Annotated in this window: 108 protein-coding genes, 2 pseudogenes and 1 riboswitch (2 of these 111 running past the window's edge); of the genes and pseudogenes, 35 read left to right on the forward strand and 75 right to left on the reverse strand. The window is 69.6% G+C overall.

The annotated features are described in order from the left end of the window. From QWI33_RS05545 to QWI33_RS05570, 6 genes are all read right to left on the reverse strand, one after another. On the reverse strand, positions 1-759 hold the 5' portion of the coding sequence (locus QWI33_RS05545; RefSeq protein ID WP_353895416.1) for a ferrochelatase. Its footprint begins 279 nt before the window's first position; the window shows 759 of its 1,038 coding nt (coding positions 1-759); the start codon lies at positions 757-759; its stop codon lies off the left edge, out of view. Between the two features lie 16 nt (positions 760-775). Further along, positions 776-1,558 carry an enoyl-ACP reductase FabI gene (gene fabI / locus QWI33_RS05550; RefSeq protein WP_289955723.1) on the reverse strand — a complete coding sequence of 261 codons (783 nt, stop codon included), beginning with the start codon at positions 1,556-1,558 and terminating at the stop codon, positions 776-778. Positions 1,559-1,609: 51 nt separating this feature from the next. Then, entirely contained in the window at positions 1,610-2,314 is a 705-nt protein-coding gene (locus QWI33_RS05555) for a beta-ketoacyl-ACP reductase (RefSeq protein ID WP_270114848.1), read from the reverse strand. 119 nt (positions 2,315-2,433) lie between these two features. Beyond that, complete coding sequence (locus tag QWI33_RS05560) at positions 2,434-3,384, reverse strand: VWA domain-containing protein (protein ID WP_289955729.1); 951 nt, start codon at positions 3,382-3,384, stop codon at positions 2,434-2,436. Positions 3,385-3,439: 55 nt separating this feature from the next. Further along, the gene (locus tag QWI33_RS05565) at positions 3,440-4,369 is read right to left on the reverse strand and encodes a DUF58 domain-containing protein (RefSeq protein WP_435367566.1); all 930 of its coding nucleotides are present in this window, start codon (positions 4,367-4,369) and stop codon (positions 3,440-3,442) included. After that, on the reverse strand, positions 4,363-5,439 hold the full coding sequence (locus QWI33_RS05570; RefSeq protein WP_289955733.1) for an AAA family ATPase: 1,077 nt from the start codon (positions 5,437-5,439) through the stop codon (positions 4,363-4,365). Before QWI33_RS05570 ends, QWI33_RS05565 begins: the two co-directional genes overlap by 7 nt. 380 nt (positions 5,440-5,819) lie before the next feature. Between QWI33_RS05570 and QWI33_RS05575 the strand changes: the two genes are divergently transcribed. From QWI33_RS05575 to QWI33_RS05590, 4 genes are read left to right on the forward strand one after another with little or no spacing between them, the layout of a single operon-like run. Next, positions 5,820-6,383, forward strand: coding sequence for a dienelactone hydrolase family protein (locus QWI33_RS05575; RefSeq protein ID WP_289955735.1), 564 nt, complete (start codon positions 5,820-5,822; stop codon positions 6,381-6,383). A 26-nt stretch (positions 6,384-6,409) separates the two neighbouring features. Then, the gene (locus QWI33_RS05580; protein WP_289955737.1) at positions 6,410-6,634 is read left to right on the forward strand and encodes a hypothetical protein; all 225 of its coding nucleotides are present in this window, start codon (positions 6,410-6,412) and stop codon (positions 6,632-6,634) included. 22 nt (positions 6,635-6,656) lie between these two features. Continuing rightward, entirely contained in the window at positions 6,657-7,163 is a 507-nt protein-coding gene (locus tag QWI33_RS05585; protein WP_289955740.1) for a PH domain-containing protein, read from the forward strand. Then, positions 7,160-8,605: a PH domain-containing protein gene (locus tag QWI33_RS05590; RefSeq protein WP_289955743.1), complete on the forward strand. Its 1,446-nt coding sequence runs from the start codon at positions 7,160-7,162 to the stop codon at positions 8,603-8,605. The genes QWI33_RS05585 and QWI33_RS05590 overlap by 4 nt, the downstream gene beginning before the upstream one ends. Positions 8,606-8,780: 175 nt before the next feature. Here the strand turns inward: QWI33_RS05590 and hisG are convergent, their stop codons facing one another. Together hisG and QWI33_RS05600 are read right to left on the reverse strand one after the other, a co-directional pair. Next, positions 8,781-9,626 carry an ATP phosphoribosyltransferase gene (gene hisG / locus QWI33_RS05595; RefSeq protein WP_289955745.1) on the reverse strand — a complete coding sequence of 282 codons (846 nt, stop codon included), beginning with the start codon at positions 9,624-9,626 and terminating at the stop codon, positions 8,781-8,783. 24 nt (positions 9,627-9,650) lie between these two features. After that, complete coding sequence (locus QWI33_RS05600; RefSeq protein WP_289955747.1) at positions 9,651-9,914, reverse strand: phosphoribosyl-ATP diphosphatase; 264 nt, start codon at positions 9,912-9,914, stop codon at positions 9,651-9,653. A 311-nt stretch (positions 9,915-10,225) separates the two neighbouring features. Between QWI33_RS05600 and QWI33_RS05605 the strand changes: the two genes are divergently transcribed. Continuing rightward, on the forward strand, positions 10,226-10,930 hold the full coding sequence (locus QWI33_RS05605; RefSeq protein WP_289955749.1) for a GH12 family glycosyl hydrolase domain-containing protein: 705 nt from the start codon (positions 10,226-10,228) through the stop codon (positions 10,928-10,930). 49 nt (positions 10,931-10,979) lie between these two features. On the opposite strand, the gene QWI33_RS05610 is transcribed toward QWI33_RS05605, so the two are convergent. Continuing rightward, positions 10,980-12,653 (reverse strand): glycoside hydrolase family 2 protein, encoded by a 1,674-nt coding sequence (locus QWI33_RS05610; protein WP_289955750.1) that lies wholly within the window; start codon positions 12,651-12,653, stop codon positions 10,980-10,982. Between the two features lie 79 nt (positions 12,654-12,732). Next, positions 12,733-13,500 carry a TetR/AcrR family transcriptional regulator gene (locus tag QWI33_RS05615; protein ID WP_289955753.1) on the reverse strand — a complete coding sequence of 256 codons (768 nt, stop codon included), beginning with the start codon at positions 13,498-13,500 and terminating at the stop codon, positions 12,733-12,735. A gap of 108 nt (positions 13,501-13,608) precedes the next feature. Between QWI33_RS05615 and QWI33_RS05620 the strand changes: the two genes are divergently transcribed. Then, complete coding sequence (locus QWI33_RS05620) at positions 13,609-14,520, forward strand: SDR family NAD(P)-dependent oxidoreductase (RefSeq protein WP_289955755.1); 912 nt, start codon at positions 13,609-13,611, stop codon at positions 14,518-14,520. A 66-nt stretch (positions 14,521-14,586) separates the two neighbouring features. Here QWI33_RS05620 and QWI33_RS05625 read toward each other — a convergent pair whose 3' ends face one another. Next, complete coding sequence (locus tag QWI33_RS05625; RefSeq protein ID WP_289955757.1) at positions 14,587-15,024, reverse strand: SgcJ/EcaC family oxidoreductase; 438 nt, start codon at positions 15,022-15,024, stop codon at positions 14,587-14,589. 94 nt (positions 15,025-15,118) lie between these two features. Here QWI33_RS05625 and QWI33_RS05630 point away from each other — a divergent pair, with 94 nt between their 5' ends. Together QWI33_RS05630 and QWI33_RS05635 are read left to right on the forward strand one after the other, a co-directional pair. Further along, positions 15,119-15,574 (forward strand): MarR family winged helix-turn-helix transcriptional regulator, encoded by a 456-nt coding sequence (locus QWI33_RS05630; protein WP_289955760.1) that lies wholly within the window; start codon positions 15,119-15,121, stop codon positions 15,572-15,574. Positions 15,575-15,651: 77 nt separating this feature from the next. Continuing rightward, complete coding sequence (locus QWI33_RS05635; protein ID WP_289955762.1) at positions 15,652-17,100, forward strand: glycosyltransferase family 39 protein; 1,449 nt, start codon at positions 15,652-15,654, stop codon at positions 17,098-17,100. 4 nt (positions 17,101-17,104) lie between these two features. On the opposite strand, the gene QWI33_RS05640 is transcribed toward QWI33_RS05635, so the two are convergent. Further along, entirely contained in the window at positions 17,105-17,545 is a 441-nt protein-coding gene (locus tag QWI33_RS05640; protein ID WP_289955764.1) for a VOC family protein, read from the reverse strand. 97 nt (positions 17,546-17,642) lie between these two features. Here QWI33_RS05640 and QWI33_RS05645 point away from each other — a divergent pair, with 97 nt between their 5' ends. Beyond that, the gene (locus QWI33_RS05645; protein ID WP_289955767.1) at positions 17,643-18,227 is read left to right on the forward strand and encodes a TetR/AcrR family transcriptional regulator; all 585 of its coding nucleotides are present in this window, start codon (positions 17,643-17,645) and stop codon (positions 18,225-18,227) included. Between the two features lie 65 nt (positions 18,228-18,292). Here the strand turns inward: QWI33_RS05645 and ribH are convergent, their stop codons facing one another. The 14 genes from ribH to QWI33_RS05715 form a co-directional block, all read right to left on the reverse strand. Then, on the reverse strand, positions 18,293-18,763 hold the full coding sequence (gene ribH / locus QWI33_RS05650; protein WP_289955768.1) for a 6,7-dimethyl-8-ribityllumazine synthase: 471 nt from the start codon (positions 18,761-18,763) through the stop codon (positions 18,293-18,295). Position 18,764: 1 nt separating this feature from the next. Beyond that, positions 18,765-20,012 (reverse strand): bifunctional 3,4-dihydroxy-2-butanone-4-phosphate synthase/GTP cyclohydrolase II, encoded by a 1,248-nt coding sequence (locus QWI33_RS05655; protein WP_289955770.1) that lies wholly within the window; start codon positions 20,010-20,012, stop codon positions 18,765-18,767. After that, the gene (locus QWI33_RS05660) at positions 20,012-20,599 is read right to left on the reverse strand and encodes a riboflavin synthase (RefSeq protein WP_289955771.1); all 588 of its coding nucleotides are present in this window, start codon (positions 20,597-20,599) and stop codon (positions 20,012-20,014) included. The genes QWI33_RS05655 and QWI33_RS05660 overlap by 1 nt, the downstream gene beginning before the upstream one ends. 90 nt (positions 20,600-20,689) lie before the next feature. After that, a riboswitch (FMN riboswitch) is annotated at positions 20,690-20,831 on the reverse strand. 79 nt (positions 20,832-20,910) lie between these two features. Then, complete coding sequence (locus QWI33_RS05665) at positions 20,911-21,903, reverse strand: GGDEF domain-containing response regulator (protein WP_289955773.1); 993 nt, start codon at positions 21,901-21,903, stop codon at positions 20,911-20,913. 7 nt (positions 21,904-21,910) lie between these two features. Then, positions 21,911-22,606, reverse strand: a complete 696-nt coding sequence (gene rpe, locus QWI33_RS05670) for a ribulose-phosphate 3-epimerase (protein WP_289955774.1) — start codon at positions 22,604-22,606, stop codon at positions 21,911-21,913. 65 nt (positions 22,607-22,671) lie between these two features. Beyond that, positions 22,672-24,021, reverse strand: a complete 1,350-nt coding sequence (locus QWI33_RS05675) for a glycoside hydrolase family 6 protein (RefSeq protein ID WP_289955776.1) — start codon at positions 24,019-24,021, stop codon at positions 22,672-22,674. A 172-nt stretch (positions 24,022-24,193) separates the two neighbouring features. Continuing rightward, the gene (locus tag QWI33_RS05680; RefSeq protein WP_289955778.1) at positions 24,194-25,570 is read right to left on the reverse strand and encodes an RsmB/NOP family class I SAM-dependent RNA methyltransferase; all 1,377 of its coding nucleotides are present in this window, start codon (positions 25,568-25,570) and stop codon (positions 24,194-24,196) included. Continuing rightward, positions 25,567-26,490 carry a methionyl-tRNA formyltransferase gene (fmt, locus tag QWI33_RS05685; protein ID WP_289955779.1) on the reverse strand — a complete coding sequence of 308 codons (924 nt, stop codon included), beginning with the start codon at positions 26,488-26,490 and terminating at the stop codon, positions 25,567-25,569. Before fmt ends, QWI33_RS05680 begins: the two co-directional genes overlap by 4 nt. Next, positions 26,487-27,038 (reverse strand): peptide deformylase, encoded by a 552-nt coding sequence (def, locus tag QWI33_RS05690; RefSeq protein ID WP_353895417.1) that lies wholly within the window; start codon positions 27,036-27,038, stop codon positions 26,487-26,489. Before def ends, fmt begins: the two co-directional genes overlap by 4 nt. A gap of 237 nt (positions 27,039-27,275) precedes the next feature. Further along, positions 27,276-27,995: a hypothetical protein gene (locus tag QWI33_RS05695; protein WP_289955781.1), complete on the reverse strand. Its 720-nt coding sequence runs from the start codon at positions 27,993-27,995 to the stop codon at positions 27,276-27,278. 2 nt (positions 27,996-27,997) lie between these two features. Further along, complete coding sequence (locus QWI33_RS05700) at positions 27,998-28,681, reverse strand: hypothetical protein (protein ID WP_289955782.1); 684 nt, start codon at positions 28,679-28,681, stop codon at positions 27,998-28,000. A 2-nt stretch (positions 28,682-28,683) separates the two neighbouring features. Next, the gene (locus tag QWI33_RS05705) at positions 28,684-29,442 is read right to left on the reverse strand and encodes a hypothetical protein (protein WP_289955784.1); all 759 of its coding nucleotides are present in this window, start codon (positions 29,440-29,442) and stop codon (positions 28,684-28,686) included. Between the two features lie 2 nt (positions 29,443-29,444). Then, positions 29,445-30,320, reverse strand: coding sequence for an ATP-binding cassette domain-containing protein (locus tag QWI33_RS05710; protein ID WP_289955786.1), 876 nt, complete (start codon positions 30,318-30,320; stop codon positions 29,445-29,447). Further along, entirely contained in the window at positions 30,317-30,682 is a 366-nt protein-coding gene (locus QWI33_RS05715) for a GntR family transcriptional regulator (RefSeq protein ID WP_289955789.1), read from the reverse strand. The genes QWI33_RS05710 and QWI33_RS05715 overlap by 4 nt, the downstream gene beginning before the upstream one ends. Positions 30,683-30,930: 248 nt before the next feature. On the opposite strand from QWI33_RS05715, the gene QWI33_RS05720 reads away from it, so the two are divergent. The 7 genes and pseudogenes from QWI33_RS05720 to QWI33_RS05745 all read left to right on the forward strand — a co-directional run bounded on the left by QWI33_RS05720 (position 30,931) and on the right by QWI33_RS05745 (position 38,633). Next, the gene (locus tag QWI33_RS05720) at positions 30,931-31,674 is read left to right on the forward strand and encodes a TnsA-like heteromeric transposase endonuclease subunit (RefSeq protein WP_289955790.1); all 744 of its coding nucleotides are present in this window, start codon (positions 30,931-30,933) and stop codon (positions 31,672-31,674) included. Beyond that, a complete protein-coding gene (locus QWI33_RS05725) occupies positions 31,674-33,653 on the forward strand; it encodes a TnsB C-terminal domain-containing protein (RefSeq protein ID WP_289955792.1) in 1,980 nt (659 codons plus the stop codon). The genes QWI33_RS05720 and QWI33_RS05725 overlap by 1 nt, the downstream gene beginning before the upstream one ends. Then, the gene (locus QWI33_RS05730) at positions 33,650-34,732 is read left to right on the forward strand and encodes an ATP-binding protein (protein WP_289955794.1); all 1,083 of its coding nucleotides are present in this window, start codon (positions 33,650-33,652) and stop codon (positions 34,730-34,732) included. Before QWI33_RS05725 ends, QWI33_RS05730 begins: the two co-directional genes overlap by 4 nt. Further along, positions 34,729-37,332, forward strand: coding sequence for a TniQ family protein (locus tag QWI33_RS05735; RefSeq protein WP_289955797.1), 2,604 nt, complete (start codon positions 34,729-34,731; stop codon positions 37,330-37,332). The genes QWI33_RS05730 and QWI33_RS05735 overlap by 4 nt, the downstream gene beginning before the upstream one ends. 60 nt (positions 37,333-37,392) lie before the next feature. Next, positions 37,393-37,837: pseudogene (locus QWI33_RS29570) on the forward strand (transposase); the annotation flags it as partial. A 5-nt stretch (positions 37,838-37,842) separates the two neighbouring features. Further along, a complete protein-coding gene (locus QWI33_RS05740; protein ID WP_353895418.1) occupies positions 37,843-38,130 on the forward strand; it encodes a hypothetical protein in 288 nt (95 codons plus the stop codon). Further along, positions 38,127-38,633: an NUDIX hydrolase gene (locus QWI33_RS05745; RefSeq protein WP_289955799.1), complete on the forward strand. Its 507-nt coding sequence runs from the start codon at positions 38,127-38,129 to the stop codon at positions 38,631-38,633. The genes QWI33_RS05740 and QWI33_RS05745 overlap by 4 nt, the downstream gene beginning before the upstream one ends. Before the next feature lie 115 nt (positions 38,634-38,748). Here QWI33_RS05745 and QWI33_RS05750 read toward each other — a convergent pair whose 3' ends face one another. From QWI33_RS05750 to QWI33_RS05760, 3 genes are all read right to left on the reverse strand, one after another. Beyond that, on the reverse strand, positions 38,749-40,053 hold the full coding sequence (locus QWI33_RS05750; RefSeq protein WP_289955801.1) for an adenylyl-sulfate kinase: 1,305 nt from the start codon (positions 40,051-40,053) through the stop codon (positions 38,749-38,751). Between the two features lie 279 nt (positions 40,054-40,332). Continuing rightward, positions 40,333-40,983 (reverse strand): hypothetical protein, encoded by a 651-nt coding sequence (locus tag QWI33_RS05755; RefSeq protein ID WP_289955803.1) that lies wholly within the window; start codon positions 40,981-40,983, stop codon positions 40,333-40,335. A gap of 291 nt (positions 40,984-41,274) precedes the next feature. Continuing rightward, the gene (locus QWI33_RS05760; protein ID WP_289955804.1) at positions 41,275-42,864 is read right to left on the reverse strand and encodes a DUF5677 domain-containing protein; all 1,590 of its coding nucleotides are present in this window, start codon (positions 42,862-42,864) and stop codon (positions 41,275-41,277) included. Between the two features lie 84 nt (positions 42,865-42,948). Here QWI33_RS05760 and QWI33_RS05765 point away from each other — a divergent pair, with 84 nt between their 5' ends. Beyond that, positions 42,949-43,662 (forward strand): hypothetical protein, encoded by a 714-nt coding sequence (locus tag QWI33_RS05765; protein WP_289955806.1) that lies wholly within the window; start codon positions 42,949-42,951, stop codon positions 43,660-43,662. A gap of 172 nt (positions 43,663-43,834) precedes the next feature. Beyond that, entirely contained in the window at positions 43,835-44,341 is a 507-nt protein-coding gene (locus QWI33_RS05770) for a hypothetical protein (protein WP_289955810.1), read from the forward strand. Position 44,342: 1 nt separating this feature from the next. Here the strand turns inward: QWI33_RS05770 and QWI33_RS05775 are convergent, their stop codons facing one another. The 7 genes from QWI33_RS05775 to QWI33_RS05805 all read right to left on the reverse strand — a co-directional run bounded on the left by QWI33_RS05775 (position 44,343) and on the right by QWI33_RS05805 (position 49,653). Continuing rightward, complete coding sequence (locus QWI33_RS05775; protein ID WP_289955812.1) at positions 44,343-44,876, reverse strand: hypothetical protein; 534 nt, start codon at positions 44,874-44,876, stop codon at positions 44,343-44,345. 16 nt (positions 44,877-44,892) lie between these two features. Further along, entirely contained in the window at positions 44,893-45,483 is a 591-nt protein-coding gene (locus QWI33_RS05780; RefSeq protein WP_289955814.1) for a hypothetical protein, read from the reverse strand. A 5-nt stretch (positions 45,484-45,488) separates the two neighbouring features. Continuing rightward, complete coding sequence (locus tag QWI33_RS05785) at positions 45,489-45,818, reverse strand: helix-turn-helix transcriptional regulator (protein ID WP_289955816.1); 330 nt, start codon at positions 45,816-45,818, stop codon at positions 45,489-45,491. 50 nt (positions 45,819-45,868) lie between these two features. Beyond that, a complete protein-coding gene (locus QWI33_RS05790; protein WP_289955819.1) occupies positions 45,869-46,861 on the reverse strand; it encodes a hypothetical protein in 993 nt (330 codons plus the stop codon). Between the two features lie 334 nt (positions 46,862-47,195). Beyond that, positions 47,196-47,837 (reverse strand): response regulator, encoded by a 642-nt coding sequence (locus QWI33_RS05795; protein ID WP_289955821.1) that lies wholly within the window; start codon positions 47,835-47,837, stop codon positions 47,196-47,198. After that, positions 47,834-49,078 carry a sensor histidine kinase gene (locus QWI33_RS05800; RefSeq protein WP_289955822.1) on the reverse strand — a complete coding sequence of 415 codons (1,245 nt, stop codon included), beginning with the start codon at positions 49,076-49,078 and terminating at the stop codon, positions 47,834-47,836. The genes QWI33_RS05795 and QWI33_RS05800 overlap by 4 nt, the downstream gene beginning before the upstream one ends. A 95-nt stretch (positions 49,079-49,173) precedes the next feature. Beyond that, positions 49,174-49,653 carry a VOC family protein gene (locus tag QWI33_RS05805; protein WP_289955824.1) on the reverse strand — a complete coding sequence of 160 codons (480 nt, stop codon included), beginning with the start codon at positions 49,651-49,653 and terminating at the stop codon, positions 49,174-49,176. Positions 49,654-49,771: 118 nt separating this feature from the next. Between QWI33_RS05805 and QWI33_RS05810 the strand changes: the two genes are divergently transcribed. The 4 genes from QWI33_RS05810 (at position 49,772) to QWI33_RS05825 (ending at position 54,019) form a co-directional block, all read left to right on the forward strand. Then, on the forward strand, positions 49,772-50,131 hold the full coding sequence (locus tag QWI33_RS05810; protein ID WP_289955826.1) for an iron chaperone: 360 nt from the start codon (positions 49,772-49,774) through the stop codon (positions 50,129-50,131). Positions 50,132-50,371: 240 nt separating this feature from the next. Then, positions 50,372-52,912: an ATP-binding protein gene (locus QWI33_RS05815; protein ID WP_289955829.1), complete on the forward strand. Its 2,541-nt coding sequence runs from the start codon at positions 50,372-50,374 to the stop codon at positions 52,910-52,912. Between the two features lie 43 nt (positions 52,913-52,955). Then, positions 52,956-53,222, forward strand: a complete 267-nt coding sequence (locus tag QWI33_RS05820) for a hypothetical protein (protein ID WP_289955833.1) — start codon at positions 52,956-52,958, stop codon at positions 53,220-53,222. Positions 53,223-53,293: 71 nt separating this feature from the next. After that, positions 53,294-54,019, forward strand: coding sequence for a DUF4190 domain-containing protein (locus QWI33_RS05825; protein WP_289955835.1), 726 nt, complete (start codon positions 53,294-53,296; stop codon positions 54,017-54,019). A gap of 20 nt (positions 54,020-54,039) precedes the next feature. Here QWI33_RS05825 and QWI33_RS05830 read toward each other — a convergent pair whose 3' ends face one another. From QWI33_RS05830 to pyrR, 13 genes are all read right to left on the reverse strand, one after another. Then, positions 54,040-55,965, reverse strand: a complete 1,926-nt coding sequence (locus QWI33_RS05830) for a primosomal protein N' family DNA-binding protein (protein WP_289955836.1) — start codon at positions 55,963-55,965, stop codon at positions 54,040-54,042. Positions 55,966-56,115: 150 nt separating this feature from the next. Continuing rightward, positions 56,116-57,309 carry a methionine adenosyltransferase gene (gene metK / locus QWI33_RS05835; protein ID WP_289955838.1) on the reverse strand — a complete coding sequence of 398 codons (1,194 nt, stop codon included), beginning with the start codon at positions 57,307-57,309 and terminating at the stop codon, positions 56,116-56,118. Between the two features lie 116 nt (positions 57,310-57,425). Then, positions 57,426-58,616: a bifunctional phosphopantothenoylcysteine decarboxylase/phosphopantothenate--cysteine ligase CoaBC gene (gene coaBC / locus QWI33_RS05840; RefSeq protein ID WP_289955840.1), complete on the reverse strand. Its 1,191-nt coding sequence runs from the start codon at positions 58,614-58,616 to the stop codon at positions 57,426-57,428. Positions 58,617-58,649: 33 nt separating this feature from the next. Next, the gene (gene rpoZ, locus QWI33_RS05845; RefSeq protein WP_270109768.1) at positions 58,650-58,922 is read right to left on the reverse strand and encodes a DNA-directed RNA polymerase subunit omega; all 273 of its coding nucleotides are present in this window, start codon (positions 58,920-58,922) and stop codon (positions 58,650-58,652) included. A 53-nt stretch (positions 58,923-58,975) separates the two neighbouring features. Next, entirely contained in the window at positions 58,976-59,587 is a 612-nt protein-coding gene (gmk, locus tag QWI33_RS05850; RefSeq protein WP_270114900.1) for a guanylate kinase, read from the reverse strand. 20 nt (positions 59,588-59,607) lie between these two features. Beyond that, complete coding sequence (gene mihF / locus QWI33_RS05855) at positions 59,608-59,931, reverse strand: integration host factor, actinobacterial type (RefSeq protein ID WP_136528615.1); 324 nt, start codon at positions 59,929-59,931, stop codon at positions 59,608-59,610. 148 nt (positions 59,932-60,079) lie between these two features. After that, positions 60,080-60,997, reverse strand: coding sequence for an orotidine-5'-phosphate decarboxylase (gene pyrF, locus QWI33_RS05860; RefSeq protein ID WP_270114901.1), 918 nt, complete (start codon positions 60,995-60,997; stop codon positions 60,080-60,082). 31 nt (positions 60,998-61,028) lie between these two features. Further along, entirely contained in the window at positions 61,029-62,105 is a 1,077-nt protein-coding gene (locus tag QWI33_RS05865; protein ID WP_289955850.1) for a quinone-dependent dihydroorotate dehydrogenase, read from the reverse strand. 76 nt (positions 62,106-62,181) lie between these two features. Continuing rightward, positions 62,182-65,499, reverse strand: a complete 3,318-nt coding sequence (carB, locus tag QWI33_RS05870; protein ID WP_289955852.1) for a carbamoyl-phosphate synthase large subunit — start codon at positions 65,497-65,499, stop codon at positions 62,182-62,184. Next, positions 65,492-66,625, reverse strand: a complete 1,134-nt coding sequence (gene carA / locus QWI33_RS05875; RefSeq protein WP_289955854.1) for a glutamine-hydrolyzing carbamoyl-phosphate synthase small subunit — start codon at positions 66,623-66,625, stop codon at positions 65,492-65,494. The genes carB and carA overlap by 8 nt, the downstream gene beginning before the upstream one ends. Beyond that, positions 66,622-67,926 carry a dihydroorotase gene (locus QWI33_RS05880; RefSeq protein WP_353895419.1) on the reverse strand — a complete coding sequence of 435 codons (1,305 nt, stop codon included), beginning with the start codon at positions 67,924-67,926 and terminating at the stop codon, positions 66,622-66,624. The genes carA and QWI33_RS05880 overlap by 4 nt, the downstream gene beginning before the upstream one ends. A gap of 20 nt (positions 67,927-67,946) precedes the next feature. Further along, complete coding sequence (locus tag QWI33_RS05885; RefSeq protein WP_289955857.1) at positions 67,947-68,867, reverse strand: aspartate carbamoyltransferase catalytic subunit; 921 nt, start codon at positions 68,865-68,867, stop codon at positions 67,947-67,949. Next, on the reverse strand, positions 68,864-69,442 hold the full coding sequence (gene pyrR, locus QWI33_RS05890) for a bifunctional pyr operon transcriptional regulator/uracil phosphoribosyltransferase PyrR (protein WP_289955860.1): 579 nt from the start codon (positions 69,440-69,442) through the stop codon (positions 68,864-68,866). Before pyrR ends, QWI33_RS05885 begins: the two co-directional genes overlap by 4 nt. Positions 69,443-69,714: 272 nt before the next feature. Between pyrR and QWI33_RS05895 the strand changes: the two genes are divergently transcribed. Then, on the forward strand, positions 69,715-70,215 hold the full coding sequence (locus tag QWI33_RS05895) for a transcriptional regulator (RefSeq protein ID WP_289955862.1): 501 nt from the start codon (positions 69,715-69,717) through the stop codon (positions 70,213-70,215). 61 nt (positions 70,216-70,276) lie between these two features. Here QWI33_RS05895 and nusB read toward each other — a convergent pair whose 3' ends face one another. From nusB to QWI33_RS05925, 6 genes are all read right to left on the reverse strand, one after another. Next, a complete protein-coding gene (nusB, locus tag QWI33_RS05900; protein ID WP_289955864.1) occupies positions 70,277-70,720 on the reverse strand; it encodes a transcription antitermination factor NusB in 444 nt (147 codons plus the stop codon). Positions 70,721-70,722: 2 nt separating this feature from the next. Then, positions 70,723-71,280, reverse strand: coding sequence for an elongation factor P (gene efp, locus QWI33_RS05905; protein ID WP_270114909.1), 558 nt, complete (start codon positions 71,278-71,280; stop codon positions 70,723-70,725). A 111-nt stretch (positions 71,281-71,391) separates the two neighbouring features. Continuing rightward, positions 71,392-71,850, reverse strand: a complete 459-nt coding sequence (gene aroQ / locus QWI33_RS05910; RefSeq protein WP_289955866.1) for a type II 3-dehydroquinate dehydratase — start codon at positions 71,848-71,850, stop codon at positions 71,392-71,394. Next, the gene (aroB, locus tag QWI33_RS05915) at positions 71,847-73,403 is read right to left on the reverse strand and encodes a 3-dehydroquinate synthase (protein ID WP_289955869.1); all 1,557 of its coding nucleotides are present in this window, start codon (positions 73,401-73,403) and stop codon (positions 71,847-71,849) included. The genes aroQ and aroB overlap by 4 nt, the downstream gene beginning before the upstream one ends. Then, positions 73,403-74,581, reverse strand: coding sequence for a chorismate synthase (gene aroC, locus QWI33_RS05920; protein ID WP_353895403.1), 1,179 nt, complete (start codon positions 74,579-74,581; stop codon positions 73,403-73,405). The genes aroB and aroC overlap by 1 nt, the downstream gene beginning before the upstream one ends. A gap of 112 nt (positions 74,582-74,693) precedes the next feature. Further along, complete coding sequence (locus QWI33_RS05925; protein ID WP_289955872.1) at positions 74,694-75,047, reverse strand: cupin domain-containing protein; 354 nt, start codon at positions 75,045-75,047, stop codon at positions 74,694-74,696. A gap of 262 nt (positions 75,048-75,309) precedes the next feature. Here QWI33_RS05925 and QWI33_RS05930 point away from each other — a divergent pair, with 262 nt between their 5' ends. After that, positions 75,310-76,296: a LacI family DNA-binding transcriptional regulator gene (locus QWI33_RS05930; RefSeq protein WP_289955873.1), complete on the forward strand. Its 987-nt coding sequence runs from the start codon at positions 75,310-75,312 to the stop codon at positions 76,294-76,296. A gap of 70 nt (positions 76,297-76,366) precedes the next feature. Then, positions 76,367-78,952: a glycoside hydrolase family 9 protein gene (locus QWI33_RS05935; RefSeq protein ID WP_289955876.1), complete on the forward strand. Its 2,586-nt coding sequence runs from the start codon at positions 76,367-76,369 to the stop codon at positions 78,950-78,952. 178 nt (positions 78,953-79,130) lie between these two features. On the opposite strand, the gene QWI33_RS05940 is transcribed toward QWI33_RS05935, so the two are convergent. The 4 genes from QWI33_RS05940 to gsmA all read right to left on the reverse strand — a co-directional run bounded on the left by QWI33_RS05940 (position 79,131) and on the right by gsmA (position 84,759). Further along, entirely contained in the window at positions 79,131-79,406 is a 276-nt protein-coding gene (locus QWI33_RS05940; RefSeq protein WP_289955879.1) for a hypothetical protein, read from the reverse strand. Positions 79,407-79,572: 166 nt separating this feature from the next. After that, entirely contained in the window at positions 79,573-80,181 is a 609-nt protein-coding gene (locus QWI33_RS05945) for a prepilin peptidase (RefSeq protein ID WP_289955882.1), read from the reverse strand. A gap of 307 nt (positions 80,182-80,488) precedes the next feature. Continuing rightward, on the reverse strand, positions 80,489-83,398 hold the full coding sequence (gene uvrA / locus QWI33_RS05950; protein WP_353895420.1) for an excinuclease ABC subunit UvrA: 2,910 nt from the start codon (positions 83,396-83,398) through the stop codon (positions 80,489-80,491). 299 nt (positions 83,399-83,697) lie between these two features. Then, a complete protein-coding gene (gene gsmA, locus QWI33_RS05955) occupies positions 83,698-84,759 on the reverse strand; it encodes a sporangiospore maturation cell wall hydrolase GsmA (protein ID WP_289955885.1) in 1,062 nt (353 codons plus the stop codon). Between the two features lie 177 nt (positions 84,760-84,936). Between gsmA and typA the strand changes: the two genes are divergently transcribed. Beyond that, on the forward strand, positions 84,937-86,808 hold the full coding sequence (typA, locus tag QWI33_RS05960) for a translational GTPase TypA (RefSeq protein WP_289955887.1): 1,872 nt from the start codon (positions 84,937-84,939) through the stop codon (positions 86,806-86,808). Positions 86,809-86,865: 57 nt separating this feature from the next. Here the strand turns inward: typA and QWI33_RS05965 are convergent, their stop codons facing one another. From QWI33_RS05965 to mraZ, 5 genes are all read right to left on the reverse strand, one after another. Next, complete coding sequence (locus tag QWI33_RS05965) at positions 86,866-87,780, reverse strand: proteasome assembly chaperone family protein (protein ID WP_289955889.1); 915 nt, start codon at positions 87,778-87,780, stop codon at positions 86,866-86,868. Positions 87,781-87,869: 89 nt separating this feature from the next. Then, complete coding sequence (locus QWI33_RS05970; RefSeq protein ID WP_289955891.1) at positions 87,870-90,068, reverse strand: peptidoglycan D,D-transpeptidase FtsI family protein; 2,199 nt, start codon at positions 90,066-90,068, stop codon at positions 87,870-87,872. 8 nt (positions 90,069-90,076) lie between these two features. After that, positions 90,077-90,658, reverse strand: coding sequence for a cell division protein FtsL (gene ftsL / locus QWI33_RS05975; RefSeq protein WP_289955892.1), 582 nt, complete (start codon positions 90,656-90,658; stop codon positions 90,077-90,079). Beyond that, on the reverse strand, positions 90,655-91,623 hold the full coding sequence (gene rsmH / locus QWI33_RS05980) for a 16S rRNA (cytosine(1402)-N(4))-methyltransferase RsmH (RefSeq protein ID WP_289955894.1): 969 nt from the start codon (positions 91,621-91,623) through the stop codon (positions 90,655-90,657). The genes ftsL and rsmH overlap by 4 nt, the downstream gene beginning before the upstream one ends. 17 nt (positions 91,624-91,640) lie before the next feature. Further along, positions 91,641-92,072: a division/cell wall cluster transcriptional repressor MraZ gene (gene mraZ, locus QWI33_RS05985; protein ID WP_289957195.1), complete on the reverse strand. Its 432-nt coding sequence runs from the start codon at positions 92,070-92,072 to the stop codon at positions 91,641-91,643. Positions 92,073-92,601: 529 nt separating this feature from the next. On the opposite strand from mraZ, the gene QWI33_RS05990 reads away from it, so the two are divergent. The 6 genes and pseudogenes from QWI33_RS05990 (at position 92,602) to QWI33_RS06010 (ending at position 98,855) form a co-directional block, all read left to right on the forward strand. After that, on the forward strand, positions 92,602-93,846 hold the full coding sequence (locus QWI33_RS05990; RefSeq protein WP_289955896.1) for a Mur ligase family protein: 1,245 nt from the start codon (positions 92,602-92,604) through the stop codon (positions 93,844-93,846). Between the two features lie 21 nt (positions 93,847-93,867). Next, complete coding sequence (locus QWI33_RS05995; RefSeq protein ID WP_353895404.1) at positions 93,868-94,590, forward strand: type 1 glutamine amidotransferase; 723 nt, start codon at positions 93,868-93,870, stop codon at positions 94,588-94,590. A 148-nt stretch (positions 94,591-94,738) separates the two neighbouring features. Then, a complete protein-coding gene (locus tag QWI33_RS06000) occupies positions 94,739-96,649 on the forward strand; it encodes a beta-galactosidase (RefSeq protein WP_289955900.1) in 1,911 nt (636 codons plus the stop codon). Positions 96,650-96,707: 58 nt separating this feature from the next. Beyond that, positions 96,708-98,315 (forward strand): MDR family MFS transporter, encoded by a 1,608-nt coding sequence (locus QWI33_RS06005; RefSeq protein WP_289955902.1) that lies wholly within the window; start codon positions 96,708-96,710, stop codon positions 98,313-98,315. 56 nt (positions 98,316-98,371) lie between these two features. Beyond that, positions 98,372-98,527, forward strand: a pseudogene (locus QWI33_RS29320) (NAD(P)-binding domain-containing protein); the annotation flags it as partial. Continuing rightward, the gene (locus QWI33_RS06010) at positions 98,487-98,855 is read left to right on the forward strand and encodes an NADPH-dependent F420 reductase (RefSeq protein ID WP_289955903.1); all 369 of its coding nucleotides are present in this window, start codon (positions 98,487-98,489) and stop codon (positions 98,853-98,855) included. The pseudogene QWI33_RS29320 and the gene QWI33_RS06010, both read left to right, overlap by 41 nt. A 78-nt stretch (positions 98,856-98,933) precedes the next feature. Here the strand turns inward: QWI33_RS06010 and QWI33_RS06015 are convergent, their stop codons facing one another. The 10 genes from QWI33_RS06015 to QWI33_RS06060 form a co-directional block, all read right to left on the reverse strand. Beyond that, positions 98,934-100,391 carry a serine/threonine protein kinase gene (locus QWI33_RS06015; RefSeq protein ID WP_289955905.1) on the reverse strand — a complete coding sequence of 486 codons (1,458 nt, stop codon included), beginning with the start codon at positions 100,389-100,391 and terminating at the stop codon, positions 98,934-98,936. Between the two features lie 78 nt (positions 100,392-100,469). Then, positions 100,470-101,135, reverse strand: coding sequence for an acVLRF1 family peptidyl-tRNA hydrolase (locus tag QWI33_RS06020; RefSeq protein WP_289955906.1), 666 nt, complete (start codon positions 101,133-101,135; stop codon positions 100,470-100,472). Continuing rightward, a complete protein-coding gene (locus QWI33_RS06025; RefSeq protein WP_270114935.1) occupies positions 101,119-101,457 on the reverse strand; it encodes a metal-sulfur cluster assembly factor in 339 nt (112 codons plus the stop codon). The genes QWI33_RS06020 and QWI33_RS06025 overlap by 17 nt, the downstream gene beginning before the upstream one ends. Further along, positions 101,454-101,912, reverse strand: coding sequence for a Fe-S cluster assembly sulfur transfer protein SufU (sufU, locus tag QWI33_RS06030; protein ID WP_289955909.1), 459 nt, complete (start codon positions 101,910-101,912; stop codon positions 101,454-101,456). Before sufU ends, QWI33_RS06025 begins: the two co-directional genes overlap by 4 nt. Further along, positions 101,912-103,222 (reverse strand): cysteine desulfurase, encoded by a 1,311-nt coding sequence (locus tag QWI33_RS06035; protein WP_435367558.1) that lies wholly within the window; start codon positions 103,220-103,222, stop codon positions 101,912-101,914. Before QWI33_RS06035 ends, sufU begins: the two co-directional genes overlap by 1 nt. Further along, positions 103,200-103,961, reverse strand: a complete 762-nt coding sequence (gene sufC / locus QWI33_RS06040; protein WP_289955913.1) for a Fe-S cluster assembly ATPase SufC — start codon at positions 103,959-103,961, stop codon at positions 103,200-103,202. The genes QWI33_RS06035 and sufC overlap by 23 nt, the downstream gene beginning before the upstream one ends. Then, positions 103,958-104,344 carry a non-heme iron oxygenase ferredoxin subunit gene (locus QWI33_RS06045; protein WP_289955914.1) on the reverse strand — a complete coding sequence of 129 codons (387 nt, stop codon included), beginning with the start codon at positions 104,342-104,344 and terminating at the stop codon, positions 103,958-103,960. The genes sufC and QWI33_RS06045 overlap by 4 nt, the downstream gene beginning before the upstream one ends. Beyond that, entirely contained in the window at positions 104,345-105,553 is a 1,209-nt protein-coding gene (gene sufD, locus QWI33_RS06050) for a Fe-S cluster assembly protein SufD (protein WP_289955916.1), read from the reverse strand. Positions 105,554-105,586: 33 nt separating this feature from the next. Next, positions 105,587-107,020 carry a Fe-S cluster assembly protein SufB gene (gene sufB / locus QWI33_RS06055; protein ID WP_289955918.1) on the reverse strand — a complete coding sequence of 478 codons (1,434 nt, stop codon included), beginning with the start codon at positions 107,018-107,020 and terminating at the stop codon, positions 105,587-105,589. 27 nt (positions 107,021-107,047) lie between these two features. After that, positions 107,048-107,779 carry a helix-turn-helix transcriptional regulator gene (locus tag QWI33_RS06060; RefSeq protein WP_289957196.1) on the reverse strand — a complete coding sequence of 244 codons (732 nt, stop codon included), beginning with the start codon at positions 107,777-107,779 and terminating at the stop codon, positions 107,048-107,050. Positions 107,780-107,945: 166 nt separating this feature from the next. On the opposite strand from QWI33_RS06060, the gene QWI33_RS06065 reads away from it, so the two are divergent. Both QWI33_RS06065 and QWI33_RS06070 read left to right on the forward strand, forming a co-directional pair. Then, complete coding sequence (locus tag QWI33_RS06065) at positions 107,946-108,926, forward strand: COX15/CtaA family protein (protein ID WP_289955920.1); 981 nt, start codon at positions 107,946-107,948, stop codon at positions 108,924-108,926. Positions 108,927-108,933: 7 nt separating this feature from the next. Further along, positions 108,934-109,089, forward strand: coding sequence for a type II toxin-antitoxin system VapB family antitoxin (locus tag QWI33_RS06070; protein WP_289955921.1), 156 nt, complete (start codon positions 108,934-108,936; stop codon positions 109,087-109,089). Between the two features lie 95 nt (positions 109,090-109,184). Here QWI33_RS06070 and QWI33_RS06075 read toward each other — a convergent pair whose 3' ends face one another. Beyond that, positions 109,185-111,656 carry an alpha-L-arabinofuranosidase family protein gene (locus QWI33_RS06075; protein WP_289955923.1) on the reverse strand — a complete coding sequence of 824 codons (2,472 nt, stop codon included), beginning with the start codon at positions 111,654-111,656 and terminating at the stop codon, positions 109,185-109,187. Positions 111,657-111,792: 136 nt separating this feature from the next. Here QWI33_RS06075 and QWI33_RS06080 point away from each other — a divergent pair, with 136 nt between their 5' ends. Next, on the forward strand, positions 111,793-111,948 hold the start of the coding sequence (locus tag QWI33_RS06080; RefSeq protein ID WP_289955925.1) for an ADP-ribosylglycohydrolase family protein. The gene runs 810 nt beyond the window's last position; 156 of the gene's 966 nt are visible here — the first part of the coding sequence; it begins with the start codon at positions 111,793-111,795; its stop codon lies off the right edge, out of view.

The raw sequence follows: 111,948 nt of genomic DNA on the forward strand, positions 1-111,948 counted from the left end.
GACGGTGTCGACGCCTTCGCCGGCGAGGACTTTGAGGTGGTCGTTGATGTCGGGCGCGAGCCACGGCATCGACGGCGGGCCCGAGCGGGACTGCCAGACGACGTCGATGGGCCCGGCCCAGCCGGCCTGCCCGGCGACGAGGGCGGCGGCCTCGGCGACCTGGTCGGAGTAGCGGGCGCCTTCGGGGCCCGAGCACTCCTCGGCGACGCTGGGGATCGAGTGGGCCGTGAAGACCACGCGGGTCCGCGACTGGTCCTCGATCTGGCCGAGGCTCCGCTTGAGCTGCTCGGCGAAGCCGCCGACGAAGCCCGGGTGGTCGAAGAAGTGCCGGACCTTGTCGATCGCCGGCGCGGTGTCGCCGACGGCGGCGCGCGCGGCGTTGATGTCCTCCACGTACTGGCGGCACGAGGAGTACGAGCCGTAGGCGCTGGTGCACAGGGCGAGGGCGCGCTTGACGCCGTCGCCGGTCATCTGGGTGACCGCGTCGACGAGCATCGGCGGCCAGTTGCGGTTGCCCCAGTAGATCGGCAGGTCGATGCCGCTGACGCGGAACTCCTTGCGGATCGCCTCGAGGACTTCGCGGCACCACTGGTTGATCGGCGAGATCCCGCCGAAGTGGTAGTAGTGCTCGGCGACCTCGGCGAGGCGCTCGTCGGGGATGCCGCGGCCGCGGGTGACGTTGCGCAGGAACGGCAGCACGTCGCCGGGGCCCTCGGGGCCGCCGAACGAGACGAGCAGGACGGCGTCGTAACCGTTCATTGTCATGGCGGCTCCGCTACTGTTCGGTGCGCTCGACCCCGACGGCGTGGAAGCCGCCGTCGACGTGCAGGATCTCGCCGCTGGTGGCCGGGAAGAGGTCGGACAGGAGCGCCGCGCAGGCCTTGGCGACCGGCTCGGAGTCGGTGAGGGACCAGCCCAGCGGGGAGCGCTTGGTCCAGGCCTCTTCGAACGCCTCGAAGCCGGGGATGGACTTGGCGGCCATGGTGCGCTGCGGGCCCGCGGACACGAGGTTGACGCGGATGCCCTTGGGGCCCAGGTCGCGCGCGAGGTAGCGGTTGGCGGACTCGAGGCCCGCCTTGGCGACGCCCATCCAGTCGTAGACGGGCCAGGCCTGGCTCGCGTCGAAGGTGAGGCCGACGATGGAGCCTCCGTTCCCCATCAGCGGCAGGCAGGCCATGGCGAGGGCCTTGTAGGAGAAGGTCGAGACCTGCAGTGCGGTGGCGACGTCCTCCCACGGGGTGTTGAGGAAGTTCCCGCCGAGCGCCGAGGGCGGGGCGTAGGCGATGGCGTGCAGGACGCCGTCGATGCCGTCCACGTGCTCGCGGACCTTCGCCTCGAGCCCGGCGAGCTGCTCGGGGTCGGTGGCGTCGAGCTCGATGACGGGGGCGGGGGTGGGGAGCTTCTTGGCGATCCGCTCGACCAGGGACATGCGCCCGAAGCCGGTGAGGATCACTTCGGCGCCCTGCTCCTGCGCGTACTTGGCCACGCCGAAGCCGAGGGACTGCTCGGTGATCACCCCGGTGATGAGCAGTCGTTTGCCGTCCAAGAATCCGGTCATCTGTTCCTCCGTCGTTATTCGTACTTGCAAATACTGGGGCCCGCGCGGGGGCTAGTGGCCCATGCCGAGGCCGCCGTCGACGGGGATGACCGCGCCGTTGACGTAGCCGGCGTTGTCGCCCGCGAGCCAGGTGACGGCGCCGGCGATCTCCTCGGCGGTGGCGAAGCGCTTGGCGGGGATGGAGTCGAGGTAGGCCTTGCGCTGGGCCTCGGGGAGCGCGTCGGTCATGTCGGTCTGGACGAATCCGGGCGCGACGACGTTCGCGGTGATGTTGCGGGAGCCGAGCTCGCGGGTGATCGAGCGGCTGAGGCCGACCAGGCCGGCCTTGGACGCGGCGTAGTTGGTCTGCCCGGCGTTGCCGTAGAGGCCGACGACCGAGGAGATGAAGATCATCCGGCCGAACTTGGCGCGCAGCATCTTCGAGGAGGCGCGCTTGGCGACCCGCCAGGCGCCCTTGAGGTTCGTGTCGACGACCCGCTCGAACTGCTCGTCGCTCATGCGGAGCAGGAGGGTGTCGTCGGTGATGCCGGCGTTGGCGACGAGGATCTCGACGGGGCCGAACTTGCCTTCGACGTCGGTGAACGCGGCGTCGACGGAGGCGGTGTCGGTGATGTCGCACTGGACGCCGTAGAGGCCGTCGGGGGCGCCGGTGCCGCGGTGGGTGACGGCGACGTTGTCGCCCTGGGCCGCGAAGGCCTGGGCGATAGCGAGACCGATCCCGCGATTGCCTCCGGTGACGAGGACGGTGCGCGCCATTGTTCGAACTCCTCAAGTTTCTTTGTACGAAGCCACCGACGATCGTAGCGACGGGCCCCTGCAGGGGCGAAGGGGCCTTCACGCACCGTGTGGCACTCGCCTCAGGACGGGGCCGGAGCCTAGGTGAGGCGGGAGGTCCAGGCGAGGCTGAGCCCGGCGGCCGCGAACAGCAGGATCAGGGCGGTGCCGATGAACCACTGGGAGATGTCGCGGGCGATGGTCTGGTGCGCGAGCGAGGACTCCATGTCCTCGTAGACGGACCGGAGCTGCTCGGCGCTGAAGGCCTCGTAGAAGTTCCCGCCGGTGCCTTCGGCGAGCTGGGCGAGGGCCTCGCGGTCGACGGGGACCGAGACGAGCTCCTGGTCGAGCTCGATCACGCCTTCGTCGGTGCCGAACGCGACCGTGGAGACGGGGATGTTCGCGGCGGCGGCGGCTTCGGTGGCCTCCTCGACGGTGCGCCCGGCCGTGCGGTAGCCGTCGGACATGAGCAGGACGCGGGCGGGCGGGAGCGTGCCGGACTCGTCGGCGGGCACCTGCTGCACGGCCTGGAGCGAGGCGAAGACCGCTTCGCCGGTGGCGGTGGCCTCGGCGAGGGTGAGGCCGAGGATCGCGGAGGCGACGCTCGCGTGGTCCTTGGTCGGCGGGACGTTGACCGAGGCGAACCCGGCGAAGGAGACGAGGCCGACGTTGTACTGCTCGGGCAGGTCGTTGACGAACCCGGCGGCGGCCTCCTTCGCGGCCTCGATCCGGGTCGGTGACACGTCTTCGGCCATCATGGACAGTGAGACGTCGATGGCGAGGATGATCGTGGCCCGCTCCTGGGGCTCGTCGACGTCGACGGCGGGTCGGGTCATGCCGCCCACCAGCACTGCCAGCGCGATGACGAGGAGCCCGGCCGGGAAGTGGCGGCGCCAGCCGGGGACCTTCGGCACCAGTTTCGCCAGGAGCGAGGCGTTGGCGAACCTGACGGCGATCCGCTTGCGGGCGAACTGGGCCCAGACGTAGACCGCGGCGAGCGCGGCGACGGGGATGAGCGCCAGGAGCCACATCGGTTCGAGCAGGCGGATCAACGGTTCTCCTTGGTGTCGTCGGAAGGCGCGGTGTGCGGTTGCCCGGGGGTCTCGGCTAGCGGTAGGCGGCGAGGTGGCGGCGCTGGGCGATGAACGCGGCGATGTCGCGCAGCCAGTCCGAGCCGGTCGAGAGGCGCAGGTGGGCGGCGCCGCCGGAGCGGATGCCCGCGGCGATGCGGCGGCGCTGCTCGGCGGCGGCCTCGGCGTATCGGGCGCGGAAGCGGGCGTTGCCGGTCTGGACTTCGACCGTGGCGCCGGTCTCGGGGTCCATGAGGTCGAGGACGCCGACGTCGGGGAGCGCGAGTTCGGCGGGGTCGAGGACCTCGACGCAGAGGACCTGCTGGCGCACGGCGAGGCGGCGCAGTTCGCGGGACCAGTCGCTCGGGTGGTCCTCGTCTTCCAAGAAGTCGGAGATGACGACGGCGAGGCCGCGGCGGCGGGCGTGGCGGCGGGTCTTGTCGATGAGTTCGGCCAGGTCGCCGGCGCCTGTGCCGTTTTCGAGCGTGCCGCGCGGGAGGGCGGTGATCGTGCGCAGGAGCGAGCGGGCGCCGCCGCGGCCGGGGCGCGGCGGGATGGCCTTGGCGGGGCCGCCTTCGGTGACGACGGCGCCGATGCGGTTGCCGCCGCGTCCGGCGAGGTAGGCGAAGGCGGCGACGGCGCCTTCGGCGAGTTCGCGCTTGAGCATGCCGACGGTGCCGAAGTCCAGGCTCGGCGAGAGGTCGACGGCGAGCCAGGTCTCGAGTTCGCGGTCGGCGATGGTGGTGCGCACGTGCGGGACGGTGGTGCGGGCGGTGACGGGCCAGTCCATGCGGCGCACGTCGTCGCCGGCGCGGTACTCGCGGGCCTCGCCGGGTTCGGAGCCGGCGCCGGGGAGCAGGCCCAGGTAGTCGCCGTGCAGGAGCCCGTCGAGGCGGCGGGTGACGTTGAGCTGCAGCCGGTCGAGGGCGCGCAGGTCGTGTTCTGCGGGTGCCGTGTCGATCACCAGGCGCCCGGCTGCTGCGGCTGGTACGACTCCGCGGACCGCGGCGCGGCGTCCTGGCGGGGGCTCACCGTGGGGGCCGGGACGGCCGCGAGGAGCTGGCCCACGAGCTGGTCGGTGACCACGCCGTCGGCCATGGCGTCGTAGGAGAGCACGAGGCGGTGGCGCAGGACGTCCGGTGCGATGTCGTCGAGGTCCTGCGGCAGGGCGTAGTCGCGGCCGCGCAGGAGCGCGATGGCGCGGGTGGCGCGGATGAGACCGAGGGAGGCGCGGGGACTGGCCCCGTACTGGATGTGGCGGGCGATGCCGCCGAGTCCGGCGCCGGCGGGGTTGCGGGTGGCCATGACGATGCGCACCGCGTAGTCGACGAGGGCGTTGTGGATGAACACGCCGTCGGAGGCCTGCTGGAGGCGCAGGAGGTCGTCGGTGTCGAGGATGCGCTCGGGCACGGGCGAGTCGACGCCCATGCGGAAGACGATCTCGCGCTCCTCGGCGTCGGTGGGGTAGCCGACGTTGACCTTGAAGAGGAAGCGGTCGCGCTGCGCCTCGGGCAGCGGGTAGACGCCTTCCTGCTCGATCGGGTTCTGGGTGGCCATGACCAGGAACGGCTTGGGGAGCACGTGGGTCTGGCCGCCGATGGAGATGCGGCCTTCGGCCATGACCTCCAGCATCGCGGACTGGACCTTCGCGGGGGCGCGGTTGATCTCGTCGGCGAGCACGAAGTTGGTGTAGACCGGGCCGAGTTCGACGTCGAAGGTCTCGCTGGACTGGCGGTAGATGCGCGTGCCCACGATGTCGGCGGGGACGAGGTCGGGGGTGAACTGGATGCGCTGGAAGTCCGCGCCCACGACGCGGGCCATGGTCTCGACCGCGAGGGTCTTGGCGACGCCGGGCACGCCTTCGATGAGGCAGTGGCCGCGGGCCAGCAGCGCGGCGAACATGCGCTCGACGAGGGCGTCCTGGCCGACGATGACCTTCTTGATCTCGAACAGCGCCTTCTCGAGGAGGGCGGCGTTCTCCGCCGGGGTGGAGCTCCCGGCGGCGCGGTCGGAACGGTCGGCCTCGGCTGATCCCATGTCGGCTCCTTCAAGCGCGTTCGTTCTGGTCGTGTCGATACTAATTCGCCCGTTCGAGGATGGCAGGGGGCCGCACGGACCCGTGGGGCACTCCTGCACCGCAATTTGTCGGGAACCCGACACTTCGGCCCGAACCCCTTGCGGCACAGGGGGTCTACACTGCCGCAACACCATCCGGCAAATGGAAAATCGGCATTTGCCCAGGAGCGTGACACGCCGCGCGTATTCAATCCGTTGCTGCGAATTGTCGGAGCGCTATGCTTTCACCAACCCGCACGACTTCCCCCGTGGTCGTGCGGGTCTTTTGCTGCCCTAAGGGACGCCGCGCGCAGGCCTCGCGGAGGACGCGCACCGGCCCCGCCGGCATTAGAATTCCCCTCATGCCCCGCCGCCGCCAGGCCCTGCTGCTCCCCGGACGCAACTACAGCGTGCAAGGGCCGCTGCTGATGTACACGCACGTGGCCCTGCAGTCCCGTGGCGCCCACACCTACCCGCTCACGTGGAGGGGCGTGGACCGGCTCGCCGCCGACGAGCAGGCCATGATCGACGGCGTGTGCGAGCAGACCGAGGTCGTGCTCGACCGGGTGCACAACGACGACCCGCCGCTCCTGGTCGGCAAGTCCCTCGGCACCGCCGCCGCGATCCTCGCCGCCCACCACGGCCTCCCCGCCATCTGGTTCACGCCGTTCCTCCAGCACTACCCGATCGTGCAGGCCCTGCGGCGCTCCACCGCGCCGTACCTGCTCGTGGGCGGCACCGCCGACCCGGCGTGGAACACCGCGCTGGCCCGCGAGCTCCCCGGCGAGGTCTGCGAGGTGCGCGGGGCCGACCACGGCATGTTCATCCGAGGCCGGCCGCTGGTCGAATCGGCGCACGCGATGGCGGACGTGATCGAGGCCGTGGAGGCGTTCATCGACACAGCGGTGTGGCCCCGCACCGGATGAGCCGACACTTGGCGGACAATCGCGGTGTGACTTCAGATCCGGAAGTGCAGTCCGAAGCGCAGTCCGAGGCGCCCGTCTGCTCGTCGCGCGGCTGCCGCAGCACGGCGACCTGGATGCTGCTGTGGCGCAATCCGCGCATCCACGGCTCCGACCGCGTGAAGCGCTGGGCCGCCTGCGACGAGCACGAGCCGACGCTGCGCGAGTTCCTCACGGCACGCGGATTCCCTTGCGAGACCGAGCGGTTGCCATGACCGAGCGTGGAATGATCGAGCGATGAACGCGAGAGCGGTCCCCGTGTGGGACCTGTGGCCGGACCGCATCGAATGGCAGCCCATGTCCCCCAAGCTCCGCACGGTGTGGGTGCTGCGAAGCCTGCTCAACGTCCTGATCCTGGCCGTGATCGCCGCGGTCCCGCTGACGATCTGGCTCGGCTGGGAGGGCCCGCTGTGGGCCCTCGGCGGTTACGTCGTGCTCGCGGGCCTGCGGTCGCTCGCGGTCGCGCGCACCGTGAAGACCTGGGGCTACGCCGAACGCGACCAGGACCTCCTGGTGCGGCACGGGCTCCTGACGCGCCGCCTGAGCATCGTCCCCTACGGCCGCATCCAGCTCATCGACCTCTCGGCCGGACCCGTCGAGCGGATGTTCGGCCTCACCACGGTGCAGGTGCGCACCGCGGCGCTGGCCTCGACCACCGAAGTGCCCGGGCTCGACCCGCTCGTGGCCGCCGCACTGCGCGACCGGCTCGCCGCCCACGCCGCCGAGGTCCGGGAGGGCCTGTGAGCGCAGAGGCCGGACCGGTCCACGGCGACGAGCCCGCTCCCCCGCTGGCGCCCGCGCCGTACGGCCCGATGCCGTACGCGCCGAGCGCCCCGCCCGAGGGCATGCAGCGCCAGCGCCTGCACCCGCTCACCCCGCTGCTGGAGAGCGTGCGGTTCCTCACCGCCGTCGCGGCGGCGGTGGGCATCCAGATGTTCACCTCCCGGAACTTCCTCTTCGCCGTGTACGCGGCGCTGGCGGCGGCGGTCGTGGGCGGTATCGCGAGCCTGATCGCACTTCAGTACCGGGGCTTCGTGATCTGGGGCCGGGAGCTGCACATCTACGGGGGCGTGTTCACCCGCAGCCACCGCACGGTGCCACTGGACCGCCTCCAGTCGGTGGACCTGGTGCGACCGCTGCAGGCGCGCGTGTTCGGCTTGGCGCAGTTGAACATCGAGGTCGCCGGCGGCGACGGGACGGACGCGAAGCTCGCGTACCTCAAGCACGACCGGGCGCTGGAACTGCGTTCGGAGCTGCTGTCGATCGCGGGCCGGCCGGGGGCGCGGCAGCGGGTCGAGACGGCAGCGGACGACACTGAGGACGCTCCGGCGGGACCGGCGCCGCTGGTGCCGACGGTGACCGTCCGCAAGCTCGCCCTGGCGTCACTGCTCGAGGCGCTGCCGGTGCAGTTGACGGCATTGCTGCTCTTCGGAACCGCGTTCGCGGTGACTGGGTCGATCTTCGGGTTCACGACCGTGGCGACGGCGCTGTGGTTCGGCTTCTTCGCCCCGGCGCTCTTCGGCTACCTCCAGAGCACGGTCTCGACCGTGAACCGGTTCCTGCGCAACTGCCGGTTCCGGATCACCCGCGACGGCGGGAACCTCCTCATCGAGCGGGGCCTGACGGACACGAGCCACGAGACGGTGCCGGTGGACCGGGTGACGGCCGTGTGCTTCGACGAGCCGATCCTGTGGCGCCGCAAGGACTGGCGGCGCGTCGAGGTGTGGACTGCGGCCGTGTCGCAGCAGATCAGCGTCCTCAAGTCGACGACGGCGCTGCCGGTCGGCGGCCCCGCGGAGGTCGCGACCGTCGCGGCCGAGGCGGTGCCGGACCTCCCGACGGCGTTCGCCGTGGAACGCCCGCCGCGCCGGGCGCGGTGGCGGATGCCGTTGCGCTGGAAGCGGACCGGCGCGCTGCTCGACGAGCAGGTGTTCGTCGTGCGGCACGGCTGGTGGGTCAACACGTATGTGGCGCTGCCGTATGCGCGGATCCAGTCGGTGCGGGTCGTGCAGGGGCCGCTCCAGCGCCTCCAAGGGCTCGCGACCGTGCACGCGATGTCCGCCGGCAGTATCGGGCACACGGCGAAGGCGGCGCACCGCGACGTCGAAGAGGCCGTCGCGATGGCCGCCGAGCTGCGGAGCCGGGCCGACACGGCAGCGGCGCTGGAAGCGCCGCGCCTGTCGTAGCGAGGGCTCGAGGACTCCGGAAGGTCGGGGATGCCTCGAAGCACCGCTGAGCCGTCAGGCGCAGGTGCCGCTGCTCAGGCCGGAAGCGCAGACTCAAAGCCGGCAGGCGCCGGTCTGCGCCTAGAGCCGGAGGCGCCGGTTCCGTGCCTAAAGCCGGCAGGCGTCGGTCCTGTGCCTAGAGCCGGCAGGCGTCGATGTTCGAGGCGAGGATGCCGCGGGCGCCGATCTCGTAGAGGGCGTCCATGACCCGGTGGAGGTCGGCCCGCTCGGTCATCGACTGGACCGCGACCCAGCCTTCCCGATGCAGCGGCGAGACCGTCGGCGATTCGATGCCGGGCGTCAGCTCGACGGCGGCTTCGAGGAGTTCGGCGCGCACGTCGTAGGCGAGCATGACGTACGAGCGGGCCACGAGCACGCCGCGCAGGCGGCGCAGGAGCTGCTCGACGGCCGGGGCCTGGCCGTTGCCGGCCTTGCGGACCAGGACCGCCTCGGATCGCATGATCGGGTCGCCGAAGACGGCGAGTCCGGCCTGCTTGAGAGTCGTGCCGGTCTCGACCACGTCGGCGATCGCGTCGGCGACGCCGAGGGCGATGGCGTTCTCGACCGCGCCCGCGAGCTTGACGATCTCGGCCTGCACCCCTTGCTTCTCGAGGTCGCTGCGGACCACGCCCGGGAACGAGGTCGCGATGCGCTTGCCGTCGAGGCCCTTCACGGCGTCGACGGTGCCCGGGCGGGCGGCGTAGCGGAAGGTGGAGCGGCCGAAGCCGAGCGCGAGGACCTCTTCGACCTGCTCGCCGGAGTTCACGGCGAGGTCCTGGCCGGTGATGCCGAGGTCGAGGTCGCCGGAGGCCACATACGTGGCGATGTCGCTGGGGCGCAGGTAGAAGAACTCGACGTCGTTGGCGACGTCGAGGGACTGCAGGTCGCGGCTGGAACCGCGCTGGCGGTAGCCCGCCTCGGTGAGCATGTCGGTGGCGCCCTGGGAGAGCGCCCCCTTGTTGGGCACGGCGATGCGGAGCATGCGGATGGGCCTTTCGGGAGCTGTTTAGAGGTACCGGTACACGTCGTCGAGGGTGATGCCGCGGGCGACCATCATCACCTGGAGGTGGTAGAGGAGCTGGGAGATCTCCTCGGCCGCGGCCTCGTCCGACTCGTATTCGGCGGCCATCCAGACCTCGGCCGCCTCTTCGACGATCTTCTTGCCGATGGCATGGACGCCGGCGTCGAGTTGGGCGACGGTGCCCGATCCCTCGGGACGGGTGGCGGCTTTGTCGGCGAGTTCGGCGTAGAGCTGCTCGAAGGTCTTCACGGCCGGAATTCTACGGGGCGCGCCTGGCAGGGGCGAGCGCGAACCGCCCGCGCGCACCACTGGCCGGGATGGTGAGACTCAGGTCGCACCCGCGGAGCGCCGTCGGAAGCGGGTCCAGTGCGCGCACCGGGGCACCGCGCGGGGGCTCCGCGCTGCTCGCGGCTCGCGCGCGCTACAGTCCGCCTCCTGCGGGTTTGATCGGGCATGCGGGGGTATGGACTTTAATTGGGTCGCATGATCTAATTAACATATCGACATTCATCTAATGAATGTGGAAGATTCCTAGCCACTTTCAGAAAGGCGTGCCCTCAATGCGTCGCAGATCGATTCTCACCGCCGCCCTCGCCGCTCCCCTGGCCACCGCGGGCGCCGTCGGCGCCCTCCAGTCCCCCGCCCAGGCCGCCACCTGGTCCTCCTCCGACCGGTGGGGGTCCTGGCAGAACGGGTCCTACACGCTCTACAACAACGTCTGGGGCAGCGGCTACGGCCCGCAGTCCATCTGGGCCAACTCCCCCAGCAACTGGGGCGTGTGGGCGAACCACCCGAACACCGGCGGCATCAAGTCCTACCCGAACGTCTCCCGCACCCTGGGCCGCCAGGTCTCCAGCATGGGGAACGTCTCCAGCTCGTTCAACGTCACGAACCCCACGGGCTCGGGCCTGGCCTACAACACCACCTACGACGTGTGGGGCAACGGCCACGCCCACGAGATCATGATCTGGACGCAGTGGACGAGCAACGTCGGCCCGATCGGCGGCTACGTCACCAACGTCAACCTCGGCGGCCGCAACTGGAACTACTACCAGGGCCACAACGGCGGCAACCCCGTCTACAGCTTCATGGCGACGAGCCAGTTCACCAGCGGCACGGTGCAGATCACGCCGATCTGCCAGTGGCTGGTGAACCAGGGCCGGATGCCGAACGTGCGGATCGACCAGGTCCAGTTCGGCTGGGAGATCACCTCGTCGAACGGCGGCAAGAACTTCAACGTCAACAGCTACTCGACGCAGTTCTAGCCTGGACGACCACCGCCGGGCCCGGACGCGGGCCCGGCGGTTCGCCGTCTCAGCCCTTGCGCCGGAAGCGCTCGCGCACGGCGCGGAACGCCTGCTTGGGACGGCGGTACTCGTCGATGATGCCCTTGTCGTTGACGCCCCGCGGGCGCGTGAGGGCCAGCCGGCGCAGCTCGGAGGTCTTGAAGTCGCCGAGGACCCAGATGGCGAGGCCCGAGATCCGGTCCTGCCCGTCCATGACGTGGTCGACGACCGTGGTCAGCAGCTCGGCCTGGTAGTCCTCGGTCCACAGTGAACCGTGCGAGTCGTTCCAGCCGGGCACGGCGCCGGCGCCGATCTCGGAGATGATGAGCGGCTTGTCGGCGAACCCGAGGGCGTCCACGTGGGCGCTGATGCGGTCGAGCTCGGCCGGGATGCCGGGCACGTCCCCGAAGTACCAGCCGGGGTAGGTGTTCGCGCTGACGACGTCGACCAGGTCGAAGCACTTGTCGTCGTGGGCGTTGATGGCGGCGTAGGTGACCGGGCGGTGCGGGTCGAGTTCGCGCAGGCGCCCCAGCAGCGCCGCGTAGACCGGGTACCCCTCCTCCGACCAGCTCGGGCACTCGTTGAGGATGCCCCACAGGATGATCGACGGGTGGTTCTGCGCGGCGGCGCACATCGCTTCGATGTGCGCCAGCTGCGCCTCGACGAACGCCGGGTCGGTGAGGTGCTCGACCGGGTACTGCCAGCCGATCGACTCGCACCACACCATGATGCCCGCCTCGTCGCACAGGTCGAGGAACAGCGGGTCGAGCGGGTAGTGGCTGCCGCGCACGAAGTTCGCGCCGAGGTCCTGGAGCTGCTGGACGTCGTTGACGAGGAGCGCTTCGGGCTGGGCGTGGCCGAACTGAGGGTGGGCCTCGTGGCGGTTGACGCCGAGGAGGCGGACCGGTTCGCCGTTGACGGTGATGCGGCCGTTCGCGGTCGCGACCTCGCGCAGGCCGAAGCGCTCGCTCATGTCGTCCTCGCCGAGGGTGACGGTGAGGGTCGAGAGGCGCGGCTCATCGGATGACCAGGCGGCCAGCCAGGGGATGTCGAGCGTGCGGGTGACCGAGCCGGAGGCGTCGAGGTCGACGGTCTCGGTGGAGACGGCGCGGCCGTCGCATTCGATGCCGAGCGCGGCCGGACCGGCCTGGACGCCAGTGTAGTCGATGCGGACCTGGACGCGGCGTTCGGCGACCGAGAGGGTGTCGATCTTCAGGCCGTCGATGTGGAGCGGTTCGAGGCGGTGCAGTTCGACGCCGCGGGAGATGCCGCCGTAGGCGTACCAGTCGAAGTGCTCCATGTGGAGGGGCGAGCGCTCGTCGAAGCGGTTGTCGACGAGCACCACGACCTCGGCTTCGCCGTCCGCGCTCTCGGTCTCGGCCCAGAAGCGGGTGAATCCCCCGGCGTGCTCCCGGATGAGTTCGCCGTTCCAGTAGACGCGGCACCAGTGCTGGACGGCGCCGAAGACGAGGCGCTGGAGCCCCGCCGAGGTGCGGACCCGGGTGCGGTAGGCGGCGAGGCCGCGCCGCCCCGCGTACTTCGGGGTGGCGTCGTAGCAGCCGGGGACGGCCATGACGTCGTCGAAGCCGAGCGCGGCGAGGTCGACCTGGTCGGGGTCGGCATCGCCGAGGAACGCGAAGTCCCAGGTGCCGTCGAGAGGGGTGACCGGGCGGATCTGGTGCTGGGGGAATCGGCGGGCCAAGGCGGCCTCCTCTGAGTGGTCTCGGCTGATGCGGGACCGATCCTAGGCGACCGGTTGCCAGAGGGGAAGGCCTCTGTGACTACGCAGTCTTGCGCTTCTCCCGGAACGCCTTCTGCCGGCAGGCCGCCGAGCAGTACTTCGCGGGCCTGCCGGTGGCGGTCTCAGGGAGGGGGTCGCCGCAGACCGGGCAGTTCCGTTTCGTTTCGTTACGGAATTCGAAGGAGTTCGAAGTTTCGTTACGAATCTCGGTGTTTCGTTGCATCCGGAGGCCGTCCCAGAAGACCGCCGTGAGGCGCCGGGAGCGTTCGGGGTTGACGGCCATGGCCGTGCAGCCCGAGAGCAGCGCCCGCACGTCCTGGGTGTCGATGTCGCCGCGGATGACCCCGGCCCGCTGCGCCCGCTCGAGCAGGACCGACATCGGGGAGTCGATGAGGCAGTAACCGTCGGTCTTGGAAGGCTCCTGCCAGTCGCCGCGTGCGGCCAGCGCCTCGCAGATCGCGCGGTTCGCGAGCGCCTGATCGGTGATGAACCCGAGGTAGGCGAAGAAGGCGGCTTCGGGGTCGTCCATGGCCAGGGCCTGCTCGGCGAAGGCGCCCATCTGGCCGAGACGCTGGTCGAGCACGGTGGCGAGCAGGGCGTCCTTGGTCGGGAAGTGGCGGTAGACGGTGCCGGCGCCGACGCCTGCGGCGGTGGCGATCTCGTTGAGGGAGACGGAGGCGCCGCGTTCGGCGAAGAGGCGGTCGGCGGTCTCGAGGACGTTCTGGCGGTTGCGCTGGGCGTCGGCGCGTTCGGCCCGCTGGAGTGCGGGCCGCTCCGGCGTCTCCGTGGCGTGCTGCCGCTGGGCCATGGGTCCCCCTCTCGTGGACTCGCTTAAACGGGTGTAGTGTTCCGTTTCATCAACCGGGTTGCCGCTCCCGATACTAGTCGGCGGACCCCGCAATGGAAAGGAACACCCATGCCTGCTGCAGAGAAGACCGTCCTCGTGACCGGCGCCACGGGCCGCCAAGGCGGGGCCGTGGCCGCGCGCCTCCTGGCCGACGGCTGGCACGTGCGGGCCCTCACCCGCGACCCCGAGAGCGCGAAGGCCAAGGCGCTCAAGGAGGCCGGGGCCGAAGTGGTCGCCGGCGACCTCGACGACCGGGCCTCGCTCGATGCGGCCGTCGCGGGCGCCTTCGGCGTCTTCAGCGTCCACGCCGGGGCTTACGAGGGCGGGCCGTACGGCGACGACCTCGGGCACGAGGAGCGCAGCGCCGCGAAGCTCGGTGCGGCGGCGAAGGACGCCGGGGTCGTGCACCTCGTCCACTCCTCGTCGATCGGCGTCGGCGGTCCGCTGGAGCCGCACATGGACATGCTCCAGCGCAAGGCCGAGGCCGAGCGCGCGATCGGGGCGAGCGGGGTGCCGCACACGATCCTGCGCCCGAGCTCGTTCATGGAGAACACGTTCGACTCCTTCCGCGAGCTCCAGGACGGCGCGCTCGTCTCGGTGCTCAACGCGGACACGTTCGAGCCGCACATCGCGGCCGACGACATCGCCGCGTTCGCCGCGATCGCGTTCGCCGCCCCGGAGGCGCACGCCGGGAAGGTGTACGAGCTGGCAGGGGACGACCTCACGCAGACCGAGAAGGCGGCGCTCATCGGCCGCGTCGTCGGGCGCGAGGTGCCGTACGTCGGCATCTCGGCGGAACAGGTCGCCGGGGACAGCCCGTCGACAGCGAAGATGCTGGGCGTCCTCAACCGGCACCGCATCCCCGTCGACATCGCGGCGCTGCGGCGGGTCCACCCTGGCCTGCTCACTCTGGAGCAGTGGATGACCGGGATCGGCAAGCCGCTGGTCGACGCGTACTTCGCGCGGATCGACGCGGCCTGAGCGGGCGGCCGGGCAGGTGGACGGTCCGGGCCGGTCGCGGCGGGCCCGCGGCCGTCCGGGCCGCCCTCATCGCGCGGCGGGGGCGGTCTCCGGCGCGAAGGCGAAGGAGATCTTCTCCATGAGGGCCTTGCGCTTGGTGTTCTGGAAGGCGGCGATGCGCCATTGGCCGTCGGCCTCGCGCACGACGGTGTAGGTCTGGACCTTGGTGAGCTTGGCGGGGCGCGAGCCGTGCTTGCCGACGTCGCCGCGGCCGGTGACGACCGCCGTGTCCGGGCCTAGGAACCGGATGCCGAGGATCTCGTCCGCGAGCACGCTGCCCTGGAGGAACTTGTCGAACAGGGCCTGGTGGGCGCGGGCGATCTCCTCGCGACCGGTGTAGCAGGTGCCGACGAAGGTGACGTAGGTGGCGTCGGCGGTGAAGTGCGAGGCGTAGGCCTCGCCGCTCCCGGTGGCCCAGGCGGCGACGGTGGCGTCGATGAGTGCGGTGATCTGCTCGGTGCTCATGGGTGTGCCCTTCTGGTAGTTTGATGACTGCATCTATTGTGCGGATTCATTCTCTGCATTGATGCAGATATTACCTTAAGGAAGGGAATCTGTCATGTCAAGATCGGATCTCGCGAAGCTCGGTGCGGTCTACCCGCCGTACCTCAGCGCGATCGTGCTCCACGGACTGGCCACGGCCCAGGCCGTCGGCCTCGGCCCCACCGACCTGTACGCGGTCGGCACGCTCGCCTTCTACGGCCGCATGACCTCCGGCGAACTCGCCGCCAAGACCGGGCTGACCACCGGGGCCACCACGCGCCTCATCGACCGCCTGGAGGAGCGCGGCCTCGTCCGCCGCGTGACCGACCCGGCCGACCGGCGCCGCGTCCTGGTCGAGGCCGCGGAGGACAACGGCATCGAGCTCGACGCCGCGCTGGCGCCGGCCCGCGAGAAGCTCGGCGCGGTCTTCGCCGACTGCTCCCCCGCCGAGATCGCCGTCCTCACCGAGCACTTCGAACGCGCCACCCCCGCCTTCCACGAAGCGATCGAGACGATTCGGGACACCCGCTGACCTTGCACCGCAACGGGGCTTGCGGGATGCTCTGAGGACAGGAGCGATCCCCTCGACCCCTCGAAAGGCCCCTGCCGATGCGCCCACTCTTCCGCCTGCACCCGACCCTGGCGAGCGCGGCGCTCGCCGCGGTGCTCGCGATCCTCAACGGCCGCTACGACTACCACCGCGACGAGCTGTACTTCCGGATGCTCGAGCCCGCATGGGGCTACGTCGACCAGCCGCCGCTCACCCCGCTGCTCGGGAAGGCCTCCGTCGGTCTGCTCGGTGATTCACTGTGGGCGTTGCGGTTCCCCTCGATCCTGTGCATGGTCGGCCTGCTCTGGATCGCCGCACTGCTCACGCGCGAGTTCGGCGGCGGCAGGGCCGCGCAGGCGCTCAGCGTGTGGGGCCTGGCCTTCGCCGGTGTCGCACTGGCCTTCGGGCACCAGCTCTCCACGAACTCGGTCGACCTGGTGGTGTGGACGGCCGCGCTCCTGTTCACAGTGAAGGCGCTGCTGCGGGATCGGCCTGAATGGTGGCTCGCGGTGGGCGCCGCGGCCGGCATCGGCCTGTACAACAAGCACCTGATCGTGCTGCTCCTGCTGAGCGTCGGCCTGGCGCTCCTCGCGGTCGGGCCGCGCAAGGCGCTCGGATCGAAGTGGCTGTGGGCCGGTGCGGCCCTGGCGCTGGTGATCGGCGCCCCGAACCTGGTCTACCAGGCGGTGAACGACTGGCCGCAGCTGGAGATGGCCGCGGCGATCAACGAGACGGACGGCACCGAGAACCGCATCCTGCTGCTGCCCTTCCAACTGCTGCTCATCGGCCTGTTCCTCGTGCCGATCTGGATCGCCGGGCTCGTCGCGCTGCTGCGCAGGACCGAATGGCGGCCGATCCGGGCGCTGGCCGTGGCCTACCCGATCCTGCTGGCGGTCACGCTGGCGAGCGGCGGTCAGTTCTACTACTCGATGGGCCTGGTCATCGCCCTGTACGCGGCCGGATGCGTCCCGGTCGCGGCCTGGGCGGCCACGCGGAGCCGCCGCGGCCTGCTGGTCGCGGGCGTGGCGCTCAACAGCGCGGTCTCGGCGCTCGTCGCGCTGCCGCTGCTCCCGGTGGACGCCGTCGGCGGCACGCCGATCCCGGCGATGAACAGCTCGGTGCCCGACGGCGTCGGCTGGCAGACGTACACCGATCAGGTTGCGGCCGTGGTCGACTCGCTGCCTCCTGAAGCGAACGCGGCCGTCCTGACCGCCAACTACGGCGAGGCCGGCGCGCTCGAGCGGTACGGCGAGGACCTGCCGCCGATCGTCAGCGGCCACAACCAGCTGCACGAGTACGGCCCGCCCCCGGCGGCCACCGACACCGTGGTCACCGTAGGCCTTGACCTCGCCCGCGTGAGCCGCTTCTTCGACTCCTGCGTCGAGGCCGCCGAGCTGGACAGCGGACTGGACGTCGACAACGAGGAGCAGGGGCAGCTCATCGGCGTCTGCACCGGACCGGTCTCGGATTGGGCATCGCTGTGGCCGGAGTTCCAGCACTACAGCTGAGCCGCTACGCCCCCGGCTCGTGGCCGGGGGCGTACTGCTCGGCGAACTCGCCTTCGGCGGGGATGACGGTGATGACGTCGATCATGACGCCGTCAGGGGCCTCGCAGATGAAGTGGCGCTGGCCGAACGCCTCGGTGCGCAGCGGCCGGAGCTCGCGCAGGCCCGCCTCGCCGACGAGCCGCCGGTGCTCGGCGTCGACGTCGTCGACCTCGAAGTTGAGGATGAGACCGCCGCTCATCGGTGCGCGGTGCCCTTCGGGGACGGTGGGGTGGGAGGCGTCGAGGAGCGCCAGTTCGTACTGCGGGGCGTCGGGGCGGTGCAGGCTGACGTACCAGTCGGCGGTGAAGGTGGCCTCGAAGCCGAAGTGGCGCACGTAGAAATCGTGCGCGGCGGCGACGTCGCCGGTGGCGATCACCGGGTAGAAGCTGCTGAGTCGGGTGCCCATGGCGGTCTCCTGGAAGCTCGATCCGATTCACATACCTTCGGTATGTGAATTTGAATGTTAACATACCCCGGGTATGCGAGATCGGATCGGAGTGCGCATGGCGGGAACGCGGATCGAGCAGCGGGAGGCGACGCGCCGGGCGCTGCTGGCGGAAGGGCGGCGCCGCTTCGCCGCGGACGGGTACCACGAGGTCGTGCTGGCCGACGTGGCGCAGGCCATCGGGACCACCAAGGGCGCGGCCTACCACCACTTCGGCAGCAAGCTCGGGCTCTTCCGGGCCGTGGTCGCCGAGGTGCAGGAGGAGCTGGGCGGGCGCGTCGCCGGAGAGGCCGACCGGTTCGACGAACCCTGGGAGCAGCTGCGCGCCGGGTGCCGCGCGTTCCTGGCGGCCGGGGCCGACCCGGCCGTGCGCCGCATCCTGCTGGTGGACGCGCCGACCGTGCTCGGCTGGGACGAATGGCGGTCGATGGACGAGGAAGGCTCGGCCCGGCATCTCGCCGAGGCGCTGCACGACCTCGTGGACTCCGGAACCATTGCGGCGCAGCCGATCGAGCCGCTGGCTCGGCTGCTCTCGGGCGCGATGAACGAGGCGGCGCTATGGCTCGCGCGGTCGGAGGACCCGGACGCGCTCGCCGCGACCGAGCGGGCCCTGGACCGCCTGCTCGACGGACTGCGGGCCTGAATTCCCTTGGTACGCATGAGGACAGGCCCGGGCCGTGAGGTCCGGGCCTGTCCTCGCGCTAAGTGCTAGTCGAGCGAGCGGATCGCCAGCGCGGCGCCGAGGGCGGCGACGACCGCCTCGTATCCCTTGTCCTCAGTGGAGTCGGGGTAGCCGGCGCGGGCGAGGGCCTGCTCCTGGTCGTCGACGGTGAGCACGCCGTGGGCGACGGGCGTCGACTCGTCGAGCGCGACCCGGGTGAGCCCTTCGGTGACGGACTTGCACACATAGTCGAAGTGGGCGGTGCCGCCGCGGATGACGGTGCCGAGGGCGACCACGGCGTCGTACCTGCGGGCGAGCGCCTGCGCGGCGATCGGGAGTTCCACGGCGCCGGCCACATGCAGGACCTTGACGTCGGCGACCTTCGCGTCCGCGGCGGCCTCGAGGGCGCGCTTGAGCAGCTGGCCGACGATCTCGGTGTTCCAGTCCGTGGCGACGATCCCGAGCGTGAGGCCGGCGGCGTCGGGGACGTTGACGGCGGGTGCTCCGTGTCCGGCCATGTCAGGCGGCTTCCTTTCCGGCGAGGACCGGCGCGGGCAGGTCGGCCAGCAGGTGGCCCATGCGGTCGCGCTTGGTCGTCAGGTAGGCGAGGTTGTCGGGCGTGGCGTAGGTCGGCAGGGCGACCCGGTCGAGGACCTCGAGGCCGTGGCCTTCGATCCCGGCGCGCTTCTCCGGGTTGTTGGTCAGCAGGCGCATCGACTTGATGCCGAGGTCTTCAAGGATCTGCGCGCCGATGGCCCAGTCGCGGGCGTCGGCGGGCAGGCCCAGTTCGAGGTTCGCGTCCACGGTGTCGCGGCCCTGGTCCTGGAGCTGGTAGGCCTGGAGCTTGTGGACCAGGCCGATGCCGCGGCCCTCGTGGCCGCGCATGTAGAGCACGACGCCGCGGCCCTCGGCCTCGACGGCGCGCAGCGCGGCCTGCAGCTGGGGACCGCAGTCGCAGCGCAGGGAGCCGAAGGCGTCGCCGGTGAGGCATTCGGAGTGGACGCGCACGAGCACGTCCTCGCCGTTGCCGATGTCGCCCTTGACGAGTGCGACGTGCTCGTTGCCGTCGAAGACGGCGCGGTAGCCGATGGCGGTGAACTGGCCGGACTCGAGCGGGAGGCGGGCCTCGGCGAGGCGCTTGACGTGCACCTCGTTGCGCTGGCGCCATTCGGCGAGCTGGGCGACGGTGATGAGCAGCAGGTTGTGCTCGTCGGCGAAGGCGCGCAGCTCGGGCAGGCGCATCATCGAGCCGTCGTCGTTCATCATCTCGGAGATGGCGCTGACCGGCTGCTTGCCGGCAAGGCGGGTGAGGTCGACGGCGGCCTCGGTGTGGCCGCGGCGGACGAGGACGCCGCCGTCCTTGGCGCGCAGCGGGACGACGTGGCCGGGCCGGTTGAGGTCGGTCGCGATCGTCTCGGGGTCGGCGAGCACGCGGATGGTCTGGCCGCGGTCGGCGGCGGAGATGCCGGTGGTGACGCCCTTGCGGGCGTCCACGGAGACGGCGAACGCGGTGCCCTTGTAGTCCTGGTTGGTGTGGTGCGCGGGCGGCAGGTCGAGCCGGTCGGCGGTCTCCGAGGGCATGGCGACGCAGATGTAGCCGCCGGTGTAGCGGATGGTGAAGGCCATGAGTTCGGTCGTGGCGTCCTCGGCGGCGAAGACGATGTCGCCTTCGTTCTCGCGGTCGGTGTCGTCGGCGACGATGACCGGCTGGCCTGCCTTGATGGCGGCGACGGCGTCCTCGATGGAGTCCAGGCGGATCTCGTTCATCAGATGCTCCCTGCGGAGAGGAGGAGTTTTTCGACGTGCTTGGCGACGACGTCGGTCTCGATGTGGACGGGGTCGCCGACCTGCTTGCGGCCCAAGGTGGTCGCTTCGAGGGTGGTGGGGATGAGGCCGACGGTGAACTCGTCGCCGTCGATGGCGGCCACGGTGAGCGAGGTGCCGTCGATGGTGATGGAGCCCTTCTCGACCACGTACTTGGCGAGGCCCTCGGGGAGGCGGAAGGTGACTTCCTCCCACTCGGCGGCGGGAGTGCGCGCGATGATCTCGGCGACGCCGTCGACGTGGCCCTGCACGAGGTGCCCGCCGAGGCGGGTGGTGAGGGTGGCGGCGCGTTCGAGGTTCACCTTGTCGCCCGGTTCGAGCTTCCCGATGACCGAGCGGCGGTAGGTCTCCTCCATGACGTCGGCGGTGAAGACATCGCCTTCGACGCTCACGACGGTGAGGCAGACGCCGTTGACGCTGATGGAGTCGCCGAGGGCGGCGTCAGAGCTGACGACGGGCCCGCGGACGGCCAGGAACGCTTCACTGGCCTTGACGACTTCGCCGAGTTCTTCGACGATTCCGGTGAACACGGTTGGAACTCCCTACCTGCTGCGAACTACCTTCGGTACGCAGGCGGGGGCAGGAGAAAAGCTCGCAGGGGCCACCAGTGGCCACCTCCGTTGCGTCTGCTCCCATCCGGACTTTAACCGTCGGTCCTGGATTCTCACCAGGTCAACCGTCCGCTGGATGCGGACGGGTCGCGGACTTGCGGCTTTCGCCGCTCACCGCCGGCTCGGAATTGCACCGACCCCGCTGACGCGCGTTTGCTACAAGGAATTGTGCCACGGGGATATTCCGCAGCGGTCCTCACTGTGACGCACCCTACTGGCGGCGGGCGGGTTCAGCGCTCGTTCGTCCAGAAGACGGGACGGCGGTTGGTGCGGCCCGGAGCGCGGCCTTCAGGGAAGGCCACGTAGTTGCCGGGGTGGGATTTGGCGACGCTCTTGAGGGTGGTGGCCTCGGCGACGGCCTCGTAGGCGTCGGCGAAGCGGCGCACGGTGGAGAGCGCGACGCCGGTGGAGAGCGTGGGCAGGCGCGAGCGGGTGAGGCGGCGGGAGGCGCGGTCGGCGTGCTCGATGTAGCCGCGCTCGACGTCGCGCGGCTCGCAGAGCTGGCGGACGCGGCGCGCGAAGTGGTCGTTGAGGAAGCCGGTGACGGCCTCGGCGTGCTCGGGCAGGCACAGGATGGTGAAGTCGTCGCCGCCCACGTGGCCGAGGAAGACCGGGGCGGCCCCGGCGTCCCCGGCGGCGGCGTAGACGCATTCGGCGAGGGCCCGGATGAACTCGTCGCCGCGCACGAACCCGTAGACGTCGTTCACCGCTTTGAACTGGTCGATGTCGATGTAGCACAAGGCGAACGGATCGCCGCGCTTGATCCAGGCCTGGAGCTCGCGGAGGATGCGGTCGTTGCCGGGCATCCCGGTGAGCGGGGAGGACTCGCGGACCTCGCGGTGGCGGCGGATCGCGGAGTCGATGCGGGCGGAGACCTCTGCGGGGTCGAAGGGCTTGGCGATGTAGTCGTCGGCGCCGGCTTTGAGGCCGGCGATCTTGTCGGCCGAGGAGGGCCCGGCGCCCAGGAGGATGAGCGGCAGGCTCGCGGTGGCCGGGTCGGCGCGGAGCTGGCGGGTGAGGGCCAGGCCGTCGATGAACGGCAGGTCGGCTTCGAGGAGGACGATGCCGGGCCGGCGCAGCGCGATCCCGGCGAGGGCCTGGTAGCCGTCGCGGGCGAGCGCGGTGTCGAACCCGTCGGCCCTCAGCCGGGCGGCGAGGAACTCGGCGATCTCCGGGTCGTTGTCGGCGATGAGGACCAGTTCTGCGGGGGTGGGGGCTGGCATGGTCGCATCATCCGGATGATCGCGCCGCGTCGGCGCGGGCGCGCAGGCGCCGGGCCGCGTCGGCGGGGTCGGCCGCGCCGTAGACCGCGGTGCCGGCGACGAACGCGTCGGCCCCGGCTTCGGCGGCGGCGGCGATGGTGTCCTCGGCGATGCCGCCGTCGACCTCGATGCGCAGTTCCAGGTGGCCGGAGTCGGCGTGGGCGCGGGCGGTGCGGACCTTGGCGAGCAGCTCGGGCATGAACTTCTGGCCGCCGAAGCCGGCCTTGATGGTCATGATGAGGAGCGTGTCGAAGGCCGGGAGGATCTCGAGGTAGTCCTCGACGGGGGTGTCGCGGTCGATCGCGAGCCCGGCCTTGGCGCCCGCGGCCTGCAGGTCCTTCGCGAGCTTGACGGGGTCGTCGGAGGCCTCCGCGTGGAAGGTGACGTTGTAGGCGCCGAGCTCGGCGTAGCCGGGGGCCCAGCGGTGCGGGTCCTCGATCATGAGGTGGCAGTCCAGCGGGATGTCCGTGGCGGCCTTGAGGGACTTGACGATCGGCGGGCCGAGCGTGAGGTTGGGGACGAAGTGGTTGTCCATGACGTCGACGTGGAGCCAGTCGACGGCCCCCTCGACCGCGTCGGCCGCCTCGGCGAGGCGGGCGAAGTCCGCCGCCAGGAGGCTCGGGGCGATGACGGTGTCGGCCTGCGCCGTTCGGAACTGTGCCACACGGACAGTGTAGGTCGCAGAACCGCGACGCAGGCCGGACACCGGGTGCCTGTTGTGATCTCAGGTCAGCAGGGGACGTCCATATCGGCCGGCGAACCGGAGGCGACGAAGCCGAACAGCTCCTTCGTCTGGCCCGCCGCGACGGAGCCGTTCCAGCCCACGTCCTTGGCGGTCACCGTCTTCCCGGAGGTGCTGAGCTGGGTGTTCCAGCTGCTCGTGACCGTTTGGGTACCGGGCCAGGTCCACGAGATGGTCCAGCCGTTGACGGCCTGGTCGGCGGTCATGGAGACCTTGCCCTGCCAGCCGCCGTTCCAGGTGCTGACGGCGTCGATGTGGATGGTGCAGTCGGTCTCGCCGGGCCCGCCGGTGGTAGGGCCGTCGGTCGGGGTGGTCACCGGGTCGGTCGGATCGACCTGCCCGGGCCAGCCGCTTCCGGCGTTGTTGGCGAGCTGGTAGGCCAGGTCGGGGATGAACTGGCCGGCTGCGCCGGCGCAGCCGTCGGCCTCGCCGGGGAGCTTGACCCACAGGTACGCGTCGATGCCGTTGACGCCGGTCGAGGTGGTCGGGTGCTTGCCGATGGCGCGGCCCGCGGGGTCGCACCAGTCGTTGGGGTTGGGCGGGTTCAGCGGCCCGTTGCCGTTGCGGCTGGTGTCGATGACGACGCCCTTGCCGGTGCCGACGATGTTGCGGACCTGCTGCGCGTACGCGGTGGACTCGTCGGTGGTGCGGTAGTTGGAGACGTTGAGCGAGAAGCCGTCCGCGTACTGGATGCCCGCGGCCTGGAGGCGCCTTCCGGCCTCGGCGGCGGTGAGCCAGGCCGAGTTCCCGGCGTCGAGGTAGACCTTGGCGGCCGGGTCGGCGGCATTGAGCTTCTGGGCCGCGTAGGAGAGCGAGGCGTTGATCTGGGCCCGCTCGGTGGCGTTGTGGCAGTCGTGCGCGATCACGTCGGGCTCGATCACGATGTACGCGGGGCCGTCGATCTCGTTCGCGATCTGGTCGATCCAGCCGCGGTAGGCGTCGTGGTTCGGGGCGCCGCCGCCGGAGTGGCCGCCGCAGTCGCGGTTGGGGATGCCGTAGACGACCATGATCGGGGCCGCCCCGGCGGCGGCCGCGCCGTCGACCACGGCGGCGACCTGGGCTGCGATGCCGCCGGTGGGCTGGTACTGGGTGAACCAGTTGCCCGCCGGGGTCTCGGCGATCCGGTCGCGGATCATGTTCGCGCGCCAGTCGTTCGGGTTCTGGTTGACCCAGCGGGCCGCGCCCGTGTTCGGGTTCGTCCACAGTGCTTGGGCTTGCGCCGAGACGTCCTCCTGCGCGCCCGCATTGGGGCTGAGGAGGAAGCCCGCGCTGAGTGCGGTGGCGACTGCGGTCGCCATTCCCGCGACGATCGCCGCGAGACGCTTTCGTCGGTTCATCAGGTGCTCCTAGGGTCAGTTGTGCCGGTAACCCGGGGGCAATATTCACCCCTGTCAATGTATGGTAGCGCTTCCAAAATGTGGGGCTTTCGGTGACCCGCCCGAAAAAACAGGCCTCCCCCCTGCGACCGGTTCGCACCGTGACGCGGGAGGAGGCCCTATAGCTGGAGCGTTACCGGTTGCCGGTCTTGCGCAGCAGCGCGAGGAACATCGCGTCCGTCCCGTGGCGGTGCGGCCACAGCTGCGCGAACTCGCCGCGCTCGGCGCCGGGCACGCGATCGAGGAGCCACTCAGGACGGACGAGCTCCGCTCCCCCGTCCTTGAGCACCGACTCGACCACCGCTTCGGTCTCGGCCGTCACCGGCGAGCAGGTCACGTACGCGACGATCCCGCCCGGCCGCGCCAGGCGCAGACCCGAGGCGAGCAGCTCGCGCTGCAGCGGCACCAGGTCGTCGATGTCGCTGCGCTGCTTGCGCCACCGCGCCTCCGGGCGGCGGCGCAGCGCGCCCAGGCCCGAGCACGGGGCGTCCACGAGCACCCGGTCGGCGGAGTCCGCCTTCCCGAACGTGCGGCCGTCGCCGGTGTGGACGGTGACGGGCAGGCCGCGCACGGCCTTGGACACGAGTTCGGCGCGGTGCTGCTGGATCTCGACCGCGTCGATGCTTGCACCCCGCTGCGCCGCAACCGCACCGAGCAGGCCGGTCTTGCCACCGGGCCCGGCGCACAGGTCGATCCACGACCGGTCCGAACCTTCCAGCGGCGCCTCGGCGAGCTGCAGGGCGACCAGCTGGCTGCCCTCGTCCTGGACGTGGGCGAGACCGGTGACCACCGCCGGGAGACGACCCGGGTCACCGCTCGGCATGTAGACCGCGTACGGCGACCACTGGCCGTGCCCGCCGCCGCGCGACTCGCGCGAGAGGTCGCCCTTCGTGATGCGACCGGGCTTGGCGCACAAGTGCACCGGCGGCGCCACATTGCTGGCCGCCAGCGCGTCCGCGAGCTCCTCGGGGCCGAGCACCGCTTCGAACTCGCTGGAGATCCACTGCGGGTGCGCGTAGCGCAGGGAGAGGTCGTGGAGGCGGTCGCCGGTGGCGAGCTCGGCGGTCCACTCATCGAGGTCCTTCGCGGCGACCTTGCGCAGCACGGCGTTCGCGAGCCCGGAGACGCGCGGCGAGACCGCGGCCTTGACGAGGCTGACCGTGGTGGCGACGGCCGCGTGCGCGGGGATGCGCATGTACAGCAGCTGGTAGGCGCCCAGGCAGAGGGCGTCGACGAGGTCCTGCTGCAGCTGGCGGATCTCGCGGCCGGAGGCGGCGGCGAGGATCGCTTCGAGGGTGCCGAGGCTGCGGAGCGTGCCGTAGGTGAGCTCGGTGGCGAGCGCGGCGTCGCGGCCCGAGTTGTCGGTCTCGGCGAGCATCCGCGGCAGCACGAGGTTGGCGTAGGCGTTGTCGGCGGTGACCGCGTTGATCGCGTCGAAGGCGACGCGGCGCGGATTCACCTTCGGACGATCGCTCTCGGGCGCTCGTCGGCGGTTTCGTTTGTCGCTCATGCGAACACCGGGCTCTCAATCTGGAGGCCGCGGCCCCATGCGGCGGCGTCCATGGGTTTCTTCCCGGCGGGCTGGACCTGGTCGAGGAGGACCGGGTCGGTGGCGGTGCCGACATGGACATGGTGCTTGGCGAGACTGATCGCGCCGGGGGCGAGGCGCGGGCCTTCGGGGTCGGGGCGGACGGGGCCCAGGCGCAGGCGCTGGCCTTCGAACTCGGTCCAGGCCCCGGGGGCGGGGGTGACGGCGCGGATGCGGCGGTCGACGGCGAAGGCCGGGTCGGTCCAGCGCACGCGGGCGTCGTCGACCGAGATCTTGGGGGCGTAGGAGACGCCGTCGTCGGGCTGGGGCTCGCCGGTGATGATCCCGGCCTCGAGGGCGTCGACGACGTCGACGGTGAGGCGGGCGCCGGCCACGGCGAGGCGGCCGAGGAGGTCGCCGGAGGTGTCGGTGGCGGCAACGGGCTCGGTGAGGCGGCCGTAGACGGGACCGGTGTCGAGCCCTTCTTCGAGTTGGAAGACGCAGGCGCCGGTCATCTCGTCGCCGTTGAGCACGGCGTGCTGCACGGGGGCGGCGCCGCGCCATGCGGGCAGGAGCGAGAAGTGCAGGTTGATCCAGCCCAGGCGCGGGATCGCGAGGGCGGCGGGAGGTACGAGCGCGCCGTAGGCGACGACGGGGACGAGGTCGGCGTCGAGTTCGCGCAGCCGGTCGAGGAATTCGGGTTCGCGCGGTTTGGCGGGGGTGAGCACTTCGACGCCGTGCTCGTCGGCCCAGGCGGCGACGGGCGAGCGGGAGACCTTGCGGCCGCGTCCGACTCTCGCGTCGGGGCGGGTCAGGACGGCCGTCACTTCGTGGTCGGACGCGTGGAGGGCCTCGAGGGTCGGCAGTGCGACCTCCGGGGTCCCGGCGAAGACGATCCTCATCGCTTGAAGAACACACCCTTGGAGTCGTGGGGGGTGATTTTGACTTTGACGTCTTCGTTGTACCAGTCCTGGGACTGGATCTCGGCCATTGCGGCCTTGCGCCGGTCGGAGTCGAGGCGGTCGATGAAGATGATGCCGTCGAGGTGGTCGGTCTCGTGCTGGAGGCAGCGGGCCATGAGGCCGGTGCCGACGATCTGCAGCGGGTCGCCGTATTCGTTGAAGCCCTTGGCGACCACGTTCTGGCGGCGGATCGTGTCGAAGTAGAGGCCGGGGAGGGAGAGGCAGCCTTCGGGGCCGTCCTGCTCCTCTTCGTCGGGGAACTCGAGCACGGGGTTGACGATGTGGCCGATGACGTCGTCGACGTCGAAGGAGAACACGCGCTTGCTCACGCCGAGCTGCGGCGCGGCGAGCCCGGCGCCGCCTTCGTCGCGCATGGTGTCGAGCAGGTCCTTCACGAGGCCCCGCAGTTCCTTGTCGAAGGTGTCGACGTCCTCGGCGGCGGTGCGCAGGACCGGGTCGCCGAAGATGCGGATGGGCTGGATCGACAATGTGCTGACCTTCCGATGCGTGTACTGGCCGTCTACCAGTGTCCCACCCGCCGGAGGCGCTGCGTGAGGGGTCGGCGCCCGGTGTGGTGCGGATCGGGGCCCCCGCGCCCCGGCCGGGACCGCGGCGGCGGTAGCCCGGTCGGCGGCGAGCATGAGCCCGGCGACGAGGCAGGCGGCGGTGCACACGAGCAGGACGACCACGGGGAAGGACGCGGCGAGGCTGAGGAGTCCCATGGTTCAGGCCGATTTCGGGTGCATCGGGGCCCTCGCCAGGAGGGCCCAGGTGAGGAGGGCGAGCGGGACGGTGAAGGCGAGGTCGATCAGCGCGAGGTGGTTCATGGTCATCTCGACGGGGACCTCGACGAGGGTGCCGTCCCCGAAGGGGGTGTCCTGGGCGAGGTTGCGCATGAGCGAGATGGCGACCGGGCGGTAGACGACCGCGGCGACCAGGAGCGCGCTGGCGAGGACGCCGAGCCGGCGACCGGGGAAACGGAGCTTCGCGGCCCCGGCGGCGGCGCCGACGGTGAACCAGAGTGCGGAGCGGGCCAGGGAGTCGAGCGGGCCGCGCCCGTAGAAGCCGATCTCGGAGTCGGCCGTGGGCAGATGCTCCAGGATCAGCCGGCCGGCCTGGGTGAGCGCGGCCGCGGTGACGACGGTGGCGAGCCCGTAGAGGGCGAATCCGGCCAGGAACTCCTTGCGGGTGAAGCCGTGGACGATGGCGAGCGGGTAGCCCTTGGACAGGTGGAGCCAGCCGGCGAGGAACATGGCGATCGGGAGGGCGAGCAGGACGTAGGTGGCGAGCTCCTCGGTCTGTCCTTCGGTGGCCGCGTCGAGGATCGCAGACGTGACGACGAGGACGACGAACGCGGCGGTCAGCCAGAGTCCGAGGGTCCGGGCGGTGTCGTTCGCGAGTCGCGCGGCGAGATGGTACTTGCGTTGGGCGAGCACGGCGTTCATGGTCAGGCTCGCTTTCCTCGGATCGGGATGGAACGCAGGGCGGCGACGCATCCGGCGGCCAGGACGACGGCGATGGCGAGCGCGGCGGCGGCCGAGGCCGCGGTGGACCAGCCCGGGTCGAACCACGCCTCGTTGAACTCGAGGTAGAGGGTCGCGGCGTAGAGCCCGCCGGTGCCGATGAGGACGGCGGCGCTGAATCCGCGGCCGCCGCTGTACCCGGCGGAGAGGGCGCCGACGAGGACGCCGGCGAAGAAGTAGACGGGCGTGATGGCGAGGTAGCGGGCGCCGGAGGCGAGGGCTTCGCCGAGGCTCGTCGGCGGGTCGGCCACGAGCGCCATCAGGGCGTGCTCGGCGGCGAAGCCCGCGGTCAGGTACGCCGCGAGGCCCACGGAGGCCAGGACGCCGAAGACGATGAAGGCGACGGTGATCTCGCGGCGGGTGCAGCCGCGGGAGATCCAGACGGCGAGGTTGCCGAAGATCATCATCCCGGCGGTGCCGGCGGCGAACCACTGGAGGACGGCGGCGGTGATGGACCACAGTCCGAGTTCGAAGACGTCGGCGAACACTGCGGAGAGGACGGGGACCAGCACGATCCCGGCGAGGAGCCACCACTTGAGCCAGGCGGTGGCACCGGTGAAGAGGCGCCGGCCGAACCGGTAGCGGCGCTGCATGAGTCGGGTTTCCATGGTCAGGCCTTCTTCGATCGCAGGGGGATGTCGATGAGGATCTGGCGGGCGGCGATCGCGAGCACGACCGCGACGGCGGCGATCCCGGCGAGGATGGGGGCGCGGCCCCATTCGTCCATGAAGCGGCCGAGGAAGCCCATCCAGCCCGGGCCGAACGGCTCGGTGTCGTACAGCGCGTTGTCGAGGCTGAAGACGACCGGGAGGACGGGGACCAGGAGCAGCCAGCCGCTGCCCTCCCAGCGGTAGGAGGCGGCGCCGATGACGGCCCCGGCGGCGAAGTAGGCGAGGTACATGAGCGGGTAGACCGCGGCGAAGGCGACGGTGTCGCCCCAGGAGCCGAGCGCGGTGGTCGTGTCGCCCGCCTGGATGCCCTGGGTCCAGCCCATGCCGTCGTAGTAGGCGCGTTCGACCAGGAGCCCGGCGAAGACGAGGGCGCCGATCGCGACCGACCACAGGAGGCCGAAGACGCCCATGGCGACGGCGAGTTCGCGGCGGGTCATGCCGGTGGCGATCATGTTGGGCACCAGCGCGTACAGGAAGCCGCCGGCGACGAACGCGGTGAACCACTTGCCGATGTTCGCGGTGTAGAACCAGGTCGAGAGTTCGATCTCGGTGTACTGCGAGAGTGCGAGCGGGCCGAGGAAGGCGAGCACGACGGCCGCGACGATCCAGTACTTGAAGTACTTGAGGCCCTCTCCGGCGATGCCGACGCCGAGGGCGAAGCGGCGGTTGGGAAGCGTGAGGTTCGCGAGGGAGGGCATCGTCAGGCTCCGTTGCGGTTCGGTTCGGTGAGGTGGATGAAGAGGTCCTGGAGGCCGACCGGGCCGATCTCGAGCCCGGCCGCGGCGGCGCGCTCGCGGGTGCCGGCCTCGAAGGCGGCGACGGTGGTGCTCTTGGTGCCGCCGAGCTGCTGCTCGGCGAGGACTTCGAGGCCGGCGGCGATCGCGTCGACGGCGGCGGCGGGGCCGGTGAGGGTGGCGCCCATGTTCTGGAAGACCTCGACCTCCTCGTGGCGCAGGATGCGTCCCTTGTCGACGATGACGACCTCTTCGAGGTAGTTGGCGACCTCGTCGATGAGATGGGTGGAGAGGATGACGGTGTGGGGGCGGTCCATGTACTCGGCGAGGAGCTCCTTGTAGAACGCGTCCCGGGTGGGGGCGTCCATGCCGAGGTGGACCTCGTCGAACATGGTGAGTTCGGCGCGGGCGGCGAGGCCGCAGATCGCGGCGAGGATGGAGCGCTTGCCTCGGGAGAGTTCGCGGACCTTCTTCTTGAGCGGCAGCTCGAAGCGGTCGGCGAGCTTGAGGGCGTAGGCGGTGTCGAAGGCGGGCCGGATCTGGCCGGTCTCGATGGCGGACTTGACGGTGTCGGAGTCGTCGAAGTCGCCGCCTTCGCGGATGAGGGCGACGCGGGAGACGATCCCGGCGTTCTCCCACACGGGTTCGCCGCCGACGAGGATCTCGCCGCTGGTGGGCTTGCGGAAGGCGGCGAGGAGGCTGAGGAGGCTGGTCTTGCCGGCGCCGTTGCGTCCGAGCAGGCCGTAGATCTTGCCGGCCTCGAGTTCGAGGTTCACGTCGGCGAGCGCGTCGGAGTCGCGGTACTTCAGCGTGACGTCGCGGAGGGTGGCGGAGAAGCTCATTTGCGGGCGCCTTCCTGGGCTTCGAGGTAGTCGATGATGTCGGTGAGCGAGATGCCGGCCTGGCGGGCCTCTTGGACGAGGGGGGCGAGCACGCGTTCGAAGAACCGCTCGCGGAAGTCGGCGGCGAGCCGGTCGCGGGCGTCCTCGGCGACGAACATGCCGACGCCGCGCTGCTTGTAGAGGACGCCTTCGTCGACCAGGTCCCGGAACGCCTTCTGCGCGGTGGCGGGGTTGATCTGGTAGAAGGCGGCGTACTGGTTGGTCGACATGACCTTGCCTCCCGGTTCGAGCGAGCCGTTCATGATCTCGGCCTTGATCTGATCGGCGATCTGCCGGTAGATCGGTGTGCCGTCATCGAACATCTCGCCTCCTTCGGTGTAGAGCGAATGGTTCGTTGGTTCAGAGGTTCATTACTTGACTAATGAACCATAGCACGAAGGTGCCGACGCGTGTCAACCCGCGCAGGCGCGCAGCATTGCGGGTGTAGGTTCTCGTTTGTTCTGTCGGTGTCTCACTGAAATGACGCCATGGATGTCGGTTTCGTCATCCCAGTGAGAAACCAGGCTTGTGGGTGACAGACACGACGCCGCGTCGCGTTCATGCTGTTCTCATGGCGGGAATCCTGGAAGATCGGCTGGCTTCGGTCGAGGTGCGGTACCGACGTGATGGCGGCGAGGTCGTCGACACGACGATGGATCTGGCCCGCATCGACGCGCTCGCCGGATCGATGCCGGTCCGCGAGTTCCGTTGGTACAAGGGCCGGAAGCACTATTCGGGCTGGTACTGGTCGTCGACGACCGGCGGCATGGTCGCGTACGAGAGTCTGTTGGAGCTGGCTCGGATTCTGCTGGCCGACTTCGACCCGGACGTCTGCGGGATTGCCGCGCAGCCGTTCCAGATGGCCGAGCGCACAGAATCCAAATCACGCAGTCATGTTCCCGATCTCCTGCTCTTGCATAGGGATCGCACTGCCACGGTGGTCGACGTCAAGCCCGCACACCGGTTGGACGACCCGGTGGTCACCACCGTGTTCGAGTGGACCGGCTCGCTGGTTCGGATGCGCGGCTGGCGGTTCGAGGTCTGGTCGGGGGTCGATCCAGTCCAGCTGGAGAACATCCGCTTCCTCGCGGGGTATCGGCGGCCGAGCGTGGTCGACGCGGCGCTGCTGGAGCCGGTTGCGGAAATAGCGGCCAAGCAGGACACGATCTGCGGAGTTGAGATAGCAGCCCGGTCCCTGGGGCCGGCGGGGCTGGTCAGGCCGGCGTTGCTGCATTTGATCTGGCGCGGCGTCGTTGCCGCGGACTTGTCGGACCCGTTGAGTCTGGAGACGTCGATCTGGTTGGCGGAGCGGTGATGTCGGAGTTTGTGATGTCGGTCGGCCCGGGTTCGCAGGTGCTGTTCGATGGCGACCTGGTCCGGGTCGAGGAACTTGACTCGGTCGCGGCCACGGTCATTGTCAAGGTCGAGCGGACCGGCCAGTATCGGGTGCTGACACTGTCACGGCTGATCGCTGGGAGCACCGCGCTGGAGGTCCCTGCCGAGCCGTTGCCCGCCGGAAGCATCGGCACGACCTATGCCGGCCTGACTGCCGCACAGCGGGAACGGCTGGAAACGCGCGCGGCGCACCTGCGCGAAGTGCTCACCGACGACGGGCGGCGGCAGGCCGACCGCCTGGCGGACAAGGCCGTTGAATTGGGAGTAGCGGTCCGAACGATCGAACGCTGGCTGGAGGACTTCCGGCGCGACGGCGAGGCCGGGCTGGTTGACGGTCGGGTGCTCGGCCGCCGGACCACCTCGGTCGACCCCCGATGGGACGCGGCGATCAAGCAGATCCTGGACGAGAAGGTGAACGCGTCGACACCGACCGGGTCCGCGGTGATGGGGCTCGCGGTTGAGCGGCTGGAGCGCGAGTACGGGGCCGGAGTCGTCCCGCTGCCGTCCAAAGCGACTGCCTATCGGCGGTTCGCGGAGCTGACTCGCGGGACCAACGCCGTCTCGGGCAGCGCCAAGGGGCGCCGGTCGATCGCCGACCGGCCTCAAGGGGTCTACGGGCGACTGCGGGCGACCAGGCCGGGCGAGTACCTGATCCTGGACACACAGGACTTGGACGTGTTCGCGATGGAACCGGTGACCTGCCGTTGGGTCCGGGCGCAGCTCACGGTCGCCCAGGATCTGTTCACTCGCTGCATCGTAGGCATGCGGGTCACGGCAGTGTCGACCAAGGCGGTCGACGTCGCCGGGGTCCTCTACGAAGCGGTCGCTGGTCGCGAAGCGCCGCCAGCCTGGCCGCCCGAAGCGGTCTGGCCCTACCACGGCGTCCCCAAGCATCTGGTCTTCGACGAGTCGGAGACCATGGCTGGACCGGTCTGCGCCCCGGAGACGTTGGTGGTCGACCACGGGAAGGTGTTCCTGTCCGCGCACGTCATCGGGATCTGCACCCGCTTGGGGATCTCGATCCAGCCCGCGCAGACGAGGAAGCCGACGGATAAACCCACGGTCGAACGGTTCTTCCGCACGCTCCGCGAGGGCCTGATCCAGCACCTGCCCGCTTACAAGGGCCCTGACCTGCACTCGAGGGGCGAACGGGTTGAGGATGAGGCGTTCTTGTTCCTGCACGAACTCGAAGATGTCATCCGCGAATGGATCGCCCTGGTTCACCACCGCACCAAGCACTCCGGCCTCGCCCTCGCCGAACATCCGGGGCTGGAGTTCTCCCCGGCGGAGATGTTCGCGATCGGCCTTGCCAAGACCGGGCGCCTGCGGCTGCCGGTCACACCCACGCTCGCCTTGGACTTCCTGCCGGTCCGAGCCCGCACCATCCAGCATTACGGCGTCGAGATCGACGGCCTGCGATATAACGGCCCTGGACTCAACGGCTACCGGGGCCGGACCAGCCCATTCGGCGGTGCTCTCGCTGGCAAGTGGCCGATCCGTATCGACCCGGACGACGTTCGCTTCGCTTGGTTCCAAGATCCCGCGGACCGCCAATGGCACCAGCTCGACTGGGAGCACGCCGCGATGCTGCACACCGGGTTCTCAGCGGAAGCCGCGGCCCACGCCCGACGACTCGCGGCGGCAAGGAACGACCACGTCGACCCGGCCAAGGCCTTCGCGGCGATGCTGCGTCGTTGGGACAGCGAACTGGTCACCGATAGAAGAGAACGGCGAATGTTGGCCCGATGGTCGGCCCAACACGCTGCCCTCCCGGTCGAGCGGATCATCACCAAGCCCTCTGGGACTACGCCTGAGGATGACACAGCCGAAATCAGTGGAGACGACGATGACATGGACTTTGTCGGCGACTGGGACGAGGGCTACCGGGTCTTGAGATGAACGACGCCTACAGCTTGTCGCACAAGGAGGGCTGGCGGCGCTGGGTCGACAGCCCCGGCCGGCCCCGCCCCGAGCGTCTAACCGTTCGACAGTTGGGGAACCTCAGTCTCGCGGCGAGGGAAGACTACGACGAAGCCCGCGGCTACTGGCACTCCAACTTCGGCACCCTCGAAACCCCGCAGCTCAAGGCAATCCACGACGATCTCGACCTCATCGTCTCCAGCAACCGCCACGACCCCGACCGCGTCAGGGGTGCGGCCGTGATCGACGCCTTGGCAGGACTGGGAAAGACCACGATCACCAGAGCGTTTATTCGCGACTTCGACCGCCGGCAGCGACGCCGATTCGGTGACACCGTCGGCGACCATGAACACCTGCCGGTATTCAACATCGGGCTGTCCTCACAGACGACGCTGCGGAGCTTGAACCACAAGATCTGCGAGTTCTACGGCCGCCCGGGGATCGAACGCGCCAACGCCGCACGGCTGGCCGACTTCGCCGTCGACTGCGTCAACTCCTGCGGCACCCGTATCGGCTTCATCGACGACCTGCACTTCATCAACATGCGCCACAAGAGTGGTGTCGAGGTCGCGAACCATCTGAAGTGGCTGGCGAACGAACTTGCGATCACCTTCATCTTTGCCGGTATCGGGCTTGAGAAGCGTGGGTTCTTCTCTGAATGCTTCGAAAAGGAGGACCTGGAAATGGCCCAGACCGGCCGCCGTTGGACCCGTCTGGCTCTGCCGCCGTTCACGGTCGCCAGCGAGTCATGGAAGCAGGCGTGGTACTTGCTGCTTCGCGCCACCGAACGCAACCTCGTCCTCGCCGACGCGCACAACGGCATGCTGACCGATATCTCCGACTATCTCTTCGCCCGCAGCACCGGACACATCGGCTCGCTCTTCACCCTTGTCGAGCGCGGCTGCCGGCAAGCCATCAAAACCGGCAAGGAACGGATCGACATCGACCTGCTCGACACCTTCCGCATCGACCAGGCAGCCGAGAACGAACGGCGCAACCTGCAGGCCTCGTTCGATAAGGGCACGCTCAGCACTCGCATCACTCGGCCCGACTCGTGACAGGCAGCGGACGCTCGCTGCCGGTCCGTGTTCCTCTCCTCGAAGGAGAAGCGCTCGACTCTTGGCTCTTCCGCCTCGCGATTCGCAACACGATCCCAGCTCAGCATCTCCTGCCGTCACTAGAGTTGTCGGAGCCTGCCCGACGCTGGCGCAACCATGGGCTGATCCACGACCTGCCGACAGCGTTGCTGCGCCGGATCGAATCCCAGACCGGCCTGACGAACGGTCGACTCGACCACGCCGTCCTCGATCGCTTCGCTTCCCTAGGCTGGGAAGCGACCTCAGGATCGCGCTACTGCATCGACTGCCTGGGCGAACCTGATCCGTATTGGCGGATCCGATGGCGGCTTTCGTATTCCCTCGCCTGCACCCGGCACTCATGTCTCCTTGCCGTCTGTTGCCCCGCCTGCGGTCTGCCTCTGTTCAGGCGTGTCACGAAACTGGCTGGAACCCTCCCACCGACCCACTGCACCAGCCCGACCGGCAAGTCGTCCGGCATCTGCGGAGCCGACCTGCGTGAGTCCCCTCTGATCAACCTGACACACAATGATCCCCGCATCAAGGCTCAGCGCTGGATCGACGAACGGCTTGACCGGATGGACGGGCCGTTCACCACCGATCTTCGCGACCTCGACGTTCTCGCTCGCTGGTATCGCAAGCGGATCGTCCCGGGTGACGTCGCCTGTCTCGATGCCGCCACCGCGGACGCCTTCACCGCACTCCGCGATCCACGACAGCGATGGTCGCCTCGGGCGCCGCGACCCGACGCGATTCTGGTCGATGCCGCCGCTACTTGCTTTGCGGTCGGCCTGCTCACCGCCGAAGATCCAGCCGCTCGCTACCAGCGCTTCCATCTCCTCTTCCGAACGGTTCCCAACGCGGACAAACCCCGCGCCATTCCGTCAGCGCCGGCAGTTCTTTCCCGCAAAGCCCTCGAACCGCTCTCAGTTTTCCGGCAACAGCAGATACTTGCCGCCTGCGACAGGCATCTAGGATTCGCCGAACGACTGCGCTACTACACGTCCACGGCGTACCCCCGTATGACCGAGGCCGGTTCTACCGTTGCGCTTGAACGCGCGCGATGGGTCCCGCAACACCTCTGGCAGGACTGGCTGATCCGGTTCACACCCCAGCGGGGGTTTCGCGCTAACGTCATCGCAATCGAGTTGCCGATCGCGCTGCTCCTGCCAGGGAACCCGCTCCGGAGGATCCGGGCCGCGAGCGAGCTGAGCCCACGGCGAAATAAAGTCGGTGTTACCTTGCAAACGCTTGTCGCTCACTACCCTGATGTTCTCACCGCTATCCATAATCTCGCGGGCTACCTCGACTCCCACGGCGGCGCGATCGACTATCGCCGGCGTCGGCAGGTGTTCACGAACATCGACCTCACCGAACGCCAATGGGAGCAGTTCTGCCATGAAGCCGATATTCGGCCCGGCCAAGGAACCAAAGTCCGCATGGCACGCCTTTACCTGTTTGAGCTCCTTACCGGCACGAATGCCTTGACTCACGGCAGCCTTCCCGAAGACATCCGCTCCAAGTCCGCCCAGTCATACAGCTACGCATACCGACATTCCATGACCCATGCGATGCGCGGCAGGCTGCACGCGCATGCTCGTGAACTGCTGGATGCGGCAGGGATCGCGGAGCCACTGTCATGGAGCCCGCCCGATAGCTGCGTCACGGGAATCCGCCTCCCTGGAATAGACCCGAATTCCCTGTCGTCAGCGGACATCGTCGACTGCGTCGAGCATCAACACCTGACGCCGAGCGCGATCGCACAACGTTTCGGGACGTCGCTCCAGCACATCTACTACCTCATGGAGCCGCTTGAATGGCGGGTTCACTCGTTGGGCCTCAAACCCCGCACGACCGACGGCAGGAGAGCACGGAAGACTCAGTCAGCCCGAATTCCAGGTTCTCGAAGGAGCCTTGCCGCCCACGTCCTGACCAAAGATTTCCTCGAAGAGCACCTGGTCAAGCAAGCAATGTCCACCTTTGAACTAGGACAGACGACAGGATTCAGCTCGGATACCGTCCGCCAGCATGCCAAACGCCACGGAATTGCGCGCCACCCTCTGACGACCGCCGCCAGGTTCAACGTCGACGTCGCCTGGTTTCGTGTTCAGGCTGAGACGCACCACCGCACCAACACCGAACTCGCCGCGGAACTCGGCCTCAGTCACCGCGCCGTCAGCAAGATCCGCGCGCAACTCGGAATTACACCGAGTACACCAGGAGCCTGGCAACGACCACACTGTCCTGACCTTCCTGTCGATGTCAGAAACGCGATCGAGGGACGGAGAAACGGTTGGACGCGTCTTTACCGGTTCGAACAGGTCATGGCCTACCCGTTCTTCAGCGTTGCAGCGAAGGAGCTCGGTTATGCCGCAAACAACCTTTCCATGCAAATGGCCCAGCTTGAACGCGATATCGGCGGGAAGCTCATCAACCGGGCCCGCCATCCACATCCCATGCGGTCCACGCCCCGCGGCGAGCGTCTTCTTGCCGCACTCGAATCGCCACAGATTCAGGTGCTGATGCATCGCTATGCTCGCACCCCGGTCTCCCGATCCGACCGCAGTTCTAAGAGCTCCTAACACATTGGGGTGCAATCATGCCGGTGGGGCTGGGCGCGCTGTTATTGGTTCTCTTGGCGGGTGAGCAAACCGTGGATCGTTGATGATCGGCTGTGGGCGCTGATCGAGCCGCTGTTTCTCGGGTGGCCGCCTGGGCGGCGTGGGCCGAAGCCGATTCCTGACCGGGGCTGTGTCTCCAGGGCGTCCTGTTCGTGCTGTATGCGGGGATCGGGTGGGAGCACTTGCCGCAGAAGCTCGGGTTCGGTTCGGGTATGACCTGCTGGCGGCGGTTGGAGCGGTGGTGCCGGGCCGGGGTTTTCGAAGCGCTCGACCGGCTGCTCCTGGCGCGCCTGCATGCCGCCGGCGAGGTGGACTGGTCCCGAGTTTGCGTCAACGCCAGCCATGTGATGGCCAAGAAAGGGGGCTCGGGGGTAGGCCCTCGCCGGTTGACCGCGGTAAGCCCGGCTCGAAGCACCACACCGCGCCAAGAAGGTCCGGGAATGGGTCGCCGATCGGAACGACCGGATCGATCTGCATTTCTTGCCCGCCTTCGCCCCGCACCTCAACCCCGACGAGCTGGTCAACGCCGATCTGAAGCACACGCTCGCCGACCAGGTCATCACCGACCGGGCCCAGATGGAGCGATCAGTCCGGGCGTTCTTCCACCGCGTTCAGAAGCTCCCGACCCGTGTGCTCAGCTACTTCCAAGCGCCGCATACGAAGTACGTCAGCTCAACCATCGAGTTCGACTGTGAGGTACTACGGTGGAGCAAATTCCTCCCGGAATCCGTCGGCCGCATCGTGAAGGAACGACCGTGACCCTACAGCGACACTTCACCGCTTCCGTCTGCGTCTTCAATGACGAAGGCGCGATGCTGCTCGTCCACCACCGGAAACTCGACCTTTGGCTCTACCCAGGTGGCCACATCGATCCCAACGAGGCTCCGGACGAGGCCGCCAAACGCGAAGTGTTCGAGGAGACCGGAATCGAGGTGGAGATCATCGCGGAATCCCTTCCCTCCTACGCCGACGTCACGGCCCTCATCCCGCCATGGCGCATCATCGAGGTAGCTACCGAAGACAAACACATTGGCCCTCACCATCACATCGACTTCGTCTACGTCGCCCGCGTTGCCCATCCGGGTGCCACGCGCGGCTCCGGACAATTCACCGTCGCCGAGGACGAAATCGTTGACTGCCGCTGGGTGCCAATCGACCGATTCGAGGACTACAAGACGCCCTCCGTGCTCCCCAAGCTCGCCGCCGATGCTGCAGATTGGGCCGACCGAGTCCAACGATCGAACCCAACCTTCAACCAATAAGTTTCGGATCAATAACCTCGGATCAATATCCAGCCTTGGCTCCGAGCTTCGCTGCAGATCGCAACCGCCGCTCGGCGGCAGTACCGAGTTCGCGGGCGCATTTCGGAGTCTGTGGTCAGGGTCGGTGCTTGATCAGGTCCATGATGGCGTCGGCGAGCTCGTCCGCGGTTCGGTCGCTGGTGTCCAACTGGAAATCGCCGATGCGGTCCCTATCGAGCTGGGCGGCTTCCTCCTTGGCCGCCTCGATGCGGCGTTCGAGGTCGGCCTCGGGCAGGCCGCGCAAGTCATCGCCTGGAAGCTCGACGCCGACACCCTGGCCCCGCAGCCGGATCCGGTCGGCAAGAACCTCGGGCCGGGCGTCGAGGCGTACGACCGCCGGCTCGCAGTCGGGTACCGCGTCCAGGTAGTTTCGCGCTGTCGCCGCTCCTCCTCCAGTGCCGGACACCACCAGGTACTCCGAACCGGCGTCGCGGTGGGTCTGCCATAGCGCCGCGAGGTTGCGGGCTTTGAGGCGGTGGCCGTCCGGGTCGTCCTCGGCGGCGGGCCGGAACCAGCCGATCTGCGCGAGGTCGACGTACGACGCCTTGACACCGGATCCCAGGAGCCGCATGAAGACCCCGAAGGCCACCGTGGACTTCCCCACACCCGTGGCTCCGCAGATCCACGCCATCGGCAACCGGTCGCTCTCGACCGGGGCCGGAGCGTCGAACACCTCGACACTGCCCGAGGTGGCACCAGGCCAGTCGCCGAGGCGTCCGCGGACCAGCTTCACCACGTCCTCGACGCTCCTGCCGCCGGTGTCGACCAGGTGGTCGGTGAGCGGCTCGCGTTCAAGCTGAGCGGCAAGCGCGAGCGCCGGCTCGATCAGGTACTCCGCGCCGCGCCCGATCAAACGGTCCCGCAGCTCCTCGGACCCGACCCTGAGCTCGACAAGCGTCATCGCCGTGTCGGGAACCTGCGCAGCGTAGTCCGCGACCGTCGCCGCGTCCTCCACCGTGCCGGACACGATGAGGCACTGCGCCCCAGCTGCACGGAATCCCGGCCATACCGCGCCGAGCCCCCGCGCCTTGACCTGGTCCTCGTCCGGATCCCCGGGCCGGGCGGGATATGCCATCCCCACCTGATCGCCGTCGACGAACGCGACCTTGACGCCTTCATCGGCGAGCTGCGAGTAGAGCGCCCACGCGGTCGAGGTCTTGCCCGAACCGGCCGTGCCGATGAGCCACAGGAGGGGGATGTCTGCCATCGGGCGAGCATAGGAGCGAACGATCACCCCGGCAAACGCTTTTCGCGCCGGTCCGACCGTCCGCAACCATGTGGCCGGACAAGGTCGCCGCGTTCTCGGATCGGGCCCGCTCGCCAAGCGCAATCCGCGCGAGACCCTGAACACCATCACCATCACCGCCTCGGCTGTGCTCATGCCGACCTGACCGGGGCCATCGCCCGCCTCCGCAAGGTCTCCAGCTAAGACGGTGAGAACCTGCGCATGTCCACCCTCAGATCGTTACCCAGACCAACCAGGCCTGCCGGTAGTAATCAGCAAAAAACAACGCTAAGGCCCTGTCGAACAAGGGCACTGGTCAGTGGGTGCGCGCGGGCGGGTAGGTTCCCGAGCCGTGAGCGCACGACATGTTTTCTCCGAGGCCGAGCTTGACCAGCGTCCTCGACGTCGGGCTCGGCGAGCTTGATCAGGTCCTGTTCACGCCTGCTCCTTCGCTTCCAGCTTGCGCGCCAGGGCCGATCCGAGGCGCGGGCGCATCTCGGTGTAGCCCTGTCGGAGCTGGGCGATGACCCGCTCGACGGCCTCTTCGTGCAGTCCGGCCAGGAGCGGCCGCAAGTGCGCGCCGTCGTTGGCGAGCAGGTTCTTCCGGGTCTCGAGGTCGACACCGTCGAGCAGGCTGCGCAGGTTCGCCATGGCGGCTTCCTCTGGGCTTTCCTGGGTCTTCTCCCGCGGGGCCGGGCCGATGAGCTCGGCGACGGCGTCGATATCGGCCTGCTTGATGGAGCTGCGCACGGTCGACGCGGGCTTGCCCGCGGCACGGCCGAGCACGTCAAACGAGTACGGGCGGCCGCGGACATGCTCGCGGGCGTAGGCGAACAGCAGCTGACGCTGCTCCTCTTGGGCATTGATGATGTGGCTGGCCTCAGTGATGGCCTCCAGCAGCGGGTCGGTGCCGGAAGCCTCGAGGGCCTCCTCCATCTGCCCGGCCAGTTCCTCGCGGGCGTCGTAGGTCGCGTCGAGCGTGTTCTGGTGCTCCTCAAAGTACGTGGGATCGGCAAACACAGCCAGCTTGCCCGGCAGCGGCATCAGGATCGCGACAAGATCGCGAATCAGTGGATCTTTAACCATGGAAGCGAGCCTAGCAGGCTTAGCGAGTTCTGCATAGAACGTGAAATCTGATTATATGGCGAAATTCTGTTGTTTCAGCGACATTAGCTCGTCAGGAAACGATCGATTTCTGACCCGTCCGGCCGAGACGCGGCGACTGGCCCGCGCTGGGGGCCGGAGAGCGGTCAAAAACTCGTTCTAAACCTACGGGTCCCGTTCACTCATAGTGACCAGAGCTCAGGCAGCCTCCTGGAATACCGACTACTTGAACAGCGGGCGCTACCAGTCCGGCAGGCCAACCACACGCGATGCTCAATCAATAGGTTTCGGATCAATATGCGAACGCGTTGCGACAGCGTCAGGGGCGGTCTCAAGAATCTCGAAACTGGTGCGGATCAGGACGCGCAGAGAGTCGATCCATGCCTCGGCGAGCGACACTTGACCTCCGGGGTTCAGTTGGAGACTGGGGATCAGATGCCCACGGTGGAGGATGTTGAGGCACCGCTCCATGCAGTGGGCTTCGACTGACCACCATTCGGTGTGGGTGACGCCGCTGGAGACCATGTACGCCTGCCGGTACAGGTCCAACAGGCCCGTGTCGGTGGCCATCTGCCGCAGCGACGTGCCGGCGAAGGAGTCGCTCGTGTCAACGACTCGGTGGTCGAGAACGCTGTGGTTGTGGCTCAGTCGGGCGAACTCCTCAGCGGCTTCAGCAGTATGCTGTTGCACGCCTTCCCCGGTGAGCTCCTGAACGATCCGCCCGTAGAGCTTCGCTTTCCCTGCACCGTAGTCCTGGCACCGGCGATAGATCGACCGGTCTTGAAGTGCCATCCATGCCAGGCGGATCCGGACCTCGACGAGCATCCTCCCGATGTGCGCGCCGTGCTCGATGCACCACAGATCAGGAGCGCCGAGCGCGGCAATGACGTCGCGGCCGGCCCTGGTGACAGTGCCGGCGTGCACTTCCTGGCGCTCCTGTTCGTAGAGCTGCGACGGGGAGGTCTCCAGCGCTTCGATGTAGCTGGACACCATTTCCATCGCGATCTGCTGTAGCCGGGCGGCATGTTCGGTCGCGGTGCTTGCCGACTCGTCCTGCTCACCCTCGGCGGGGCTGGCCTGCTCCTCCAGCTCAAGTTCACGGCTCCGCACGCACAGCGTCGTCGTCCCGTTGGTGTCCCAGAATGATCTGGCCCACCACGTGACCGGTTCAATCCAGGACGCGTCTGCGGTGGTCTTCCCTGCTTTGCGGGCACCCCAGCTGGCGCGGATGAATGAGTCTGCGAGCGGACGGGTGGCTGGGTCTATGGGATAGTCCACCAACAGGTCACGCGTGGTCGTGTCAGTTCGAAAGGTGCCGGCTTGGACGGCGCTCCAGATCGGGAGGCACTTGATGAGCGCTTCGCGGTGGCCGTCCGTAATCGCTTGGATTATCGCCTGCGCGAGCAATTCAAGGTCGTCCTGGTCGGGGGAGGTCTCTTCGGATTCGGCCAGCCATGGAGCCGGCCGGTCCGGGAAGGTCGTGAGGACTTTGACCACCCTTGGTGGGAGCAGGCCGAACTCAATCGCGCGGCCGCGGATAAGCGTGGCCGCCTTTGGATCTTTAGCGGCCAGACCAACGAGGCTCGTCAGCCTTCCGTCCGTGCCTTCCGCCAGCATCTCGGGTTCCGCTGCTTCGGCGAGATCATTCTGAGTCGCCTTCTGCCACCTTACGAAGTCGCGAGCGGCTTCGTTGCCGCGATCGGACAGGACGAGGATGGGCCACAGGAGATCGGGAAGATCGTCTCGGACCCAATCGCCTACTTCAAAGACGCCAGTCGCAACCAGGGTCGAGAGGAACCGCCGCCCTTGCCTGACGTGCCCCGCGAGTGGACCGGACTGCTCAATGTGCTGCTGTCGACGCATGTCCCGAGCGTACGCAGGACCTCCGACACGCCTGGTTGCTCGATCGACATGCGATGTGTCGGACCGGCGCGCGATGATGTTGAGATGGTCGATGAGTATCCGGAAGAGAAGCCTTGGCAGGAGTACACGAAGGGTGGGCTTGAGATCATCCTCAACGCCGTCCCCGTCGTCGGAGGCTCCACCGCTTCGGCTCTCACCATGGCCTTGAGTCACCGGCTCAATAAGCGCCGCGACGCCTGGTTCCGAGACCTCGCCCAGATCGTGGAAGAACTCGGAGAAAGACTCGATGCCTTTGAGCCGGAACAGCTGGCAGACAATGACGCGTTCATGGACGCCGTGGTAGCCGCGACTCGCATCGTAGACCGAACCTCAAAGGAGGAGAAGATCCACCTGTTGAGGAACGCGGTCCTGAACGCCGCGATGCCATCGGCGCCCGACGCCGACCTGCAACAGGTGTATTTCGGCATCATCGACGAACTCACCGTTACCCACCTGCATCTGCTGGTCCTGTTGAACGACCCGCCAGGGTGGTTCGAAGCGCATCCAGATTTGCAGCGCCCGACCTTCGCCTTCAGCTCTAACAGGACACAGCTCATCGAAGCCGCCATGCCCCACCTCGCAACAGCAGGAGGAGAAGTAACAGCGAAGTTCTATGCCGCGCTCGAACGCGCGGGCCTCGTCGGGGCACCGCTCGGCGGAATGATGACCGAAAACGGAGCATGGCAGGCCGCTACCACCCCGTTCGGGAAAAACTTCCTGGTGTTCCTCGGGGACCCCCTCCTTGGGGAGCCGTCTTAGCTGAAGAATGACGCCGGTGGTGCAGTTCAAACACGGGGTTGCGACTGGCCTCCGGATTCGCAGTGGACAACGCCAGCGGCAGCAGCGATCTCATCCCACTCGAAGCGAAGATGCCGGTCGTCTGGATGTGTCCCTGCGGCCAGGCGAGCCCCGGCTCTCATAACATCCAGTGATGGCCGACCATCGCACTGCCGAGCCCCGATCATCCAATCCCGATTCTGCCGCCGAGCCGAAACAGCCGCGCCGTTGGATGCCGATGTCCCCGCGCAGTGTCTCTCGGAGCCTGCGCGGCGACAAAACCCAAGCGATCGTCTCGTTGCGGAAGTTTCCCTGGGCAGCTGAACTTCGGGTCGGCGACAAGATCGACCTGAGGGCGAAGAAGAACGCGCTGATCCGCTCGCTCCAAATAGAGATCGTCCGCGCCTGCCGACATGTTGCGGCGGAGGAGATCCCGGCCTGCCGCGAGCACTCTGCGGAGGCGATCGCGCCCTGGGATCCGAGATGGGACCGCGTCCTCCACGTCTCCCGGAACGCCTGCAACCCTGGTCGCGCCGACGAGCGCGACAGCGCAGGCTGGGTCGTCATTACCTACATCGCGCTCAATGAGACCCGGACGGCAATTAAAGGGAGGACAACTCGAACGCGACAGTCACCTCCAGAAGCTCCTCGAACCAGTTAAGCTAGCGCTCAGCCTGGGATTGTTCCAAGCCGTTGCGAAGCGCATAGTTGCGGAGATCAATGAGAAGCGCTTCTAGCGCTTTCGGTTCCATAACGGTCTCGACACGGCCATCAGTGAGACGGACCAAAATGTGTTCGCCATGGTCGATGACCACGAAGTGATCAATGCCGTATGCCTTGAGCCTGCCCCAGTATTGCTCCGTCACTTCGAGGAACTCGTCCGCACTGAAACCTCCTGAGCGCTTCCTCCCGGAGAAGCCATCGCGAGTTACCCTCACCATCCGCTGCTCCCGGAGCATCAAGGACAGCGACAACACTCGTCCGAAAGCGAACCAGACTTGAGAGTGGCTGCTCGGGATTGAGTCAAGCTCGGCCTCCCACTCTTCGGAATAGCGTTCGATGGCCTCCTCATCGCGAAGCCTGCGAGCGGTCCATCGGACAACCCGTCGAGGCAGCCAAGGAGAGAGCTGGCTCAGCCCTTGCAGGGTCAACGCACCCGCCATCACCATCAGACCGAGCGGCACCAAGAACTCCATGCTAGATCCCATCAGGTCAGGCGGATTCTGCGTCGTTTTCCCGCGCCAATTCGCGCAGAGATTGCCGCTGCTCGTCGGTGAGCATCTCCCAGCAGGGCCTCATGGCCCACCCACCGCTGGCACCATCGGGGATGAGCTCGGCTTTGCTGGGAAGATCGTCAGACCAAGGGACTTCGGTGACCGCCACGACGGAGCCGTTCTCACCTTGGAAGGCGGTATAGCCAAGTTCTGGGTGAAACTTGATATCGATCAATCCTGTTGTCATGCCTGCTTTCTCGAGCTCCTTCACCAAGCCGGCTCCCGAGATCTTGACGAACGTTGCAGGCGAGGCGACCGTCGCTGCGCGGTGTTCCTTGGCATCGATGCGGACCTCGATGAAGGTGAGCGGAAGCAAGAGGAGACGAAAGAGGGCATAGCCCAGTTTGACGAGTTTGCCGGGCTTGGTTTCGAGCTCGGCCGCCCATTCCTCCGCGAACCGTTCGGTCGCGATTTCATCGCGAAGGAGGAGGGCCGAGCCGCGAATGAGCTTCTTGGCCAGCCAAGGCGCGAGTTCAGTGAACTCGGAGAGAAGCAGTGGCACCACGATTAGGACGATCCAGAACTCCATCCCTGTCATGCTCCCGCCAGGCCGGGCTGACCCAGGCCGAAGCCAGGATTGGTGGCACGTCTGCGCGAGGCGACCAGGTCGCGAGCGGCAGCGAGGTGGTTCGGATCGATCTCATAGAACCGTCGCCGCGGTCCGCGCCGCTCACCACCATCGTCCTCCCAGCGGCTGGTGACCCACTCGCATCGCTCCAGCCGCATGAGGATCGGAGTGACGCTGCCGGCGGGCCGTTTGATGGCCTTGGCGATCTTGAGGCTATACAGCTCGTCGTCACCGGACAGCAGGACCTCGAGGACGTCGAGGGTTGCCGGGGTGACCTTGAACGGAGTCTTCTCCATACGCCTAACTCTAACTAGTTAGAGTTAGGCTGTCAATGTTGGACGGTCCGTCAGAAACTGATCTCGTCGGTCGGCGCCGCATAGCGGTTCTCGACGGCCGGTTCCTCGCCAAGGTCCTGCGTCTCGAAGCGGCCGGAGTAGTCGCGTTCCATCCATGCGGGGTCGGCCGCTCGCGCTTCGGCGGCCGCGAGCCGCAGCGCCGCCATCACCACGAACTGCATGCAGAAGTCGAACGCCTCCTGGTCCGGGGCATACCCGCGCGGAGCGGTCCACTGAATGCCGCCCTGGTAGTTGCTCGAGTATTGCGGGGTGAGTCGATCGAACCGCAGGAATTCCGAGCGGTCGAGGCCCAGCGACACTAGGCGCATGCCTTCCTGGATCGGGCGAACGGCCTCGACAAGTCTCTTCACGGCCTCGTCCAGGTCGGTTCCAGTCCGGGAGAAGTGGCCGATGTCCCTCAGCATCGGCCCGAACGAGAAGTCTGATCTCCGGAGACCCACAGAAACCGGGAGATGCACGGCGAATAGCTGGTCGAATGCCTCGCGAAGCCGCTTCATCCCGGCCACAATGTCGCCGCCGACTGCGGCTGCTTCCGCCTCACCGGCTAGTTGCCGGGGCAGGTCCTGGCTGATCAGGCTCACCATCGAAATTGAGCTGTAGTCGATGTCGAACACCATCTGAACGCCGGATGCCAGCAAGGTCGCGGTGTCTGCCAATGCGTCCTCGATCGAGCGCCGGCTCGGCTGGACGCCACGATGTTTCAACTCCTTACGAACCGTGTTCATGATCTTCATGCGCGGTTCCATGGGAAGAGTCTGGCCGCTGAGATGAGGCTTCAGGACTTTCCAGTACCCAAGGAACTCACCGGAATCAGGCAGATTGAAATGGCCCGCGGCAAGCATGAGGAACGACTCTGCCGCGTCATGCAGCAGCAGGATGCTCGTCGAGCACATCGGCTCGGGCAGTTTGGCCTGGTCGATGGCCAGTAGATGCAGATATCGGACATACGCCAGATGTTGCATTTGACTCTGAGTGATGCTCATAGGACTGATGATGGCACCTCCCTCTGACAACTTCGCGATGCGCCACGGCCGCATCAGTTCGGCGACCGATCCGGCTCTTCCTCACTCACACTTCATAGGAAATCGACAAGTCGGTGAGACAACCAGCCCCAAGATTCGTGAGACTAGGACCTGAAACCGCAGTTCAGCGCAACTCAGTTGGCCAAGTGTTATGAGAACCTACAGCGGGCCCGACCGCTCTGGTCGGACCCGCGAGGTGGAATATGTTGCGGCGCTTGGGTTTCGGTGAGCGCTGAGCGCTACGCCATACGGCGTGCGGCGGGGTGCCGGGGGTCGGCGCGGGGGTCGGGGCCGCTCAGACGAGTCCGCCTTCGTAGGCGGCGATCACGGCCTGGGTGCGGTCGCGGACGCCGAGTTTGGCGTAGACGCCGCTGAGGTGGGTCTTGACGGTCTCGCGGCCGAGGAAGAGCTTCGCGGCGATCTCCTGGTTGGAGAGCCCCTTGGCGGCGAGCACGAGGACTTCGCGTTCGCGCTCGCTGAGGTCGGCGATGCCTTTGGGGGCCTTGCGGGTCGGGGCCGCGGCGGCGAGGCGGCGCACCGCTTCGGGGAACAGGAGCGCGTCCGTGCGGGCGACGAGCCTGACGGCCGCGAGGAGGTCTTCGACGCGGGTGCGCTTGAGCAGGAACCCGTCCGCTCCGGCGCGCAGGGCCTGCCACACGTAGTCGTCGTTGTCGAAGGTGGTGACGACGAGGATCTTCGGGGGCGCGTCGAGCTCGGCGACGATCCGCTCGGTCGCCTGGATGCCGTCCACGGTGGGCATGCGGACGTCCATGAGGAGCACGTCGGCCTTGCCGGAGCGGGCGATGGTGAGGGCGTCGATCCCGTCGGCGCCCTGCGCGACGACCTCCAGGTCCGGTTCGGCTCCGATGATCGCGGCGAATCCGGTGCGGATCAGCGCCTCGTCGTCGATCAGCGCGATGCGCAGTGGTGCGGTCATTCCCGGCCCTTCGTCTCGATCGGTACGGCGGCGCGGACGGTCCATTCGCCCGCGTGCCAGTCGGCTGCGGCCGTGCCGCCGAGGACGGCGGCGCGCTCGGCCATGCCGATGAGGCCCCGGCCGCCGGGGCGCCCGCGCGGTCGGCGCGCGGCCGGGCTGGCCACGGTGACGAAGGCTTCGGCGGCGCCGACATCCACGGTCACGGCGGCGCGCGGCTCGTCGGCGTGGCGCAGCACGTTCGTCAGCGCTTCCTGGACGATCCGGTAGATCTCGCGGGAGGCCAGGCGGCCCAGGGTCTCGGGGTCGCCGGTGACGCGCAGGTCGACGGCGACACCGGACTCGGCGGTGAGGGTCGCGAGGTCGCCGAGGTCCCGTTGCGGGGCGCGCGCGTCGTCGCGGTCCTCGCGCAGGGCCCCGATCACGGCGTCGAGTTCGGCCAGCGCGCCGCGGGCGGTCTCGCCGACGGCGGCCATGGCCTGGGAGGCGAAGGCGGGGTCGTGCGCGATGAGCCGCGAGGCGGCCTCGGACTGGACGACGACCACGGACAGGGCGTGGCCGACGGAGTCGTGGAGTTCGCGGGCGATGCGGTTGCGGGCGGCCAGGCGGGCGGCCTCGGCGCGGGAGGCGGCGAGGCGGTCGTTCGCGCCCTGGCCGAGGAGGCGGGGCGCGAGGGCCCGCATGCCGGCGGTGGTGGCCGCGATGAGCGCGATGAGGGCCGCCAGGAACAGCGGGCCGGTGAGCAGGCCCAGTTCGGCGATGTCCCCGATGAAGAAGTCGGGGGTGGCGTCATGGCCGGTGAAGGTGGCGCGGGCGCCGTAGTAGAGCAGGTAGCAGGCGTACGGGACGAGGGCGAGCGTGGCGCCGCTGAGGACGCCGCCGATCGCGGCGTGGAGGGTGAACCAGCAGCCGGTGCGCCAGCGGGAGTTCCAGGAGTCGTCGTCGGCGGGCGAGGCGAACTCGGCGCCGAGGAGTCGGCGGGCGGCCGTGCGCTCGACTTCGCGGTCGGGCAGGAGCAGGGAGGCGGCGGCGACCAGCGGGAGGACGGCGGCGAAGACGGCGGGTTCGATGATGCCGTTGAAGCCGTTGTCGGGGTTGATCGCGTTGCGGCCGATGGCGCCGACCATCATGAACGGCATCATGAGCGCGCCGCCGAGGATGATCCAGACCCAGCCGCGGTAGGTGGCCCGGGACCAGAGCGGGGCGAGGAGGCGCATGGGGCCATTGTGCCAGCGGCGGTTCATGTCTTCAGCCTCGCAGGCGGCGGCGCCTGCGGCTTCCCTCCGCGGCGGGGCCCCGGTCCCCCGCGCGGGGGACCGGGCGTGCCCGGGTGCGGGCGCTATTCGCCTTCGTAGGCGGTCTTGAGCGCCTGGAGGTCGATCTTCTTCATCGCGTACATGGCCTTGACGGCCCTGACGGCGGACTCCTTGTCGGGGCCGCCCACGTACCGGTCGGCCTCGGTGGGCCAGACCTGCCAGTTGACGCCCCACTTGTCGGCGATCCAGCCGCACTGGATCTCGCTGCCGCCGTTGGCGAGGAACGCGTCCCAGAGGCGGTCGACCTCGTCCTGGGAGTCGCAGTTGATGAGCAGGGACATGGCGTGGTCGTGCTTGGCGGAGTCGTCGCCGTTGATGGCGGTGAACGACTGCCCGGCGAGGTCGAAGTTCACGACCATCGCGTTCCCGACGGTCCCGTGCGCGTCCTCGATGTACGGGATGGTGCCGGTGACCTTGGCGTCGTCGAAGAGGGTCGTGTACCACTCGACGGCCTCTTCGGCGGTGTTGTCCTTGTACCAGATGTTGGTGACGATCTTCTGCATGGCGGTTCGTCCTTCCGAGTCGGGCTGGGCTGCCTTGATAAGGCGATTGCACCAGTTGAGACGAGGCGGCGGGCCGAAACTCATCGCTCGGGAGCGGCATCGGCGCTACGTTTCGGGGATGGTGCAGAGCGAGGCGGCGACCGTGGACGAGTACCTGGCGGAGCTCCCGGAGGAGCGCCGGGAGGTGATGACCGCGATCAGGGATGTCTGCCGGGCGGCGATGCCCGGGTTCACCGAGGTCATGGCGTACGGCATGCCGGGCTTCACGCGCGACGGCGACGACGGCGTGGCCTTCGCGTCCCAGAAGCGGTACATCTCGTTCTACCTGCCCGCCGGCGTGCGGGACGCCTTCGCCGACCGCCTCGCGGACCACGACATGGGCAAGGCCTGCCTCAGGTTCTCCTCCCCGCGGAAGGTCGACCTCGACCTCATCCGCGACATCGCCCGGGCCGCGGCCGCCGCGCCCGGTCCCCGCTGACCCGGCTCGATGAGACTCCCGGCCGCTCCCGCATGGGTGGTGGGGAGCGGCCGGGGGCGCGGGCCGGCGACAGCACTGGCCGGCCCAGGTTTCCTGAGCGGAGGCCCTCACGCGCGGAGGCGGCGCTGCGGTCCTGTTCCAGTGCACCACCGCATCACCATGGGCGGCAACGGTTGCGGTGTCCCGCTATGTCCCGGACGGGGCGGTCGCGCGGCAGCGGTCCTCGGTAGACTCAGTGACGTGCGTCATTCCCTCAATGGCCCCGACCCCTCGTCCGCCGGTTCGGCCCCGCAGATGGTCGCACTGCTCCGCGAACTGCGCGCCGGCTCGGGGCTGAGCATCCGCGAGGTCAGCCGCCGCGCCCGCGACCGCGGCGACTGGCTCCCCACCTCGACGCTCGCCGCCGTCCTCAACCGCGACTCGCTCCCCCGGTCCGAAGTGGTCGCCGCGCTCGTGCGCGCCTGCGGCGGCGACGAGGCCGCCGTCGACACCTGGCTCGCGCAGTGCTCCCGCATCGCCGCCGGCGTCGCCGACACCGGGCAGGTCCCCCGCCAGCTGCCGCCCGCGCCCCACGCCTTCACCGGCCGCGAACGCGAACTGCGCCTCATCGGCGAGCACGCCCGCGAGTCCGCGCCCCGCGCCGTCGTCGTCGCCGGGTCCGCCGGGATCGGCAAGACCGCGCTCGTCCTCCACTGGGCGCACCGCGCCCTCGACGACTACCCCGACGGGCAGCTCTACGTCGACCTCCGCGGCTTCTCCGGCACCGACCCGCTCGAGCCCTCGCCGGTGCTGCAGCGGTTCCTCACCGCGCTCGGCACCGCCGCGGAGGAGATCCCGGCCGAGACCGACGAGCGCGCCGCGATGTACCGCTCGCTCCTGAGCCACCGCCGCGTCCTCGTCGTCCTCGACAACGCCCGCAGCCCCGAGCAGCTGCGCCACCTCCTCCCCGGCACCGGCGGCTCCGCCGCCCTCATCACCGCCCGAACGGTCCTCTTCGGACTCACGGCGACGCACGGCGTCCCGCACCTGCGCCTCGCCCCACTCGCCCGCGACGAATCCATGGACCTCCTCGGCGCCATGGTCGGACGCGACCGCATCGCCGCCGACCCGAAAGCGGCCCGCGGCCTCGCCGCCGCCTGCGGCGACCTCCCCCTCGCCCTCCGCCTCGCCGCCTGCCAGAGCCTCGCCCACCCCGAACAGGCCCTCGGCGACCTCCGCGACCGCATCGCCGACGCACCCCTCGCCAACCTCGACCTCCCCGGCGACGAGGCCGCCGGCCTCCGCTCCTGCCTCGACCTCACCCGCGACCGCCTCGCACCCGCCGAACGCCGGACCCTCACCGCGATCGGCCTGCACCCCGCCACCGATTTCGAACCCCCCGGCATCGCCGCCCTCACCGCGACCACCACCGCCGACGCCGCCGCCGCACTCCACCGGCTCGCCGAAGTCCACCTCGCCGCCCCCGGCGACGGTGAGCACTGGAGCGTCCACGACCTCGTCCGCGCCTACGCCCGCGACCAGGCCGACGCGCATCCCGACCGCGACGACGCCCTGCGCCGCCTCTACGACTGGCACCTCGCCTCCGTCGCCGGCACCTGGACCGTCCTGTTCGGACTCGAACCCGAGGCGTCCCCAGAGACCGACATTCCCCCGGCACCGTTCGCGGCCCCCGAAGACGCCCTCGAATGGCTCGACACCCGACACAGCGCACTCACCGCGACCATCCGCCACGCCGCCGCCGGCGGCCACCACTGGCACGCCAGCCGCCTCGCCTCCGCACTCTGGCGCTACCAGTACCTGCGCGGCCTGCGCACCGAAGCCCTCGACTGCCTCGCCATCGCCCTCGAAGCCGACCGCGCCCAAGGCGACCGGCGGCACGAGGCCACCGTCCGCTACCAGATCGGCAGCACCCACCGCGCCATCGGCGCCCTCGACGAGGCCGAACACCACCTCGACGCCTCCCGCACCCTCGCCGCCGAGCTCGGCGACCGCAACGGCGAACTCATCGCCCTCGCCGGACTCGGCTGGTGCCACAGCCAGCGCTGGCGGCTCGCCGAAGCCCGTCGGTGCGCCGCCGAGGTCGCCGAGGGCTTCCGCGAACTCGGCGACGCCGTCCGCGAGGCCAACGCCCTCGACGACCTCGCCCACCTCGACCTCCTCATCGGCGACAACGAGAACGCCCAGTCCGGCTTCGAGCGGTCCGTCACGACCTTCGCCGACCGCGGATGGCACCAGAACCTCGGCGCCGCCCTCGCGGGCCTGGCCCGGCTGCGCCTGCGCGACCACGACCCCCACGCCGCCGCCGAACTCCTCGAGAAGGCCCTCCGCGCCTACGGCGACTCCGGCGACGAGTACGGCCAGGCCTTCATCCGCAGCCGCTTCGCCTACGCCCGCGCCCACCAGGGCCGGCACGACGAGGCCAAGTCGCTCGCCGAGCACGCGCTCGACGCGACGGCCAACGCCGGCAGCATCGAACTGCGCCTCGAAGTCCTCAACAACACCGGGTTCACCTACAACGTCGTGGGCGACCCCGCGACCGCCGAACGCCTCCACCGCGAAGCCCTCGACCTCGCCGAAGCCGCCCCCGACCCGTACGAGGAGGCCCGCGCCAACCACGGCCTCGGCAACTCGCTCGCGGCCCAGGGCGGCGACCGCGAGGCCCGCACCCACTGGGCGCGGGCCCTGCGCCTGCACGACTCGATCGGCACGTACGGCAGGGCCGAGGTCGCCGAACTCCTCGCCAAGCGGGCGCCCGGCGGTACCCGTGACCAGGTGCACTGAAGCCGCACCACCGCAACCGGTCTCAGCTGCTATACATGAGCGGGTGACCGAACGAAAGCCCGGCCGCCTCCGCAACGCCCTCGCCGCGCTCATGTACCGCATGCAGGCGTTCACCGTGGTCGGCTACATGGGCGTCGCGTCCTTCATCGGCGTCGAAGCGCTCATCGTCCTCCTGGGCTTCACCACGGTCCTGCCGATCGCGATCCCGTTCGTGCTCATCGTCCTCGGACTCGTGTACCTCTTCCGCCAGCGCCTCCGCGGCCTGTGGGCCGGCGCCCGCGCCCGGCTCCGCCGCGGCGAGGCCGAGTAGCGGCGGAACTGCAGGGACCCCTCCCGGTAGGGTCCTGCGACAATCGACGTCCCCTGACGTGAAGGACCCACATGTCTCCGAACGAACCCCGCCCCGAGCCCGACCCGGAGCCGGACGCCGCGCCGCCCGCGCCCACCACCGCAGCCCCGCACCTCGCTCCCGAATCCGAAGCGGCCCAAGCAACTCCATTCGCCCCAGCGCAGCACGCCCCAGCGGCGCCCGAGCCCTACGCCGCACCGGAGCAGCACGCACCGCCCGCACCGGAGCCCTACGCAGCCCCCGCATCAGCCTTCACACCCGAACCGGACACCGACCTCACGCCCGCCCCGGCGCCTGCGGCCACCGCCGCACCGGATCCGACCCCCGCACCCGCGCACCCGGATCCGAACCCCGAAGGCACGGCACCCGCGAACACCGCCACCGAAAGCGATGCCGCCGAAGCCAACCCGGGGCCCCCGTCGTCGGCGACCGTCGGTGCCGCGCCCGCATTCCCCGCTCCGCCGCCACCGCCGTACCCTCCAGCGGGCCCGTACTACTGGCAGCCGCCGCGACCCCGTACCAACGGCTTCGCGGTCGCCGCCCTGGTCGTCGGCATCGTCGGCCTCTGCCTCTGCTTCGGATTCCTGGCCATCATCTTCGGCAGCATCGCGAAGCGGCAGATCGATGCGACCGGCGAGGCCGGCGCCGGCCTCGCCACCGCCGGCATCGTCCTCGGCTGGATCGCCGTCGCCTGGGTCCTGCTCCGCATCATCGTCATCGCCAGCACCGGCGCCAGCTCGACCTCGTTCGGGTACTGACCGGCCGGACCTGCTGCGGCTCAGGCGATCTCGCGAGGATCGATCTGGACCTTCACCTGCTCGGCCTTCGCACTCGAACGCTCGGCCGTCGCCTTCGCGAGCACGCTCGCCAGGGCGGCGCCGTCGCGGCGACGCACCCGCAGCAGCAGCCGCTCCGTGTGCTCATCGACAGGAATCGGCCCGATGACCTCCGCCCCCAGATCCGACGGCAGGTTCGCGGCGATCTTCTCCGCCTCGCCGTTCGGCCCCGTCAGCGCGGCGAACTTCATCACCGGCGGGAACCCGAGCTCAGCGCGCTCGTCCAGCTCCAGCCGCGCGAACCACGCAGGGTCCCAGCGGATCAGCGCCTGCACCACCGGCAGCCCCCCGTCGGCCGTGACCACGGCGGTCCCCGTGGGCGCGCACAGCGACACCGCGTGCATCCAGATCCGAAGGGCCTCTTCAGAAGCGGTCAACTCCGCCCGCGTCAGCTGCGCCCACGTGTCCAGCAGCAGCACCGCACCGTAACCCTGCGGCGCCGTCGGCTCCACCCCCGGAGTGGACACGACGATGCGCCGGCCCTCCGGAATGGTGCCGAGCCGCTCCGAAGCGTTCGACTCGACCACCTCGACCCCCGGGAAGGCACTCGCCAGCTCCTCGGCGGTCCGCGCCGCACCGATCACGACCGCCCTGATCTGCGTCGAGCCGCACTCCTTGCACCGGTACTGCTCGTCGACCCGGCCGCACCACGTGCACACCGGAGGCCGGCGCGGCCCCGTGAGCCGCAGCGGCCCAGTGCATTCGGGGCACAGCGCGCGCGTGCGGCAGCGCTGGCAGGAGACCGCCGGGACATAGCCCCGGCGCGGCACCTGCAGCAGCACCGGCAGGTCCGCGTTCAATGCGGTCCGCGCGGCTTCCCAAGCGACCGTCGGCAGGCGCGCGGTCGAGCTCGACGGGTCGGCCGCGAGGTCGGCGTCGTCGCCGATCGGCACGACCCGGGGCGCGGCGGCGCGGAGCGCGTCGCGCTCGCCGACCGCCGAGATCGCCCAGCCGGTCTCGACCAGCAGCTGCGCCTGCGGCGTGCGCGAGAAGCCGCCGACCACGCAGGCCGCCCCGGCCATTTCGGCGCGGGTCAGCAGCACGTCGCGGGCGTGCGGCTGCGGCGCGTGGAGGCTCGTCAGGTTCTTGTCGCCGTCGTCCCAGACCGCCACGAGCCCGAGGTCCTCCACCGGGGCGAGCATCGCGACCTGCGTGCCCGCGACGATGCGCACCTCGCCCCGCAGGGCCTTGAGGAAGGACCGGTAGCGCGGCGTCGGGCCCATGGCGTTCGAGAGCGTCACGTGCCGGTCGGGTCCGAGCACGGCGGTCAGCGCCGCGTCGAGCCGTTCCAGGTCGTACTGGTCGGGCACGACGAGCACGGCACCGCGACCGGCGGCGGCGGCGGTCGCGGCGGCCTCGGCGAGCCGGGTCGCCCAGTCCTCGCCGGGGATCGCGCTCCAGACGATGCGGGGCGGTTTGCCTTCGCGCACCGCGCGCAGGAATGCCTCGCCTGCGATATATCTATTCCAGTGAGTGGTGGTCGGCGCGGCCACCGGCTGCGGTTCGGCCGGCGCCTCCTTCTCGACCCGCAGCTTGCGCTCGGGCAGGGCCAGGCGCAGCACGTCGGCCAGGTTGCCCGCGTAGCGGTCCGCGACGCGGCGCGCCGCGGCCGCCACTTCGGCGGTGAGCACGGCGCCGGGCGGCACCACTTCGAGGACCGGCAGGACCTTCCCGGTGAAGTCCGTGCGGTCGCGCAGCTCCATCACGGTGGCCTTGAGCTTGCGGCCGCTGAACCGCACCGCGACGCGGCAGCCGGGCTGCACCTCGTCGAGGAGTTCGACCGGCACACGGTAGTCGAAAAGCTGGTTGAGCTGCGGCAACGGGTGGTCTACGCAGACCGCTGCGTATCGTGCCGGGGACTCGTCCATCCGCTAAAAATACCGCTCGGCCCTGACACTCCGCCGCTGCACGGCCCCTCGAGTGGGCACCGGTTCCCGCCGCGCGTGCGGCCGCACGGCGCCCGGAAGCGCGAGTGCCCCCTGCCGACGGCAGGGGGCACTCGCTCGCGAAGTGCAGTGCTAGTTGACGGCCTCTTTGAGCGCGGCCGCGCGGTCGGTGGCCTCCCACGTGAACTCCGGCAGCTCGCGTCCGAAGTGGCCGTAAGCGGCGGTCTTGGAGTAGATCGGCCGGATCAGGTTGAGGTCGCGGATGATCGCTGCCGGGCGCAGGTCGAAGACCTCGAGCACGGCGCGCTCGATGCGCGCGGGGTCCACGGTCTCGGTGCCCTGCGCGTCGACCGCGACGCTCACCGGCTTGGCCTTGCCGATCGCGTACGCGACCTGGACCTCGCAGCGCTCGGCGAGCCCGGCGGCCACGACGTTCTTGGCGACCCAGCGCGCGGCGTACGCGGCCGAGCGGTCGACCTTCGACGGGTCCTTGCCGGAGAAGGCGCCGCCGCCGTGGCGGGCGTAGCCGCCGTAGGTGTCGACGATGATCTTGCGGCCGGTGAGGCCGGCGTCGCCCATCGGGCCGCCGATCTCGAAGCGGCCGGTGGGGTTCACCAGCAGGTGGTAGCCGTCGGTGTCGAGGTCCAGCCCGGCGACGACCGGCGCGATGACATGCTCGGCGACATCGGGCGACAGGAGCGAGTCCAGCGAGATGTCGGGGGCGTGCTGGCTCGAGACGACCACGGTGTCCAGGCGCACGGGCTTGTTGCCCTCGTACTCGATGGTGACCTGGGTCTTGCCGTCCGGGCGCAGGTACGGCACGGTGCCGTCCTTGCGCACCTCGGTGAGCCGCTGGGAGAGCCGGTGCGCCAAGGCGATCGGCAGCGGCATGAGCTCAGGGGTCTCACGGCACGCGAAGCCGAACATGAGGCCCTGGTCGCCCGCGCCCTGCAGGTCCATCTCGTCGATGTCGCCGGAGTCGATGCGGGACTCCCAGGCCTTGTCGACGCCCTGGGCGATGTCGGGGCTCTGGCCGCCGATCGAGACGTTCACGCCGCACGAGGCGCCGTCGAAGCCCTTCTTGGAGGAGTCGTAGCCGATCGCCAGGATCGTGTCGCGCACGATCCGGGGGATGTCCGCGTACGCGCGGGTGGTGACCTCGCCCGCCACGTGCACCTGACCGGTGGTGATGAGGGTTTCGACCGCGACCCGGCTGGAGGGGTCCTCCGCGAGCAGCGCGTCCAGGATCCCATCGGAGATCTGGTCGGCGATCTTGTCCGGGTGGCCCTCGGTGACCGACTCGGAGGTGAACAGGCGACGTGCCACGGCACTCCTCAACACTTCCACACCGCCAAGCGGCGCTCATTCGACTGACTTCGCAGCTCACAAGTCTATGCGGTGAAGATCTTCCCACCAAGTCGGCACGCGCCGCTCACGCGGTGTCAATCGCGTCCACTCAGCGGGAGCCGCGCTGAGACGGCGTCCCAGATGGCGTCGGCCACGACCTCCTTGGAGGCGTGCTCGCGGACGTCGACTTCGCCACTTTCGTCGAACACGGTGACCGAGTTCTCCGCCGAGCCGAACACGGCCCCGCCGGAGACGTCGTTGAGGACGACCAGATCGGCGCCTTTGGCCTCGCGCTTGCGCATGGCGTGCTCGGGGCCGTCATGGGTCTCGGCCGCGAACACGACGAGCACCTGCTCGGGCCGCTTCTCGCGGCCCACCGCCGCGGCGATGTCCGCGGTGGAGGTCAGGGCCAGGTCGAGGTCGCCCTTGCGCTTGAGCTTGCGGTCCGAGGCCGCCTTCGGAGTGAAGTCGGCCGGCGCGGCGGCGAGCACCGCAGCGTCTGCCTCGGCGGCGGCCTTCACCGTGGCGTCGTACAGCTCGCCGGTCGTGGAGACGCGCTCGACGCTGATCCCCGCGGGCAGCGGCGCGTCGATGTGGGCGGCGATGAGGTGCACCTCGGCGCCGCGGGCGGCGGCCGCCGCGGCGAGCGCGATGCCCTGCCTGCCCGACGAATGGTTGCCGATGAACCGCACCGGGTCGATCGGCTCGCGGGTCCCGCCGGCGGTCACGAGGACCTTGCGGCCCACCAGGTCCCTGGCAGGAGAGGTGAGGAAGCCCTTGATGAGCGCGAACAGCGATTCGGGCTCGGGCAGGCGCCCGGGCCCGGTATCGGCGCCCGTGAGGCGGCCCGAGTCGGGCTCGACGACGTGGACGCCGCGCTCACGCAGGATCGCGACGTTGGCGCGCGTGGCCGCGTGCTCCCACATCTCCGTGTGCATCGCCGGGGCGAACACGACGGGGCAGGTCGCGGTCAGCAGCGTGGTGGTGAGGAGGTCGTCGGCGCGGCCGTGCGCGGCCCGCGCGAGCAGGTCGGCGGTCGCCGGGGCGACCACCACGAGGTCGGCCTGGCGGCCGAGCTTCACATGCTTGACCTCGGACACGTCGGAGAAGACGCCGGAAGCCACCCGGTGGCCCGACAGGGCCTCCCAGGTGGCTTCACCGACGAACTTGAGCGCCGCTTCAGTGGGAACCACATGGACGTCGTGTCCGGATTCCTTGAGGAGGCGGAGCAGGATGCAGGCCTTGTAGGCGGCGATGCCGCCCGACACGCCCAGGACGATGTTCACGCGCGAATCCTACGCCGCGGTGCCGTCCGACGCTTACGCGTCGGGGTCGTCGAACGCCTTCGTCTCGAGCAGGCCCTTGTCGAGTTCGCGCATGGCGATCGACAGCGGCTTCTCCTCGGGCGTGGTCTCGACGAGCGGGCCGACGTACTCGAGCAGGCCTTCGCCCAGCTGCGAGTAGTACGCGTTGATCTGGCGTGCGCGCTTGGCCGAGTAGATGACCAGCTGATACTTCGACTGGCTCTTCTCGAGCAGGTCGTCGATCGGCGGATTGGTGATGCCGACCGGGTCGGCGACAGTCCCTGACACGTGTAATCCTTCGTGTGCGACTCGTGTTGCTCAGAGGTCCGGTGTGCCGGGCCTCAGTTGTGGCTCGCCAGCTTCGCCGAGGCGTAAGCGGGGGAACTGAGCAACTCTACCAGCTCGGCGGCCGCCTGCTCGATCGACACATTCGTGACTGTGTGATCGAACTCGGCCTCCGCGGCGAGCTCTTGGCGGGCGGCGTCCAGGCGGCGCGCGATCGTGGCCTCGTCCTCGGTGCCGCGCCCTGTGAGGCGGCGGACGAGTTCGTCCCACGACGGCGGCGCCAGGAACACCAGTTGGGCGTCGTGCATGGCCCGGCGGACCTGGCGGGCGCCCTGCAGTTCGATCTCCAGCAGCGCCGGGAGTCCGGCGCGCAGGCGCTCCTCGACCGGGCCGCGGGGGGTTCCGTAGAGGTTCCCCGCGTAGGAGGCCCACTCAAGGAACTCCCCCGCGGCGATCATCGACTCGAACTGCTCGGTCGACACGAAGTGGTAGTCGGCGCCATCGGCCTCACCCGGGCGAGGCTTGCGGGTCGTGCAGCTCACGGAGAGCCAGACCCACGGGTAGTACTCCTGGATGAGGGCCTTGACGCTGCCCTTGCCGACTCCGGACGGACCGGACAGCACCGTGAGGCGCTGGGCCAGGGCTGCGTGGTGACGATCGATGTTCACGCGACTACTACTACCCGAACTTAGGCCTGGTCGCCCTTGAATTCATCCAGAAGCGCGGCGCGCTGGTGCTCGCCCAGGCCGCGCAGCCGACGCGAGTCGGCGATCTTGAGCTTCTCCATGATCTGGGTGGCGCGCTTGTCGCCGATGCCGGGGAGGGCCTTGAGCACGGCCGAGACCTTCATCTTGCCCGAGATGTCGTCGGTGGCAGCGGACTTGAGGACCGCTTCCAGGGTGGTCTCGCCCGACTTCAGCTTCTCCTTGAGCAAAGCGCGGGCCTTGCGGGCCGCGGCGGCCTTCTCAAGGGCTGCGGCGCGCTGTTCCGGAGTCAGTTTAGGGAGCGGCACGGGGTCTCCTTGCAGTCGATCGTTGCGTCCGTATGGACCTTGACGTGCGGGTATCCGTGAAGCATACCCAGCTCGGGAACGGTAACCCCAGCGTCCGACACGCCTGCGACCGGGGGTGGGGCAAATTTCGGGTCCTGAAATCGCGGGTTTATTCCCCCATTGCGGCGCGGCATTCCTCCTGCAGCGCCTCGACGGCGGTGCGAATGCTCGCCACGGCTGGCCCTGGCTGTGCGATTTGTCGGGAATAGGACGGGATTGCGAAGTTCGTTGCGGCGCCGAGGACGCGCGGAAGATCACTCGGGCGCCCGCCCTGAGCTCCCATGCCCGGGACCAGGATGGGGCCGTTGAACTGGGACAAGTCGTGAGCGGTGTCACGTTGCCGCACGGTGGTGTGCGTGATTCCGTAAGTCGACTCACGCAGGCGCGCCTCCCCTTCGGATGCGCAGGCCCCGATCGTGGCGCCCATGACGATGCCGAAGGAGCCCATGGGCTCGGCGTCGCCGTTCTGCTCGTTCACCTCGTCGATGATCCCCTGGGCCACGGACTTGCCGTCGCGGCGCTTGGCCATCTGCACCTGCTTGCCCTCGGGGTTCGAGGTGCGGGCCAGCACGAACAGGCCCTTGCCGTGGGCGCCGGCGAGGTCGAACGCGGGCTGGAGCGAGCCGGTGCCGAGGAACGGGCTCACCGTGATCGCGTCGACCGCGAGCGGCGAGGCCGGGTCGAGGTAGGCCTGGGCGTACGCGGCCATCGTGGAGCCGATGTCGCCGCGCTTGACGTCGAGGATGACGAGCGCGCCGGCCCGGCGGGACTCCGCGATCACCCGTTCGAGGAGCGCGATGCCGCCCGAGCCGAACCGCTCGTAGAACGCCGACTGCGGCTTGATGAACGCGCACGACTCGGCCGCGGCCTCCACGAGCGTCATGGCGAAGCGCTCGGCACCGGCCAGGTCGTCGTCGAGCCCCCAGTGCTGCAGGAGCGCGCCGTGCGGGTCGATCCCGGCGCACAGCGGCCCGCGTACCTGCGAGAGGTGGTGGGCCCGGGAGCCGAAGTCCTTGTTGGTAGGCATTGCACTTCCTTTAAGAGGGTCAGGCTTGTCGTCAGCTGGACTGAGGGGTGCGGGCGCCCTTGCGGGCGGAGGATCGGTAGCGGCGCACACTGCTGCGCACCAGGCCGGGACCGTTGTACACCAGGCCCGAGTAGAGCTGCACGAGGCTCGCGCCGGCGTCGAACATCGCCTGCGCGTCGTCGGCGGTCATGATCCCGCCCGAGCCGATGATCGGCAGCGCCCCGTTCGTCTCGCGGTGCACGAAGCGCACGATCTCCCGCGAGATCTGCGTCAGCGGCCTGCCGGACATGCCGCCGGGCTCGGTCGCGATCGCGTCATCGCTCGGGTCCACGCCGTCGCGCCCGAGGGTCGTGTTCGTGGCGATCACGCCCGCGACCCCGGTCTCGAGGCAGACCTCCAGGAGCTCGGCCATGGCGGGCTCGGTGAGGTCCGGCGCGATCTTGACCATGAGCGGGCGGGCGGGGCGGCCGGCGGCCAGGCGCGCGCCCTCGATGCGCAGCGCGCCCAGCAGGGCGCGCAGGGCGCCGGCGTCCTGGAGCTGGCGCAGGCCCGGCGTGTTCGGCGAGGAGACGTTGATGGCGATGTAGTCCGCGAACGGGTAGAGGAACCGCAGCGAGACCAGGTAGTCCTCGATCGCGCCCTCCAGGGGCACGGCCTTGGACTTGCCGATGCTGATCCCCAGCGGGCAGTTCACGGCCGGCGCGGAGGTGAGCTGCGCGGCCAGCGCCTGCGCGCCGTTGTTGTTGAAGCCCATGCGGTTGACGATGCCCTCGGAGCGGCGCATGCGGAACATGCGGGGCTTGGGGTTGCCGGGCTGGGGCTGGGCGGTGACGGTGCCGATCTCGGCGAAGCCGAAGCCGAGGGCGGGCCAGGCGCCGGTGGCGACGCCGTTCTTGTCCATGCCGGCGGCGAGGCCGATGGGGTTGGGGAAGGGGATGCCGCAGACCGTGACGGGGGCGTTGAGCTGGTTGATCTTGATGAGCGCGTTCCGGGCCTGTCGTTGGGCGGACAGGCGGGTGAGCCAGCGCAGGGTGGACTCGTGCGCTTTCTCGGCGTCGCCGCCTCCGGTCCGGAACAGGACCGGGCGGGCCAGTTTCTGGTACAGCATGCTCATTCCTGTATACGTCAATTCGCCGGGTGAGCGACTCGGCTACGCCGTGCAGTCGCTCACCCGGCGAAGGTTGTTAGACGGACGCTTCGCTGCCGCGCAGGCGCTGGTGCAGTTCCTGGAGCGAGGCGACGCGGATCTCGCCGCGGGAGGCCGATTCGATGGCCATGGTGGCGGCGGCCGCGCCCTGGATGGTCGTGACGCAGCTGACGTCGGCGACGACGGCGGCCGAGCGGATCTCCCAGCCGTCGGTGCGCGGGCCCGAGGAGGCCGAGGGCGTGGTGATGACCAGGTCGATCTCGCCGGAGGCGATGAGGCTGACGGCGTCGACGGCCTCGCCCGAGCTGTGGCGGGCGACGGCGGTGAAGTCGATGCCGTGGCGCTTGAGGACCAGGCCGGTGCCTTCGGTGGCGTAGACCGTGAAGCCGAGGTCGACGAGGCGGCGCACCGGGAAGACGATGGAGCGCTTGTCGCGGTCGGCGACGGACACGAAGACCTTCCCGGTGGTGGGCAGCTTGCCGTAGACGGCGAGCGTGGCCTTGGCGAAGGCGAGGCCGAAGGACGAGTCGATGCCCATGACCTCGCCGGTGGACTTCATCTCCGGGCCGAGCACGGCGTCGAGTCCGGCGCCTTCGACGGTGCGGAACCGCTTGAAGGGCAGGAGGACCTCCTTGACCGCGATGGGGGTCTCGGGACCGGCGTCGGAGCCGTCGCCTTCGGGCAGGAGCAGGCCTTCGGCGCGCAGCTGCGGGATGGTGGCGCCGAGGGCGATGCGGGCGGCGGCCTTGGCGAGCGGCACGGCGGTGGCCTTGGAGACGAACGGGACGGTGCGCGAGGCCCGCGGGTTCGCCTCGAGGACGTAGAGCTGCTCGTCCTTGAGGGCGTACTGGACGTTCATGAGGCCGCGCACGCCGATGCCGAAGGCGAGCTTCGCGGTGTAGTCGCGGATCTGCTCGATGACCGTGGCGCCCAGGGTGATGGGCGGGAGCGCGCAGGAGGAGTCGCCGGAGTGGACGCCGGCCTCCTCGATGTGCTCCATGATGCCGCCGAGGTAGAAGTCGGTGCCGTCGCAGAGGCAGTCGACGTCGATCTCGATGGCGTCGTCGAGGAACCGGTCGATGAGGATCGGGTGCTCGGGGCTGGCCTCGGTGGCGCGGGAGATGAAGCCGGCGAGGGTGTCCTCGTCGTAGACGATCTCCATGCCGCGGCCGCCGAGGACGTACGACGGGCGCACGAGCACGGGGTAGCCGATCTCGGCGGCGACGGCGCGGGCCTCCTCGTAGGAGAACGCGGTGCCGCCCGCGGGGGCGACGAGGCCGAGTTCGCCGAGGAGCTTCCCGAAGACGCCGCGGTCCTCGGCGTTGTCGATGGCCTTGGGGCTGGTGCCGACGATCGGGAGGCCGGCCTGCTCGAGCCGCTTGGCGAGGCCGAGCGGGGTCTGGCCGCCGAGCTGGACGACGACGCCGATGACGCCGGGGCCGCCCGCGGCGCGGCCGGACTCGTTCTCGGCGTGGTAGACCTCGGTGACGTCCTCGAACGTGAGCGGCTCGAAGTAGAGCCGGTCGGCGGTGTCGTAGTCGGTCGAGACGGTCTCGGGGTTGCAGTTGACCATGATGGTCTCGAAGCCGACCTCGCGCAGGGCCTGCACGGCGTGGACGCACGAGTAGTCGAACTCGATGCCCTGGCCGATGCGGTTGGGGCCGGAGCCGAGGATCATGACCTTGGGCCGCGAGGAGGGCGCGACCTCGGTCTCGTCCTCGTAGGTCGAGTAGTGGTAGGGCGTGTGGGCCTCGAACTCGGCGGCGCAGGTGTCGACGGTCTTGTAGACCGGGCGCAGGCCGAGCCGGTGGCGCAGGCGCCGCACGCCGTCCTCGCCCGCGAGCTCGGGGCGCAGGGCCGCGATCTGGGGGTCGGAGAATCCGGCGCGCTTGGCCTTGCGGAGCAGGGCCTCGTCGACGACGGCGGCGTTCTCGATCTCGCCGCGCAGGTCGATGAGCTGGGCGACCTGGTCGAGGAACCACGGGTCGATCTTGCAGGCCTCGTGGACCTCGGCGACGGTGGCGCCCAGGCGCAGGGCGCGCTCGGCGGTGTAGAGGGTGCCGTCGTGCGCGGTCTTCAGCGCCTCCATGGTGTTCTCGAGGGTGGCGCCCGCGGGGTCGGGGCGGGTCCAGAACCCCGCCTGCTTGGTCTCGGTGGACCGCAGGGCCTTCTGGAGGGCCTGCTGGAAGGTGCGGCCGAGGCTCATGGCCTCGCCGACTGACTTCATGGTGGTGGTCAGGGTCGGGTCCGCACCGGGGAACTTCTCGAAGGTGAAGCGCGGGACCTTGACGACGACGTAGTCCAAGGTGGGCTCGAACGCGGCCGGGGTGGCCTTGGTGATGTCGTTCGGGATCTCGTCGAGCGTGTAGCCGATGGCGAGCTTCGCGGCGATCTTCGCGATCGGGAAGCCGGTGGCCTTGGAGGCGAGCGCGGAGGAGCGGGAGACGCGCGGGTTCATCTCGATGACGATCATGCGGCCGTCGGCCGGGTCGATCGCGAACTGGATGTTGCAGCCGCCGGTGTCGACGCCGACCTCGCGCAGCACGGCGATGCCGATGTCGCGCATGTGCTGGTACTCGCGGTCGGTGAGGGTCATCGAGGGGGCCACGGTGACGGAGTCGCCGGTGTGGACGCCCATGGGGTCGATGTTCTCGATGGAGCAGACGACCACGACGTTGTCGTTGCGGTCGCGCATGAGCTCGAGCTCGTACTCCTTCCAGCCGAGCACGGACTCCTCGATGAGGACCTCGGTGGTGGGCGACTCGGCGAGGCCGTTGCCGGCGATGCGGTCGACGTCGTCCCAGGTGTAGGCCATGCCGGAGCCGAGCCCGCCCATGGTGAAGGAGGGGCGGATGACGACGGGCAGGCCGAGGTCGTCGATGGTGGCCTTCACTTCGTCCATGCTGCGGCAGACCGCCGAGCGCGGGACTTCGCCGCCGACCTTGAGGACGATGTCCTTGAACTGCTGGCGGTCCTCGCCGCGCTGGATGGCGTCCATGTCGGCGCCGATGAGCTCGACGCCGTACTTCTCGAGGATGCCGGCCTCGTGGAGGCCGACGGCGGCGTTGAGCGCGGTCTGGCCGCCGAGGGTCGGCAGGAGCGCGTCGGGCTTCTCCTTGGCGATGATCTGTTCGATGACCTCGGTGGTGATCGGCTCGACGTAGGTGGCGTCGGCGAACTCGGGGTCGGTCATGATCGTGGCCGGGTTGGAGTTGACGAGGGTGACCCGCAGGCCCTCCTCGCGGAGCACGCGGCAGGCCTGCGTGCCGGAGTAGTCGAATTCGCAGGCCTGGCCGATCTGGATGGGTCCGGACCCGATGACCAGGACGTGCTTGAGGTCGGTGCGCTTAGGCATGGGTCGGGGCCCCTTCTTGCTGCTGAATGAGTTCGATCAGGCGGTCGAACAGGTAGTCGGCGTCGTGCGGCCCGCCGGCGGCCTCGGGGTGGTACTGCACGGAGTAGGCGGGCGCGTCGAGGCAGGTGAGGCCTTCGACGACGTCGTCGTTGAGGCAGACGTGGCTCACCTGGACGCGGCCGAACTCGGTCGCGAAGAACTCGCCGCTCTCGGGTGCCTTCAGGGCGAACCCGTGGTTGTGGGCGGTGATCTCGATCTTGTTGGTGTGGCGGTCGAGCACCGGCTGGTTGATGCCGCGGTGGCCGAACTTGAGCTTGTAGGTCTCAAGTCCCAGGGCGCGGCCGAGGATCTGGTTGCCGAAGCAGATGCCGAAGACCGGGACCTTGCGCCGCAGGAGTTCGCGGGTGAGGGCGACCTGGTGGTCGGCGGTGGCGGGGTCGCCGGGGCCGTTGGAGAGGAACACGGCGTCCGGGTTCCCCGAGAGGAGCTGCTCTATCTCCGCGGTGGCGGGGAAGACCGTGGTGGTGATCCCGCGCTCGGCCAGGCGGCGCGGCGTGTTCCGCTTGATGCCCAGGTCGAGGGCCGCGACCGTGTACCGGGGCTCCTTGGCCTCGTAGGTGTAGGGCTCCGCGGTGGTCACGGCGCCGACGTGGTTGGCGCCGGCCATGTGCGGGGTGGCGCGGACCTTCTCCAGGAGCGCGGGCACGTCGGTGTCGCGCGAGGAGATGCCGACGCGCATGGCCCCGGCCTCGCGGAGGTGGCGGGTGAGCGCGCGGGTGTCGACGCCGCTGATGCCCACGATCCCCTGGGAGGCGAGCTCGTCTTCGAGGCCGCGCTTGGAGCGCCAGTTGGAGGCGGTGCGGGCGGGGTCGCGCACGACGTACCCGGCGACCCAGATGCGGCGGGACTCGTCGTCCTCGTCGTTCCAGCCGGTGTTGCCGATCTGCGGGGCGGTCTGGGCGACGACCTGCCCGTAGTAGGACGGGTCGGTGAGGGTCTCCTGGTAGCCGGTCATGCCGGTGGAGAAGACCGCTTCACCGAAGGTCTCGCCGACCGAGCCGTAGGCCTCGCCGCGGAAGACGCGGCCGTCCTCGAGTACGAGGATCGCTGGTGCTCTGCTGCTCATTCGGACGTCTCCTCTGCAATTTTGCCGTTCAGCACGGTGGCGCGTCCGCGAAGGAACGTCGCCTGGACGGTGACCGGGAGTTCCATCCCGGCGTAGGGGGTGTTGCGCGACAGGGACGCGAGTCCTTCGGGGACGACGGTCCAGGTCGCGGAGGGGTCCACGAGCGTGAAGTTCGCTTCGGCGCCCGGCTGCGGGTCGCGGCCGTGGGCTTCGAGGCCCGCGATGCGGGCGGGGGTACGGGAGGTGCGCTCGGCGAGCACGTCCCAGTCCACAGCGGCGGGACCGCCGAGGGCGAGGACGCTGATCGAGAGCGCGGTCTCGAGGCCGAGCATCCCGGGGCGGGCGGCGGCCCACTCGCACTCCTTGTCCTGGGGGGCGTGGGGGGCGTGGTCGGTCGCGACGGCGTCGATGACGCCCTCGGCGAGCGCGGCCCGCAGGACCTCGACGTCGGCTTCGCGGCGCAGCGGCGGGTTGACCTTGTACACCGGGTCGTAGGAGCGCGCGGCCTCGTCGGTGAGGAGGAGGTGGTGCGGGCAGACCTCGGCGGTCACCTTCGCGCCGCGGGCCTTCGCCTCGCGGATGATCTCGACCGAGCGGGCGGTGGAGACGTGGCAGAAGTGGACGCGCGCGCCGGTGTACTCGGCGAGGAGCACGTCGCGGGCGATGATGGCCTCCTCGGCGACCGAGGGCCAGCCGGGCAGGCCGAGCTCGGCGGAGACGGCGCCCTCGTTCATCTGGGCGCCTTCGGTGAGCCGCGGCTCCTCGGCGTGCTGGGCGATGAGCCCGCCGAAGGTCTTCACGTACTCCAGGGCGCGACGCATGAGCACCGGGTCGTGCACGCAGTGGCCGTCGTCGGAGAACATGCGGACCTGCGCGGCGGACTGGGCCATCGCGCCGATCTCGGCGAGCCGCTTGCCTTCGAGGCCGACGGAGACGGCGCCGATGGGCTGCACGTCGGCGTAGCCGGCGGCGCGGCCGAGCGCGGCGACCTGCTCGACGACCCCGGCCGTGTCGGCCACGGGGTAGGAGTTCGCCATGGCGCACACCGCGGTGTAGCCGCCCTTGGCGGCGGCGCGGGTGCCGGAGAGGACGGTCTCGGCGTCCTCGCGGCCGGGCTCGCGCAGGTGGGTGTGGAGGTCGACGAGGCCGGGCAGGAGCACCAGGCCGTCGGCGTCGACGACCTCGGCGTCCTTCGCGGCAGCGTCCTTTGCGGACACCGCGCCGACTTCGACAACGCGGCCGTCGCGGACCAGGACGTCCTGGCGTCCCTTGCCGACGATGTCGGCGCCCTTGATCAGGATGGCGCTGTTGAGCAGGTCGCTCACTTGCTCTCTCCGTTCGTCAGCAGGAGGTAGAGGACGGCCATGCGGACCCACACGCCGTTGGTCACCTGCTCGGTGATGGTGGCGCGGGGCGAGTCGGCGACGGCGGCGGCGATCTCCATGCCGCGGTTCATCGGGCCGGGGTGCATGACGATCGCGTGGTCGGGCATGAGTGCGAGGCGGCGCTCGTCGAGCCCGTAGAGGCGCGAGTACTCGTTCGCGGTGGGGAAGAACGCGGCGTTCTGGCGCTCGTGCTGGACGCGGAGCATCATGACCGCGTCGACGCCCTTGAGGCCGGCGTCGAGGTCGTAGCCGATCTCGACGGGCCAGGCGTCGATGTCCTTGGGCAGCAGCGTGGGCGGGCCCACCAGGCGCACGTTCGCGCCGAGCTTGGCGAGCAGCCAGATGTTGGAGCGGGCCACGCGCGAGTGGAGGATGTCCCCCACGATCGCCACGGTGCGGCCCTCGATGCCGCCGAGGCGCTGCTTCATGGTGTAGGCGTCGAGCAGGGCCTGCGTCGGGTGGGCGTGCGTGCCGTCCCCGGCGTTGAGCACCGCGCCGTCGAGCCATTCGGTGAGCCGCTGCGGGGCCCCGGCGGCGGGGTGGCGGATGACCACCGCGTCGGCGCCCATGGCCTGCAGGGTGAGCGCCGTGTCGCGCAGGCTCTCGCCCTTGTTGACGCTCGAGGTCTTGGCCGCGAAGTTCACGACGTCCGCGGAGAGCCGCTTGGCGGCGGTCTCGAAGGAGGTGCGGGTGCGCGTGGAGTCCTCGTAGAAGAGGTTCACGACGGTGCGCCCGCGCAGCGCCGGGAGCTTCGGGACCTCGCGGCCGGTGACGGCCTCGGCCATCTGCTGCGTGACGTCGAGGATGAGCTCCGCCTCCTCGCGGGTGAGCTCCTTGGTGGTGAGCAGGTGCTTCATCGCTCTCGTCCTCCGGTCAGGATCACGGCGTCCAGACCGTCGTACTCCGTCAGGCGCACGGCCACGGACTCGTCGCGTGCGGTGGGGATGTTCTTGCCGACGTAGTCGGCGCGGATCGGCAGCTCGCGGTGGCCGCGGTCGACCAGGATGGCGAGCTGGACGCTCGCGGGGCGGCCGAGGTCGTAGAGCGCGTTGAGCGCGGCGCGCACGGTGCGCCCGGAGTAGAGGACGTCGTCGACGAGGATGATCCGCTGGTCGTCCACGCCGCCGGGCGGCAGCTCGGTCGGGCCGAGGGCCCGGAGCGCGTTGCGGCGCAGGTCGTCGCGGTAGAGCGTGATGTCGAGGGTCCCGGCGGGGACGTCGAGATCGGCGAAGCGGCGGATGCGGTCGGCGAGCCGGCCGGCCAGCGCCACGCCGCGGGTGGGGATGCCCAGGAGCATGGTGTCGGGGGCGCCCTTGGTCTTCTCGAGGATCTGGTGGGCGATGCGGTCGAGGATGCGACCGATGTCCTCGCCCGAGAGGATCTGCTTGCCCGACGGGTCTTCCTCTGACTGCCTGAGGGCAGGGGAAACCACGCGAACCTCCTTCTCCGCCTCACTGGACGGTCTGTTAAAGAACGGTTTCGTCGCGGATCATGCTACGCCGCCGGTGACGGAGCGTAAAGGCCGATCCCAAAACGGCAGGGTCGGTAGCGGCATTGATGTCGGGTTATATATGGTTTGCCGGGCGGTTGCGAGGGGTTCACGCGACGAAGAACACTGTTTGGGGGCACCCCACCGGCCGATGGTCACCGACCGTAGTCAACAATAGGATTCCTCTCGTACCGAAAATTGGAGTTGATCCCAGCATGGCGACATCTGACTACGCCAAGGCGCTCGGCAACCGGCTGCGTGACATCCGCATGCAGCAGGGGCTGTCGCTGCAAGGCGTCGAGGACAAGTCCGGCGGCAAGTGGAAGGCCGTCGTCATCGGTTCCTACGAGCGAGGCGACCGGTCGATCACCGTGAGCCGTCTCGCCGAGTTGGCCGACTTCTACCGGATCCCCGTCTCGGAGCTGCTTCCCGAGGGCGTGCCGCTCCCGGTCGAGCAGGCCGAGAAGATCGTCCTCAACCTCGAGGCGCTGTACGACCACCCGGACTCCGAGCTGGAGCACGTCGCCAAGCTCGCGCGCTCCATCCAGCAGCGCCGCGGCGACTACAACGGCCGGATCCTCTCGATCCGCGCCGACGACCTCTACACCCTGGCCGTGGTCTACTCGACCACGCCTTCGGGCCTGATCGAGAAGCTCGAGGACTTCGGCGTCCTCGTGCACGACCTCCAGGCGTTCTTCGCCTCGGACGCCGAGTAGGTTCCCCGAAGCACGGATGAAGCCGGGCCTCCCCATGAGGGAGACCCGGCTTTCGCGTCGTCTAGCGGTCCTTGGCGGCGGCGTCGAGCACGGCGTTCACGAACGAGGTGTCGTCCGAGGAGCCGATCTGGAGCGCCACGCGCATGGCCTCCTTGATGGCCACGGCGGTGTCGACGTCGTCGACGTGGCGGATCTCGTAGAGGGCCACGCGCAGGACGTTCCGGTCGACGGCGGGCATCCGCTCGACCGACCAGCTGTTGGAGGCCTTGCCGAGCACGGCGTCCAGTTCGTCCAGGTGCGCGGCGACGCCGCGCACGAGCTGCTCCGAGTACGCCGGGAGGCGCGGGGCCTCCGGGTCCTTGAAGGCCCGGTCGGCGCGCTCGGCGAGGACCTTGGAGGGCTCGGTGTCGCGGCTCTCGGCTTCGTACAGGATCTCGACGGCCCGCATGCGCCACTTGGTGCGGGCGGTGAGCCGGTCCGGGTTGCTGTTGCTCTGGGTCCCCACGCCTATGCCCGGGAGAGGTACTTGCCGTCGCGGGTGTCGACCTTGATCTTCTCGCCGTTGTCGATGAACAGCGGCACGAGGACCTGGGCGCCCGTCTCGACGGTGGCGGGCTTGGTGCCGCCGGAGGAGCGGTCGCCCTGGAGGCCCGGCTCGGTGTAGGTGATGGTGAGCTCGACCGAGGCGGGGAGCTCGACGTAGAGGACCTTGCCCTCGTGCTGGGCGACCGTGGCGTCGGAGTTCTCGAGGAGGAACTTCGCGGCGTCGCCGACGACACCGGGGCCGACCGGGATCTGGTCGTAGGTGTCGGTGTCCATGAAGACGAAGTCGTCGCCTTCCTTGTACAGGAAGGTCATGTTGCGGCGGTCGACGTTCGCGGTCTCGACCTTGGTGCCGGCGTTGAAGGTCTTGTCGACGATCTTGCCCGAGGGGATCTGCTTGAGCGTGGTGCGCACGAACGCCGGGCCCTTGCCGGGCTTGACGTGCTGGAATTCCTGCACCTGCCAGAGCTGGCCCTCCAGGTTGAGCACCAGGCCGTTCTTGAGGTCGTTCGTGGATGCCACGGGCGTCGTCTCTTTCGGTTGAGGTTGGAGTTGACCGACCGTCAATGGTAGCGGGCGGCCCGGCTGGTCAGGGCTGCGGCCGCACCGGCTGTGGTGGGCGGCGCAGCCCGGTCACTCGAGGTCGGGTTCGCCCTCGTCCACGATGCTGTCGAGCGCGTAGGTGTATCCGGCGAGGCCCATCCCGACGATGATGCCGCCGGTCGCGTACGGCGAGACATATGAATGATGGCGGAACGCCTCGCGTGCGTGCACGTTGGAAATGTGGACCTCGAAGAGCGGGCCGGTGAGCTGCGCGCAGGCGTCACCGATGGCTACGGAGGTGTGCGTCCAGCCGGCGGCGTTCAGAACCACGGGGCATCCGTCATCGGCGGCCTCGTGGAGCCAGTCGATCATCTGGCCTTCGTGGTTGGTCTGGCGCATCTGCACATCCAGGCCGTTCGCCTTGCCCCAAGCAACGCACATCGATTCGAGATCGGCCAAGGTGTGCGCCCCATAGATCTCCGGCTCCCGCTTGCCGAGCCGGTTCAGGTTGGGACCGTTCAGGACCAGAACTTTTCGTCCGTCGCTCATGCGGTCAGCCTCTCATAGGCCTCGCGCTGCTGGTCGGCGGTCACGTCGTCGACCACGACCGGTTCGGCCAGCGCGTCGAGGAGCACGAACCGCTGGGTGGCGCCGACGTTCTTCTTGTCGATCTTCATGACCTTGAGGATGTCGTCCCAGCGTCCGGCCTCGTAGGTGGTGGGCAGGCCGAGCGAGGCGAGCACCGACTTCGTGCGTTCGACGAGGTCGACGCGGCCGGTGATGGCGTTCAGGTGGGCGGCGTAGACCATGCCGACGGCGACGGCGTCGCCGTGGCGCCAGCGGTAGTGCTCGAGCTTCTCGATCGCGTGGGCGAAGGTGTGCCCGTAGTTGAGGATGGCGCGCAGGCCGCCCTCTTTGAGGTCGGGGCCGACGACCTCGGCCTTGACGGCGATGGCGCGCTCGACGAGTTCGGCGACGACCGGGTTCGCGGCGTCGAGGGCCGCTTCGGGGTCGGCTTCGACCAGGTCGAGGATCACCGGGTCGCTGATGAACCCGGCTTTGACGACCTCGGCGAGGCCGGCCGCGAGGTCGCGCCTGGGCAGGGTCGTGAAGTGGTCGAGGTCGACCAGGACCGCGCGGGGCGGGTGGAAGGCGCCGACGAGGTTCTTGCCGGCGGCGGTGTTCACGCCGGTCTTGCCGCCCACGGCCGCGTCGACCGCGCCGAGCAGCGAGGTCGGGACGTGGACGACGGCGACGCCGCGCAGCCAGCAGGCCGCAACGAACCCGGCGAGGTCGGTGACCGCGCCCCCGCCGACGCCGACGACGAGGTCGGTGCGGGTGAAGCCTTCGGCGCCGAGCGCTTCCCAGACCTGCTCGGCGACGGCGACGGTCTTGCCGTCTTCGGCGTCGGGCAGCTCCATGAGGGTGGCCTCGACGCCGTCGGGGCACAGGGCGCCGACGCGTTCGGCGAGCGGGGCGGTGCTCGCGGTGTGGAGCACGGCGACCCGGGAGGCCTTGCCGAGGAACTCGGGGAGCCGGTCGGTGGTGCCGCGTCCGATGAGGACCGGGTAGGGCTGCTCGGCGTCGTTGACCGTGACGGTGCGGACGGCGAGCTTCGCGGTGATCTCTGCGGTCAGGTCGTCCACGTCCCTTCCGGTGGTGTCGATCGCGAAGGTCTCGACCTCGCGGTAGAGCGGCAGCCGCTCGTCCATGAGGCGCCGGAGCGTGGCGCGCGGGTTGACCTGCAGGAGCGGGCGGCCCTTGTCGATCTCGGTGCGCTTCACCGCTTCGCCGAGGTCGACCTTGAGGTGGACCACGGTGGCGTCGGCGAGGAGCTTGCGGGTGGACTCGGCCAGGACGGCGCCGCCGCCGAGCGCGAGGACGCCGTCGTGCTCGGCCAGGGCCCGGCGCACGGCTTCGCGTTCGAGGGCGCGGAAGTGGTCCTCGCCTTCGTCCACGAAGATGTCCGGGATCGGCTTGCCGGCGGCGTCGGCGATGTCGGCGTCGGCGTCGCGGAACGGCGCGTCGAGCGCGGCGGCCAGCGCCCGGCCGACGGTGGTCTTGCCCGAGCCCGGGGGCCCGACGATGACGACGAGCGCCACTACTTCACCCGCAGGTGTTCGATGTACTGCTCGAAGTTGCGTCGGGATTCGGCGACCGAGTCGCCGCCGAACTTCTCCAGGGCCGCTTCGGCGAGGACGTAGGCGACCATGTGCTCGGCGACGACGGCCCCGGCGGGGACCGCGCAGACGTCGGAGCGCTGGTTGATCGCTTCGGCCGCTTCGCCGGTGACGGTGTCGATGGTGCGCAGCGGGCGGGTGAGCGAGGAGATGGGCTTGAGCATCGCGGAGACGCGCAGCGGCTGGCCGGTGGTGATGCCGCCTTCGAGGCCGCCGGCGCGGTCGGTGAGGCGCTGGACGCCGTCGGGGCCGGGCACGATCTCGTCGTGCGCGGAGGAGCCGCGGACCGAGGCCTGCATGAGGCCGTCGCCGATCTCGACGGCCTTGACCGACTGGATCGACATGAGCGCGGTGGCGAGGCGGGCGTCGAGCTTGCGGTCCCACTGGACGTGGGAGCCCAGGCCCGGCGGGAGGTTGTAGGCGAGGACCTCGACGACGCCGCCGAGGGTGTCCGCGTCCTTCTTGGCGGCGTCGACTTCGGCGACCATGCGGGCGGAGGCCTCGGGGTCCATGCAGCGCAGGGGGTCGGCGTCGACGGCGTCGAAGTCGTCGGGGGTGGGGACGAGGCCTTCCTTGGCGCGCACGGGGCCGAGGGCCTTGACGTGCGAGACGATCTCGATGCCGAAGGCCTGCTTGAGGAAGGCCTTGGCGGCGGTGCCGCCGGCGACGCGGGCGGCGGTCTCGCGGGCGGAGGCGCGCTCGAGGATCGGGCGGGCGTCCTCGTGGTCGTACTTCTGCATCCCGGCGAGGTCGGCGTGGCCGGGGCGCGGGCGGGTGAGCGGGGCGTTGCGGGCGATCCCGGCGAGTTCGGCCGGGTCGACCGGGTCGGCGGCCATCACGGTCTCCCACTTGGGCCACTCGGAGTTGCCGACGCGGATGGCGACCGGCGAGCCGAGGGTGCGGCCGTGGCGGACGCCGCCGATGAAGCTCACGGCGTCGGCCTCGAACTTCATGCGCGCGCCGCGTCCGTAACCGAGGCGGCGGCGGGCCAGTTCGGCCGACACCGCGCCGGTGGTCAGCTCGATCCCGGCGGGCAGGCCGTCGAGCGTGACCACGAGTTCGGGTCCGTGAGATTCTCCAGCTGTCATCCATCGCAACACGCCGTCAAGTCTGCCACCCGGCCGGATGTGATCAGGCACCTGGTGGAAGGCGTGTCTCAGGAGTTGGGCGCGGCGTGGCCGCCCCGCGTGCGCGGGGGCGGCCGAGTAGCGGCTACTTGCTGTAGTGGGCCTTGCCGAAGTCGATGAGGACGACCTTGTCGTCGCCCATGACCTCCGCGTCGTGGCCCGGCGGGATGTCGAAGGCGTCCCCGGCGCTGATGTCCTTGTCGGTGCCGTCGTTCATGTGGACCATCAGGTGCCCTTCGAGGCAGTACCCGAGGTGGTGCACTTCGCAGCTGTCGGTCCCCACCATGGGCTTGACGTCGTTGGACCAGCGCCAGCCCTTCGTGAACTCGGCGCGTTCGACGGGCATGCCGTCGATCATCACCATTTCCCGGTGTCCGTGTCCGCTGAGGTCAACGGACTCGTCCGGATTGTTGAAGCTCTTGATCGCGAGTTGACTCATGGTTCTCGCCCCCCTTCGTTCGAGTCTAAGCCCGCAACGGGAGTGATGTTCGCGTTCAAGGCCCGTCCCGGATATGTGCAAGGGGTTGCCGAAACCCGCCTTCCTGGGACCGGGTGGTTACACTGGTCACTTCGTTCCCAGGTCACCCCCCGATTACTGGAACTTTCAACAAAGCTGCATAAGGAAGGACGACGGTGTGAGCCCCCAGCACGCGCGGAAATCCCCAGACCGCTCCCCGGCACCGCGGTCTCGCAAACCCACGATGGCGGACGTCGCCGCGGAGGTCGGCGTCTCGCGGGCGCTGGTGTCGCTGGTGTTCCGCGGGCAGCCCGGCGCGAGCCCCGACACTCGCGAGCGGGTCTTCGCCGCCGCCGCCAAGCTCGGCTACAAGCCGGACATGGCCGCGCGGCTGCTGGCCCGCGGCCGCAGCAAGGTCCTCGGGGTGCTCTTCACCGCCCGCAACCCCTACCACATCGACCTCGTGGAGGCGATCTATCCGGCGGCCGAGGAGCTCGGCTACGACCTGGTGCTGAGCGCCACGGTGCCGACCCGCAACGAGCACAACGCGATCGAGGCCCTCATCGGGCACCGCAGCGAGGCACTGCTCCTGTGCGGGCCCACGATCCCCGACGAGGACGTGTGCGAGCTGGGCTCGCGGGTCCCCACGGTGGTGCTCGGCCGGCACATCAAGGGCGCCAGGGTCGACGTCGTGACCTCGTACGACCGGCCCGGCGCCCGCGAGGTGGTCGACTACCTGGTGGGCCTGGGCCACCGCGACATCGTGCACGTGGACGCGGGCAACCGGCCGGGCGGGCCGGAGCGGCGGCGGGCCTACCGCGACGCGATGCGCGCGCACGGGCTGGCCGACCGCATCCGGGTGATCGCGGGCAACCACTCCCAGGAGGGCGGCTCGGAGGCCGCCCGGCTGCTGCTGGAAGCGGACGCGCCGCTGCCCACGGCGGTGTTCGCGGCGAACGACCAGTGCGCGATCGGGCTGCTGGACGTGTTCACCCGCGCCGGGGTGAAGATCCCCGAGCAGGTCTCGATCGTGGGGTACGACGACAGCCACATCGCCGGGCTCAGCCACATCGACCTGACGACGGTGCGCCAGGACGTGCCGCGGCTCGCGCAGCTCGCGGTCGAGGCGGCCGACGAGCAACTCAGGGGTGCGAGGGAGCCTGGCGTGTACCTCAAACTGGAGTCGAAACTGGTCGTTCGCGGCACGAGCGGGCCGCCCGCCCCGCAATGATTGACATTTACATATTTGAATGACAAGATGGCGTGTGGTATCGCTCCCAATCCCTTTGGAGGGCTCCCCTATGCCGCGAACCGCAGTCCGCCGGAGACGCCTCGGCGTCGCCGTACTCACCGCTCTGGCCCTCGGCGCCGCCGTCGCGTCACCGGCGGCACAGGCCCAGGATGAGGAGCCCACGGACCTCATCACCAACGGCGACTTCGCCTCCGGAACCAATGGATGGTGGACCACCGCCAACCTCACCGGCACGGTCGCCGGCGGCGAATGGTGCATCGACGTGCCCGGCGGTACGGCGAACGCCTGGGACGCCATCGTCGGCCAGGACGGCCTGCCGCTCGTCACCGGCGAGTCGTACGAGCTGCGCTTCACCGCGCGCGCCTCCACCGACGTCAGCGTCCGCGCCCTCGTGCAGCGCCCGGTCGACCCCTGGCCGACCGCGGTCGAGGAGTTCCCCTTGCTCTCCAGCGAGGCGCAGGACTTCAGCTACGCCTTCACCGCCACCGCCGACTGGACGGACGCGCAGCTCGCGTTCCAGATCGGCCGCCACGCCGAGCCGTGGCAGTTCTGCATATCGGAGGTCCAGTTGCTCACCGGAGCCGAACCCCCTGTCTACGAGCCCGATACCGGGCCGCGCGTCCGCGTGAACCAGGTCGGGTACCTGCCCGACGGACCCAAGCAGGCCACACTCGTCACCGACGCGACCGACCCGGTCCCGTGGCAGCTCCACGACGCCGAAGGCGCCCTGGTGGCCGACGGCGACTCGGCGCCGCACGGCCCGGAGGCCACCTCGGGCGAATCGGTGCACGTCATCGACTTCTCCGCGGCCGCCGCCACCGGCGAGGGCTTCACGCTCACCGCCGACGGCGAGACCTCCTACCCGTTCGCGATCGGCGGGAACCCCTACCGGGACATGGCGACCGACGCGATGTCCTTCTTCTACCCGCAGCGTTCGGGCATCGCGATCGACGATGCGATCGCCCCCGGGTACGGCCGCGAGGCCGGGCACGTCGACGTCGCCCCGAACCTGGGCGACAGCGCGGTCCCCTGCTACAACGAGGCGTGCGATTACACCCTCGACGTGACCGGCGGCTGGTACGACGCGGGCGACCACGGCAAGTACGTCGTCAACGGCGGCATCTCCGTCGCGCAGCTCATGTCCGTGTACGAGCGGGCCCTCCACGCCCCCACCGGCGACGCGAGCCTCCTCGAGGACGGCAGCCTGCGCGTCCCCGAGCACGGCGACGGCGTCCCGGACGTGCTCGACGAGGCCCGCTGGGAGGTCGAGTTCCTGCTCTCCATGCAGGTGCCCGCGGGTGAGGAACTGGCGGGCATGGCCCACCACAAGATCCACGACGAGAACTGGACCGGTCTGCCGCTCATGCCGGCCGACGACCCCCAGCCGCGCTACCTCTACCCGCCGTCGACCGCGGCGACCCTGAACCTGGCCGCGGCCGCGGCGCAGGCCGCGCGCCTGTTCGCGCCGTACGACGCCGAGTTCGCGGCCGCGTGCCGCGAAGCGGCCGAGACCGCCTGGGAGGCCGCCCTGGCCCACCCGGCCATGTACGCGCCCGACACCAGCCCGGCCGGCGGCGGCCCCTACGGCGACTCCAACGTGAGCGACGAGTTCTACTGGGCCGCAGCCGAACTGTTCCTGACCACCGGCGCGAAGACCTATGAGGAGCACCTGCTCGACTCGAAGCTGCACGAAGAGGACACGTTCGGCCCCGGCGCCTTCTACTGGGGCAGCGTCGCGTCGCTCGCCAAGCTCGACCTGGCCCTCGTCCCCAACGCCCTGCCGGGCCGCGAGGACGTGGTCGCGCAGGTCGTGGCCGGCGCCGACAACTACCTCGAGCTGCAGGCCGCGAGCCCGTGGGGCCTGTCCTACGGTTCCAGCGGCACCTTCGACTGGGGCTCCAACAGCGCCGTGCTCAACGAGCTCGTGGTCGTGGCCACCGCCTTCGACCTCACCGGCGAGTCGCAGTACCGCGACGGCGTGCTCAGCGGCCTGGACTACATCCTGGGCCGCAACGCACTCGGGAACTCCTACGTGACCGGGTACGGCTCGCACGACTCGCACAACATGCACAGCCGCTGGTACGCCAACCAGCTCGACCCGAGCCTGCCCAACCCGCCGGCCGGGACGCTCGCGGGCGGCCCGAACAGCGTCACCTCGACCTGGGACCCGATCGCGCAGCGCTGGCTGAACGGCTGCGCGCCGCAGCGGTGCTACATCGACGACATCGGATCGTGGGCGACGAACGAGCTGACGATCAACTGGAACGCCCCGCTCGCGCAGATCGCGAACTTCGCGGCGGAGCAGGCCGGCACCGTCGCGGGCACCCCGTCGTGCAAGGTGGAGTACCTGATCAACGGCCAGTGGCCGGGCGGGTTCAACGCGCAGGTCCTCGTCACCAACACCGGTGACGCACCGCTGCAGGACATCACGCTCACGTGGGCCCAGCCGACCGGCCAGTCGATCGTCCACTCCTGGAGCGTGGCCCTGGTCCAGGAGGGCCACACGGTGACCGCCACCGAACTGGGCGGCGGCTACGACCTGAAGCCGGGCCGGACTTACACGTTCGGGCTCATCGGGAAGAAGGACGCCCGCACCGCGGTCGCCCCGGCATCGGTGACCTGCTCGGCGGCGTAGAAATCAACGCCGTCCCCGGGCCTGCCCGGGGACGGCGAAGGGGCGGTCCATGGTGTCAGTGGACCGCCCCTCGGTCTTGCTTCCGCTCACTTGCCTGGTGCTCGGCGCCCCCGGTGCTCAGACCGGTGGCAGCCCGGCCCGCGCATGAGGTGCCGCGCCGACCGCACCTGACGGGGTCTTAGTCGTCGTGGTGGTGACCCTTGCCGTCGACCCACACGTGCGAGTCGTTGAACTCGCACGAGGCGTTGCCGTTCGTGAGCAGGTCGATGAGCTGGATCACGTTGACGTCGCTGACGTTGACGCAGAAGTTCGACAGGACGTTGACGCCGCCGAAGTCGTTCTGGTCGAAGTCGTAGTTGCTCGACGAGTGCGCCATGGCGGGCGAAGCAGCGCCGACGGCGATAAGGGTAGCGGCCCCCGCGGCCGCTGCGCCCATGAGTGCTTTGCGAAGCATGAAGGCTCCTTGTATCGAAGTGAATGGACAGTCCTGATTGTCGGGACTGCGTGAAACTTTAAGGGACATTGCGGGGATCTCGTCATATTTCACGGCGTTTCCTTCCAGAAAACACTTTCATGATGATTCGCAAGTCATTCGCATGTTCGGACGGCGTCTCTCGTGGTCACGACGAGAGGAGTGGCGCAATGGCGACACCTGCCGCCGTCCCGGAGAGCATCGCCGGTCCGTACGGGAAGTCCTTCCGGCCCATCAGTACGACCGCCACCGCCTGCACGCCGCCGACGACGACCGTGGCGGCGAGCGCGATCGCCGCGGCCTCCCAAGCGGCCCAACCGGTCACGAGACCCAGCAGGCCGGCGAGCTTCACGTCGCCGAAGCCGACCTGGCCGGTCGCGCAGCCGATGCCGTACAGCGCCATGGCGATCGCGGCGCACGCCGCGGCCCGCAGGAGGGTGCCGGGATCGCCCGTGGCGATGAGCAGCGCGCCCGCGAGCGGGTAGGCGGGCAGGATGAGCACGTCGGGCAGCCGCCGCTGGTAGACGTCGATCCAGCCGGCGGCGATGCCGACCGCGGCGACGGTGCCGAGCGCGAACCCGTGCAGCAGTCCGTCGGCGCGCCATGCAATCAGGAGCGCGGCGGCGAGGCTCACGACCTTGATGAGCCGCGGGTCGGGATGGCGGTCGGTGGCGAGGGCGACGCAGCGCCCGAGGCCTGGACCCGCGAGCAGGGCGGCCGTGGCCGCGCCGATATAGAGAGCACCGGGGATGAGCACGGTGCGATGCTCGCATTCCGTTGCGGCCGAATACGGGAGCGACGCGGCCGAGTTCGGCCGCGTCGCTCGTCACATGCGTCTTCCGTTGTGCCGCTGCAGGACCAGCGGTCACTCGGCGACAAGCCCCGATGTGCGCGTGGCTCGCCTTCTACGAATTGTCAGACCCCTGTGGGAGAGTCGTCTCATTTCTTCGGTTGGTCGGAGGTGGATGCGGGTGGGAAGGGGCATGCCCTATGGCTCCCACACGAAAGCGGGCCGCGCGCACCAGACCGCGACCGCAGGCCTTCGGCCCCGCCGCCGCCTCGCCCTATCGCTTGGCGGCGGTCTTGCGGCCGTTGCCCGCCTTGGCCCTGCGCGCGGCCGCGCCGTCGTTCTTGCCCTTGCCGTCCAGTCCCAGCAGCGGGCGCAGGTACGCGCCGGTGTGGCTCGCGCTGATCGCCGCCACCTCCTCCGGCGTGCCGGCCGCGACGAGCGTGCCGCCCTTGTCGCCGCCCTCGGGGCCGAGGTCGATGACCCAGTCCGAGCACTTGATCACTTCGAGGTTGTGCTCGATGGTGATCACGGTGTTGCCCTTGTCCACCAGGCCGTCGAGCACGCCGAGGAGCTTGCGCACGTCCTCGAAGTGCAGACCGGTGGTCGGCTCGTCCAGGATGTACACGGTCTTCCCGGTCGAGCGCTTCTGCAGCTCTGAAGCCAGCTTCACGCGCTGGGCCTCGCCGCCCGACAGGGTCGGGGCGGGCTGGCCCAGGCGCACGTACCCGAGGCCGACGTCGTTGAGCGTCTTCAGGTGCCGGTGGATCGTCTGGATCGGCTCGAAGAAGTCCGCGGCCTCCTCGATGGGCATGTCGAGCACATCGGAGATGGTCTTGCCGCGGTAGTGGACCTTGAGCGTGTCGCGGTTGTAGCGGGCCCCGCCGCACTCCTCGCAGGGCACGTACACGTCCGGCAGGAAGTTCATCTCGATCTTCAGCGTGCCGTCGCCGCTGCACGCCTCGCAGCGCCCGCCCTTGACGTTGAACGAGAACCGGCCCGGGCCCCAGCCGCGGACCTTCGCCTCGGGCGTGCCCGAGAAGAGCTTGCGGACCTTGTCGAACACGCCGGTGTACGTGGCCGGGTTCGAGCGCGGCGTGCGCCCGATCGGCGACTGGTCGACGCCCACGACCTTGTCGACCCCGTCGATGCCGGTGATCGTGCGGTGCCGGCCGGCGACGATCTTGGCGCCGTTGACCTCTGCCGCGAGCGTGTTGTAGAGGATCTCGTTCACGAGCGTGGACTTGCCGGAGCCGGAGACGCCCGTGACCGAGACGAGGCAGCCCATCGGGAACGCCGCGTCGATGCCCTTGAGGTTGTTCTCCCTGGCGCCCTTGACGACCAGCTCGCGGCCGTGGTCGGCCGGACGGCGCTGCTCGGGCACCGGGATGTGCTTGCGGCCGGAGACGTAGTCGCCGGTGATCGAGCCCTCGGCCTCGGTGAGGCCGGCGACCGGACCGGAGTAGATGACGTGCCCGCCGTGCTCGCCCGCACCGGGGCCGATGTCGACGATGTGGTCGGCGACGCGGATCGTGTCCTCGTCGTGCTCGACCACGATCAGCGTGTTCCCCAGGTCCCGCAACCGCTCCAGGGTCGCGATGAGCCGGTTGTTGTCGCGCTGGTGCAGGCCGATCGACGGCTCGTCGAGCACGTACAGGACGCCCACGAGGCCGGCGCCGATCTGCGTGGCGAGCCGGATGCGCTGGGCCTCGCCGCCCGAGAGGCTGCCGGCGGCGCGCGCGAGCGTCAGGTAGTCGAGGCCGACGTCGAGCAGGAACTGCAGGCGGGCCTTGACCTCCTTCACGATCGGCGCGGCGATGATCGAGTCGCGGTTCGAGAGCTTCAGCGCGTCGAAGAACACCGAGCAGTCCGCGACCGAGAGCGTGCAGACCTCGTGGATGGACAGGCCCTCCACGGTGACCGCCAGGACCTCGGGCTTGAGCCGGGTCCCCTCGCAGGTCGAGCACGGGATCTCCCGCATGAACTGCTCGTACTTCTCGCGGGTCCACTCGGAGTCGGTCTCGTGGTGGCGGCGCTCGACCCACGGCACGACGCCTTCGAAGCGCGTCTCGTAGGAGCGGCGCTGGCCGCGCTTGTTGCGGTAGGAGACCTGCAGGGTCTCGCCGTAGCCGTAGAGCACGGCCTTCTGCGCCTGGCTCGGGAGGTCGGCCCACGGGGTGTCGACGTCGAAGCCGACCGCCTCGCCGAGGGCGACGATCTGGAACAGGAAGTAGTCGCCCATGCCGACCGAGGACCAGGGCGCGAGCGCGCCGTCGCGGATGCTCGCCTCCTGGTCGCGGATGACCAGCTCCGGGTCGACCTCCTTGCGCACGCCGAGGCCGTGGCACACCGGGCAGGCGCCGAAGGGCGCGTTGAACGAGAAGGTGCGCGGCTCCAACTCGTCGAGTGAGAGCGGGTGGTCGTTGGGGCAGGCGAGCTTCTCGGAGAAGCGCCGCGTCCGGTTCGGGTCGTCCTCGGCGACGTCGACGAAGTCGAGCACCACGACCCCGTCGGCGAGGCCGAGCGCGGACTCCACCGAGTCGGTGACGCGCTGGATCGAGGAGGCCTTGACCACGAGGCGGTCGATGACCACGTCGATGTCGTGCTTCTCCTGCTTCTTCAGCTTCGGCACGTCGGTGAGGGCGTACACCTCGCCGTCGACCCGCGCGCGGGCGTAGCCCTGCTGCTGGAGGTCGCCGAAGAGGTCCACGAACTCGCCCTTGCGCTTGCGCACGACCGGGGCCAGGACCTGGAAGCGGGTGCCCTCGGGCATCGCCATGATCTGGTCGGTGATCTGCTGCGGCGACTGGCTGACGATGGCCTCGCCGCACTGCGGGCAGTGCGGGACGCCGACGCGGGCGTACAGGAGGCGCAGGTAGTCGTAGATCTCGGTGATGGTGCCCACCGTCGACCGCGGGTTGCGGGAGGTGGACTTCTGGTCGATCGACACCGCCGGCGACAGGCCTTCGATGAAGTCGACGTCGGGCTTGTCCATCTGGCCGAGGAACTGGCGGGCGTAGGCCGAGAGCGATTCGACGTAGCGGCGCTGGCCCTCCGCGAAGATCGTGTCGAACGCCAGGGAGGACTTGCCGGAGCCCGACAGGCCGGTGAAGACGATGAGCGAGTCCCGCGGGAGGTCGAGATCGACGTCCTTGAGGTTGTGCTCGCGCGCGCCGCGCACGACGATGGTGCCGGCTCCGTGCTGCCCGGCGGGAGAGTGCGTTTGGGAGTCTGTCTGTTGGTGCTCGTTGGCCACGGTGGGAATCTAACGTTCGGGTCCGACAGTTCTGGGAGGCCCGCTGTTCGAAGGAGGGCCGACCTACGAGGCTACTCCCCCGCACCGTGCGGTTTCATTCGCCAATGTGACCTTTGACTCACCCGGGGGGCGTGCGAAAGCGGGCCCGGCCGGGCGGGCGCGTATGCGCTCGCTTCGGCCGGACCCGCCCTCGCCGGCAGGAAACAAGCCTTGTGGGTGACGCGTCCGGTTCAGTCGAACCGGTACAGGTCGTAGTCGTCCATGATCCCGATGAGCTTGTCGGCGTACTGCGGGTCGGTCGCGTAGCCGGCCTTGTGGATCTCCCGCGCGAAGCGCTTCGGGTCGTTCGCGTGGTCCATGGCCGTGGCGTAGCGGGACCAGTTCGCGAGCAGGTCGCCGTGGTCGCGGTAGGAGTCGGCCACGTTCGCGTAGGCGCGGAACGTCGCGTTCATGTCGAAGCAGCCGCCGGTGGGGCTGCACTCGAAGGTGGCGTAGTCGCGGCAGCCGATGGCGTGGTCGCCGGGCGAGCCGAAGCACTTCATGCCGAACAGGTTGTGGTCCTCGCGGGCCAGGGCGCCCTTGCCCCAGCCGGATTCGAGGATCGCCTGCGCGAGGGTCACCGAGGCGGGCACGCCGGTGGCGCGGTCGCTGGACTGCGCGGCGGGCGCGTGCGAGTCGATGAAGCCCGCGGTGCCGCCGCGCGGGACCGACGGCGGGTCCTGGCCGCACCAGGGCAGCCACGGCTCGCCGGCGCTCCACTTGATGTAGGCGGCGGAGACGTAGCGCTTGTCGCCGAGGCGGTACCAGGCGCCCGTGCTGCGGACGGGCCCGTCGACCTTCTGGCCCCAGGCCTGGCATTCGACGGCGATGCCGGCGCCGTTGGCATAGGCACCCTGGCGGCCGGCCGAGGAGTTCGCGGCGGCGCGGATGTTGAGCTCGCCGCCCTTCGTGCTGACGGTGGCGTTGGTGGCGGCCTTGGACGCGGCCGAGCACCACGGCACGGCCTGCGCGGGCGACCAGTTGACGTAGGCGTTGGAGATCCAGCGGTCCTTGCCGATGCGCAGCCAGGTGGCGGTGGTGCGCACGGAGCCGTCGATCTCCTCGCCGCGGGCCATGCAGAACACCTCGGGGTTCGCGCCCTTGGCGAGCGTGCCGGCGCTCTTCTGGTCGGTGGCCGGGCCGGTGCGCACATTGAGCGTGCCGCCGTCCGTGGCGATGATCGCACCGGTGATCTTGGCGTGACCTGGGGCCGCGCCGACGAGGATCGCCCCGGCGGCGAGCGCTAGAACCATAACGAATCGGATGGATATATGGAATACGCCCATAAACGGCAGTCTAGGTATCGAGGGATTTTCTGTCATTGAAAGACCCAATGTGAACAACCCTCGGCCCGGAGGCCGGAATTCTGGTGGCCGCGATCACCTGGGTTGACGCCAGGTCCGTCTCGTGCTTAAGCGACAATGGTCGTCGTGTCTACACGCTCTGATCTGCGCAACATCGCCATCGTCGCCCACGTCGACCACGGCAAGACCACGCTCGTCGACGCCATGCTGAAGCAGGCGGGCGCCTTCCGCGAAGGTGCCGCCGTCGACGACCGCGTCATGGACTCCGGTGACCTGGAACGCGAGAAGGGCATCACGATCCTCGCGAAGAACACCGCGGTCCACTACATCAACCCGGCCGACGGCTCCCAGATGATCATCAACATCATCGACACGCCCGGCCACGCCGACTTCGGCGGCGAGGTCGAGCGCGGCCTCTCGATGGTGGACGCCGTGGTGCTCCTGGTCGACGCCTCGGAGGGTCCGCTCCCGCAGACCCGCTTCGTGCTCCGCAAGGCGCTCACCGCGCGCCTGCCGGTCATCTTGTGCATCAACAAGACCGACCGTCCGGACGCGCGCATCGACGAGGTCGTCAACGAGACCTACGACCTGTTCCTGGACCTGGACGCCGACGAGGACCAGATCGAGTTCCCGATCGTCTACGCCTGTGCCCGCGACGGCGTCGCCTCGCTGAACAAGCCCAAGGACGGCACCGTTCCCGAGGACTCCGACAGCCTCAAGCCGTTCTTCGACACCATCATCGAGCACGTGCCCGCGCCCGAGTACACGCCCGGCGCGTCGCTCCAGGCCCACGTCACGAACCTCGACGCCGACAACTTCCTCGGCCGCATCGCCCTGTGCCGCGTCGAGGAGGGCGAGCTGCGCAAGGGCCAGACCGTCACCTGGATCAAGCGCGACGGCTCGCAGCAGAACGTCCGCATCACCGAGCTGCTCATGACCGAGGCGCTCACCCGCAAGCCCGCCGAGAAGGCCGGCCCGGGCGACATCTGCGCCATCGCAGGCATTCCGGACATCATGATCGGCGAGACCCTCGCCGACCCGGAGAACCCGGTCGCGCTGCCGCTCATCACCGTGGACGAGCCGGCGATCTCGATGACCATCGGCACCAACACCTCGCCGCTGGTCGGCAAGGGCGGCAAGGGCCACAAGGTCACCGCCCGCCAGGTCAAGGACCGCCTCGACCGCGAACTGGTCGGCAACGTCTCGCTGCGCGTGCTCCCGACCGAGCGTCCCGACGCGTGGGAGGTGCAGGGCCGCGGCGAGCTGGCCCTCGCCATCCTGGTCGAGCAGATGCGCCGCGAGGGCTTCGAGCTCACCGTCGGCAAGCCCGAGGTGGTCACGAAGCAGATCGACGGCAAGACCCACGAGCCGGTCGAGCGCATGACCATCGACTCCCCCGAGGAGCACCTGGGCGCGATCACCCAGCTCATGGCGACCCGCAAGGGCCGCATGGAGACCATGACGAACCACGGTTCGGGCTGGGTCCGCATGGAGTGGCTGGTGCCCTCCCGCGGCCTCATCGGCTTCCGCACCGAGTTCCTGACGCAGACCCGCGGCACCGGCATCGCGCACTCGATCTACGAGAAGCACGAGCCGTGGTTCGGCGAGCTGCGCACCCGCAACAACGGGTCGCTCGTGGCCGACCGGGCCGGGGCCATCACCGCGTTCGCGATGATCAACCTCCAGGAGCGCGGCGTCCTGTTCTACGGGCCGACCACCGAGGTGTACGAGGGCATGATCGTCGGCGAGAACTCGCGCTCCGACGACATGGACGTGAACATCACCAAGGAGAAGAAGCTCACCAACATGCGCGCGGCCGCGGCCGACTCCACGGAGAACGTGGTGCCGCCGCGCCTCTTGTCGCTGGAGCAGTCGCTCGAGTTCTGCCGCGACGACGAGTGCGTGGAGGTCACCCCCGAGACCGTGCGCATCCGCAAGGTCGTGCTGGACCAGAAGGAGCGCGGTCGCAGCGCTTCGAAGGCCAAGCACAACAAGTAGCCCTGCAGACGCGAAGCGGGCCCGACCATCGGTCGGGCCCGCTTTCGCCGTACTGCGCTACTTGTCGTCTTCGCCGCGCTGGCGCTCGGCGAGGAAGGTCTCGAAGGCCGCGCCGAGTTCGTCGGCGGTCGGCATCCGGCCGTCCTGGAGCATCTCGTCGGCCTCGGCGGCCTCGGTGAACGAGTCGTACTGCTCCTCGAGGGTCTTCACCACGTCGGCGACCTCGTCGGACTCGGCCACCTGCTCGGCGATGTCCGAGTCCACTTGGGCGCGTTCGATCTCCAGCTCCTCGTCGGAGGGCAGGTCGAGGCCGGTGGCCTCGCGGATGCCCTCCAGGAGGCGGAGCGAGGCGGCCGGGTAGGTCATCTGCATGACGTAGTGCGGCACGTGCACCGACAATCCGATCGCGTCCCGACCGGACTCGCCCAGGCGGTACTCGAGGAGGCCCGCGGCGTTGCCGGGGACCGTGACCTCGTTGAACACCGGGCGGTTGTCGAAGACGAGCTCGGGCCGGGTGGCGTGCACGGTCATCCCGAGCGGCCGGGTGTGCGGCACCCCCATCGGGATGCCCTGGAATCCCAGGGTGAGCGGCACGTGCCAGTGCTCGACCAGGTCCTCCACCGAGTCGACGAAGCGTTCCCACGCGAAGTCGGGTTCAGGGCCGGTCATGAGCAGGAACGGCTTGTCCGAGGCGTCCCGCATCAGGTACACGACCAGTTGCGGTGCCTCGAAGTCCGACCAGCGGTCGATCGAGAACGTGAGATTGGGCCTCCGGGAGCGGTAGTCGATGAGCTGGTCCACGTCGAACGACGCGACCGGGGTGTGCTCGCAGGTCTTGAACAGGTGGTCCACCACCCCGCGACCCGCTTGGCCTGCGTCCATGAACCCGTCGAGGAAGTGCAGCAGCACCGCTCCCCGCGCGTCGGCCGGTTCCGCCAGGACCTCGCACAGTGCCCAAGGGTCAACGTTCAAAACAATCGGCTCCTTCTTCCTTGACGCCTTCGATGCTAACGCCCGGGGCCGATCCCCGATTCCCCCTCGTGGAGAACTTCGGAGAAGCGTCACCCCCACTCGTCGAAAACCGGGGCGGGTTCGGCTGCGGGGCGAACCCCGAAGTAGCCCAAGGCGAACTCGTTGATCTCCTTGAACGCCTGGCCGGTGGTCGAACCGCCGCCACCGCCGCCGGGGACGTAGACGCTCACGGCCACGACGTACTCCGGGTCCTCCGCCGGGGCGAAGCCGACGAACGAGGTCACGTTGCCGGGGGCGTACTCGCCGTCGACGACGAGGCTGCCGGTGCCGGTCTTCCCGGCCAGGTGGTAGTTCTCCAGCTGCGCGTTGCGGCCGGTGCCGTTCTCGGCCGCGATCGGCGCCTGCAGCAGGTACTGCAGGTCCTCGGCGGTCTCCTTCGAGATGACGCGGTGCGTGGCGGGCTCCGGCGCCTCCTCCACGGTGCCGTCGGCCTCGATCTTCTGGTCGATGAGCGTGGGCTGGACGTACACGCCGTCGTTCGCGATGGCCGCGTAGACCGCGGCCATCTGCATGATCGTGGCGGTGCCCTCGTGGCCGATCGGGACCGAGCCGTACGAGGTGCCAGACCAGTTCTGCGGCTCCTGGAGGATGCCCGAGGCCTCGCCCTCGATGCCCACGCCCGTGGGCCGGCCGAGGCCGAAGGCCAGCTGGTACTCGTAGAGCTTCTCCTTGCCGATGCAGTCGGCGAGTTGGATCGTGCCCACGTTCGAGGACTGGGCGATGATGCCGGCCAGGCTCAGGACCGCGTCGCCGTGCTGGAAGCCGTCGGGGTAGACCTGGTCGCCCTTGGTGATCGTCTGCTCGACGGGCATGGTGCCGTCCGGCTCGATGCAGCCCTCCTGGAGGGCCGCGGCGAACACGATCGCCTTGTGGATCGAACCGGGGTCCACAGTGGCCTGGGTGCCGTAGTCGCGGTACACCTCGGGGTCGTCCACGTCGAACGGGTTGGCCGCGTCGTAGGTCGGGGTCGAGGCCATCGCCAGCATCTCGCCGGTGCCGACCTCCATCACCATCGCCGAACCGAACTCGGCGTCGTGCTCCTTCACGGTCTCCTGCAGGATGTTCTGGACCTGGAACTGGAGCTTGTCGTCGAGGGTGAGCTGGATGTCGTTGCCCGGCAACGCTTCCTCTTCACGGTAGAACGCGCCGGGGATCGGCAGGCCCGACGTCTGGCTGCGCTCGTAGGAGACCTCGCCGTCCTCACCGGAGAGCCACTCGTCGTAGGCGGCCTCGAGGCCGCCGAGGCCGTTGCCCTCGCCGCCGGTGAAGCCGATGACGTTGGCGGCCAAGTCGTGTCCGGGCACCACGCGGCGCTCGTCCTCGCCGATGACCAGGCCCGGGTTCTCCATCTCCCGGATCTCGTCGCCGATCGCGAGGTCCACGCCGCGCTGCAGGTAGGCGAAGCGGATCGGCTCGCCCTGCGCGGTCTCCTTGGTGGCGATGATCGGTTCGATGTCGGAGGCCTTCCGGCCCAGGAGCGGCGCCAGGGTCGCGGCCAGCTCGGCCGGGTCGCCCTTGACCATGCCGGGGTCGACGGCGATGTAGTTGGCCTCGATCGAGTAGGCGAGGGGGTTGCCGTTGCGGTCGAGGATCGCGCCGCGCTCGGCGGGCAGCGGCTCGGTGGTGAGGCGCTGGTTCAGCGCCTCCGCCGCGTAGGCGGCGGAGTCGGTGACCTGGAGTTGCACCAGCCGCGCGCCGGAGACGAGCAGCAGGATCATGACGAACGCCGCGGCCATGCGCAGGCGCCGCCGGGGGTTGCCGATGCGCGGCAGGCTCGCGAGCGGCCGGACCTCGATCGGACCGGTCGAGCGGATCGTGCCGCGCGGGCCGCCGCGGCGCGGCGGGTTGACCGGGCCGGTGCGGCGGTTCGGAGTCGGACGCACGGTCCCGGTGCGGCGCACCGGTTCCGAGCGCGCAGCGGTGCGCTTCGGCTCTGTTTCGGGCCTGCGCGGTTCGGTGATCGTGCCGGTCTCGCGCTGCCGGCGCTCGCGGGAGCGGGCCGCGGCCTCGCGGCGCCTGCGCGCCGCGAGGTCGTCGGCCTCGTCCTGCTGTGCGGTCCGGTTGCGTTCGCGGCGCGCGGCCTCGCGGTCGCGCGCCCCGTTCTCCCGGGCCCGGTTGTCCTCGGCCCCCTCCGCCGCCTCGCGGACCGTGCGTCCGCGAGGCGTGTAACGGCGGGCTCGACTGATCGAGGAGGGATCTCGCCGTCGACGGGGGTCGGATTCGGTCATCGACGTCCTTACTCTTCGTTCCAGGGCACCTCGACGGTGTTGCCGCCGGGCAGGTACAGGTAGGTCACCTTCTCCGGGCGCTCCATGCCGTACAGCTGCGCCTGGGCCTGGAGGTGCCCCGGCGTGTCGAGCTGCCACAGCTCGTCCTCCAGGGCCTGCTCGGTCTGGTCGAGCTCGCCGGCCTGGGTCCGCAGCTCCTGCAGCCGGTAGGCGTCCTCGTTGATGACCGTGTTCAGGACCAGGAGGCCGAAGATGCCGGCGACGACCAGCGCGAGGATGCCGCCCACGAACGCGGGGCGCGGCACCTCGACCGGCTCGGGCGCGGGCTTGGCCTTCGTCTCGGTGCGGGTGCGCGGCAGGACGACGGTCTCGCGCTGCGGCGCGGCCGGGGTCTCGGCGGGCGTCTCAGGAGGCGCCTCGACCGGGGCGGTCGCGGGCTGGACGGCGAGGTTGCCGTCGAACACAGGCGCGGATTCATCGGCGTCGCCGACGAGGCCGCGGCGTCGCGAGGACGCGGCGCGGGCCCGCCGTCGGGCGGCCTTGATGATCTCGTCGGGGTCGGCTTGCGCGCGACGGTACTGGTCGCTCATGTTGCGCCTCCTGCTCCTGTGGACGGTGCGATGCGTTCCGCGGCGCGGAGCCGGGCGGGCGCCGCGCGCGGATTGCGGTCGAGTTCGGTCTGTGTCGGTTGCTGGGCCTTCTTCGTGAGGAGTCGAAAGGTGGGTTCGGTTCCGGGGAGGTCGACGGGGAGGCCGGCCGGGCTGGTGGAGGTGGCTCTGCGGGAGAGCTCCTGCTTGGTGATGCGGTCTTCGAGCGAGTGGTAGGAGAGCACGACGATCCGGCCGCCGGGGTTCATGGCGTCGAGCGCCGCGGGCAGCGCCCGCTCCCAGGTCTCCAGCTCGCCGTTGACCTCGATGCGCAGGGCCTGGAAGGTCCGCTTGGCGGGGTTGCCGCCGGTGCGGCGGCCCGCTTGCGGGATCGCCTCCTTGACGAGCTCCGCCAGCGCGCTGCTGGAGGTGATCGGGGCCTTGGCGCGGGCCTTGACGATGCTGGAGACGACGCGGGTCGCGAACTTCTCCTCGCCGTAGGTGCGCAGGATGCGCACGAGGTCGCCCGGCTCGTAGGTGTTCACGACGATCTCGGCGGTGAGCGGGTCGTCGGGGTTCATGCGCATGTCGAGCCGCGCGTCCTGGCTGTAGGCGAAGCCGCGGTCGGCCTGGTCGAGCTGCATCGAGGAGACGCCGAGGTCGAACAGGACGGCGTCGAGCTTCTCGAAGCCGTTGTCCTCCAGGACTTCCGGGATCGCGTCGTAGACGGCGCGGGCCGGGATGAAGCGGTCGCCGAAGTCGGCGAGGCGCTTGGAGGCGAGTTCGAGTGCGGTGGGGTCGCGGTCGACGCCGATGACGGTGAGGCCGGGGTGGGCGGTCAGGAGCGCCTCGGTGTGCCCTCCGGCACCGAGGGTCGCGTCGACGGCCAGCGCCCCGGGGCGCGAGGCGGCGGGTGCGAGGTAGTCCAGCACTTCGTCGAGCATCACCGGGATGTGCGGTGCGTTCATTCCGCTCACCTCCTTCTCTACAGTCCTTCGGGCAGGTCGCCCTCTTCGATGTCGGCGAAGGCCTCTTCCGAGGCCTCCAGGTAGTCGTCCCAGGTCTGGGTGTTCCAGATCTCCACGCGGTTGGAGGCGCCGATGACCGCGAGGTCGCGGTCGAGGCCGGCGTATTCGCGAAGCCGCGGGGGGATGGTGACGCGTCCCTGCTTGTCGGGGACCTCGTCGTGGGCGGAGGCGAAGAACACCCGGCTGTAGGCGCGGGCGGTCTTGCTCGACATGGGGGCCTGCTGGAGCGCTTGGGCGATGCGCGTGAACTCCGGTTCGGGGAACACGTACAGGCAGCGTTCCTGGCCCTTGGTGATCACGACTCCTTCCGCCAGTCCTTCCCTGAACTTCGCGGGGAGGATGACGCGGCCTTTGTCGTCCAGGCGCGGGTTGTGGGTGCCGAGGAACATCGGCGCCACCCCCCGTGACTCTCAGGCTGCGCGGCCGCTCCGACCGCGTCGATGAGGCGATGGCCCCACCATTGCGCCCCACCTTACTCCACTCCTCCCCACCCTTGGGGGTTGTTTCCGTGCGGCATTCGTGGTGGGCGTGGCGAAAGGGCTGGTCATGGTTGGTGGAGGACAGTGGAGTGACGAGTGCGCAACACGGGTCCCAGCAGGTGAATTTCCCTCATCGTTCACCCTTGCGGGTGGGTTGGGGCCCAACGAGACCCGTGGGGCGGCGACGCTTCGCGCACGGAGGGCGACGAGCACGGGCACGGTGCGCGCCGGTGCGGTCACTGTGGAGTGAAGGGTGGCGGGCGGTGGAGGGGATCGCGCGGGCGTCGGCGCGGGGGGGCGCATCGGCGTTCGTCGCTGCCTCGGGTCGCCGGGTCTGACCCACCTCACGCCCTGCCGCCACTCATCACGGGTTCCGGTGCGCATGTGACAAACTCTTCTGCATAGTCACCGGTTCCGATCAAGCCGAAAGCGAGCCTGCATGAGCGCGAATCTGACCCCACGCGCGAAATTCGCCACCACGCTCCTCAGGACGGCGGCGGCGCTCTCGCGGGCGACGGGCCGCGGCGACGGCTCGGTGATCGGCGGACGCGTCGGGTTGATCGTCGAGCCGCGGCTGCTGGAGCTGCTGGCCGAGGGCCGCCATGTCGTGCTCGTCTCGGGCACGAACGGCAAGACGACGACGACCCGGTTCACGACCGCGGCGATCGAGGCGATCGGGAAGGTCGCCACGAACTCGTTCGGCGCGAACATGCCGACGGGCCACACGACCGCGCTCGCGAAGGCGCCCAAGGCGGAGTACGCCGCGCTCGAATGCGACGAGCACTACCTGGGGCAGCTGCTGGACGCGGCGAGCCCGAAGGTCGTGGCCCTGCTCAACCTCTCGCGCGACCAGCTGGACCGGGCCATGGAGGTCACGGCGCTGGCGGCGAAGTGGCGCCAGACCCTGCAGACCTCGGCGGGGCAGTCGACGATCGTGGCGAACGCGGACGACCCGCTCATCGTGTGGGCCGCCTCGGTGTGCCAGCGCGTGGTGTGGGTCGCGGCGGGTCAGTCGTGGACGGCGGACTCGGCGATCTGCCCGAACTGCGGTGCGCACCTGGACCGGTTCGGGGAGTTCTGGCGCTGCACGAACTGCGGCCTGAACCGTCCGAGCCCGCAGTGGTCGGTGGCGCAGGAGGGCGAGGCCGTGGTGGGCCCGGACGGGCGCCGTTACGAGCTGAACCTGCAGCTGCCGGGGCGGGTGAACCGTGCGAACGCGGCCACGGCACTGGCGATCGCGAGCCTGTTCGGGGTCGATCCGGCGCAGGCCGCGCCGCGGCTGTCCGAGGTCGCCTCGGTGGCCGGGCGGTACGCGAAGGTCGAGCGCGAGGGCCGCCAGCTGCGGCTGCTCTTGGCGAAGAACCCGGCGGGGTGGCTGGAGTCGTTCGACATGATCGAGCCGAACCCGCCGGTGGTCCTGTCGCTGAACGCGCGCGAGGTGGACGGCTTCGACACGTCGTGGATCTACGACGTGGACTTCACGTCGCTCGCGGGCCGCAAGGTGGTGGTGACGGGCGACCGGCGCACCGACCTGGCCGTGCGGCTGGAGGTCGACGGCGTCGACTTCATCGTGGTGGACGACATCAGGGCGGCGATCGCGGCGGTGCCGCCGGGACCGGTGGAGGTCGTCGCGAACTACACGGCGTTCCAGGACATCCGCGCCGAATTCAACCGGGTCAACTAGCGAGAGAGAGAGCGTCCCACCGTGGCTATGAGCACCTTGCGCATCGTCTGGCTCTACCCCGATCTGCTGTCGACCTACGGCGACCGGGGGAACCTGCTGGTGCTGGCCCACCGGGCCCGCGCCCGGGGCATCGACGTCGAGCCGATGCAGGTCCGCAGCGACCAGCGGGTCCCGCACTCCGCCGACATGTACCTGATCGGCGGCGGCGAGGACGGCCCGCAGGCCGTGGCGGCCGACCGGCTGCTGCAGGACGGCGCGCTGAACCGGGCCGCGGAGGCCGGGAAGCCGATCCTCGCGATCTGCGCCGGCTACCAGCTGCTGGGCTCGTCGTTCTATGCGAACGGGCGCGCCTACGAGGGCTTGAACATCCTCGACCTGCGCTCGGACCGGGGCCCGTCGCGGGCCGTGGGCGAGATCGCGGGGGACGCGGCGCCGCAGCTGGGCATCGGGCAGATCACCGGGTTCGAGAACCACGGCGGGCGCACGCATCTGGGCGAGGCGGTGCAGCCGCTGGCCCGCGTGACGGCCGGGATCGGCAACGACGGCGCGACCGAGGGCGCCTGGGCGGGGCATGTGATCGGCACGTACATGCACGGTCCGGGCCTGGCGCGGAACCCGCGCCTGGCGGACCTGCTGCTGGCGTGGGCGATCGGGGTCGACCCGTCGCAGCTGCCGCCGATCGACGACACGTGGCCGGAGCGGCTGCGCGCGGAGCGGTTCCAGGCGCTGTCGACCGCGCAGTAGGGCGCCGGAGCTTGGCCCGCGGGGTCCGGCTCGCGCACGCGCATTAGGCTGGCGAAACCACCCAGATCCGGTTAGTTTTGTCAGACAACTAACTGCCCTCGGTACGGTCCCCCAGCCGTGCCTGTGCGATGCGCGCAAGGAGAACCCCATGCACTGGCCCAAAGGCGTCGACGGCTTGAGCTACGGCGGCGACTACAACCCCGAGCAGTGGCCCGAGGAGACCTGGGACGACGACGTCATGCTCATGCGCGAGGCGGGCGTCAACCTCGTCAGCGTCGGCGTGTTCTCCTGGGCCAGGCTCGAACCGCGCCCCGGCGAGTACGACTTCGGCTGGCTCGACACGGTCCTCGGCAAGCTCCACGACGGCGGCATCGGCGTCAACCTCGCCACCCCGACCGCCTCGCCGCCGCCCTGGTTCACCCTCGCCCACCCCGACGCGCTCAACACCCGCCCCGACGGGGTCCGGCAGGTCCACGGCTCGCGCGACACCTACGACGTCTGCGCCCCCGCCTACCGCGAGGCCTCCCGCACCATCGCCGCGAAACTCGCCGAGCGGTACGGCGACCACCCGGCGCTCGCGATGTGGCACGTCCACAACGAGTACGGCTCGGCCACCTACTCCGCGCACGCCGAGCGGGCGTTCCGGGTCTGGCTGCAGGCGAAGTACGAGACCCTCGACGCGTTGAACGACGCCTGGTGGGGCTCGTTCTGGAGCCAGCACTACAGCGAGTGGGACCAGGTCCTCGCGCCGCGCGCGACCCAGTACCTCCACAACCCGGCGCACGAGCTCGACTTCAAGCGCTTCACCTCCGACGCGATGCTGGAGCACTACAAGGAGCAGCGCGACCTCCTGCGCGCCGCGAGCCCTGACGTGCCGATCACCACGAACTTCGTGTTCGGGCAGTGGGTCCCGGTCGACCACTGGAAGTGGGCGTCCGAAGTGGACCTCGTGGCGTTCGACTCCTACCCGTCGGCGCCCGACGAGCGCGCCGAGCAGCAGAGCGCCCTCCACGCCGACCTCTCCCGCTCGTGGGCGGGCGGCGGCGACTGGCTCCTCATGGAGCAGGCCGCCGCGTCCGTGCACTCCCACGACGGCGCCATCGCGAAGGCCCCCGGCCGCATGGCCCGCCACTCGATGATCCACATCAGCCGCGGCTCCAAGGGCGCCATGTTCTTCCAGTGGCGCGCCGGCCGCGGCGGCGCCGAGCAGTGGCACTCCGCGCTCCTCCCCCACGCGGGCAAGAACACCCGCATGTTCCGCGAGGTCGCCGAGTTCGGGAACACCCTCCCGGGCATCGCGCACACCGTCGCCGACCCCGTCGAGACCGACGTCGCGATCCTCTGGAGCCCCGACTCCTGGTGGGCCACCGCGGGCAAGCACCTGCCCGCTCCGATCGACTACCTCGAGAACGTCGCCCAGATCCACCGGGTCCTGCGCGACCGCGGCGTCGTCGCCGACTTCGTCGCCCCCGAAGGCGACCTCTCCAAATACACCACGGTCATCGCTCCGACCACCTACGTGCTCAGCCGGGCCGGGGCCGAGAACCTCCGCTGGTTCACCGCCGGGGGCGGGCGCCTCGTCGCCTCCTACCTCACCGGCGCGGTCGACGAGCACTGCCAGGTGTGGCTCGACGGGTACCTCGGCGGCATGACCGACCTCTTCGGCATCCGCGTCACCGAGCACCTCCCCCAGCCCGCCGGCGAACCGCGCGCGCTGTGGAACTTCGGGGCCGCCGAGCGCTTCTGCGAACTCGTCGAACTGCGCGGCGCCCAGTGCGTCACCCAGTACGCGAGCGGGGACGTCATCGAGAACCAGCCCGCCGTCACCGTGAACCCCTTCGGCGAGGGCGAGGCCTGGTACGTCTCCTGCAAGCTCGTCGACGAGGCCTGGGACCGCCTCTTCGAGGAGCTGAAGCTCAGCGGCCCGGGCCGCCCGGGCCTCGACGTCGTCGACCGCGGCCCCTGGCGGTTCATCGTCAACCACACCGAGAAGGAGGAGCAGGTCGGGAACGTGATCGTCCCCGCCGGCTCCTGGGCGGTGGACAAGAAGCAGCCCTAGCGGCGCAGTTGGCACGTTTCGGCCCGCCTCCGCGGAGGCGGGCCATACGCTCGGCGGCATGAGCGACGACACTGCGTGGACCGGGCAGCGCCTGCCCCGAGGCGAGCTGCTCACCCTCTTCGGGGCGCTCATGCTGACCGTGTTCCTGGCGGCGCTGGACCAGACCATCGTCGGCACCGCCCTGCCCACCATCGTGGGCGACCTCGACGGCATGGACGAGTACACGTGGGTCGTCACCGCCTACCTGATCGCCACCGCCGCGTCGACCCCGCTCTACGGCAAGCTCTCCGACCTCTACGGCCGCCGCCCGATCATCCTGCTCGCCATCGCGATCTTCCTCGTCGCGTCCGCGCTCGCCGGACTCTCGCAGACCATGCTGCAGCTCATCCTCTTCCGCGGCCTCCAGGGCCTCGGCGCGGGCGGCCTCATGACCCTCGCGTTCACCATCGTCTCGGACGTGCTCCCGCCCCGCGACCGCGGCAAGTACCAGGGCCTGTTCGGCGCGGTCTTCGCCCTCTCCTCGGTGGCCGGGCCCGTCCTCGGCGGCTGGCTGGCCGAGGTGGACTGGCGGTGGATCTTCTACATCAACCTGCCCACCGGCCTCGTCGCCCTCGTCGCCGTGAACACGGTCCTGCGCAGGCACCCCATCCCGACCCGCCGGCACACGATCGACTACCTCGGCGCGGGACTGCTCGTCCCCGCGGTCGTCTGCCTGCTCCTGGCCGTCACCTGGGGCGGCCAGGACTACGCGTGGTCCTCCCCGGTCATCATCGCGCTGCTCGCCGCCGCGGCGGTGCTCTCCGTGCTCTTCGTGTGGGCCGAGACCCGCGCCGACGAGCCGATCCTGCCCCTGCGGATGTTCAAGCAGGGCACCTTCAGCCTGGCCACGGTCATCGCGCTCGTCTTCGGCATCGCGATGTTCGCCGGGATCGTCTACATCCCGCTGTTCTTCCAAATGGTGCGCGGCTACTCCCCCACCGAGTCGGGCCTGCTCATGCTCCCGATGATGGCCGGCATCGTCCTCACCTCGGTCCTCTCGGGCTTCGCCATCTCGAAGGCCGGACGCTACAAGTGGTTCCTCGTCGCCGGCTCCATCGTCACCACCGTCGGCCTCTCGCTGTTCACCCAGCTGCACCTCGACACGCCGCTGCAGCTCAGCGCCCTCTACATGCTGGTCCTCGGGCTCGGCCTCGGGATGTTCATGCAGCCCTTGGTCCTCGCAATGCAGAACATCGTGACGATGGACGACCTGGGCGTGGCCACCAGCACCAACACGTTCGCGCGCACCCTCGGCGGGGCGATCGGCACCAGCGTCCTCGGCGCGGTCATGAACGCCACGCTCGACGCCGAACTCGAAGCGAACCTGCCCGCCGCGCTCGGGCGGCTCACGCCCGAACAGGCGGCGGGCTTCGACACCGGCGACCTCTCGGCGATCACCGAATCGCCCACCGCGATCGCGGCCCTGCCCGATCCGATCCGGTCGGTCGTGCAGCTGGCCTTCACCGACGGCCTCGACCACGTCTTCCTCGTCGCCGCGTGCATCACGGCCTCCACGATCGTCCTGACCCTGCTCCTGCCGAACCTGGTCCTGCGGGGCGGCACCGAGCAGCGCCGCGACGACCCCGACACCGCGGCGCACGAGATCCGCGCCGACACCCTGCCCTGACCGTCCGGCCCGACCAAGGAGGAGCAATGGAAGTACTGATCATCGGCGCAGGTGGCATGGCCCGCGGCATCGGCCTGCGCCTCGTGCGAGGCGGCCACCAGGTACGCATCGCCCACCAGGAACCCGACAAGGCCGCCGAACTCGCGGAGTCGCTGGGCGCCGACGCCTCCGGTGAACCGCTCGACAGCGCCGCCGGCGCCGAGGTCATCGTCCTCGCCCTGCCCTACGAGGGCTGCAAGGAGCTCGCCGAGGTGTGGGCCGACCAGCTCGCGGGCGCCCGGGGCGAGGGTCGTCAAGGCCTTCAACACCACGTTCGCGAGCCGCCTCGCGAACACCGGCAGGCTCGACGTCTTCATCGCCGGCGACGACGGCGACGCCCGCAAGACCGTCGCCGCGCTCTGCACCGACGCGGACCTGCGCCCCATCGACGTCGGCGGCCTCAAGCACGCCGCGACGCTGGAGGCCATGCAACTGCTGCACATGAAGGTCCAGGGCGAGATCGACGGCAACTGGGCCACCGCCCTGGCCTTCGCGTCCTGAGCGCGGCGGGCCGTCCCCGACCGGGACGGCCCGCCGCCCTCGAACGGCACCGTGCTCAGCAGACCCGGCCGCGTCCGATCACAGGCCGCAGTCGTCCTCGCCCTGCACCATGTAGGTCAGGACGATGCGAGTGTCGAAATCGGCCGTGCCGTTGCCCGCCGGGTCCTGCTCGAGGACCTCGCAGTGGCTGGGGTCCCAGTAGCCGGCGATCTCGCCGACCACGTTGTCGAACCCCGCCTCAGCGAGCGTCGACTTCGCCCCCTCGGTCGACATGCCCAGGACGTTCGGCATCGTTCCCGACGTCGGGGCGTCCTCCCCCGAGGAGCCTTCGGTCTCGGAGTCGCCTTGCGTCTGCTCCGCCTGGTCCGCCCCTCCACCGCCCTCAGTGGACTCATGACCGCCGTCCTCCGATTCGACCGGATCCGACTCGGCCGGGGTCGTCGCCGCGGCGGACGTCGCCGCCGACTCCTCACCGGACGCCGCCGCACCTGTCGTTGCCTCGCCTGTCGTGGCACCATCGTTCGCTTGCGGGCCTTGGTCTTTGGACCACGGGGACCAGGCGAACAGTCCGGTGAGGAGCAGCATCGCCACCACCATCGCCGTGACCATGCCGATGCGCCAGGACCACATGCCCTGGCGCGCGGCGGGCGCGGCGGGCGCGGCGGTCGCCGCTGCCGGCGTCGGATCGATGTGCCGGACGACCGCGGTGGTGTCGGCGTTCAGGGCCTCGCGGCAGGCCTGCGCGAAGGCTTCGGCCGAAGGCCACCGGTCCTCCGGGGCCTTCTCCAGCGCCTGGAGGACGACCTGCTCGACGGCGAGGGGAATGCCGTCGCCGAGCGGCGGGGGTGCCGCGGTCATGTGTGCGACGACCATCGACTTGGCGTCCGGGTACGTGAACACCGGGCGCCCCGTCAGGCACTCGTAGGCGACCGTGCCCAGCGAGTAGATGTCGGAGGCGGGGACGACGTCGGCGAAGCCGACCTGCTCGGGCGAGGCGTTGAGGAGGGTGCCGAGCGAGACGCCGCTGTCGGTGAGCGTGGTGGCTCCTTCGACCTGGGCGATGCCGAAGTCGACGAGTTTGACGCTGCCGTCGGTGGTCGTCACGATGTTGGCGGGCTTGATGTCCCGGTGGATGATGCCCGCCTTGTGAGCGGCCGCGAGCGCGTCGGCGACCGCGGCGACGATCAACATGGTCCGGTCCGGCGGGAGCCGCTCCTCGGTGTCGAGCAGCCCTGACAAGGACCGGCCTTCGACGAGCTCCATCACCAGGAAGGCGACGGTCCCGCCTCGGTACTCGGCTTCGCCGTGGTCGTGGACGGCGACGACGCCGGGGCTCTTGAGCTGCGCCAGCGCCTGTGCTTCGCGCAGGAATCGGGCTCGGGCGAGGGCGGGCGCCTCGTGGCCGCGCTCGTACAGGATCTTGACGGCCACGTCGCGTTTGAGGACCTGGTCGTGCGCGTGCCAGACCTCCCCCATGCCTCCGGCGCCGAGGGGCCGGTCCAGGAGGTAGCGGCCTGCGAAGAGGGTGTCGACCACGCGGCGTCCTTCGGGGGTGTCAAAGGGCAGACGGGAAAGAAGCCTCAGTGTAGTCAGTCGCCGCGCGGCGCGGGTCGCTCAGTTGGGGAGGGTGATGCGGAAGCCGATGGCGCGGTAGGCGGTCTGGGTCAGCAGGGCCTGCTTGGGCTCGGCGATGTCGCCGAAGTGGACGGCGGGCTGGAGCTTGGCGAGGCGGGGGTCTTCGAGGACGCCTTCGACCGGGCCGCCGGTGACCAGGACGTCGAAGTCGGCGTTGCCGAGGACGGCGAAGGCCGCGTCGCGGGCGCGCTTCTCGGCGGCGTGCGCCTGGCCTTCGCGGCGGCGCGCGAAGCGCTGCTGGGACTGGCCGCCCGCCTTGGTCTTGCCCTGGACGTAGGCGGTGTCGGTCTTGGAGGCGGTGATGCGGCCGTCTTTGAGGATGCCGACCGAGTACGCGCCCTTGCGGGCCAGGAGGACCGCGATGCGGCGCGGTTCGAGGGCGTAGTCGCGCAGGTGCTCGGCGGCTGTGACGGGGTCGTCGTCCAAGAGCCAGCCGGCGGGCAGGCCGTCGGCCAGTGTCCATACGACACTGGCCGACGTGCCCTCGTTCGATTCGATCGTCCAGGCGTCGCCCTCGGCGTGGTGGGCGGCGATGCCGCCGTTGCGGGCGGCGAAGTTCGCGACCCATCGCGGGAGCCGCTCGGGTTCGACCTCGACGATCTTGCCGCCGCCGGAGACGGGGCGGACTCTAGACGTTGAAGCCAAGTGCCCGAAGCTGGTCGCGGCCGTCGTCGGTGATCTTGTCCGGGCCCCACGGCGGGATCCACACCCAGTTGATCTTGAGGTCGGCGGCGAGGCCGCCCTCAGGACCGCTGGTCAGGGCCGAGCGGGACTGGTCCTCGATGACGTCCGTCAGCGGGCAGGCCGCCGAGGTCAGCGTCATGTCGAGGGTGACCACGTTGGATTCGTCCACGTGGACGCCGTAGATCAGGCCCAGGTCGACGACGTTGATGCCCAGCTCGGGGTCGACCACGTCCTTCATGGCTTCGAGGATGTCGTCCTCTTTGGCCTTCACTGTGTCGGTCATGCGTCGGTCCTTCCGGGGATCGAGGCTTCTGCCCGGACCAGGGCGTCCTGGAACGCCTTCCAGCCCAGCAGTGCGCATTTGACGCGCATCGGGTACTTCGAGACGCCCGCGAACGCGACGGCGTCCTCAAGGGACTCTTCATCGCCCTCGGACCGGCCCTTGGAGTTCATCAGCTCGGTGAACTCGGCCAGCTTCGCCAGCGCGTCGTCCACCGTGGCGCCGTTGACGAGCTCGTACATCACCGATGCCGAGGCCTTCGAGATCGAGCAGCCGACGTTGTCGTAGGAGACGTCGGCGACGCGATCGCCCTCCACGTGGACCCGGAGGGTGATCTCGTCGCCGCAGGTCGGGTTGACCTGGTGCGACTCGCCCTCGAAGGGTTCGCGGAGGCCCGCGCCGCGGGGGCGCTTGTAGTGGTCCAGGATGACTTCCTGGTACAGCTCGTCGAGATTCATCAGCCGAACACCTTTCGCACCTGGCCCAACGCCTCCACGAGCCGGTCTATTTCCTCGTGGGTGTTGTAGACGTACCCGGAGGCGCGCGTGGTGGCGTTGACGCCGAAGCGCTCGCAGGTGGGCTTGGCGCAGTGGTGGCCGACCCTGACCGCGATGCCCTCGGCGTCGAGGATCTGCCCGACGTCGTGCGGGTGGATGTCCGCGAAGGTGAACGAGACGGTCGCGCTGCGCCCGATCGGGACGCGCGGACCGATGACCTCGAGGCCGTCGACGCCCTCCAGCTGCTCGAGCATGTAGGCGGCGAGCTCCTTCTCGTGGGCGCGCACGTTCTCCATGCCGAGCTTGTCGAGGTAGTCGATCGCGGCGGCCAGGCCCACGGCCTCGGTGATCGGCGGCGTGCCGGCCTCGAACTTGGCCGGGGCCTTGGCGAAGGTGGTCCGCTCCATGGTGACGGTCTCGATCATCGAGCCGCCGGTGAGGAACGGGGGCATCGCGTCGAGCAGGTCCGCTTTCGCCCACAGGACGCCGATGCCGGTCGGGCCGAGCATCTTGTGGCCGGTGAAGGCGATGAAGTCGACGCCGAGCTCGGCCACGTCCACGGGCATGTGCGGGACGGACTGGGAGGCGTCGAGGCCCACCAGGGCGCCGACCTCGCGGGCGCGGGCGGTGATCTGCGAGGTCGGGTTGACCGTGCCCAGCAGGTTCGCGACGTGCACGAAGGAGACGACCTTCGTGCGCTCGGTGATGACCTCGTTGATGCTCTCGAGGTCGAGGCGGCCGGCGTCGGTGATGCCGATCCACTTGAGCGTCGCGCCGGTCCGCAGGCAGAGCTGCTGCCAGGGGATGAGGTTGGCGTGGTGCTCCATCTCGGTCACCACGACCTCGTCGCCGGGCCCGAGCTTGAAGCGCGAGTCCGCGGACGGATCGAAGACCGCGTTCTGGAACGCGTAGGCCATCAGGTTGATCGACTCGGTGGAGTTCTTGGTGAACACCACCTCGTTCGGGTTCGCGGCCCCGATGAACTCGGCGACGCGGGCGCGGGCGCCCTCGTACGCCACGGTGGCCTCGGCGCCGAGCGTGTGGACCGAGCGCGAGATGTTCGCGTTCGAGTGCTCGGTGAAGCGGCGCATGGCCTCGACGACCTGCACGGGCTTGTGCGAGGTCGCGGCCGAGTCGAGGTAGGCCAGGGTCTTGTCCCCGATCCTGCGCTGCAGGATCGGGAAGTCGGCCCTGACGGCCTCGACGTCGAGCTTGCTGGCAGCCTCCACGGCTCCTTCTTCCTGTTGGCTAGGCGGCCTTCGTACCGACATAGGACTCGTAGCCTTCGGCTTCGAGCTTGTCGGCGAGTTCGGGCCCGCCCTCTTCGGCGATCTTGCCGTCGACGAAGACGTGGACGAAGTCGGGCTTCACGTACCGCAGGATGCGCGTGTAGTGCGTGATGAGCAGGACGCCCGGGTTGCTCGTGGCCTTGGCGTGGTTGATGCCCTCGGAGACGATGCGGAGGGCGTCGACGTCGAGGCCGGAGTCGGTCTCGTCGAGGATCGCCATCTTGGGCTTGAGCAGCTCCATCTGCAGAATCTCATGCCGCTTCTTCTCGCCGCCGGAGAATCCCTCGTTGACGTTGCGGTTGATGAACGCCTCGTCCATCTTCAGCTCGGCCATGGCGCCTTTGAGGTCCTTCATCCAGGTGCGGATCTTGGGGGCCTCGCCGTCGACCGCGGTCTTGGCGGTGCGCAGGAAGTTGGAGACCGACACGCCGGGGACCTCGACCGGGTACTGCATCGCGAGGAAGAGGCCGGCGCGGGCGCGCTCGTCGACGCTCATCTCGAGGACGTCCTCGCCGTCGAGGAGGACCTCACCCGAGGTGATCTCGTACTTCGGGTGGCCGGCCAGCGAGTAGGCGAGGGTCGACTTGCCGGAGCCGTTCGGGCCCATGATGGCGTGGGTCTCGCCGGAGCTGATGGTGAGGTCGACGCCGTGCAGGATCGGCTTGGCGCCCTCGTCGGTGTTGACCGAGACGTGCAGGTCGCGGATCTCGAGCTTGCTCATGACAGGTTTCCTTCGGGCGATGCTTGCGAGCCCGGCATGGGCTCAGTGGCGTTTTCGGTGGTCTTGGGCTTCAGGCTGAGGTAGACGTCGCCGTCGCGGATCTCGACCGGGTAGGTCGCGACCGCGGTCGTGGCGGGCGGGCCGGACGGCTTGCCGGTGCGCAGGTCGAAGGTCGACCCGTGGAGCCAGCATTCGATCGAGCAGTCCTCGACGTCGCCCTCGGAGAGCGCCACGGCGGCGTGGGAGCACTCGTCGTAGAGGGCGAAGGCCTCGTCCCCTTTGCGCACGAGCACGAGCGACGTGCCGTGGATGTCGGCCGCGACGGCCTCGCCCTCGGGCAGGTCGCCGAGCGCGCAGACGCGCAGGAAGTCGTTGTCGGTCATCTAGGCACCGGCCTCGATGTCGGCCGGGGCGAGGAACTCACCTGCATCGAGGCGGGCGACGACGAGCTCGGTGAGCTCCTCGCGCAGCCCTTCGTCGGGGATCTTCTGCACGATCTCGTTGAAGAAGCCCTTGACGACCAGGCGGCGGGCCTCGGCCTCGGGGATGCCGCGCGACTGGAGGTAGAACAGGTGCTCCTCGTCGAAGCGGCCGGTGGTCGAGGCGTGGCCGGCGCTGATGATCTCGCCGGTCTCGATCTCGAGGTTCGGCACCGAGTCGGCGCGGGCGCCGTCGGAGAGCACGAGGTTCCGGTTGATCTCGTAGGTGTCCGTGCCGGTGGCCTTGTCCTGGATGAGGACGTCGCCGATCCACACGGTGTGCGCGTCCTGGCCCTGGAGGGCGCCGCGGTAGTTCACGTTGGAGCGGCAGTCGGGGACGGAGTGGTCCACGAGCTGGCGCTGCTCGATGTGCTGCCCGGCGTCGGCGAAGTAGAGGCCGTAGGCGTCCACGGAGCCGCCCTGGGCGGCGAAGTCGACCGACAGGTACTGGCGGACCAGGTCGCCGCCGAGCGTGACGGCGATGTGGTCGAGCTTGGCGTCGCGGCCCAGGCGGGCCTTCTGGTGCTCGACGTGGGTGGACTCGCGGTCCCACTCGGCGACGACGACCAGGCGCAGGTGCGCGCCGTCGCCGACCGAGATCTCCACGTTGTCGCCGAGGCGGGCGAGGCCGGTGTGCCGCACGATCAGGGTGACGTCGGCGTGGTGCCCGACCTCGATGAAGGTGTGGGCCCAGGTGGCGCCGTCGAGGCCGCCCCCGGTCACGTCGACCCAGACCGGCTCGGTGACCCGCGCTTCGGGTGCGACCGCGACGAGCAGGGCCTTCTCGCTCTTGGCCCATGCGACGGCGCTGGGCCGGTCGAAGGGCTTGAGGATGGAGCCCAGGCGCTTGTCGTCCTTGCCGACGGCTTCGGCGGTGACCCCGGCGGGCAGGCTGCGGATCGCGTACTCGGCGGCCTTGACCGCCGGGGCGGTCTCGAGGTCGTCGAGGCCGCCGAGGCGCTTGACGGGCGTGAAGCGCCAGTCCTCCTCCCGGCCGGTGAGGGCCGGGAAGTCCGCGGGCTCGTACGAGCGCAGCAGCTGCGACTTGGTCTTCGGCGGCGCCTCGGACGGGCCGTGGGTGTGCGGCTTGGCGACTGCCAATTCGATGCTCATGAAGTCTCTGGTTCCTAGTCCTAGCCCGGTCGCTTAACCGACCGCGCCTTCCATTTGCAGCTCGATGAGGCGGTTGAGTTCCAAGGCGTACTCCATGGGGAGCTCCTTGGCGATGGGCTCGATGAAGCCGCGCACGATCATGGCGGCGGCCTCGTCCTCGGTGAGGCCGCGGCTCATGAGGTAGAACATCTGGTCCTCGCCGATCTTGGAGACCGTCGCCTCGTGGCCCATGTCGACGTCGTCCTCGCGGATGTCGACGTACGGGTACGTGTCGGAGCGCGAGATGGTGTCGACCAGCAGCGCGTCGCACTTCACGGTGGACTTCGAGTGGTGCGAGCCCTCGTCGACCTTGACCAGGCCGCGGTAGGAGGTGCGGCCGCCGCCGCGCGAGATCGACTTGGAGACGATCGTCGAGGAGGTGTGCGGCGCGGCGTGCGTCATCTTCGCGCCGGTGTCCTGGTGCTGGCCGGCGCCGGCCATCGCGACCGAGAGGACCTCGCCCTTGGCGTGCTCGCCGACCATGACCACGGCCGGGTACTTCATGGTGACCTTGGAGCCGAGGTTGCCGTCGACCCATTCCATGGTCGCGCCCTGCTCGGCGATGGCGCGCTTGGTGACCAGGTTGTAGACGTTCGACGACCAGTTCTGGATGGTCGTGTAGCGGACGCGGGCGTCCTTCTTGACGATGATCTCCACGACCGCGGAGTGCAGCGAGTCCGAGGAGTACACCGGGGCGGTGCAGCCCTCGATGTAGTGCACGAACGAGCCCTCGTCGGCGATGATGAGCGTGCGCTCGAACTGGCCCATGTTCTCGGTGTTGATCCGGAAGTAGGCCTGGAGCGGGATGTCGACGTGGACGCCCTTGGGCACGTAGATGAACGAGCCGCCCGACCAGGTCGCGGTGTTGAGCGCGGCGAACTTGTTGTCGCCCACCGGGATCACGGAGCCGAAGTACTCCTTGAAGAGCTCCGGGTGCTCGCGCAGGCCCGTGTCGGTGTCCATGAAGATGACGCCCTGCTGCTCCAGGTCCTCGCGGATGGAGTGGTAGAGCACCGTCGACTCGTACTGGGCGGCGACGCCGGAGACGAGCTGCTGGCGCTCGGCCTCGGGGATGCCCAGCTTGTCGTAGGTCTTCTTGATGTCCTCGGGCAGGTCCTCCCAGGACTCGGCCTGACGCTCGGACGCCTCGACGTAGTACTTGATGTTGTCGAAGTCGATCCCGGACAGGTCGGCGCCCCAGTTGGGCATCGGCTTGCGGCCGAAGAGCTTGAGGCCCTTCATCCGCAGCTCGAGCATCCACTCGGGTTCGTTCTTGCGCGCGGAGATGTCGCGGACGACCTCTTCGGTCAGACCGCGGCGCGCGTTCTCGCCGGCGGCGTCGGAGTCGGCCCAGCCGTACTCGTACCGTTCCAGGGAGGCCAGTGCCTCTTCTTGGCTGAGCGGCTCGGGCTTCTGCGTGTCGGTCATCTCAAGTCTCACCTTTGACCTGTCGGGTTATCGGTCTGCGCGTTCGGGGTCGGGCAGCGGCACCGGGCCGCGTCCCCCGCCGTCGTCCACGGCCCGGAGGCCGCGGTTCGTACCGGGCACGTGGGTGGTGCACACCCCGTCCCCGTTGGCGATCGTCGCCAGGCGCTGGACGTGTACGCCCAGCAGGCGGCCGATCACCCGCGTCTCCGCCTCGCACAGCTGCGGGAACTCCGCGGCAACGCCCGCCACCGGGCAGTGGTGCTGGCAGATCTGCCCGCCCGAGGCGATGACCGACGCCGTGGCGGCGTAGCCCTCGCCCGACATCGCGGTGGCCAGCGCCTGCGCGCGGGCCATCGAGTCGTCGGAGTCGACCGCGTCCATGGCGGCCCGGCAGCGGGCCTCCAGGCGTGCGACCTGCTCGGCGGCGAAGCCGCCGACGGCGTCCTCGCCTTCGAAGCGGCGGATCCAGCGAAGCGCCTCCATCGCGAGGTCGTCGTAGGTGTGGCCGAAGTTGGTGCGGGCGGCGGGCGTGAGCTGGTAGCTCTTGGCGGGCCTTCCGCGTCCGGAGGTCTTGACCACGCGGGTCTCGACCTGGCCTTCGGCTTCCATGGCGTCCAGATGGCGGCGGGTGGCGGTGGCGGTGATGCCGAGGTCCTGCGCGAGGTCGGCGGCCGTGGCTTGACCGCGTTCGAGCAGCAGCCGGGTCACTCGGCGGCGGGTGTCCCCGTCCGTCGAGTGGCTGGTCGCCCTCGTCACCATTTCCACAACACAAAGCTTACTTAATTCGGCGCGGCGCGTCGAGATGGCCGTCGGTGAGACGGGGCACGCAGGTTTGCCTAACCTCACACTCCCCACCGGTCGTGTCAGCCCACAATTCGGCACCCGGCCGGGAGGCGGGGTGCGGTCCAGGGGCAAGATCGTGGCTGTGAACCTGTTGCATCGGTGGTTTGGCAGGCCGGGCGCGGTGCGCCGGTGGGCGCTCACCAGCGTCATCGCGAACGTCGGCATCATCGTGACCGGCGGCGCGGTGCGGCTGACCGAGTCGGGCCTGGGCTGCCCCGAGTGGCCCAAGTGCACCACCGACTCGCTGGTGGCGACCCCTGAGATGGGGATCTACGGGGCGATCGAGTTCGGGAACCGGGTGCTGACCTGGGTGCTCGTGGCGATCGCGATCGGCGCGCTCGTGGCGGCGTGGCGGCGGGTCCCGCGGCGGTCGTCGCTGGTGAAGCTGGCGTTCGGCGCGTGCCTGTACGTGCCGGTCCAGGCGGTCCTGGGCGGCATCACCGTGTGGACGGGCCTGAACCCGTGGGTCGTGGGCCTGCACTTCCTGGCCTCGATCCCGCTGGTGGCGCTCTCGGTGGCGCTGTACGTGCGCTCGGGCGAGCCGGACGGCGAAGTGGTGCCGCTGGTCCCCCGGGCGGTGCGGCTCCTCGCACGGGGCCTCGTGGGGGTCGCGTTCGCGGTGATCGTGCTCGGCGTGGTCGTGACCGGCTCCGGCCCGCACGCGGGCGACGCCGAGACGCCCCGCAACGGCCTCGACCCGGCCCTGATGTCCCAGCTCCACGCGGACCTGGTGTGGCTCCTGGTCGGCATGACCGTGGCGCTCATCGCGGCGCTGCACGCGGTGAAGGCCCCGAATTCGGCGAAGCGCGCGGTGTACACGCTGCTCGCGGTCCAGCTCCTGCAGGGCGTCATCGGCTACACGCAGTACTACCTGGACCTGCCGGTGGTCCTGGTCGGCCTCCACATGCTCGGCGCCGGCGTCCTGTGGGTCGCGGCGGTCCTGGTCCCCTTCAGCCTCCGCAAGCGCGAACCGAGCGCGGAGGCCGTCCCCCTCCACTACGAGATCCACGGCGACCGCGAAGGCGACCGCATCGTGGAGCCGGAGCCCGCCGCAGCGAGCTGAGGATCGCATGTCGGCGGTACGCATCGACATCGCTGACGAACTTCTTGAAGCGGCCATGCACCTCATGGGAACCGCCTCCAAGGACGACGCGGTGAACGAGGTGCTCGCGGACCGCCTTGCGGACGCGAAGCGCAGCGCCCCGGGGGGCCTCGGCCGGGAATGACCTCGACCGCGGTGTGGTGCGTGCCGATCAACGTCGCGTCGCCGGTCTCACGTACGAGCGCGGCCCCGGGCTTTCGCCCGGGGCCGCGCTCGTTCTTAATGGCGCCCTTGTGGTTTCAGGGTGATGAAGGTGACGGAGTAGGGCGCGAACTCGTAGGTGAACTCGTTGCCCAGGCCCTTCACCGTCTCGGTCTCGGGGTAGACCACCTGGTCCTGGCCGAGCATGTTGTCGCAGCCCGGCTCGCAGGCGATGGTGGTGACCTCGCCCTTGGACTTGAGGCGCTGGCCTTCGAGGACGACACCGGTGGTGACCGCCTCGCTCTGGGCGTTGACGACCTTGAGGGTGACCTCGCCGGTGTCCTCGTCGCGGGTGACGACCTGGTAGAGCGGCTCGACCGCCTCCTTGTCCTCCACGGTGAAGGCCTGCTCGCCGTCGACGTAGCCGGTGATGGTGCGGCCCTCGACCTCGATTTTGAGGTCGTAGGTGCGGCCGGTCTCGATCACGGTGTCGTGGTTGAGGAGCGTGGACTTGGCGCCGTTGCTGGACTTCTCGACGGCGCTGGTGGTGTTGTTCCAGCCGCCGAGGTTCCACCAGTAGTAGTCGTCGGAGCCCTCGACGCCGAACATGACGAGGAAGCCCTCGCTGCCGGCGGTCTTGGTGGCCTTGACCTCGTAGGTGTAGTTCGACCAGTCGGCCGCGCCCGCGGTGGTGCGGGCGTCCTCGACGAGCGCGGTCTGGCTGTAGGCGCCGTCGGTGGCGGACCAGGTTCCGGCGGCGTTGCCGCCGACGGTCCAGCCGTCCGAGCCCGTCGCGAAGTCGTCGGCGAAGAGCTCGGTGCCGCCGGCGGCGGTCACCTTCACGTCGTCGTAGGTGGCGGCGGTGTTCCAGGTGGCGAGGCCGATGCCGCCCGCGATGTCGGGCTGCGCGATCGGGGAGGCGTCGAGCGTGGAGGCGAGCACCTCGTCGCCGGCGTTGGTGGCGAAGAGCTTCTGCACCTCGTAGCTGGCGGATGTGACCGTCTGGTGGTTGTCGTACCAGATCATGTCCGGCGCCCAGTCGATGTAGTCGATGTTGGACAGCAGCGGGGCGTAGGAGGCCATGTCGACCACGTCGCCGTTGCGTTCGATGCCCGTCAGGTAGGAGGCCTCGGAGAGGGCGCTCCACCAGGTGTTCGAGCGGGAGGCGTACTCGCCGACGAACACGTGCGGGCCCGTCCGGTCATAGGCGTCGTAGCGGGCGTTGTTGGCGAAGAACCACTCCGGGGAGTTGTAGTAGTGCTCGTCGACGAGGTCGACCTGCTGCTCCCGCATGAACTCCCAGCTGCGGTCGAAGACCGCGCCGGCGTCGTCCACACCGGAGTTGCCGACGATCTCGATGTCCGGGTAGGCCGCGCGGACGGCGTCCTTGAACGCCGGGAAGTTCGCGTAGAACTGGTCCTTGTACTCCTCGTTGCCCAGGCCGATCTTGGTGAGGCCGAACGGCTCCGGGTGGCCCATCTCGGCGCGGAGCGATCCCCATTCGGAGTCGGCCGGGCCGTTGGCGAACTCGATGAGGTCGAGCGTGTCCTGGACCCAGGTCTGGAGCTCGGCCGGATCGGTGATCTCGGCGGAGTCGCCGCAGCCGGTCACGCCGACCGGGACGACCGGCAGCGGCTGCGCGCCGATGTCCTCGGCGAACTGGAAGTACTCGTAGTAGCCGAGGCCGTAGGTCTGGTTGTAGCCCCAGAAGTTCTGGTTGGTCAGCCGCTCTTCGACGGGCCCGACCGTGTCCTTCCAGTTGTAGGCGCGCTCGCGGCCGTCGCGGTCGAAGTTCCCGGTGTTGACGATGCAGCCGCCGGGGAAGCGCAGGAAGCTCGGGTCGAGGTCGGCGATGAGTTCGGCGAGGTCCTTGCGCAGGCCGTTGTCGCGGCCTTTGAAGGTGTCGCGGGGGAAGAGGGAGACCATGTCGAGGTCGGCGGCGGCGTCGGTCGTGACCGCGAGCCGGCCGTCCACGGTGGAGGCGCCGGCGTTGAGCACGGTCGAGAGCTCGGTCCAGGTTCCGGCACCGGTGTTGACGGTGGCCGTGCCGCTGACCGGGGTGCCGTCGGCGTCGAGGAGCTGCACGGTGATGTTGGCGTTCTGCCCTGCGCGCGCCCACACGCTGAAGTCGTAGGGCTTCCCGGCCTCGATCGCCATGCCGGAGTTGTAGCCGGCGTTGATGATCGTGGTGCCCGCTTCGGCGGCGAGGTAGTGGACGTTGTTCTCGTGCAGGCCGCCGGAGTCGGCCACGGCCGCCTCCCCGTTCACGGTCCAGGAGGTCAGCGGGTGATAGGAGCCCTCGTCGGCGGGACTGAACTCGAAGGAGCGGTTCTGGACGAGTTCGGCGTAGAGGCCGCCGTCGGCGGCGTGGTTGATGTCCTCGTAGAAGAGCCCGTAGAGCTCGTCGGAGATCGCGGTGGCGGCATCGAGGTCGACGTGGATGCTCGCGTCGGCCTCCTGCGCCGACGCGTTCGTAGCGGTGAGGGTGGCGAGCACGACGGCGGTCGCTGCGACGACGGTTGTCGTTCTCGTTCTGGTCGGAGGCTTCATCGTCTTCCGTCCTGATGTGAGGGAGGGTCGAAACATTTCGATGTATTGTGAATGTTAACGGTCACTCATGTCAAGGCGTCCGTGTCGGCGCGGGCCGCAGAGGTCCGAAGCGGCTTGGACGCCATACAATCCCGGCGTGACTCAAGCGCTCACGCGGCACGACCGCGTCCTCGGATGCCTCATCGGCGGGGCGGTCGGCGACGCCCTCGGCTACCAGGTCGAGTTCAACCACTGGGATCGGATCAGGGAGTCGTGGGGACCGGACGGCGTCACCGAACTCCGCCGCAACCAG

The organism is Glycomyces tritici (assembly GCF_030403505.1).

Excerpts from the sequence above, each read along its gene's own strand:
- fabI (WP_289955723.1), bottom strand. The coding sequence starts at position 1,558 with ATGACCGGATTCTTGGACGGCAAACGACTGCTCATCACCGGGGTGATC.
- QWI33_RS05555 (WP_270114848.1), bottom strand. The coding sequence starts at position 2,314 with ATGGCGCGCACCGTCCTCGTCACCGGAGGCAATCGCGGGATCGGTCTC.
- QWI33_RS05570 (WP_289955733.1), bottom strand. The coding sequence starts at position 5,439 with ATGGGATCAGCCGAGGCCGACCGTTCCGACCGCGCCGCCGGGAGCTCC.
- QWI33_RS05575 (WP_289955735.1), top strand. The coding sequence starts at position 5,820 with ATGCCCCGCCGCCGCCAGGCCCTGCTGCTCCCCGGACGCAACTACAGC.
- QWI33_RS05585 (WP_289955740.1), top strand. The coding sequence starts at position 6,657 with ATGAACGCGAGAGCGGTCCCCGTGTGGGACCTGTGGCCGGACCGCATC.
- hisG (WP_289955745.1), bottom strand. The coding sequence starts at position 9,626 with ATGCTCCGCATCGCCGTGCCCAACAAGGGGGCGCTCTCCCAGGGCGCC.
- QWI33_RS05605 (WP_289955749.1), top strand. The coding sequence starts at position 10,226 with ATGCGTCGCAGATCGATTCTCACCGCCGCCCTCGCCGCTCCCCTGGCC.
- QWI33_RS05615 (WP_289955753.1), bottom strand. The coding sequence starts at position 13,500 with ATGGCCCAGCGGCAGCACGCCACGGAGACGCCGGAGCGGCCCGCACTC.
- QWI33_RS05620 (WP_289955755.1), top strand. The coding sequence starts at position 13,609 with ATGCCTGCTGCAGAGAAGACCGTCCTCGTGACCGGCGCCACGGGCCGC.
- QWI33_RS05625 (WP_289955757.1), bottom strand. The coding sequence starts at position 15,024 with ATGAGCACCGAGCAGATCACCGCACTCATCGACGCCACCGTCGCCGCC.
- QWI33_RS05630 (WP_289955760.1), top strand. The coding sequence starts at position 15,119 with ATGTCAAGATCGGATCTCGCGAAGCTCGGTGCGGTCTACCCGCCGTAC.
- QWI33_RS05635 (WP_289955762.1), top strand. The coding sequence starts at position 15,652 with ATGCGCCCACTCTTCCGCCTGCACCCGACCCTGGCGAGCGCGGCGCTC.
- QWI33_RS05640 (WP_289955764.1), bottom strand. The coding sequence starts at position 17,545 with ATGGGCACCCGACTCAGCAGCTTCTACCCGGTGATCGCCACCGGCGAC.
- QWI33_RS05645 (WP_289955767.1), top strand. The coding sequence starts at position 17,643 with ATGGCGGGAACGCGGATCGAGCAGCGGGAGGCGACGCGCCGGGCGCTG.
- ribH (WP_289955768.1), bottom strand. The coding sequence starts at position 18,763 with ATGGCCGGACACGGAGCACCCGCCGTCAACGTCCCCGACGCCGCCGGC.
- QWI33_RS05655 (WP_289955770.1), bottom strand. The coding sequence starts at position 20,012 with ATGAACGAGATCCGCCTGGACTCCATCGAGGACGCCGTCGCCGCCATC.
- QWI33_RS05665 (WP_289955773.1), bottom strand. The coding sequence starts at position 21,903 with ATGCCAGCCCCCACCCCCGCAGAACTGGTCCTCATCGCCGACAACGAC.
- QWI33_RS05675 (WP_289955776.1), bottom strand. The coding sequence starts at position 24,021 with ATGAACCGACGAAAGCGTCTCGCGGCGATCGTCGCGGGAATGGCGACC.
- QWI33_RS05680 (WP_289955778.1), bottom strand. The coding sequence starts at position 25,570 with ATGAGCGACAAACGAAACCGCCGACGAGCGCCCGAGAGCGATCGTCCG.
- fmt (WP_289955779.1), bottom strand. The coding sequence starts at position 26,490 with ATGAGGATCGTCTTCGCCGGGACCCCGGAGGTCGCACTGCCGACCCTC.
- QWI33_RS05695 (WP_289955781.1), bottom strand. The coding sequence starts at position 27,995 with ATGAACGCCGTGCTCGCCCAACGCAAGTACCATCTCGCCGCGCGACTC.
- QWI33_RS05700 (WP_289955782.1), bottom strand. The coding sequence starts at position 28,681 with ATGGAAACCCGACTCATGCAGCGCCGCTACCGGTTCGGCCGGCGCCTC.
- QWI33_RS05705 (WP_289955784.1), bottom strand. The coding sequence starts at position 29,442 with ATGCCCTCCCTCGCGAACCTCACGCTTCCCAACCGCCGCTTCGCCCTC.
- QWI33_RS05710 (WP_289955786.1), bottom strand. The coding sequence starts at position 30,320 with ATGAGCTTCTCCGCCACCCTCCGCGACGTCACGCTGAAGTACCGCGAC.
- QWI33_RS05715 (WP_289955789.1), bottom strand. The coding sequence starts at position 30,682 with ATGTTCGATGACGGCACACCGATCTACCGGCAGATCGCCGATCAGATC.
- QWI33_RS05720 (WP_289955790.1), top strand. The coding sequence starts at position 30,931 with ATGGCGGGAATCCTGGAAGATCGGCTGGCTTCGGTCGAGGTGCGGTAC.
- QWI33_RS05725 (WP_289955792.1), top strand. The coding sequence starts at position 31,674 with ATGTCGGAGTTTGTGATGTCGGTCGGCCCGGGTTCGCAGGTGCTGTTC.
- QWI33_RS05730 (WP_289955794.1), top strand. The coding sequence starts at position 33,650 with ATGAACGACGCCTACAGCTTGTCGCACAAGGAGGGCTGGCGGCGCTGG.
- QWI33_RS05750 (WP_289955801.1), bottom strand. The coding sequence starts at position 40,053 with ATGAGCACAGCCGAGGCGGTGATGGTGATGGTGTTCAGGGTCTCGCGC.
- QWI33_RS05755 (WP_289955803.1), bottom strand. The coding sequence starts at position 40,983 with ATGGTTAAAGATCCACTGATTCGCGATCTTGTCGCGATCCTGATGCCG.
- QWI33_RS05760 (WP_289955804.1), bottom strand. The coding sequence starts at position 42,864 with ATGCGTCGACAGCAGCACATTGAGCAGTCCGGTCCACTCGCGGGGCAC.
- QWI33_RS05765 (WP_289955806.1), top strand. The coding sequence starts at position 42,949 with ATGGTCGATGAGTATCCGGAAGAGAAGCCTTGGCAGGAGTACACGAAG.
- QWI33_RS05770 (WP_289955810.1), top strand. The coding sequence starts at position 43,835 with ATGGCCGACCATCGCACTGCCGAGCCCCGATCATCCAATCCCGATTCT.
- QWI33_RS05775 (WP_289955812.1), bottom strand. The coding sequence starts at position 44,876 with ATGGAGTTCTTGGTGCCGCTCGGTCTGATGGTGATGGCGGGTGCGTTG.
- QWI33_RS05780 (WP_289955814.1), bottom strand. The coding sequence starts at position 45,483 with ATGGAGTTCTGGATCGTCCTAATCGTGGTGCCACTGCTTCTCTCCGAG.
- QWI33_RS05785 (WP_289955816.1), bottom strand. The coding sequence starts at position 45,818 with ATGGAGAAGACTCCGTTCAAGGTCACCCCGGCAACCCTCGACGTCCTC.
- QWI33_RS05790 (WP_289955819.1), bottom strand. The coding sequence starts at position 46,861 with ATGAGCATCACTCAGAGTCAAATGCAACATCTGGCGTATGTCCGATAT.
- QWI33_RS05795 (WP_289955821.1), bottom strand. The coding sequence starts at position 47,837 with ATGACCGCACCACTGCGCATCGCGCTGATCGACGACGAGGCGCTGATC.
- QWI33_RS05800 (WP_289955822.1), bottom strand. The coding sequence starts at position 49,078 with ATGAACCGCCGCTGGCACAATGGCCCCATGCGCCTCCTCGCCCCGCTC.
- QWI33_RS05805 (WP_289955824.1), bottom strand. The coding sequence starts at position 49,653 with ATGCAGAAGATCGTCACCAACATCTGGTACAAGGACAACACCGCCGAA.
- QWI33_RS05810 (WP_289955826.1), top strand. The coding sequence starts at position 49,772 with ATGGTGCAGAGCGAGGCGGCGACCGTGGACGAGTACCTGGCGGAGCTC.
- QWI33_RS05825 (WP_289955835.1), top strand. The coding sequence starts at position 53,294 with ATGTCTCCGAACGAACCCCGCCCCGAGCCCGACCCGGAGCCGGACGCC.
- QWI33_RS05830 (WP_289955836.1), bottom strand. The coding sequence starts at position 55,965 with ATGGACGAGTCCCCGGCACGATACGCAGCGGTCTGCGTAGACCACCCG.
- pyrF (WP_270114901.1), bottom strand. The coding sequence starts at position 60,997 with ATGCCTACCAACAAGGACTTCGGCTCCCGGGCCCACCACCTCTCGCAG.
- QWI33_RS05865 (WP_289955850.1), bottom strand. The coding sequence starts at position 62,105 with ATGCTGTACCAGAAACTGGCCCGCCCGGTCCTGTTCCGGACCGGAGGC.
- carB (WP_289955852.1), bottom strand. The coding sequence starts at position 65,499 with ATGCCTAAGCGCACCGACCTCAAGCACGTCCTGGTCATCGGGTCCGGA.
- carA (WP_289955854.1), bottom strand. The coding sequence starts at position 66,625 with ATGAGCAGCAGAGCACCAGCGATCCTCGTACTCGAGGACGGCCGCGTC.
- QWI33_RS05885 (WP_289955857.1), bottom strand. The coding sequence starts at position 68,867 with ATGAAGCACCTGCTCACCACCAAGGAGCTCACCCGCGAGGAGGCGGAG.
- QWI33_RS05895 (WP_289955862.1), top strand. The coding sequence starts at position 69,715 with ATGGCGACATCTGACTACGCCAAGGCGCTCGGCAACCGGCTGCGTGAC.
- aroQ (WP_289955866.1), bottom strand. The coding sequence starts at position 71,850 with ATGAGCGACGGACGAAAAGTTCTGGTCCTGAACGGTCCCAACCTGAAC.
- QWI33_RS05925 (WP_289955872.1), bottom strand. The coding sequence starts at position 75,047 with ATGAGTCAACTCGCGATCAAGAGCTTCAACAATCCGGACGAGTCCGTT.
- QWI33_RS05930 (WP_289955873.1), top strand. The coding sequence starts at position 75,310 with ATGGCGGACGTCGCCGCGGAGGTCGGCGTCTCGCGGGCGCTGGTGTCG.
- QWI33_RS05935 (WP_289955876.1), top strand. The coding sequence starts at position 76,367 with ATGCCGCGAACCGCAGTCCGCCGGAGACGCCTCGGCGTCGCCGTACTC.
- QWI33_RS05940 (WP_289955879.1), bottom strand. The coding sequence starts at position 79,406 with ATGCTTCGCAAAGCACTCATGGGCGCAGCGGCCGCGGGGGCCGCTACC.
- gsmA (WP_289955885.1), bottom strand. The coding sequence starts at position 84,759 with ATGGTTCTAGCGCTCGCCGCCGGGGCGATCCTCGTCGGCGCGGCCCCA.
- QWI33_RS05970 (WP_289955891.1), bottom strand. The coding sequence starts at position 90,068 with ATGACCGAATCCGACCCCCGTCGACGGCGAGATCCCTCCTCGATCAGT.
- ftsL (WP_289955892.1), bottom strand. The coding sequence starts at position 90,658 with ATGAGCGACCAGTACCGTCGCGCGCAAGCCGACCCCGACGAGATCATC.
- rsmH (WP_289955894.1), bottom strand. The coding sequence starts at position 91,623 with ATGAACGCACCGCACATCCCGGTGATGCTCGACGAAGTGCTGGACTAC.
- mraZ (WP_289957195.1), bottom strand. The coding sequence starts at position 92,072 with ATGTTCCTCGGCACCCACAACCCGCGCCTGGACGACAAAGGCCGCGTC.
- QWI33_RS05990 (WP_289955896.1), top strand. The coding sequence starts at position 92,602 with ATGAGCGCGAATCTGACCCCACGCGCGAAATTCGCCACCACGCTCCTC.
- QWI33_RS06000 (WP_289955900.1), top strand. The coding sequence starts at position 94,739 with ATGCACTGGCCCAAAGGCGTCGACGGCTTGAGCTACGGCGGCGACTAC.
- QWI33_RS06005 (WP_289955902.1), top strand. The coding sequence starts at position 96,708 with ATGAGCGACGACACTGCGTGGACCGGGCAGCGCCTGCCCCGAGGCGAG.
- QWI33_RS06025 (WP_270114935.1), bottom strand. The coding sequence starts at position 101,457 with ATGACCGACACAGTGAAGGCCAAAGAGGACGACATCCTCGAAGCCATG.
- sufU (WP_289955909.1), bottom strand. The coding sequence starts at position 101,912 with ATGAATCTCGACGAGCTGTACCAGGAAGTCATCCTGGACCACTACAAG.
- QWI33_RS06035 (WP_435367558.1), bottom strand. The coding sequence starts at position 103,222 with ATGTCGGTACGAAGGCCGCCTAGCCAACAGGAAGAAGGAGCCGTGGAG.
- sufC (WP_289955913.1), bottom strand. The coding sequence starts at position 103,961 with ATGAGCAAGCTCGAGATCCGCGACCTGCACGTCTCGGTCAACACCGAC.
- QWI33_RS06045 (WP_289955914.1), bottom strand. The coding sequence starts at position 104,344 with ATGACCGACAACGACTTCCTGCGCGTCTGCGCGCTCGGCGACCTGCCC.
- sufD (WP_289955916.1), bottom strand. The coding sequence starts at position 105,553 with ATGAGCATCGAATTGGCAGTCGCCAAGCCGCACACCCACGGCCCGTCC.
- sufB (WP_289955918.1), bottom strand. The coding sequence starts at position 107,020 with ATGACCGACACGCAGAAGCCCGAGCCGCTCAGCCAAGAAGAGGCACTG.
- QWI33_RS06060 (WP_289957196.1), bottom strand. The coding sequence starts at position 107,779 with ATGGTGACGAGGGCGACCAGCCACTCGACGGACGGGGACACCCGCCGC.
- QWI33_RS06070 (WP_289955921.1), top strand. The coding sequence starts at position 108,934 with ATGTCGGCGGTACGCATCGACATCGCTGACGAACTTCTTGAAGCGGCC.
- QWI33_RS06075 (WP_289955923.1), bottom strand. The coding sequence starts at position 111,656 with ATGAAGCCTCCGACCAGAACGAGAACGACAACCGTCGTCGCAGCGACC.